This window comes from Flavobacterium supellecticarium, from assembly GCF_004801375.1.
Classification (GTDB): Bacteria; Bacteroidota; Bacteroidia; order Flavobacteriales; family Flavobacteriaceae; genus Flavobacterium; species Flavobacterium supellecticarium.
Genome location: NZ_SSNZ01000002.1, coordinates 461,371 through 576,713 on the forward strand (window position 1 = coordinate 461,371; position 115,343 = coordinate 576,713).

At 39.6% G+C, this 115,343-nt stretch carries 120 protein-coding genes (2 of these 120 only partly in view); 70 read left to right on the forward strand and 50 right to left on the reverse strand.

All coding sequences use genetic code 11. The annotated features are described in order from the left end of the window. Positions 1 to 363, reverse strand: the beginning of a protein-coding gene (locus tag E6C50_RS06690) for a stage II sporulation protein M (protein WP_136402429.1). Its footprint begins 618 nt before the window's first position; the window shows 363 of its 981 coding nt (coding positions 1–363); its start codon is at positions 361 to 363; the stop codon falls past the left edge of the window. A 28-nt stretch (positions 364 to 391) separates the two neighbouring features. On the opposite strand from E6C50_RS06690, the gene E6C50_RS06695 reads away from it, so the two are divergent. Together E6C50_RS06695 and E6C50_RS06700 are read left to right on the forward strand one after the other, a co-directional pair. Then, positions 392 to 1,135, forward strand: coding sequence for an RDD family protein (locus E6C50_RS06695; protein ID WP_136402430.1), 744 nt, complete (start codon positions 392 to 394; stop codon positions 1,133 to 1,135). Positions 1,136 to 1,160: 25 nt separating this feature from the next. Then, complete coding sequence (locus tag E6C50_RS06700; protein WP_136402431.1) at positions 1,161 to 1,778, forward strand: trimeric intracellular cation channel family protein; 618 nt, start codon at positions 1,161 to 1,163, stop codon at positions 1,776 to 1,778. On the opposite strand, the gene E6C50_RS06705 is transcribed toward E6C50_RS06700, so the two are convergent. Continuing rightward, positions 1,768 to 3,498, reverse strand: coding sequence for a T9SS type B sorting domain-containing protein (locus E6C50_RS06705; RefSeq protein ID WP_230978970.1), 1,731 nt, complete (start codon positions 3,496 to 3,498; stop codon positions 1,768 to 1,770). The two genes, E6C50_RS06700 and E6C50_RS06705, sit on opposite strands and share 11 nt — an antisense overlap. Positions 3,499 to 3,691: 193 nt before the next feature. Here E6C50_RS06705 and E6C50_RS06710 point away from each other — a divergent pair, with 193 nt between their 5' ends. From E6C50_RS06710 to E6C50_RS06725, 4 genes are read left to right on the forward strand one after another with little or no spacing between them, the layout of a single operon-like run. Then, complete coding sequence (locus E6C50_RS06710) at positions 3,692 to 4,639, forward strand: GNAT family N-acetyltransferase (RefSeq protein WP_136402432.1); 948 nt, start codon at positions 3,692 to 3,694, stop codon at positions 4,637 to 4,639. After that, positions 4,636 to 5,736, forward strand: coding sequence for a DegT/DnrJ/EryC1/StrS family aminotransferase (locus E6C50_RS06715; protein WP_136402433.1), 1,101 nt, complete (start codon positions 4,636 to 4,638; stop codon positions 5,734 to 5,736). Before E6C50_RS06710 ends, E6C50_RS06715 begins: the two co-directional genes overlap by 4 nt. A gap of 16 nt (positions 5,737 to 5,752) precedes the next feature. After that, on the forward strand, positions 5,753 to 7,234 hold the full coding sequence (locus tag E6C50_RS06720; RefSeq protein ID WP_136402434.1) for an O-antigen translocase: 1,482 nt from the start codon (positions 5,753 to 5,755) through the stop codon (positions 7,232 to 7,234). Between the two features lie 38 nt (positions 7,235 to 7,272). Then, positions 7,273 to 7,989, forward strand: coding sequence for an acyltransferase (locus E6C50_RS06725; RefSeq protein ID WP_136402435.1), 717 nt, complete (start codon positions 7,273 to 7,275; stop codon positions 7,987 to 7,989). Positions 7,990 to 7,996: 7 nt separating this feature from the next. Here E6C50_RS06725 and E6C50_RS06730 read toward each other — a convergent pair whose 3' ends face one another. Both E6C50_RS06730 and E6C50_RS06735 read right to left on the reverse strand, forming a co-directional pair. Next, entirely contained in the window at positions 7,997 to 8,488 is a 492-nt protein-coding gene (locus tag E6C50_RS06730; RefSeq protein ID WP_136402436.1) for a DapH/DapD/GlmU-related protein, read from the reverse strand. A 205-nt stretch (positions 8,489 to 8,693) separates the two neighbouring features. Next, on the reverse strand, positions 8,694 to 9,848 hold the full coding sequence (locus E6C50_RS06735) for a glycosyltransferase (RefSeq protein WP_136402437.1): 1,155 nt from the start codon (positions 9,846 to 9,848) through the stop codon (positions 8,694 to 8,696). 44 nt (positions 9,849 to 9,892) lie between these two features. Here E6C50_RS06735 and E6C50_RS06740 point away from each other — a divergent pair, with 44 nt between their 5' ends. Both E6C50_RS06740 and E6C50_RS06745 read left to right on the forward strand, forming a co-directional pair. Then, positions 9,893 to 10,738, forward strand: a complete 846-nt coding sequence (locus E6C50_RS06740; RefSeq protein ID WP_168732764.1) for a glycosyltransferase family 2 protein — start codon at positions 9,893 to 9,895, stop codon at positions 10,736 to 10,738. Continuing rightward, a complete protein-coding gene (locus E6C50_RS06745; RefSeq protein WP_136402439.1) occupies positions 10,731 to 11,141 on the forward strand; it encodes a sugar 3,4-ketoisomerase in 411 nt (136 codons plus the stop codon). The genes E6C50_RS06740 and E6C50_RS06745 overlap by 8 nt, the downstream gene beginning before the upstream one ends. Here E6C50_RS06745 and E6C50_RS06750 read toward each other — a convergent pair. From E6C50_RS06750 to E6C50_RS06760, 3 genes are all read right to left on the reverse strand, one after another. After that, entirely contained in the window at positions 11,127 to 12,050 is a 924-nt protein-coding gene (locus E6C50_RS06750; protein WP_136402440.1) for a glycosyltransferase family 2 protein, read from the reverse strand. The two genes, E6C50_RS06745 and E6C50_RS06750, sit on opposite strands and share 15 nt — an antisense overlap. A gap of 6 nt (positions 12,051 to 12,056) precedes the next feature. After that, positions 12,057 to 12,941 carry a glycosyltransferase family 2 protein gene (locus E6C50_RS06755; RefSeq protein WP_136402441.1) on the reverse strand — a complete coding sequence of 295 codons (885 nt, stop codon included), beginning with the start codon at positions 12,939 to 12,941 and terminating at the stop codon, positions 12,057 to 12,059. Positions 12,942 to 13,271: 330 nt separating this feature from the next. After that, positions 13,272 to 13,955 (reverse strand): cell division ATP-binding protein FtsE, encoded by a 684-nt coding sequence (locus tag E6C50_RS06760; protein WP_136402442.1) that lies wholly within the window; start codon positions 13,953 to 13,955, stop codon positions 13,272 to 13,274. Positions 13,956 to 14,149: 194 nt separating this feature from the next. On the opposite strand from E6C50_RS06760, the gene E6C50_RS06765 reads away from it, so the two are divergent. From E6C50_RS06765 to E6C50_RS06820, 12 genes are all read left to right on the forward strand, one after another. Beyond that, positions 14,150 to 17,164 carry a tetratricopeptide repeat protein gene (locus tag E6C50_RS06765; protein WP_136402443.1) on the forward strand — a complete coding sequence of 1,005 codons (3,015 nt, stop codon included), beginning with the start codon at positions 14,150 to 14,152 and terminating at the stop codon, positions 17,162 to 17,164. 36 nt (positions 17,165 to 17,200) lie between these two features. Next, positions 17,201 to 18,958, forward strand: coding sequence for a porin family protein (locus tag E6C50_RS06770; protein WP_136402444.1), 1,758 nt, complete (start codon positions 17,201 to 17,203; stop codon positions 18,956 to 18,958). Between the two features lie 91 nt (positions 18,959 to 19,049). After that, on the forward strand, positions 19,050 to 19,499 hold the full coding sequence (locus E6C50_RS06775; RefSeq protein WP_136402445.1) for a hypothetical protein: 450 nt from the start codon (positions 19,050 to 19,052) through the stop codon (positions 19,497 to 19,499). An 11-nt stretch (positions 19,500 to 19,510) separates the two neighbouring features. Beyond that, the gene (locus tag E6C50_RS06780) at positions 19,511 to 21,142 is read left to right on the forward strand and encodes an amidohydrolase (RefSeq protein WP_136402446.1); all 1,632 of its coding nucleotides are present in this window, start codon (positions 19,511 to 19,513) and stop codon (positions 21,140 to 21,142) included. Between the two features lie 6 nt (positions 21,143 to 21,148). Beyond that, positions 21,149 to 21,391, forward strand: coding sequence for a DUF6576 domain-containing protein (locus E6C50_RS06785; RefSeq protein WP_136402447.1), 243 nt, complete (start codon positions 21,149 to 21,151; stop codon positions 21,389 to 21,391). Between the two features lie 226 nt (positions 21,392 to 21,617). Continuing rightward, positions 21,618 to 23,237, forward strand: coding sequence for an asparagine synthase B (gene asnB / locus E6C50_RS06790; protein WP_136402448.1), 1,620 nt, complete (start codon positions 21,618 to 21,620; stop codon positions 23,235 to 23,237). A gap of 228 nt (positions 23,238 to 23,465) precedes the next feature. After that, positions 23,466 to 25,406: a DNA topoisomerase (ATP-hydrolyzing) subunit B gene (gene gyrB / locus E6C50_RS06795; RefSeq protein ID WP_136402449.1), complete on the forward strand. Its 1,941-nt coding sequence runs from the start codon at positions 23,466 to 23,468 to the stop codon at positions 25,404 to 25,406. 163 nt (positions 25,407 to 25,569) lie between these two features. Next, a complete protein-coding gene (mdh, locus tag E6C50_RS06800; protein WP_136402450.1) occupies positions 25,570 to 26,505 on the forward strand; it encodes a malate dehydrogenase in 936 nt (311 codons plus the stop codon). A gap of 139 nt (positions 26,506 to 26,644) precedes the next feature. Then, positions 26,645 to 29,602 (forward strand): protein translocase subunit SecDF, encoded by a 2,958-nt coding sequence (gene secDF, locus E6C50_RS06805; protein ID WP_136402451.1) that lies wholly within the window; start codon positions 26,645 to 26,647, stop codon positions 29,600 to 29,602. Positions 29,603 to 29,774: 172 nt separating this feature from the next. Beyond that, positions 29,775 to 30,482: a MotA/TolQ/ExbB proton channel family protein gene (locus E6C50_RS06810; RefSeq protein WP_136402452.1), complete on the forward strand. Its 708-nt coding sequence runs from the start codon at positions 29,775 to 29,777 to the stop codon at positions 30,480 to 30,482. 5 nt (positions 30,483 to 30,487) lie between these two features. Beyond that, the gene (locus E6C50_RS06815) at positions 30,488 to 30,883 is read left to right on the forward strand and encodes an ExbD/TolR family protein (RefSeq protein WP_136402453.1); all 396 of its coding nucleotides are present in this window, start codon (positions 30,488 to 30,490) and stop codon (positions 30,881 to 30,883) included. A gap of 62 nt (positions 30,884 to 30,945) precedes the next feature. Then, positions 30,946 to 31,638, forward strand: coding sequence for a hypothetical protein (locus E6C50_RS06820; protein WP_136402454.1), 693 nt, complete (start codon positions 30,946 to 30,948; stop codon positions 31,636 to 31,638). Between the two features lie 49 nt (positions 31,639 to 31,687). Here E6C50_RS06820 and E6C50_RS06825 read toward each other — a convergent pair whose 3' ends face one another. The 6 genes from E6C50_RS06825 to E6C50_RS06850 all read right to left on the reverse strand — a co-directional run bounded on the left by E6C50_RS06825 (position 31,688) and on the right by E6C50_RS06850 (position 37,399). Continuing rightward, positions 31,688 to 33,133, reverse strand: a complete 1,446-nt coding sequence (locus tag E6C50_RS06825; RefSeq protein ID WP_136402455.1) for a hypothetical protein — start codon at positions 33,131 to 33,133, stop codon at positions 31,688 to 31,690. A 138-nt stretch (positions 33,134 to 33,271) separates the two neighbouring features. After that, complete coding sequence (gene tpiA, locus E6C50_RS06830; protein WP_136402456.1) at positions 33,272 to 34,024, reverse strand: triose-phosphate isomerase; 753 nt, start codon at positions 34,022 to 34,024, stop codon at positions 33,272 to 33,274. Further along, the gene (locus E6C50_RS06835) at positions 34,024 to 34,524 is read right to left on the reverse strand and encodes a TlpA family protein disulfide reductase (protein WP_136402457.1); all 501 of its coding nucleotides are present in this window, start codon (positions 34,522 to 34,524) and stop codon (positions 34,024 to 34,026) included. Before E6C50_RS06835 ends, tpiA begins: the two co-directional genes overlap by 1 nt. Positions 34,525 to 34,582: 58 nt before the next feature. Next, positions 34,583 to 35,659, reverse strand: a complete 1,077-nt coding sequence (locus tag E6C50_RS06840; protein WP_136402458.1) for an ABC transporter permease — start codon at positions 35,657 to 35,659, stop codon at positions 34,583 to 34,585. A gap of 13 nt (positions 35,660 to 35,672) precedes the next feature. Next, on the reverse strand, positions 35,673 to 36,776 hold the full coding sequence (locus E6C50_RS06845) for a BT_3928 family protein (protein ID WP_136402459.1): 1,104 nt from the start codon (positions 36,774 to 36,776) through the stop codon (positions 35,673 to 35,675). An 80-nt stretch (positions 36,777 to 36,856) separates the two neighbouring features. After that, a complete protein-coding gene (locus E6C50_RS06850) occupies positions 36,857 to 37,399 on the reverse strand; it encodes a DUF1599 domain-containing protein (protein WP_136402460.1) in 543 nt (180 codons plus the stop codon). A 110-nt stretch (positions 37,400 to 37,509) separates the two neighbouring features. Between E6C50_RS06850 and folP the strand changes: the two genes are divergently transcribed. Both folP and E6C50_RS06860 read left to right on the forward strand, forming a co-directional pair. Next, on the forward strand, positions 37,510 to 38,337 hold the full coding sequence (gene folP / locus E6C50_RS06855; RefSeq protein WP_136402461.1) for a dihydropteroate synthase: 828 nt from the start codon (positions 37,510 to 37,512) through the stop codon (positions 38,335 to 38,337). After that, on the forward strand, positions 38,334 to 38,975 hold the full coding sequence (locus E6C50_RS06860; RefSeq protein ID WP_136402462.1) for a hypothetical protein: 642 nt from the start codon (positions 38,334 to 38,336) through the stop codon (positions 38,973 to 38,975). Before folP ends, E6C50_RS06860 begins: the two co-directional genes overlap by 4 nt. Here E6C50_RS06860 and rlmH read toward each other — a convergent pair. From rlmH to E6C50_RS06915, 11 genes are all read right to left on the reverse strand, one after another. After that, the gene (gene rlmH, locus E6C50_RS06865; protein WP_136402463.1) at positions 38,969 to 39,442 is read right to left on the reverse strand and encodes a 23S rRNA (pseudouridine(1915)-N(3))-methyltransferase RlmH; all 474 of its coding nucleotides are present in this window, start codon (positions 39,440 to 39,442) and stop codon (positions 38,969 to 38,971) included. The two genes, E6C50_RS06860 and rlmH, sit on opposite strands and share 7 nt — an antisense overlap. 45 nt (positions 39,443 to 39,487) lie before the next feature. Then, positions 39,488 to 39,859, reverse strand: coding sequence for a response regulator transcription factor (locus E6C50_RS06870; RefSeq protein WP_136402464.1), 372 nt, complete (start codon positions 39,857 to 39,859; stop codon positions 39,488 to 39,490). 102 nt (positions 39,860 to 39,961) lie between these two features. Then, entirely contained in the window at positions 39,962 to 41,224 is a 1,263-nt protein-coding gene (locus E6C50_RS06875) for a YaiO family outer membrane beta-barrel protein (protein ID WP_136402465.1), read from the reverse strand. Then, positions 41,211 to 42,665: a glycosyltransferase family 2 protein gene (locus tag E6C50_RS06880; RefSeq protein ID WP_136402466.1), complete on the reverse strand. Its 1,455-nt coding sequence runs from the start codon at positions 42,663 to 42,665 to the stop codon at positions 41,211 to 41,213. The genes E6C50_RS06875 and E6C50_RS06880 overlap by 14 nt, the downstream gene beginning before the upstream one ends. Continuing rightward, positions 42,662 to 43,717, reverse strand: coding sequence for a HEAT repeat domain-containing protein (locus tag E6C50_RS06885; protein WP_136402467.1), 1,056 nt, complete (start codon positions 43,715 to 43,717; stop codon positions 42,662 to 42,664). Before E6C50_RS06885 ends, E6C50_RS06880 begins: the two co-directional genes overlap by 4 nt. Before the next feature lie 274 nt (positions 43,718 to 43,991). After that, positions 43,992 to 44,453 carry a helix-turn-helix transcriptional regulator gene (locus tag E6C50_RS06890; protein WP_136402468.1) on the reverse strand — a complete coding sequence of 154 codons (462 nt, stop codon included), beginning with the start codon at positions 44,451 to 44,453 and terminating at the stop codon, positions 43,992 to 43,994. A 140-nt stretch (positions 44,454 to 44,593) separates the two neighbouring features. Continuing rightward, positions 44,594 to 45,025, reverse strand: coding sequence for a helix-turn-helix transcriptional regulator (locus tag E6C50_RS06895; RefSeq protein WP_136402469.1), 432 nt, complete (start codon positions 45,023 to 45,025; stop codon positions 44,594 to 44,596). Between the two features lie 156 nt (positions 45,026 to 45,181). Then, the gene (locus E6C50_RS06900) at positions 45,182 to 45,772 is read right to left on the reverse strand and encodes a hypothetical protein (protein ID WP_136402470.1); all 591 of its coding nucleotides are present in this window, start codon (positions 45,770 to 45,772) and stop codon (positions 45,182 to 45,184) included. 20 nt (positions 45,773 to 45,792) lie between these two features. Next, positions 45,793 to 46,422 carry a CpXC domain-containing protein gene (locus tag E6C50_RS06905; RefSeq protein WP_136402471.1) on the reverse strand — a complete coding sequence of 210 codons (630 nt, stop codon included), beginning with the start codon at positions 46,420 to 46,422 and terminating at the stop codon, positions 45,793 to 45,795. A gap of 141 nt (positions 46,423 to 46,563) precedes the next feature. Next, complete coding sequence (locus tag E6C50_RS06910) at positions 46,564 to 47,352, reverse strand: TIGR02757 family protein (RefSeq protein ID WP_136402472.1); 789 nt, start codon at positions 47,350 to 47,352, stop codon at positions 46,564 to 46,566. Next, the gene (locus tag E6C50_RS06915) at positions 47,352 to 48,023 is read right to left on the reverse strand and encodes an ABC transporter ATP-binding protein (RefSeq protein WP_136402473.1); all 672 of its coding nucleotides are present in this window, start codon (positions 48,021 to 48,023) and stop codon (positions 47,352 to 47,354) included. Before E6C50_RS06915 ends, E6C50_RS06910 begins: the two co-directional genes overlap by 1 nt. Positions 48,024 to 48,163: 140 nt before the next feature. Between E6C50_RS06915 and msrA the strand changes: the two genes are divergently transcribed. Together msrA and E6C50_RS06925 are read left to right on the forward strand one after the other, a co-directional pair. After that, positions 48,164 to 48,808, forward strand: coding sequence for a peptide-methionine (S)-S-oxide reductase MsrA (gene msrA / locus E6C50_RS06920; protein ID WP_136402474.1), 645 nt, complete (start codon positions 48,164 to 48,166; stop codon positions 48,806 to 48,808). A gap of 45 nt (positions 48,809 to 48,853) precedes the next feature. Continuing rightward, positions 48,854 to 49,147, forward strand: a complete 294-nt coding sequence (locus E6C50_RS06925) for a hypothetical protein (protein ID WP_136402475.1) — start codon at positions 48,854 to 48,856, stop codon at positions 49,145 to 49,147. 118 nt (positions 49,148 to 49,265) lie between these two features. Here E6C50_RS06925 and E6C50_RS06930 read toward each other — a convergent pair whose 3' ends face one another. The 7 genes from E6C50_RS06930 to E6C50_RS06960 all read right to left on the reverse strand — a co-directional run bounded on the left by E6C50_RS06930 (position 49,266) and on the right by E6C50_RS06960 (position 54,361). After that, complete coding sequence (locus tag E6C50_RS06930; protein WP_136402476.1) at positions 49,266 to 49,577, reverse strand: DUF6787 family protein; 312 nt, start codon at positions 49,575 to 49,577, stop codon at positions 49,266 to 49,268. A 31-nt stretch (positions 49,578 to 49,608) separates the two neighbouring features. After that, positions 49,609 to 50,055 (reverse strand): DUF6146 family protein, encoded by a 447-nt coding sequence (locus E6C50_RS06935; protein ID WP_136402477.1) that lies wholly within the window; start codon positions 50,053 to 50,055, stop codon positions 49,609 to 49,611. 102 nt (positions 50,056 to 50,157) lie between these two features. Then, positions 50,158 to 50,715 carry a DUF937 domain-containing protein gene (locus tag E6C50_RS06940; RefSeq protein ID WP_136402478.1) on the reverse strand — a complete coding sequence of 186 codons (558 nt, stop codon included), beginning with the start codon at positions 50,713 to 50,715 and terminating at the stop codon, positions 50,158 to 50,160. Positions 50,716 to 50,769: 54 nt separating this feature from the next. After that, entirely contained in the window at positions 50,770 to 51,729 is a 960-nt protein-coding gene (locus E6C50_RS06945) for a D-2-hydroxyacid dehydrogenase (protein WP_136402479.1), read from the reverse strand. A gap of 25 nt (positions 51,730 to 51,754) precedes the next feature. After that, entirely contained in the window at positions 51,755 to 52,825 is a 1,071-nt protein-coding gene (gene serC, locus E6C50_RS06950) for a 3-phosphoserine/phosphohydroxythreonine transaminase (RefSeq protein WP_136402480.1), read from the reverse strand. A gap of 8 nt (positions 52,826 to 52,833) precedes the next feature. After that, a complete protein-coding gene (locus tag E6C50_RS06955; protein WP_136402481.1) occupies positions 52,834 to 53,235 on the reverse strand; it encodes an LNS2 domain-containing protein in 402 nt (133 codons plus the stop codon). 67 nt (positions 53,236 to 53,302) lie between these two features. Then, positions 53,303 to 54,361 carry an acyl-CoA reductase gene (locus E6C50_RS06960; RefSeq protein WP_136402482.1) on the reverse strand — a complete coding sequence of 353 codons (1,059 nt, stop codon included), beginning with the start codon at positions 54,359 to 54,361 and terminating at the stop codon, positions 53,303 to 53,305. 60 nt (positions 54,362 to 54,421) lie between these two features. Here E6C50_RS06960 and E6C50_RS06965 point away from each other — a divergent pair, with 60 nt between their 5' ends. Further along, the gene (locus tag E6C50_RS06965) at positions 54,422 to 54,772 is read left to right on the forward strand and encodes a 4Fe-4S dicluster domain-containing protein (protein WP_136402483.1); all 351 of its coding nucleotides are present in this window, start codon (positions 54,422 to 54,424) and stop codon (positions 54,770 to 54,772) included. 51 nt (positions 54,773 to 54,823) lie between these two features. Here E6C50_RS06965 and E6C50_RS06970 read toward each other — a convergent pair whose 3' ends face one another. Next, positions 54,824 to 55,366: a hypothetical protein gene (locus E6C50_RS06970; protein WP_136402484.1), complete on the reverse strand. Its 543-nt coding sequence runs from the start codon at positions 55,364 to 55,366 to the stop codon at positions 54,824 to 54,826. Between the two features lie 180 nt (positions 55,367 to 55,546). On the opposite strand from E6C50_RS06970, the gene ychF reads away from it, so the two are divergent. From ychF to E6C50_RS07000, 6 genes are all read left to right on the forward strand, one after another. Beyond that, complete coding sequence (gene ychF, locus E6C50_RS06975) at positions 55,547 to 56,641, forward strand: redox-regulated ATPase YchF (protein WP_136402485.1); 1,095 nt, start codon at positions 55,547 to 55,549, stop codon at positions 56,639 to 56,641. A 111-nt stretch (positions 56,642 to 56,752) separates the two neighbouring features. Next, a complete protein-coding gene (locus E6C50_RS06980; protein WP_136402486.1) occupies positions 56,753 to 57,280 on the forward strand; it encodes an NADPH-dependent FMN reductase in 528 nt (175 codons plus the stop codon). 51 nt (positions 57,281 to 57,331) lie between these two features. Next, positions 57,332 to 58,024: a TIGR02117 family protein gene (locus E6C50_RS06985; RefSeq protein WP_136402487.1), complete on the forward strand. Its 693-nt coding sequence runs from the start codon at positions 57,332 to 57,334 to the stop codon at positions 58,022 to 58,024. Beyond that, positions 58,024 to 58,329 (forward strand): hypothetical protein, encoded by a 306-nt coding sequence (locus tag E6C50_RS06990; protein ID WP_136402488.1) that lies wholly within the window; start codon positions 58,024 to 58,026, stop codon positions 58,327 to 58,329. The genes E6C50_RS06985 and E6C50_RS06990 overlap by 1 nt, the downstream gene beginning before the upstream one ends. 107 nt (positions 58,330 to 58,436) lie before the next feature. Then, positions 58,437 to 60,293, forward strand: a complete 1,857-nt coding sequence (locus E6C50_RS06995) for a DNA topoisomerase IV subunit B (protein ID WP_136402489.1) — start codon at positions 58,437 to 58,439, stop codon at positions 60,291 to 60,293. Positions 60,294 to 60,330: 37 nt separating this feature from the next. Then, entirely contained in the window at positions 60,331 to 62,985 is a 2,655-nt protein-coding gene (locus E6C50_RS07000) for a DNA gyrase/topoisomerase IV subunit A (RefSeq protein ID WP_136402490.1), read from the forward strand. 97 nt (positions 62,986 to 63,082) lie between these two features. Here the strand turns inward: E6C50_RS07000 and E6C50_RS07005 are convergent, their stop codons facing one another. The 7 genes from E6C50_RS07005 to E6C50_RS07035 are packed head-to-tail and all read right to left on the reverse strand — an operon-like array spanning position 63,083 to position 67,378. Beyond that, a complete protein-coding gene (locus E6C50_RS07005; RefSeq protein ID WP_136402491.1) occupies positions 63,083 to 63,853 on the reverse strand; it encodes a TerC family protein in 771 nt (256 codons plus the stop codon). A 51-nt stretch (positions 63,854 to 63,904) separates the two neighbouring features. After that, on the reverse strand, positions 63,905 to 64,276 hold the full coding sequence (locus E6C50_RS07010) for a DNA topoisomerase IV (RefSeq protein ID WP_136402492.1): 372 nt from the start codon (positions 64,274 to 64,276) through the stop codon (positions 63,905 to 63,907). Next, positions 64,273 to 64,848, reverse strand: a complete 576-nt coding sequence (locus E6C50_RS07015) for a DUF1572 family protein (RefSeq protein ID WP_136402493.1) — start codon at positions 64,846 to 64,848, stop codon at positions 64,273 to 64,275. The genes E6C50_RS07010 and E6C50_RS07015 overlap by 4 nt, the downstream gene beginning before the upstream one ends. A 7-nt stretch (positions 64,849 to 64,855) precedes the next feature. Further along, entirely contained in the window at positions 64,856 to 65,074 is a 219-nt protein-coding gene (locus tag E6C50_RS07020; protein ID WP_136402494.1) for a DUF6095 family protein, read from the reverse strand. A 2-nt stretch (positions 65,075 to 65,076) separates the two neighbouring features. Beyond that, positions 65,077 to 65,901, reverse strand: coding sequence for an N-acetylmuramic acid 6-phosphate etherase (murQ, locus tag E6C50_RS07025; RefSeq protein WP_136402495.1), 825 nt, complete (start codon positions 65,899 to 65,901; stop codon positions 65,077 to 65,079). Positions 65,902 to 65,940: 39 nt separating this feature from the next. Next, positions 65,941 to 66,642 (reverse strand): ZIP family metal transporter, encoded by a 702-nt coding sequence (locus tag E6C50_RS07030; RefSeq protein WP_136402918.1) that lies wholly within the window; start codon positions 66,640 to 66,642, stop codon positions 65,941 to 65,943. Between the two features lie 4 nt (positions 66,643 to 66,646). Next, positions 66,647 to 67,378 carry a class I SAM-dependent methyltransferase gene (locus E6C50_RS07035; RefSeq protein WP_136402496.1) on the reverse strand — a complete coding sequence of 244 codons (732 nt, stop codon included), beginning with the start codon at positions 67,376 to 67,378 and terminating at the stop codon, positions 66,647 to 66,649. 185 nt (positions 67,379 to 67,563) lie between these two features. Here E6C50_RS07035 and E6C50_RS07040 point away from each other — a divergent pair, with 185 nt between their 5' ends. The 5 genes from E6C50_RS07040 (at position 67,564) to E6C50_RS07060 (ending at position 72,217) form a co-directional block, all read left to right on the forward strand. After that, a complete protein-coding gene (locus tag E6C50_RS07040) occupies positions 67,564 to 68,730 on the forward strand; it encodes a THUMP domain-containing class I SAM-dependent RNA methyltransferase (RefSeq protein ID WP_136402497.1) in 1,167 nt (388 codons plus the stop codon). A 17-nt stretch (positions 68,731 to 68,747) separates the two neighbouring features. Beyond that, complete coding sequence (locus E6C50_RS07045) at positions 68,748 to 68,981, forward strand: hypothetical protein (RefSeq protein WP_136402919.1); 234 nt, start codon at positions 68,748 to 68,750, stop codon at positions 68,979 to 68,981. A 249-nt stretch (positions 68,982 to 69,230) separates the two neighbouring features. Continuing rightward, entirely contained in the window at positions 69,231 to 70,889 is a 1,659-nt protein-coding gene (locus tag E6C50_RS07050; RefSeq protein WP_136402498.1) for a T6SS effector amidase Tae4 family protein, read from the forward strand. Positions 70,890 to 70,910: 21 nt separating this feature from the next. After that, on the forward strand, positions 70,911 to 71,387 hold the full coding sequence (locus tag E6C50_RS07055) for a hypothetical protein (protein ID WP_136402499.1): 477 nt from the start codon (positions 70,911 to 70,913) through the stop codon (positions 71,385 to 71,387). Continuing rightward, a complete protein-coding gene (locus E6C50_RS07060) occupies positions 71,387 to 72,217 on the forward strand; it encodes a hypothetical protein (RefSeq protein ID WP_136402500.1) in 831 nt (276 codons plus the stop codon). The genes E6C50_RS07055 and E6C50_RS07060 overlap by 1 nt, the downstream gene beginning before the upstream one ends. A 139-nt stretch (positions 72,218 to 72,356) precedes the next feature. Here E6C50_RS07060 and E6C50_RS07065 read toward each other — a convergent pair whose 3' ends face one another. The 5 genes from E6C50_RS07065 to rlmD form a co-directional block, all read right to left on the reverse strand. Continuing rightward, the gene (locus tag E6C50_RS07065) at positions 72,357 to 72,854 is read right to left on the reverse strand and encodes a hypothetical protein (protein ID WP_136402501.1); all 498 of its coding nucleotides are present in this window, start codon (positions 72,852 to 72,854) and stop codon (positions 72,357 to 72,359) included. A gap of 29 nt (positions 72,855 to 72,883) precedes the next feature. Then, the gene (locus E6C50_RS07070; protein WP_136402502.1) at positions 72,884 to 73,483 is read right to left on the reverse strand and encodes a hypothetical protein; all 600 of its coding nucleotides are present in this window, start codon (positions 73,481 to 73,483) and stop codon (positions 72,884 to 72,886) included. A 91-nt stretch (positions 73,484 to 73,574) separates the two neighbouring features. Continuing rightward, positions 73,575 to 74,288 carry a DUF6048 family protein gene (locus E6C50_RS07075; RefSeq protein ID WP_136402503.1) on the reverse strand — a complete coding sequence of 238 codons (714 nt, stop codon included), beginning with the start codon at positions 74,286 to 74,288 and terminating at the stop codon, positions 73,575 to 73,577. Continuing rightward, positions 74,260 to 74,796 carry a DUF6452 family protein gene (locus E6C50_RS07080; protein WP_136402504.1) on the reverse strand — a complete coding sequence of 179 codons (537 nt, stop codon included), beginning with the start codon at positions 74,794 to 74,796 and terminating at the stop codon, positions 74,260 to 74,262. The genes E6C50_RS07075 and E6C50_RS07080 overlap by 29 nt, the downstream gene beginning before the upstream one ends. A 7-nt stretch (positions 74,797 to 74,803) precedes the next feature. Further along, a complete protein-coding gene (rlmD, locus tag E6C50_RS07085; RefSeq protein WP_136402505.1) occupies positions 74,804 to 76,216 on the reverse strand; it encodes a 23S rRNA (uracil(1939)-C(5))-methyltransferase RlmD in 1,413 nt (470 codons plus the stop codon). A 125-nt stretch (positions 76,217 to 76,341) separates the two neighbouring features. Here rlmD and E6C50_RS07090 point away from each other — a divergent pair, with 125 nt between their 5' ends. The 4 genes from E6C50_RS07090 (at position 76,342) to E6C50_RS07105 (ending at position 79,569) form a co-directional block, all read left to right on the forward strand. After that, positions 76,342 to 77,433: a sensor histidine kinase gene (locus E6C50_RS07090; protein ID WP_136402506.1), complete on the forward strand. Its 1,092-nt coding sequence runs from the start codon at positions 76,342 to 76,344 to the stop codon at positions 77,431 to 77,433. Continuing rightward, complete coding sequence (locus E6C50_RS07095; RefSeq protein WP_136402507.1) at positions 77,399 to 77,992, forward strand: DUF1697 domain-containing protein; 594 nt, start codon at positions 77,399 to 77,401, stop codon at positions 77,990 to 77,992. Before E6C50_RS07090 ends, E6C50_RS07095 begins: the two co-directional genes overlap by 35 nt. 52 nt (positions 77,993 to 78,044) lie before the next feature. Further along, on the forward strand, positions 78,045 to 78,992 hold the full coding sequence (locus E6C50_RS07100; protein WP_136402508.1) for a helix-turn-helix transcriptional regulator: 948 nt from the start codon (positions 78,045 to 78,047) through the stop codon (positions 78,990 to 78,992). Between the two features lie 79 nt (positions 78,993 to 79,071). Further along, complete coding sequence (locus tag E6C50_RS07105) at positions 79,072 to 79,569, forward strand: DinB family protein (protein WP_136402509.1); 498 nt, start codon at positions 79,072 to 79,074, stop codon at positions 79,567 to 79,569. Between the two features lie 121 nt (positions 79,570 to 79,690). On the opposite strand, the gene E6C50_RS07110 is transcribed toward E6C50_RS07105, so the two are convergent. Then, a complete protein-coding gene (locus tag E6C50_RS07110) occupies positions 79,691 to 82,774 on the reverse strand; it encodes a M60 family metallopeptidase (protein WP_136402510.1) in 3,084 nt (1,027 codons plus the stop codon). A gap of 380 nt (positions 82,775 to 83,154) precedes the next feature. On the opposite strand from E6C50_RS07110, the gene rocD reads away from it, so the two are divergent. The 3 genes from rocD (at position 83,155) to E6C50_RS07125 (ending at position 85,272) form a co-directional block, all read left to right on the forward strand. Then, complete coding sequence (gene rocD / locus E6C50_RS07115) at positions 83,155 to 84,399, forward strand: ornithine--oxo-acid transaminase (RefSeq protein ID WP_136402511.1); 1,245 nt, start codon at positions 83,155 to 83,157, stop codon at positions 84,397 to 84,399. A 143-nt stretch (positions 84,400 to 84,542) separates the two neighbouring features. Beyond that, positions 84,543 to 84,725, forward strand: coding sequence for a hypothetical protein (locus E6C50_RS07120; RefSeq protein ID WP_136402512.1), 183 nt, complete (start codon positions 84,543 to 84,545; stop codon positions 84,723 to 84,725). Beyond that, positions 84,718 to 85,272, forward strand: a complete 555-nt coding sequence (locus E6C50_RS07125) for a Smr/MutS family protein (RefSeq protein ID WP_136402513.1) — start codon at positions 84,718 to 84,720, stop codon at positions 85,270 to 85,272. The genes E6C50_RS07120 and E6C50_RS07125 overlap by 8 nt, the downstream gene beginning before the upstream one ends. A 62-nt stretch (positions 85,273 to 85,334) precedes the next feature. Here the strand turns inward: E6C50_RS07125 and E6C50_RS07130 are convergent, their stop codons facing one another. Next, positions 85,335 to 86,297, reverse strand: a complete 963-nt coding sequence (locus tag E6C50_RS07130) for a hypothetical protein (protein WP_136402514.1) — start codon at positions 86,295 to 86,297, stop codon at positions 85,335 to 85,337. A gap of 122 nt (positions 86,298 to 86,419) precedes the next feature. Here E6C50_RS07130 and E6C50_RS07135 point away from each other — a divergent pair, with 122 nt between their 5' ends. From E6C50_RS07135 to E6C50_RS07150, 4 genes are all read left to right on the forward strand, one after another. Further along, positions 86,420 to 88,180 (forward strand): sugar MFS transporter, encoded by a 1,761-nt coding sequence (locus E6C50_RS07135; RefSeq protein WP_136402515.1) that lies wholly within the window; start codon positions 86,420 to 86,422, stop codon positions 88,178 to 88,180. A 73-nt stretch (positions 88,181 to 88,253) separates the two neighbouring features. Next, entirely contained in the window at positions 88,254 to 89,156 is a 903-nt protein-coding gene (locus E6C50_RS07140; RefSeq protein ID WP_136402516.1) for an EamA family transporter, read from the forward strand. 2 nt (positions 89,157 to 89,158) lie between these two features. Then, a complete protein-coding gene (locus E6C50_RS07145; protein WP_136402517.1) occupies positions 89,159 to 90,283 on the forward strand; it encodes a cysteine desulfurase family protein in 1,125 nt (374 codons plus the stop codon). 57 nt (positions 90,284 to 90,340) lie between these two features. Next, positions 90,341 to 90,964: a porin family protein gene (locus E6C50_RS07150; protein ID WP_136402518.1), complete on the forward strand. Its 624-nt coding sequence runs from the start codon at positions 90,341 to 90,343 to the stop codon at positions 90,962 to 90,964. 80 nt (positions 90,965 to 91,044) lie between these two features. On the opposite strand, the gene E6C50_RS07155 is transcribed toward E6C50_RS07150, so the two are convergent. Then, complete coding sequence (locus tag E6C50_RS07155; RefSeq protein WP_136402519.1) at positions 91,045 to 91,491, reverse strand: GNAT family N-acetyltransferase; 447 nt, start codon at positions 91,489 to 91,491, stop codon at positions 91,045 to 91,047. Between the two features lie 238 nt (positions 91,492 to 91,729). On the opposite strand from E6C50_RS07155, the gene nadC reads away from it, so the two are divergent. From nadC to priA, 4 genes are all read left to right on the forward strand, one after another. Further along, positions 91,730 to 92,587 carry a carboxylating nicotinate-nucleotide diphosphorylase gene (gene nadC / locus E6C50_RS07160; protein WP_136402520.1) on the forward strand — a complete coding sequence of 286 codons (858 nt, stop codon included), beginning with the start codon at positions 91,730 to 91,732 and terminating at the stop codon, positions 92,585 to 92,587. Positions 92,588 to 92,629: 42 nt separating this feature from the next. Then, complete coding sequence (locus E6C50_RS07165; RefSeq protein ID WP_136402521.1) at positions 92,630 to 93,553, forward strand: YihY/virulence factor BrkB family protein; 924 nt, start codon at positions 92,630 to 92,632, stop codon at positions 93,551 to 93,553. 21 nt (positions 93,554 to 93,574) lie between these two features. Next, entirely contained in the window at positions 93,575 to 94,006 is a 432-nt protein-coding gene (locus E6C50_RS07170) for a DUF2147 domain-containing protein (RefSeq protein ID WP_136402522.1), read from the forward strand. 86 nt (positions 94,007 to 94,092) lie between these two features. After that, positions 94,093 to 96,543, forward strand: a complete 2,451-nt coding sequence (priA, locus tag E6C50_RS07175) for a replication restart helicase PriA (RefSeq protein WP_136402523.1) — start codon at positions 94,093 to 94,095, stop codon at positions 96,541 to 96,543. On the opposite strand, the gene E6C50_RS07180 is transcribed toward priA, so the two are convergent. Beyond that, the gene (locus E6C50_RS07180; protein ID WP_136402524.1) at positions 96,540 to 97,235 is read right to left on the reverse strand and encodes a LytR/AlgR family response regulator transcription factor; all 696 of its coding nucleotides are present in this window, start codon (positions 97,233 to 97,235) and stop codon (positions 96,540 to 96,542) included. The two genes, priA and E6C50_RS07180, sit on opposite strands and share 4 nt — an antisense overlap. 177 nt (positions 97,236 to 97,412) lie before the next feature. On the opposite strand from E6C50_RS07180, the gene rpsF reads away from it, so the two are divergent. The 6 genes from rpsF to E6C50_RS07210 all read left to right on the forward strand — a co-directional run bounded on the left by rpsF (position 97,413) and on the right by E6C50_RS07210 (position 102,035). Then, positions 97,413 to 97,754 carry a 30S ribosomal protein S6 gene (gene rpsF, locus E6C50_RS07185; RefSeq protein WP_136402525.1) on the forward strand — a complete coding sequence of 114 codons (342 nt, stop codon included), beginning with the start codon at positions 97,413 to 97,415 and terminating at the stop codon, positions 97,752 to 97,754. A gap of 5 nt (positions 97,755 to 97,759) precedes the next feature. Beyond that, positions 97,760 to 98,056, forward strand: coding sequence for a 30S ribosomal protein S18 (rpsR, locus tag E6C50_RS07190; protein WP_136402526.1), 297 nt, complete (start codon positions 97,760 to 97,762; stop codon positions 98,054 to 98,056). A gap of 15 nt (positions 98,057 to 98,071) precedes the next feature. Next, positions 98,072 to 98,515, forward strand: coding sequence for a 50S ribosomal protein L9 (gene rplI / locus E6C50_RS07195; RefSeq protein ID WP_136402527.1), 444 nt, complete (start codon positions 98,072 to 98,074; stop codon positions 98,513 to 98,515). 108 nt (positions 98,516 to 98,623) lie between these two features. Then, positions 98,624 to 99,094, forward strand: coding sequence for a DUF6495 family protein (locus tag E6C50_RS07200; protein WP_136402528.1), 471 nt, complete (start codon positions 98,624 to 98,626; stop codon positions 99,092 to 99,094). Between the two features lie 84 nt (positions 99,095 to 99,178). Next, positions 99,179 to 101,176 (forward strand): NAD-dependent DNA ligase LigA, encoded by a 1,998-nt coding sequence (gene ligA / locus E6C50_RS07205; protein ID WP_136402529.1) that lies wholly within the window; start codon positions 99,179 to 99,181, stop codon positions 101,174 to 101,176. A gap of 154 nt (positions 101,177 to 101,330) precedes the next feature. Continuing rightward, the gene (locus E6C50_RS07210; protein ID WP_136402530.1) at positions 101,331 to 102,035 is read left to right on the forward strand and encodes a lysoplasmalogenase family protein; all 705 of its coding nucleotides are present in this window, start codon (positions 101,331 to 101,333) and stop codon (positions 102,033 to 102,035) included. Here the strand turns inward: E6C50_RS07210 and E6C50_RS07215 are convergent. After that, positions 102,006 to 102,923 (reverse strand): metallophosphoesterase, encoded by a 918-nt coding sequence (locus tag E6C50_RS07215; RefSeq protein ID WP_136402531.1) that lies wholly within the window; start codon positions 102,921 to 102,923, stop codon positions 102,006 to 102,008. The two genes, E6C50_RS07210 and E6C50_RS07215, sit on opposite strands and share 30 nt — an antisense overlap. A 12-nt stretch (positions 102,924 to 102,935) precedes the next feature. Then, positions 102,936 to 103,718, reverse strand: coding sequence for a 5'-nucleotidase C-terminal domain-containing protein (locus E6C50_RS07220; protein ID WP_136402532.1), 783 nt, complete (start codon positions 103,716 to 103,718; stop codon positions 102,936 to 102,938). 48 nt (positions 103,719 to 103,766) lie between these two features. Between E6C50_RS07220 and E6C50_RS07225 the strand changes: the two genes are divergently transcribed. The 13 genes from E6C50_RS07225 to E6C50_RS07285 form a co-directional block, all read left to right on the forward strand. Further along, entirely contained in the window at positions 103,767 to 104,285 is a 519-nt protein-coding gene (locus E6C50_RS07225) for a DUF6913 domain-containing protein (protein ID WP_136402533.1), read from the forward strand. Positions 104,286 to 104,294: 9 nt separating this feature from the next. Beyond that, complete coding sequence (gene dapA, locus E6C50_RS07230) at positions 104,295 to 105,176, forward strand: 4-hydroxy-tetrahydrodipicolinate synthase (RefSeq protein ID WP_136402534.1); 882 nt, start codon at positions 104,295 to 104,297, stop codon at positions 105,174 to 105,176. 23 nt (positions 105,177 to 105,199) lie between these two features. Further along, positions 105,200 to 105,712 (forward strand): ferritin, encoded by a 513-nt coding sequence (locus tag E6C50_RS07235; protein ID WP_136402535.1) that lies wholly within the window; start codon positions 105,200 to 105,202, stop codon positions 105,710 to 105,712. A gap of 163 nt (positions 105,713 to 105,875) precedes the next feature. Beyond that, entirely contained in the window at positions 105,876 to 106,682 is an 807-nt protein-coding gene (locus E6C50_RS07240) for an outer membrane protein assembly factor BamD (protein WP_136402536.1), read from the forward strand. Between the two features lie 11 nt (positions 106,683 to 106,693). Further along, a complete protein-coding gene (locus E6C50_RS07245; protein ID WP_136402537.1) occupies positions 106,694 to 107,011 on the forward strand; it encodes a DNA-directed RNA polymerase subunit omega in 318 nt (105 codons plus the stop codon). Between the two features lie 5 nt (positions 107,012 to 107,016). Continuing rightward, positions 107,017 to 108,225 carry a bifunctional phosphopantothenoylcysteine decarboxylase/phosphopantothenate--cysteine ligase CoaBC gene (gene coaBC / locus E6C50_RS07250; RefSeq protein ID WP_136402538.1) on the forward strand — a complete coding sequence of 403 codons (1,209 nt, stop codon included), beginning with the start codon at positions 107,017 to 107,019 and terminating at the stop codon, positions 108,223 to 108,225. Continuing rightward, complete coding sequence (porD, locus tag E6C50_RS07255; protein ID WP_136402539.1) at positions 108,218 to 109,105, forward strand: type IX secretion system protein PorD; 888 nt, start codon at positions 108,218 to 108,220, stop codon at positions 109,103 to 109,105. Before coaBC ends, porD begins: the two co-directional genes overlap by 8 nt. Before the next feature lie 31 nt (positions 109,106 to 109,136). Next, positions 109,137 to 110,792 (forward strand): DNA repair protein RecN, encoded by a 1,656-nt coding sequence (gene recN / locus E6C50_RS07260; protein ID WP_136402540.1) that lies wholly within the window; start codon positions 109,137 to 109,139, stop codon positions 110,790 to 110,792. Positions 110,793 to 110,804: 12 nt separating this feature from the next. Further along, entirely contained in the window at positions 110,805 to 111,329 is a 525-nt protein-coding gene (locus tag E6C50_RS07265; protein WP_136402541.1) for a tetratricopeptide repeat protein, read from the forward strand. A gap of 10 nt (positions 111,330 to 111,339) precedes the next feature. Beyond that, positions 111,340 to 112,170 carry an enoyl-ACP reductase FabI gene (locus tag E6C50_RS07270; protein ID WP_136402542.1) on the forward strand — a complete coding sequence of 277 codons (831 nt, stop codon included), beginning with the start codon at positions 111,340 to 111,342 and terminating at the stop codon, positions 112,168 to 112,170. Between the two features lie 102 nt (positions 112,171 to 112,272). Then, a complete protein-coding gene (locus E6C50_RS07275) occupies positions 112,273 to 113,271 on the forward strand; it encodes a glycosyltransferase (RefSeq protein WP_136402543.1) in 999 nt (332 codons plus the stop codon). Between the two features lie 3 nt (positions 113,272 to 113,274). Beyond that, positions 113,275 to 113,859 (forward strand): dephospho-CoA kinase, encoded by a 585-nt coding sequence (coaE, locus tag E6C50_RS07280; protein WP_136402544.1) that lies wholly within the window; start codon positions 113,275 to 113,277, stop codon positions 113,857 to 113,859. A gap of 71 nt (positions 113,860 to 113,930) precedes the next feature. Beyond that, positions 113,931 to 115,343 carry the 5' portion of a sensor histidine kinase gene (locus tag E6C50_RS07285; RefSeq protein ID WP_136402545.1) on the forward strand. 174 nt of this gene lie beyond the right edge of the window, so the window shows 1,413 of its 1,587 coding nt (coding positions 1–1,413); the start codon lies at positions 113,931 to 113,933; its stop codon lies beyond the right edge, outside the window.

Sequence of the window (115,343 nt, forward strand, 5' to 3'; positions counted from 1 at the left end):
GTCATTATGAGCCGAAAGTACGCCAATACCGGTACATGCAAAGAATAAAATAAAAGCATAAAGTAGGTAACGACGGTATTCGTAGACCAAAAGCGGGACTTCGGTTTTAAAAAAATGAACCAGCCTGTTGGTCTCTTCTCGTTTGGTTTTGTAGACTTTCTGATAGGTTTGCGAAGCGAGATAATTTAAGTAAACTACCGTCTTACTTTTGGGATAGTAGGTCTGTGCATATGCCAAATCATTCATTAGATGGATATACAAACTGGCCAGATCATCAGGATTTTTCTTAGATTTACCGAAAATTGCTTGCTCAAATTCAAGCCATTTTTCTTTATTTTGTTTAATAAATGCAACTTCTCTCATACATTCGCAAAAAGCTAAAGTATAAAATATGTCAGAATTATCAATAGTAACAACGCAAAATGTTAATATAAGTTTTAAAACGGCTTCAGTTGGTACAAGAATTGTGTCCGAACTTTTGGATATGCTGGTGAAAATTGCCTATGTTGTGGTGATAATCTATGTGTTTTTCTATTTGCTGAACATCCAAAAATTCTTTGAAGGCGCCGATCCGTGGACGTCGGGTGCGATTATGATGCTGTTTGGATTGCCGGTAATGTTGTATTCGCTGGTACAGGAAAGTTTGATGGAAGGACAAACGGTTGGAAAAAAAATAATGAAAATAAAGGTGATCAAAATTGATGGTTATCAGGCCGGTTTTGGCGATTATCTGATCCGTTGGATATTCCGGATAGTGGAATTTGGTATCGGAAGTGGCGTAATCGGACTGGTTGCGATTCTGGCCAGTAATAAAAGTCAGCGGTTGGGCGATATGGCCGCAGGAACCGCAGTGATTAGTCTAAAACGTGACATTAATATCGATCATACCATTTTGCAGGAAATAGACGAGGGTTATGTGCCGATTTATCCATTGGTGATCAAACTTTCGGATAATGATGTCCGGATTATCAAGGAAACCTTCGAATCGGCATTACGCGCGGAAGATTTTAAATTAATCTATCAGTTACGGGAAAAAATAGAATCGGTAACAGGCATTAAAAATCAGTCCGGAAATGACAGTGATTTTATCCGAACCGTTTTAAAAGATTACAACTACTATACACGCAATATGTAGCGTTAAAACTGCTAAAAACAAAATTATGTTTCATTTATTGGATATTTTGGGGACGATGGCCTTCGCATTGTCAGGTGCATTGACGGCGATGAATAAAAAAATGGATCCGTTTGGCGTGTTTATTATTGCCTTTGTAACGGCTGTTGGTGGTGGTACTGTGCGCGATGTGCTTATTGGCCGAACACCGGTTGGCTGGATGCAAAATCTGGATTATGTGTATATGATTACGATCGGTTACTTTTTGGCATTGGTTTTTCGGAAAAGTCTCGATAAACTGCGAACCTCTTTGTTTTTGTTTGATACGGTTGGTTTGGGCGTTTTTACATTAATTGGCCTCGAAAAAGGAATCGCTATTAACCTGCATCCAATCATTTGTATTGCATTGGGTACCATGACAGCTTGTTTTGGTGGTGTTATTCGTGATATTTTATGTAACGATATACCGGTGATTTTCCGAAAAGAAATTTATGCGACCATCTGTATCATTGGTGGAATTGTCTTTTTTCTGTTGCGCAAATGGAACGTACAGGAAGATGTGTTGTATTTAACAACGTCGGTAGTGATCATCGTGATCCGTTTGATGGCTGTCAAATTTGAATGGTATTTGCCTACGCTGGAACACCGAAATCCGCCTAACGGGTAAGGTATACAAAACCGGTTAAATCGTTCGGATAATCCGGATCGTTTAGTTTTAAAATATAAAAATAAGTACCTTCCGGAGCGAGTTCGTGGCCAACACCGTCCTTTATAAGTCCGTTCCAGTCTTCCGTGTACTGATCGCCGCGCCATACCAGTTTGCCCCATCGGTTATAAATGTAAATTTCGAAGTTTAGGAAAATAGTTCGCAGTCCTTCAATAAAAAAGGTATCGTTAAGACCGTCTCCGTTGGCCGAAACTGCGTTGTAAATCGTAGGCGGACAATTATAGGTTTGTAGAATAAAAGATGTTACCGTATAGCAGTTTGCATCGCCTACGCGGACAAACAGTTCTTTTGGTGATTGATCGGATAGATAATGATGACTATTATAGATTGGATTCACATTTTGATTGGCATCTTCGGCCGTTTCGTGGAAGCTGACCGTTTGCGAAGGATCGGTTTTAACCAGTTCGTCATAATTTGAAAAATCGTAATAACCTGATCCGTAACCTTTGTTGCAAACCTTTAATGGTGGTAACGGATTGACTTGTGGCGATACATTTAAGTTGGCTGTTACAGAAGCTTCATTATTGTCTTCGTGTATCTCGGCTACCGTATTGTCCGGATCTACCACAACTTTTAAAGTAAAAGGAGAAGCAATCGTTTCGGGTAAAACGACAGTAACCGAACGGGTTTCGTGTCCGTCAATAGGGATAGTCGTTAAGGTTTGATAGGTGCCAACAAGTGTTTCGTTGGCATATAGTTTTATCCCGGTGCCTTGTGGTAACGGGTTGGTGCTTTCCCGGTTATAAACAGTAAAATCGACGGTAATGGTTTTGGAATTACAACTGCTACCGATGTTATCGATACTAACGGAAGCATCGGGAAGCTGACTGTTTAGTTTGGTGACAATCGCGTTGATCATCACAAAATCCTGACCGGAAGTCAGTTGTATGGTAGCAGAGGTGTCGCCAATGGCAATATTGTTCTGAATATCGTAAACATCCAGGTCCATATTGTATAAGGTCGTACTTCCGGTTATACTATTGGTACCATTAAAAGCATTATTAGCCGGATTTAATGGTGGATTGCTTAGAATATTTCCATTAATACGCAATGTTTCGTTAACGAGGATGTCTTTGTCGCCTTCCCAGGCCAGAAAACCAATTTTAGCATTTTGATTGTCGATAACATTCAGACTCGAAAGGGTAATATTAACCACGTCCGGAACAGCCTGCATTCCGTCATATACATTTAACTGATTTAAAGGCAAAGTCTCATTTTTGTAAACGATAATAATGGCCCAACCTGCAAAATTGGTTCTCCGGATAAAATGTTGCGCGATATAAGGCGAAACATCCAGATCGGAGATGGTGTATTGACCGTTCCCTATTTGTTGGACCAAGTCGGTAATGTCCTTAAAAGCGCTGAAATAGTCCAGGATAATTCCGGTTGCATTGCGTTGATAACTAAAAGTTCGGTCGGGTCGGATAGGAATATTGTTGAGTTTTATGTCGAAATCACCCAGTCCGGAACCTGCCCAATACAAATAGGCTTTTTCGATGGTATTGCCGGATGCAAGATTTAATGTGGCCGACGAACTGGTGTAAACAGACGGTGCCAATTGAAAGGAATTTTCCTCCGGATTCAGCGTGTTTCCTATAAAAGTGAAATCATACCGTCCGTTAAACTGATTGTAAAGACTGATGTCCTGTGCTATTACCATAGGGGAAAATAGTACAGAAATAAAGTAAACAAGACAGCGTAATTTTCGATTCAAAGGCATTAATTTTGAATTTGACGGTTCTAAATTTAGTAATTATTTGAATGCCAAAATACTAATGGATGCCAAAATGAATGAAATCAAAAACAAAAAATTGGCAAAAAAGTAGTAAATTTCCAAAGTTTATGCAGCTTGCGTGGAAAATTTTAAGATAAGAAAATATAGCGAAAAAGATTATAATTTGTGGAATGATTTTGTGAATCAGTCCGAAAATGGCACCTTTCTTTTTCATCGGGATTTTATGGAATATCATAAAGACCGTTTTAATGATCATTCTTTATTGGTCTTCGAAAATGAAAAAATAGCCGCTTTATTGCCGGCCAATCGCAAAGCCGCAGAACTCCACTCGCATGGCGGATTAACCTATGGTGGATTACTGATTAAAGAAAACCGCGGGCATGCTTATCTTGAAAGCCTGTTTACCGCATTATGCGATTATCTTAAAGCCGAGCCACTGGAGCATTTGGTATTCAAATCAAGACCGTCTTTTTATACGGCAAGTCCGTATCGCGAATGGCATAACTTCCTGATTCGGAATGGTGCAACGCTTTATCGCAGCGATATAAGTATGGCGATCGATTATCAGCAACCGTTGCAAATAGGAAAAAGCAAATTAAAACGGTACCGGAAACCGGAAAATGAACGGCTTGAAGTGGTACAGGAACAGGATTTTACACTTTTTTGGAAAGAAGTTCTCGAACCGCGACTGGTCGAAAAATATGAGGCCAAACCGGTGCATACACTGGATGAAATGACACTTTTAAATCGCAGATTTCCGGAGAATATCCAGCAGTACTCGGTATATCGGGACGGTCGGATTGTAGCAGGAATTACCCTGTTTGTCGATACGCAAGTGGTAAAATCGCAATATGGTGCCACAACGGCAGAAGGTGAAAAACTGCGCGCACTGGATTACCTTTTTATCACGCTGATTTTAAAATTTAAAGCAGAAGGAAAATACTTTTTCGATATGGGAACCGTTAGCCAGAAAGAAGGGAAAGCCTATAATCCCGGATTGTTAAAACAAAAAGAAGAGCTGGGATGCGACATGTATACCCAGGATTTTTATAGTCTACCGTTATGAAAATACCCTTTTTAGATCTAAAAAAACTGAATAAGCCCTATGAATCCCGGTTTCAGGAAAAGTTTACAACTTTTCTGGACAGCGGTTGGTATATATTAGGAAACGAAGTTCGGACATTTGAAGCCGGTTTTGCAAACTATTGTGGCGTAAAACACTGTATTGGAGTAGGCAATGGGCTGGACGCTTTAACCCTTATTTTTAAAGCCTATATCGCATTAGGAAAATTACAGAAAGGCGATGGCGTACTGGTACCGGCGAATACCTATATTGCCAGTATTTTAGCGATTTTACAGGCCGAATTGGTTCCGATTCTGGTAGAACCGGAACTGGAGACCTATAATATTGATCCATTGGAAGCCGAAAAACAGCGGACAGAAACAACCAAGGCCATATTGGCGGTACATTTATACGGGCAATTATCAGACATGGTTCGGATCCATAAATTGGCAGAAAAGTATAATTTACTGGTTATCGAAGATGCGGCTCAGGCACATGGGGCGGTTTTAAACGGGCGTAAAGCAGGTAATTGGGGAGATGCCGCCGGGTTTAGTTTCTATCCGGGTAAAAACCTTGGTGCTTTGGGTGATGCGGGAGCAATCACAACCAACGATTCGGAATTGGCAAAAATACTGTATTCCCTACGGAATTATGGTTCGGAAATTAAATATGTAAATGATCATATAGGATATAACAGCCGTTTGGATGAATTTCAGGCGGGGATCTTAAATGTTAAATTGCCGGATGCCGATGTGGAAGCAACGGAAAGAAAAAGCATCGTAAAACGCTATCTGTCGGAAATTCAAAATCCGAAAATTGCATTGCCCTATTATGATTTTTCAGAAAACCATGTTTTTCATCTGTTTGTGATCCGTACCGAAAACAGGGAAGCACTGGCCGGGTATTTAGAAGAAAAAGGAATCGGTACGTTAATTCATTACCCAATTCCGCCGCACCAACAAAAAGCACTACCGCAATTTCACGGTTTGTCGTTTCCGATAACCGAAAAAATCCATCGGGAAGTCTTGAGTCTGCCGTTAAATTCGACTTTAACAACCGCTGAGGTCGATGCGATCATCCTCGCATTAAACAATTATTAAGAGCGGAAAACCGTTTATGTCCGAAAGTCAATCTGCATATCGTCATATCTTAAAAGCGACTTCTATTTTTGGAGGTGTTCAGGTATTCAATATATTGGTTTCGGTCATCCGATCAAAAATTATTGCCGTGCTGATTGGTCCGGCTGGTATGGGAATCGCCGGATTATTAAATGCAACACTTAATTTGATCAGCGGTTTTACAAACCTCGGACTGGAGACGAGTGCGGTAAAAGATATCTCACAAGCAGGGACGGAAAACGATACTCCTAAAATAAGTCGGACAATTAGTGTTTTGTCCCGGTTGATCTGGCTCACAGGGACGCTTGGATTTGTGGTAACGTTATTGTTATCGCCCTGGTTGAGTTATCTATCTTTTGGAAATTACGATTTTACATGGGCTTTTGCCTGGACAGCTATCGTTTTGCTTTTTAAACAATTAACCAGCGGTAATATCGCCGTATTACAGGGACTTCGGAAGCATAAGTATTTGGCGCAAGCCAATTTATACGGTAGCGGTGTAGGACTTGTGATCAGTGTTCCGTTGTATTATTATTGGGGGTTGGACGCAATTGTCCCTTCGATTCTTGTATCGGCTATTATTAGTTTTGTATTTTCGGTAGTATATTTTAAAAAACTGAAAATTCCTTCTGAGGCGGTAAAGAGCCGTGAAGCCCTACGTGAGGGAAAAGAGATGCTGAAATTGGGCTATGCCTTAAGTTTTATGGGCTTGTTGGTTATAGCGGCGTCTTATATTGTTCAGATATTTATTAGTCATACGGGCGATGTGGAAGAGGTAGGGTTGTTTAATGCCGGAATTACCATTGTTAATTCCTATGTCGGAATTATTTTTAATGCGATGGGAACGGATTATTACCCCAGACTGGCGGTTATTGCAAATGATAATGTGAAAGTCAGGGAAAGTGTAAATCAGCAGGCATTGATCGGTATTTTATTGCTAACTCCGGTGATTCTGATTTTTATTATGCTGATGCCACAGTTGATCCATCTGTTGTATTCTACAAAATTCACACCGATTATAGCGATGGTCGGCTGGGGGATATTCGGGATGTTTTTTAAAGCGATCTCCTGGTCGGTAGGATATATTTTGATTGCAAAAGGCGATACCGGTATTTTTATTAAAACGGCAATCGGATTTAATACTTTTTCGGTGCTATTGAATATTGCCGGCTATTATTACTATGGCTTGGAAGGATTGGGCGTGAGCCTTTTAATTTATTATGTTTTGCACCTGATTATTGTAACAGGGATTGCGAAATACCGTTATGATTTTTATTTTGAACGGGAGTTTTATAAAATCGCAATTTGTTGTTTCGTTTGGATACTCCTGATCTATTTTGCGATGTATCTGGAAGATGGTATATTGCGGTATGTAATAATGGGGATTTTGGTGCTGATTTCCGGACTGTATTCTCTGTACCAACTGGACAAAAAGATAAAGATATTTGGATTACTAAGACAATATATAACAAAAAAATGAGTGTGTTAAAGACCATAAAGAAGCAATATAAAAGGAAGATGAGTAAGTTGCGCTTTCTTTATTCCGTTAACTGGACGAAAACACTTTACTTCAATTTTAAAAAGTTTCCGTTTGATGTAGCGAAAAAACTACCGGTCTTTTTTTACGGAAAAGTACATTTTCATACCATCGAAGGTCAGATAGAGATTAAAGGACCAATTACCAGAGCGATGATTGGCTTTGGACAACGTTTTGAAAAAGCTAAAAAAGAAAAAGGCATTGCGGAGTTCTGGCTGGAAGGGCAATTAGTGTTTAACGGGCCGGCACATATGGGAAAGGACGTGTTGTTTTATATCGGGAAAGAGGCCTATTGCGAATTTGGCTATATGGCTTGTCTCGGATCTGATGTTAAATTGGTTTGTACCGAACGGATTACCCTTGGCGATTGGTCGGGTATAGGCTACGAATCGCAGGTGATCGATACCAACTCTCATCCAATGATCAATACACTGACCGGGGCTTTATATCCAATGACGGGTGCGATTGCGATCGGAACACATAATGCGGTTTCCAATCGGGTTTCGATTATGGCGTTTACCCGTACGCCCGATTTTTGTGTCATCGCTTCCAATTCATTATGTACCAAAGATTATACGGACTTGGGAAGTAACGTACTGATAGGTGGTGTACCGGCCAAATTGATTAAAAACAATTACAGTCGTGACTGGGACAACGAAAAAGAGCTTTTAAAGCAATATAAAATCATCAAATTATAACGGGAAATTATAGGTTTTTTTTCTGAAAACGGGCCGGATTACCAAACCAGACTTCGTTTTCGGGAATATCCTTATTCACAAACGACATCGAACCCAACACACTATTATCGCCTATGGTTATTCCGTGTTGCAATACACTATTTGTACCAATAAAGACATTGGCACCTATAGATGCACCGCCAATTTGCTGCATATTATTGTCCAGATTGTTGGTCATCATTTTGGGACAGATATACGTATTGTCTCCAATTGTAACCCCACGGGCAATAATGCTGTCATAACGGACCGTTACATTGTTGCCAATTGTACAATTTCCGGATGAGGAAACCCGGGAATCGATATAGCAATTTGAACCAATTACGGTACCTTCCCTTAATTCTACATAACTTTTGATAACGGTATTATCTCCGATAATCACATGGTCTTCAATAATACAAAAATGGCCAATGGTTACATTTTTGCCTATTTGCGCTTTGTCGGAGATGATGTTTGTAGTCATGTATGGGAGAGAATTAGCGTTCTGTTTTTTTAAAAACTTTTAAAAAGCTAATATAAACAATATGATCAGAATTTGAAACAGCTTTTAAAGGATTCTTACAGGGCTGATTCTGTATTTTTAGAAGAAAAATTATAGGATTCTGATCTGAAAACAGGAAAAATAGCAGTTATCACAAACGGAATACTATAGAATAGTGCTTTACTGGTTATACTTTACTTTTAGTCCACGTTTCCAAATACCGATTTGCAATTGTGGTATAATAATGCTCCTTCTCAATAAACTGTCGGGCACGTTGTCCGATGGCGGTAATTTCCTGCGGATTTTCGATCAGAAATGACAATTCAGAAACAAGTACTGCTACATCCGGAACGGCATTGATGGCTACTTTTTCGGGCAAATTATAGTGTTTGGTAAACTCCGTTTCGGCACCGGTAAAAACCACTTTTCCCTTAGCCATTGCTTCGAGTGCATTATAGCCCTGATCAAAACCATACACCTGATCCAGTAGAATATGGGCTTTGTTATAGGAGTTGATATAAACGGCATAAGGAACATTTTCGGTCACAATAACCTCAATTTGTTCCGGGTATTTTTTTTGAATGATTTCCAATGCGGCTTCAAAATAAGAAATTCCTTTTTTGGTATAACTCAGTCGATTGATTCCCAGGAAAATAATGATCGTATCGGTAATTGCACTGGAAGTGAAAGGGATTGTATCGCTGTTAATCGGATTGGGAATAAACGCAACGGTATTGCCCATAGCTTCCATCGGGATTTTATAATCCAGATCGGAAACTATTAGTGTTTTGCAGTTTTCCGAAACCCAATTAAAAAGTTTCCGGTAATTGGGATAGGTATATTTTAACGAATATTCGAACTCCGGTTGTAACGATCGGTCTTTTAGATACGGTGTTAAAACGGAATATTTTAACTTGTCCTGTAGCAGGTAATCATTGACCGGTGTTTCGTCTCCGCAAATCAATAGCGAAGGATTCACTTTTGGATTTTGATCAAATAACTTTTTATAAAGCTTCCGACTCCAATACGGATGTGTTTCAAGTGCATCGGAGTTGATTAATTGAATATGATCAAAACCTTTTAATTGAGGTAAAAGCCGGTAAAACCGAATGGCTTTTTCGGTCATTTCCAGATCCAGACCGGAAAAACGGTAAATCGCATTTTTAATTTTTCGGGGTAACCAGTATTGTGTCGTCCATTTCGTACGAATCGAGTAATCGACAGCATAATTCTTAAAGTGATCACCGGAACCTACCAGTACTACCTGATGTCCTAAAGCCGTAAGGCCTTCCTTTAACGAATTATGGAGTCGGCTGTATTCCCCTACTAAAAGTATTTTCATTACCGATGCAGAAATTTTTATATTTGTGTAAATATAAAAACAAATTGGAGAACGCATTTAAAAATGATGATTTAGAAATCCTGATTGCAACTATGAATAGGGACACTTTGGATTTTTTGGACGCTATTTTTACGTCTTCACCTTTCCATACCTTTCGTTTGCTGATTGTAAATCAGACCACACAGGAAAAACTACTGATTTCGGATTATCCTAATGTAAAAGTGATCAATGTTTTTGAAAAAGGACTTTCCAAAAGCAGGAATATAGCACTTCATCAGGCAACCGGAAAAATTGTCCTGATAGCCGATGATGATGTAAGCTACCCGGAAGGATTCCGCGAAATAATTATTAATGCGTATAACCAAAATCAATCGGTTCCGTTAATTTGTTTTCAGACACTTACGACAGATGGTAAGCCGTTTTGTCGTTATCCGAAGGGACCTGTTTTTTTGGGGCAAAACGATCTGGAGAAAGTTTTATCCATCGAAGTGACGGCTCAAACAAAAGCGCTTCGGGAAAAGAATTGTGTTTATAACGAATGGTTTGGACTTGGTGCCCGATTTCAGGATGCGGAAACGTTGTTTTTCCTTCGAAGTGCTTTACATAAAGGGCTGAGAGTTTTATTTTGTCCCGAAAACATTGTTATTCACAAAAGTTATTCCTCGAGTGATGAGGTGGCCTCCGATCGGTTGATTTATGCAAAAATGGCCGGTTTTTATAAACGATTCAAAACCGGGGCCTACTATTACCTTTTGAAATATATGTTTTTTTTAGGTCGAAAAAAATATGTACCATTGTCCGGAATCTATCCGAAATTTAGAGTCGGATTACAGGGAATCAGGGATTACAGGGAAATTTTAAAAAAGAAAGAAGATACTTTATATGACTGATGCGATACCAATAGGAGAATTTATAGACATACCCAAAATAGCCGATCCAAGAGGAAATCTGGCGGTTGTAGAAAAAGATACGGTTCCGTTTGAAATCAGGCGGGTTTATTATTTGTATGATGTACCGAGTGGTGCATACCGTGGCGGACATGCGCATATTGCCCAAAAAGAATTTCTGATTGCCGTAAGTGGTAGTTTTGATGTGTTGCTGGACAATGGAAGCGAAAAGGAAAAAGTTACACTTAACCGTCCGGATAAAGGATTGTTAATCCGGGAAGGAATCTGGCGGGAACTGGACAATTTTTCATCGGGAGCCATTTGTTTGGTTATTTCGTCTGATGTATATGAAGAAGCTGATTATATCCGCGAATATGCCGATTTTATAACGTCAAAACGCACCTAAACGGATATTTTTCTTTTCCAGGTAATTTTTAAGCCGATGTAGCAAGACTAAAACCGGAGCTGGAAGTTGTAGCAACAACCGTTGTTTAAAAACTAAATTGCTTCGGTCTATAGACTGTACCAGTTGGTTGTAATTGGCTCGATCGCCATAGATTTTACATTTAATGGCTAACGAAAAACGGTTAAGGTCAATCACCTTTTTGGCCGCAGGATTGCTTTTTTCAATTTCCCAAAACTGCTCAAAATCACAATAATGCTCCCTTTGGAATGCCCGATTGGACAAACTTCCGCTCACAAAAGTATAGCGCGACGTAATACCATTATACAGTCCGATTTTATAATGAAATCCGATACGGATAAAATAGTCCGTATCTTCTCCATTGGAAATCGTTTCATTAAAAAAACCGATGGTTTCCGTAACGTTCCGGTGTATAGCGAGAGAAGAAACAGCCAGTATACTTCGGGTCATACTGGTTTCAAAAAGATCGACTTCCTGTAGCAAAGCCGATGTTATATTACTATGACGGGCCGGGAAAACTCCGTTGGCCGTTTCAATTTCCTGTACTGTACTAAAAACACTCAGATGATCAAATGCGATAATGGTATCGTATAACTTTTCAAGATGTTGCGGATACCAGAAATCATCGGCATCGATAAAAGCAAAATAGGGACCGGAAGCTTTTCGCATGGCCAGATTCCGTGTGGCAGAAACGCCACGGTTTTCAGTCGTAAATAACCGAATCCGTTGATCGGAATAAGACTGTACTATTTCCAGGCTACGATCCGTTGAGCCGTCATTTATAATAACGATTTCAAAATCAGTAAACGTCTGATTCAGAATACTGTTTAAAGTGCTTTGGATATGCGCTTCTTTGTTGTATAAAGGGATAATAACGGAAAAAAAAGCCATACGACACTATTTGATCACACAAATATATCCCAATCGATACAAATCCAGGCAAAACAAATTTCTGTTTTTTCCCAGAATCATTTTTCGCAAAACGGGTTCCGACAAATTAAAAAACAGGCCAACAACGCTATCGAGATGCAAACGTCTTAGCCGGTTGTAGTTTTTTAGTAGCGAATTAATATTTTCGATGCCGGGTAATTCCGAAAACATGTTTTTTCGGAGTTTTACGGCTTCGAGTGATTTTTGGAAAAAAATTTCGTTTTTGTCCAGACCAAGATGCAGTATCGGATTGTCGATATGCAGTACCGGAATGGCTTTCTGGTACAACTGATACGAAAAAAAACTATCCATACCGTAAATGTTTTTTTTCGGGAATTTGATACTTAGAAAAGTGTTTTTGTCTGTTAGAAAATTACTGGAAAAGATATAATGATACGGTTTCTGATTTCGGGATTCGGCTGTTTGCGACTCGCGCGAATGGCCGAAAGTCCATCGTAACATAGTCGCCTGATTTTCGTGATGATCAGAATATTGACATCCGCCAAAAATAATCGGATTTTGCGAACCGATGAATGCAACGTATTTTTTTAAAAAGGTTTCCGAGCCGGGTAATACATCCGAGTCAACAAATAAAAGCCAGTCGTATTTCGCCTTTAAAGCCAATGATGTCCGGGTTTGAGTATCGCCCAAATTGGTTGCACTTCTATAATAGGAATAGTTATCAAATTCGGCACATAAAGCTTTGTTGTTCTGTGAAGCTACGCTGTCAGAGGAACAATCGTCCCAACAGATGATTTCAAATGACAATTGTAATGCATTTCCCTGCTTTATAAGGGAGCGGGTTAAGTTGCTTACATCATCGTTGTATGTAGGTATCAGTATGGAAAACATATCGGGTTAGTGATCTTTCAAATAATATTGAATATTACAAAGTAACGTTTTTTTTGGTAATGTTTTAAGAATTCACCCAACCTTTCCTTTTGGGAAACAGTTTGTGAGTTATAGTTGCCGGAATAAAAGTAATGTAATGATGTTGAAAATAGAAGATTAAAACCGCTTATATGGTTAAAGGGTAACCTAAAGTCAGAATATACGTTGATAGGAGCTGGGCAAAATGAACCTGGGATGACTCGTATAGTCTGATTTTTTACGATTTTATACAAAAAAAATACCCTCTTGATAAAGGGGTATTGATCGTATATATTGGGTACTGATTTGTGTTTATACCGTTCGTTGTACCACCTCAAATAAGGTTTTATCTTCGCATTTCAGGGTTTTGGATGGATATTTCATTAACAGCGCATAATCGTGCGTGGCCATTAAAATGGTTTTTCCGTTTTGGTTGATTTTTTTCAAAACCTCCATAACTTCCACACTCGTTTGCGGATCCAGATTTCCGGTGGGTTCATCGGCTAAAATTAACTCCGGATCGTTTAGTAAAGCCCGGGCAATCGCGATTCGTTGTTGTTCACCACCAGAAAGTTGGTGCGGCATTTTAGTCATAAAATTACGCATACCCACTTTGTCCAGTACTTCCTCAATCTGTACCTGCATTTCTTCTTTTTCGGCCCATCCGGTTGCTTTTAAAACAAACTCCAGGTTGTCGTGAACATTGCGGTCCGGAAGTAATTTAAAATCCTGGAAAACAATTCCCAGTTTACGTCTCAGATAAGGGATGTCCTTTTCTTTCAATGTTTTTAAATCATAATCCACAATGGTACCTTCGCCTTCCGTTAGCGGTAAATCGGCATACAAAGTCTTCATAAAACTACTTTTTCCGGAACCGGTTTTTCCAATGATATAAATAAAATCACCATTTTTAACCTCAAGGTTCACATGGGTTAAAACAGCATTATTTTCCTGATAAATGGTTACATCGGTAAGGGAGAGAATAGTTTGTGACATAAGTCTGTATGTTTTATTTTGGTAAAAATAAGAAGTTAAGAGAGTCCTGCAAAATTTAAAACGAAATTTACAACAATTTATTTCCGTAAGAAATTATTTGGTTTGGTTTTTGAGGGAACTCCTGCAATAAACAAAACCGGACAAACGTTAATACCAGTATATTTTGATATATTTGGGTTTTAAAAAAAGTAACAATGCGAAAATTAGATAGGCTATTATTTATTTCCTTAACGCTGGGTGCGATGAACCTCGCGGCACAACAATCGAACATCTATACGCACGATTTAGTGGACTACCAAAAAGCGTTGTCGCTTTACAAAGACAAACAGTACCAGGCGGCTCAAATCCTTTTTGATAAGGTAAAAAGCGCCAACAACAGTTCGGAAGTAAAAGCGGATTGTACTTATTACAGTGCCAATTGCGCGATTCGCCTGGAACAATCGGGCGCCGATCAGATGATGGAAAATTTTGTCGAAAATTACCCGACCAGTACGAAGCAAAATCAGGCCTATATCGAAGTGGCACATTATTACTTTGAACAGGGAAACTACGTTCAGGCGCTGAAATGGTTCGATAAAGTCGATGAAAATGCCATGACCTTAAGCGATAAGGAACGCTATAATTTCCAAAAAGGCTATTGTTACTTTACCGCAAAAAATAAAAAAGAAGCTGAAAAATATTTTAATAAAGTCGTTAATTCCAAAGAATATGGTTCACAAGCCAAATATTACCTGGGTTATATGGCCTATGAAACCGATAACTACAAAGACGCTACACAGTTTTTTGATCAGGTAGCCGATAAGGACAAATACAAAGAAAAAATGTCCTACTTCCAGGCGGATATGAACTTTAAACTGGGGAATTTTCAAAAAGCAATCGACGTGGGAATTCCGCAATTGTCCAAATCCGACGCCAACGAAAAATCCGAATTGTCCAAAATTATCGGAGAGAGCTATTTTAACCTGAAACAATACGACAAAGCCTTACCGTATTTGTTGGAATACAAAGGCAAAAAAGGCAAATGGAACAACACCGATTTTTACCAGTTGGGGTATGCCTATTATAAAGCCGGCGATTATGAAAATGCGATCGCTCAGTTTAATAAAATTATCAACGGACAGGATGCGGTAGCGCAGAATGCCTATTATCATTTGGCGGAAAGTTACCTGAAAACGGATAAAAAGCAACAGGCGCTAAACGCATTTAAAAACGCCTCTGAAATGGATTTTGACGCCAAAATCCAGGAAGATGCCTATTTGAATTATGCCAAATTGAGCTACGAAATCGGAAATCCATACCAAAGTGTACCGGAAGTTTTAATGGGTTACCTGAACAAATACCCGAATACATCTTATAAAGCCGAGATCGAATCCTTGTTGATCAACTCGTACATCACGTCAAAAAATTACAAAGAAGCCTTGGTATTGCTGGAAAAAAGCAAAACGCCGGAAAACAAACTGGCGTATCAGAAAGTGACGTTTTACCGCGGACTGGAGTTGTATACCGACGGGAATTATAACGAAGCACTGGCTTTATTTAAAAAATCGATTGCCGAACAACGCGATGCGAAATTCACCACCCGTGCTACGTTCTGGAAAGCCGAAACGGAATATGTTTTAGGACAGTTTGGTGATGCATTGATCAGCTTTAAACAATTTTTGGGTAGCGCGGAAGCGAAAAACACGCCTGAGTATAAAAATGCCAATTATGATCTGGCGTATACCTATTTTAAACAAAAAGAATACGAACAGGCGGCAAAATATTTTCAGGAGTATATCAATATGGCAAAAGACGACAAAGTACGTCTTAACGATGCCTACCTACGAATGGCCGACAGTTATTTTGTGACAACCAAATACTGGCCGGCGATGGAAGCTTATAATAAAGCGATCGAGCTAAAAAGTGTCGACGCAGATTATGCCTATTTCCAAAAAGCGATTTCCTATGGATTTGTATCCCGAAACGATAAAAAAGTAGAGGAGTTAAACGGATTCCTAAAAGCCTATCCGAAATCAAAATATGCGGATGATGCGTTATATGAAATGGGGAATACCTATGTGACGTTAAACAATACCGAAAAAGCGTTACAGGCCTACGACCGCCTGATTACGGATTATAAAGACAGTTCGTATGCGGCAAAAGCCATTTTAAGACAAGGTTTGATTTATTATAATGCCGAAAAAGACCAGCAGGCGTTAACCAAACTGAAAAAAGTAGTAGCCGATTATCCGAGAAGTCAGGAGGCGATGGAAGCGGTTTCGACGGCACGTCTGATTTATGTCGATCTCGGAAAAGTAGACGAATATGCAAGTTGGGTAAGAACCCTTGATTTTGTAGAAGTTACGGATGCCGATCTGGATAAAACAACCTACGAAGCAGCGGAAAAACAATACCTGCAAAACAATTTAAAACCGGCGATTTCTGCATTTACAGGCTACTTGGCAAACTTCCCGAATGGAATCTCGGCTTTAAAAGCCAATTTCTATCTGGCGCAGGCCTATTTTGCCGAAGGTCTTGGAAACAATGCCATTCCGAATTATGAATTTGTGATAGGAAAATCCCGAAATGAATTTACCGAACAGTCATTGGCGCGTTTATCGGAAATTCATCTGAAGAAAAACGATTATGCCAAAGCAATTCCGGTTTTAAAACGACTGGAAACAGAAGCCGATTTCCCGCAAAACGTAACCTTCGCGCAATCCAATCTGATGAAATCGTATTACGAACAGAAGGATTATCCGAATGCGGTGATTTATGCCGATAAGGTATTGGCAAATACTAAAATTGAAGACCGTATCAAGAGTGATGCACAGATTATCGTAGCGCGTTCGGCTATTAAATCGAACGATGAAGCAAAAGCCAAAACGGCCTACGCAAAACTACTCACCATAGCCAAAGGAGAGCTGGCGGCAGAAGCATTATACTACGATGCGTACTTTAAAAACAAGGATGGTAAATTTGAAGCATCCAATACCGCCGTTCAGAAATTGGCTAAAGATTATTCCGGATACAAATATTTTGGAGCCAAAGGTCTGGTGATCATGGCGAAAAACTTTTACGGCTTAAAGGACAGTTTCCAGGCGACCTATATTCTGGAAAGCGTAATCAAAAACTTTAGCACGTATCAGGATGTGGTAGACGAAGCCAAAAAAGAATTAGACTTTATTAAATCGGAAGAAGCCAAACGCAATTCCTCAATAACCAATTAAAAGGAGCGTACTTTTTCGTACTAATAAATACAGCATATGACAAAGACCATTCAATATAAAATCGCATTCGTACTACTTTTAGCAGGAAGTCAGACGCTTTTTGCACAAAAGAAAGACGAAAATCTGGGAACAGAAGTAGTAAACGTAGTAAAACCGTATACGCCAACCATTTCCGATGCTTTTAAAGTAAAAGAAACCCCAACGATAGACGACGAAGACAATACGCAGAAAAAAGAAATACAATACAATATTTTTTCCTTTCCGGTAGCGTCGACGTTTACGCCGTCCAAAGGAAAAGCGGCCGGAGTAGACAAAGCACAAAAGGAAAAATTGTATAACAATTATGCCACTTTAGGATTTGGTAATTACGCCGCGGTAAACGGTGAATTGTTTGTGACTAAAAACCTGAGCAATAACGAATATGTGGCCGGAATGTTCCGTCATATGTCATCGCAGGGCGGTATCAAAGACGTGTTGCTGGACGATAAATACTACACTACTTCGGTTGATCTGACCTATGGAAGTAAACAACGTGATTTCGACTGGAATGTCGATTTAGGCTACCAACATCAGTTGTACAATTGGTACGGATTGCCAACCGATTATCTGACATTCGACGATCCGAATATGTTGGCGGCAATCAATCCACAGCAAACCTATCAGACCTTAAAATTAGGTGGGCGATTGGGAATGAAAGACAGTTATTTTAACGAAGCCACATTGCAATTCAAACGTTTTTGGGATGCGAAAGGAAGCGCAGAAAACCGTTTCTTTATCAAGCCTTCAATCGATTTCGAATTCAAAGACAATAAATTTAAAACCGATTTTGTAGTGGATTATGTAGGTGGGAATTTTAAAAAAGATTACTACAATCTACCGGATAGCGAAATGAAATACAGTTACCTGAATTTTGGAGTGCAACCGAGTGTTTTATTAAAAGAAGGGGATCTTTCGGTTCAGCTTGGAGCGGGACTTTTTTACAACATGGGGAAACTGAATAACGAAAGTGAAGGGAAATTCTACGTATATCCAAATGTAAAAGCATCCTATAAAGTGGTGGGCGATGTGATGATTGCTTATGCCGGTGCCGAAGGTGGATTAAAACAAAATACCTATGCCGATTTTGTTGGCGAAAACCAGTTTGTAGCGCCTAATCTCGTGATCGCACCAACCAGTGAACAATACGATATCTATGTCGGATTAAAAGGAAAACTGGCGAATAACGTAGCCTACAACGTTAGAGGGTCGTATAAAAGTGACGACGATAAAGCGTTCTTTAAAAGCAATATATACGACACGGCCAATACCAATACCGAAGGTTATGTTTACGGAAACTCGTTTGGTGTGGTTTACGACAAGTTAAAAACGATCAGCTTTTTTGGAGAATTAAAAATGGACTTCTCTAAAAATGTAAGCTTCGGAATTAACGGTACGTTTAACAGCTTTACAACCGATCTGGAACAGGCGTGGAATATGCCAACGGTAAAAATTGGCGCCGATTTCGACTTTAACATCACCGAAAAATGGTATGCCGGAACAAATATCTTCTTTGTAGGCGATCGTAAAGATCAGTTTATGTATACTGATGTTTCGCTAACGGAGCCATTGTTCAAAACGGTAACTTTAGACAGTTATTTTGATCTGAATGCGCATGTGGGTTACAAACACAACGAACGCCTTACAGCCTATCTGAAAGCCAACAACCTGGCAAGTCAGAACTACCAACGCTGGCTGAATTATCCGGTACAGGGATTCCAGTTCCTGATTGGAGCCAGTTATAAATTCGACTTTTAATTAAAGTGTTCAAATAAAGAAGGAAGCCTGCAAAACAACTATTTTTGCAGGCTTTTATTTTGTTTCTTTGTATATCATTACAAGAATAGAAATGACATTTAAACAAAAAATTGTACAACATCATCTGGTTTTATTACAAGACAAAATTGATGTTTTTAGAGATATGATTTCCGGATTGGCAGAAGATGCGCAAAACGATGCAAAAGGATCGGCTGGCGATAAGCATGAAACCGCGCTGTCGATGATGCATTTGGAACAGGAAAAATTAAGCGCCAAGTTACAGGAAGCGCTTCAGATGAAAGCCATATTGGAAAAGATTGATGCCACAGCAACTACCTCAAAAATTGCCGTAGGTAGCGTGATCAAAACCAATGGGATGTATTTGTTTATGAGTGCCGCTTTGCCTAAAATTGCTATCGACGGTGTCAATGTAATCGCACTTTCGCCTCAATCGCCCTTAGGACTAAAATTAATGGGTGGCGGAATAGGTGAAACCTTCGAAATCAACAGTTCAAAATATACGATCGAAACTATCGATTAGACCTACCAAAAATGAAAGTAAAAAATATACTACTGGCCGCATGTTGTCTTATTTCGGCCTGGATCAACGCCCAGAAAAAACAGGAAGCCGATCTGATCGTTTCGGATGCGAAAATCTATACGGTTAATAAAGCATTTCAGACTGCGGAAGCCTTAGCGGTTAAAGACGGAAAAATTATTGGAATCGGGAGCAAGGCGGATATCTTAAAAAAGTTTTCCGCTAAAAAAACGATGATCGCCAAGGGTAAATATATGTATCCCGGATTCTACGATGCGCATGCCCATTTTTACGGACTGGGCATGAATATGCAGGCGGTAAATCTTAGAGGAACCAAGAGTTTTCAGGAAGTGATCGAAAGGATTCAGGCGTTCCAAAAAGTCAAAAATCATACGTTTATTATAGGCCGCGGATGGGATCAGAACGACTGGAAAGAAAAAGAATTTCCAACGAAAGAGTTATTGGATCAGTACTTTCCAACTATTCCGGTGGTGCTAACCCGTATCGACGGACATGCGATGTTGGTGAATACAAAAGCCCTGGAACTGGCTGGAATTACAACCAAAACCAAAACATCAGGCGGACAGATTGAAGTCAAAGACGGAAAACTAACCGGTATTTTGGTCGATAATCCAATGGAATTGGTATCGGCGATTATTCCAAAACCAACACGGGAGACGCAAATTACGGCCTTACAGGAAGCGCAAAAAGAAATGTTTCACTACGGATTGACGACGATCAACGAAGCCGGTTTGGAGCGCGATGTTATTGATTTGATCGATAGTTTGCAACAGGAAAACAAACTGGATATCAATATCTACGCGATGGTGATGGCGACCCGCGAAAATGTGGATCATTATACGCAATTGGGAATTTATAAAACCGATAAATTAAACGTTCGTTCGTTTAAATTTATGGGCGACGGTGCTTTGGGATCGCGTGGTGCCTGTTTGCACCAGGCGTATTCCGACAAACCAAAACAATTCGGAGCCTTGTTGTCGCCAATTCCAACGATTCGGGAAATCGCCAAGCAGATCGCCGAATCGGATTATCAGATGAATTCCCATGCGATAGGTGATTCGACAAATACTGTACTCTTAAAAATTTACAAAGAAGTATTAGATGGTAAACCCGACCGCAGATGGAAGATCGAACACGCTCAGATTATACGCGAACAAGACTTCGATTACTTTAAGCTGGGAATCATACCATCGGTGCAACCTACGCATGCGACATCGGATATGTATTGGGCCGAAGACCGATTGGGTAAAAAACGACTACAGTATTCGTATGCCTATAAAACCATGTTACAACAAGCGGGGTTGATCGCGTTGGGAACCGACTTTCCGATTGAGGAAGTAAACCCGATGTATACGTTTTATGCAGCTGTAGCACGAAAAGATCTTAAAAATTATCCGGAAAACGGATTCCAGTCGGAAAATGCATTAACCCGTGAGGAAACCCTAAAGGGAATGACTATCTGGGCGGCATATTCTAATTTTGAAGAAAACGAAAAAGGAAGTTTGGAAGTGGGTAAATGGGCCGATTTTGTGATCTTCGATGCGGATATTATGACGATGGATATCGACGGTGTGCCGTATGTCGTACCGGTAAATACATTTGTAAAAGGAAAACAGGTAAAATAAGAAACCATGATGATGTTAGTTGCAATAGTGCTTTTTGTAGCCGGACTTATATATGCGGTAATACGTATTACAAATCATAACGCATCGCATACCAAAGAGCAAAATTATACGCTTGATGAGAAGTATAACGCGGCCAAAGTTGAAAAACAAAAGGAAATCGACTGTATACTGGAAAAAATAAATAAAAACGGCGTACAATCGCTAAACAGTAGGGAAAAACAACTACTGGACGACTATTCCAAAAACTAAATAAAACCGGGCATTTGTCCGGTTTTTTGTTTTAAATGTCTCGATATAAGGCTTGACTTATAGATTTTAACCCAAACGCTATAAATCGGATGCTTTAGGTTATATTTTGTTTTTGAATCGCTTATTTTGATTTAAAATTTAAACCAAAATAAAGTTTTTGCTTTTTAATTAAAACTGATATAGGCAATTTTGTGACGTAATAATAACCATTTAAAGCAAAAATAGTATGTGCGGGATAGTAGCAGTTATAGGAAAAGGAGTCGATGCGGAATTGGTACAACAATTGTCCAAAAGAATGTCGCATCGCGGTCCGGATGAAAGTGATTTGCATATCACGGAAAAAGGGCATTTTTTAAGCCACGAACGTTTGTCGATCGTCGATTTGCAAACCGGGAAGCAACCAATTCAGGGAACCAACTCGGCCTGGATGGTACACAATGGCGAAATATATAACCATAAAAAACTACGTGATACCGTACTAAAAAAACATACGTTTCGTACGACATCGGATTCGGAAGTGATTGTGCATTTATATGAAGAATATGGCTATGAATTTTGTGATATGCTCGACGGGATCTTTGCCTTTGTTGTGATTGACGGTGATGATTTTATGGCAGGCCGGGATCCGTTGGGTGTAAAACCACTGTATTACGGAATCGACAGTCACGGAGCGGTTTATTTTGCCTCCGAAATGAAAGCCATAGCCGACCAGTGTAAGTCGTTTGCCGCCTTTCCCCCGGGACACTATTACTCCCCCAAAACAGGATTTGTAAAATACTACCAACCGCAATGGGAAGATGCCGCAAAAGCCGTAGAACCGCTCGATTTAAAAGCAATCCGGGAAACCCTTACCGAAGCGGTACGCAAACGATTGATGAGCGATGTGCCCATTGGTGTTTTGTTATCCGGTGGATTGGATTCATCGTTAACATCGGCTATTGCGTCCCGGTTAATGACGGAAGCCGGAAGTCCGAAACTGCATTCGTTTTCGATCGGATTGGATGGCAATGCACCCGATGTGGTTGCGGCTCGTGCTGTAGCCGAGTATCTGGGAACGGAACACCATGAAATTTACTTTTCGGTGGAAGAGGGGATTGAAATTCTGGATACGTTAATCTGGCACCTGGAAACCTACGATGTTACTTCGATTCGGGCCAGTACGCCGATGTATTTCCTGTCGAAAGCCATCACCGAAAAAGGAATCAAAGTAGTATTGTCCGGAGAAGGAGCCGATGAGATTTTTGGAGGGTATCTGTATTTTAGAAATGCGCCTTCTGTAGCCGATTTTCAAAAAGAAACTATCGAACGCGTACAAAAATTAGCCACAGCCGATTTGCTACGTGCGGATAAATCGACTATGGCGCACGGATTGGAAGCGCGGGTTCCGTTTTTGGACAAAGCCTTTTTAAACCTGGCGATTAAAATCAGACCGGAAGAAAAACAACCGGCCACCTATGGCGGAGTGGAGAAATACATCCTTCGAAAAGCCTTCGACACTCCGGAAAAACCCTATCTGCCGGATAGCGTTTTATGGCGCCAAAAAGAGCAGTTTTCGGACGGTGTTGGTTACAACTGGATCGATGCGTTAATCGAATATGGAACCGCGCAGGTTACGGATGAACAGTTGGCAAAAGCAGCCGACCTGTTTCCGCACAATACACCCGCCACAAAAGAAGCGTATTACTACCGTACCATTTTTCATAAACATTTCCCACAAGCCAGTGCGGCCAAAACCGTACGCAAATGGATTCCGAAATGGCAGGAAAACCAGGATCCAAGCGGAAGAGCCAATAAGGCCCATGTTAAGGCCGATACGAATATTGCCACCCTGAAAGCGACATTATGATCTTTCATATGTGATTAGTTTGTTTGTTTGAAAGCACCGGGAATTTACCGGTGCTTTTTTTGTTTTTTTATGCGGATGTCAAATGTTAAAAAGTAAGAAAATTAGGCGTTAATTAAATGTTTTTGTTGATAACTTACGGCTAATACGGGTTATTTTTAGTGTATTATCCTTTGCGTTTTCATATATTTGCCTGTTAGACGAAAAAATACATTTTTTAGAATATAAATTATGAGCGAAGAAGTTAAGAAAAACAATTATTCGGCAGACAGTATTCAGGCGCTTGAGGGGATGGAGCACGTAAGAATGCGTCCTTCCATGTATATTGGAGATGTAGGAACACGCGGACTTCACCACTTGGTTTATGAGGTTGTGGATAACTCGATCGATGAGGCTTTAGCTGGACATTGTGATACCATATCTGTGACAATTAATGAGGATAATTCCATTACGGTTGAAGATAACGGTCGTGGTATTCCGGTAGATATTCATAAAAAAGAAGGCGTTTCCGCATTGGAGGTTGTAATGACCAAAATTGGTGCGGGAGGTAAATTTGATAAAGATTCCTATAAAGTATCCGGAGGTTTACACGGGGTAGGGGTGTCGTGTGTTAATGCACTATCCGACCATTTGCGTGCAACGGTTCACAGAGAAGGAAAAGTATACGAACAGGAATACGAAAGAGGTAAAGCGATTTATCCGGTAAAACAGATTGGTGAAACCGAAAAAAGGGGAACGATTGTAACCTTTAAACCGGATCATACCATCTTTACACAAACAACGGAATATTCGTATGATACCTTAGCGGCACGTATGCGCGAATTGTCATTCCTTAATAAGGGGATTACAATTACGTTAACCGATCGCAGAGAAACGGATAAAGACGGGAACTTCGTGGGAGAAGTCTTCCATTCGAAAGAAGGATTAAAAGAGTTTGTTAAATTCCTGGATGGAAACCGTGAGCCGATTATCGGACACGTGATCAGTATGGAAAGCGATAAAGGAGAAGTGCCGGTTGAGGTGGCGTTAATTTATAACAGCAGCTATTCCGAAAATATCTTTTCCTACGTAAATAATATCAATACCCACGAAGGAGGAACGCATTTACAGGGATTCCGTAGTGGATTGACCCGTACGCTTAAAAAATATGCGGATGCTTCCGGATTGTTGGAAAAACTGAAATTTGAAATTTCAGGAGATGACTTCCGTGAGGGATTAACAGCGATTGTATCGGTAAAAGTATCCGAACCGCAATTCGAAGGGCAAACCAAAACAAAATTAGGAAACCGTGAGGTAGTATCACCAGTAAGTCAGGCAGTAGCCGAAATGTTGGAAAACTATCTGGAGGAAAACCCGAACGATGCTAAGATAATTGTTCAGAAAGTAATCCTTGCAGCGCAGGCACGTCATGCGGCTAAAAAAGCCCGTGAAATGGTACAGCGTAAAACCGTTATGGGTGGCGGTGGATTACCAGGGAAATTATCCGATTGTTCCGAACAGGATCCGGCAAAATGTGAGGTATTTCTTGTCGAGGGGGATTCCGCGGGTGGAACGGCCAAACAAGGACGTGACCGTGCGTTTCAGGCGATCCTTCCGTTACGGGGTAAAATCCTGAACGTAGAAAAAGCCATGCATCATAAAGTATTCGAAAACGAAGAGATTCGGAATATTTTTACCGCATTGGGTGTTACGATCGGAACGGCGGAAGATAGTAAAGCCTTAAATCTTGAAAAGCTACGGTATCATAAAGTAGTGATCATGTGTGATGCCGATGTCGATGGTAGTCACATTTCTACACTTATTCTGACGTTCTTCTTTAGATATATGAAAGAACTGATCGAAAACGGATACGTATATATTGCAACACCACCATTATATATGGTGAAAAAAGGAAATAAAAAGGAATATGCGTGGACCGATGCGCAACGCGATGGAATTTCTGAAAGAATGGGCGGTGGAACGAGTATCCAGCGTTATAAAGGTCTTGGAGAGATGAACGCGGAGCAGTTATGGGAAACGACGATGAATCCGGAATTCCGAACGTTACGTCAGGTGTCTATTGATAGTTTAACCGAGGCCGACCGGATTTTCTCTATGTTAATGGGAGATGAGGTACCGCCGCGTAGAGAGTTTATCGAGAAAAATGCAGCATACGCCAAAATTGATGCATAAATTACAAATAGAGAAAGGATGTCAGGAAACGGCATCCTTTTTTATTTGACCGAAGTTTAAAAAAATGTGATTTTTTTGAACCGTGTATTTTGCGTGCATAAAATTTGTATATTGGGTAACTCAATAAATCAAAAATTAATTTAATACTTATTTTACGAATATTATGAAAGTAACAATAGTTGGCGCAGGAAATGTAGGAGCAACTTGTGCAGATGTTATCTCTTATAGAGGAATTGCAAGCGAAGTGGTATTGTTGGATATCAAAGAAGGATTTGCAGAAGGTAAGGCGATGGATATCATGCAGTGCGCAACAACAACAGGATTTAATACACGCGTTTCAGGAAGTACGAACGATTATTCCAAAACAGCCGGAAGCGATGTGGTGGTGATCACCTCAGGTATTCCTAGAAAACCGGGAATGACCCGCGAAGAATTGATCGGGATCAATGCTGGAATTGTAAAATCGGTAGCGGAAAACGTGTTAAAATATTCTCCGGATACGATTATAGTGGTGGTGTCGAATCCTATGGACACGATGACCTACTTAACCTTAAAAGCGACCGGATTACCGAAAAACAGAATTATCGGTATGGGTGGTGCTTTGGATAGTTCCCGTTTTAAATACTATTTGTCAAAAGCATTGGATAAACCGTCTAACGATGTTCAGGGGATGGTAATTGGAGGGCATGGTGATACCACTATGATTCCGTTAACGCGTCTGGCATCGTATAATGGAAGTCCGGTTTCAAACTTTTTAGCGCAGGACGTACTGGATAAGGTAGCGGCCGATACTATGGTTGGAGGAGCTACATTAACCGGATTGTTGGGAACATCGGCCTGGTATGCACCAGGGGCGTCAGTGGCCTACCTGGTAGATAGTATTTTAAACGACCAAAAACGTATGATTCCATGTTCGGTTTATCTGGAAGGGGAATACGGTCAGAATGATATTTGTATTGGTGTACCGTGTATTATCGGTAAAAACGGAATTGAAGAAATTGTAGCTATCGCCTTAAACGATGCTGAGAAAGCCCTTTTTGCGAAGAGTGCTGATGCGGTTAGAACTATGAATGGTGATCTTAAATCTGTTTTGGCATAGTCATTATAGAAGAAATAAAGAAAGGCTGCGTAGGGCAGTCTTTTTTTTTGATAATATTAGCAAATTAATTGGTTAATCTTTTGGTAAATTATATATTTGCTCGTTTTTGAAAAAAATGAATAATTAATATTTAGTAATAATGCAGAATAAAGGACTCATTAAATTTTTTGCAATACTTTTTGCACTGGTAAGTATTTACCAGCTATCCTTCACATTTGTTACCAATAATATCGAGAAAAAGGCGAAAGCCTTTGCGAACGGAGACTCTAAAAAAGAGTTGTTCTATCTGGACTCTATTGGTAAAGAAAAAGTTTTTTTAGGTCATACTTTTAACGAAGTACGCGCTAAACAAATTAATAAAGGTCTTGACTTAGAAGGAGGAATCAACGTGATTCTTCAGATCTCTGTTAAAGACGTGTTGAAAGGATTAGCGAATAATTCTAAAAATCCAGTTTTCAATAAAGCGCTTGCAGAAGCAACCAAAAACAGAGAAGGTAACCAAAGTTATTTGGACGCTTTCTTTATCGCTTTTGACAAAGAATCAAACGGAGCAACGAAATTGGCATCGCCAGAAATTTTTGGAAACAGAAATTTAAGTGATGTAATCAAATTCGATATGTCCGATGCACAAGTAAAAGCTGTGCTACGAAAAAAAGTGGAAGAGTCTGTAGAAAGTGCTTTCCGTGTATTGAGAGAGCGTATCGACAAATTCGGGGTTACACAACCAAACATCCAGAAATTAGGAGAATCAGGAAGAATTCTGGTTGAGCTTCCGGGTGCTAAGGATGTAGACCGTATTACAAAATTATTACAAAGTACGGCTCAGTTAGAATTCTGGGAAACGTATAAAACGGACGAAATCGGAAACTTCCTTTTGGCGGCTAACGAGACGTTAAAGAAAACAGAAAAAGCAACAGTTGAGACAAAAGAAGCTGCTAAAAAGACAGATATTGACTCATTGTTAACCAATAAAGCAACCGATTCGGCTGCAGCTAAAAAAGGAAACAATCCGTTATTGGATTTAGTAGTAGGTGGTGGACAACAAGGAAGTCCGGTATTGGCTTACTTTAATCCAAAAGATACTGCAAAAGTTAATTCGTATTTAAAAAGAGATGATATCCGTTCTTTATTACCTGCAGAACAGCGTTATGTACGTTTTGCATGGGGTAAATTAAATCCGAAAGCACCAAACGTAGTTGAGTTATATGCGTTAAAAGCAAACAGAGAAGGCATTCCACCAATGAGTGGAGGTGTTATTACCGATGCCAGAGAATCATTCGACCAAATGGGACGTCCGTCTGTAACGATGCAGATGAACGCAACAGGAGCGAAGAAATGGGAAGAGTTAACCGGGAAAGCGTATACACAACAAAGTAACATCGCTATCGTATTGGATAACATCGTATATTCTGCACCGGGAGTATCTTCAGGACCAATCGCAGGAGGACGTTCTGAAATTTCAGGAGTATTCGACGTAGCGGAGACAAAAGACTTAGCGAACATCTTAAGAGCAGGTAAATTACCGGCATCTGCAGAAATCGTACAATCAGAGGTTGTAGGTCCGTCATTAGGACAACAAGCTATCGATAATGGTATTACATCATCATTAGTAGGTTTATTATTAGTATCCCTATGGATGATATTCTATTATGGTAAAGCAGGTTGGTATGCCAACATCGCTTTAGCAGTGAACTTATTATTCCTTTTTGGAATCTTGGCTAGCTTAGGTGCGGTATTAACCTTACCAGGTATCGCAGGTATTGTATTAACAATGGGTACTGCGGTAGATGCGAACATCATTATCTATGAAAGAGCAAAAGAAGAATTGCGATTAGGGAAATCCTTAGACGAAGCAGTTCGTTTCTCATTCACTTGGAGAGGTGCGATGTCGTCGATTACTGATGCGAACGTAACACACGTATTAACCGGTTTGGTACTATTGATCTTCGGAACAGGACCAATCAAAGGATTTGCTACAACATTATTGATCGGTATTTTTACTTCATTGTTTACATCAATCTTTATTACAAGAATGTTATTAGACTGGGGTGTAAGCAGAGGAACGAAACTACAATTCTCAACTGCAGTTACTAAAAACTGGTTTACAAACTTCCACTTCGATTTCTTAAAAATCAAAAAATGGACGTATTTATTCTCCGGATTAGTAGTAGTAGTGAGTTGTATCTCTTTTGCCATCAACGGATTGGATGAAGGTGTGGATTTCGTTGGAGGTAGAACATTCCAGGTGAAATTTGAAAAAGCGATCGAACCATCTGAAATTGCTGACGCTTTATCAAAAGAAGAAGTATTCGGAAGTGCTGAAGCAAAAGTATTTGGTGATGCAAATCAGTTAAAAATTACAACGAAATACAAAGTTCAGGAGACTAGTTCTGAAGTAGATAAAGAAGTAAACGAAAAATTATATAATGCTTTAAAACATTATTACTCTAATGATATTTCGTATGACAAATTTGTAAATACTTTCGACGGTAAAAAGATCGGGGTATTACAGGCTTCAAAAGTAAGTGCGGCTGTATCAGACGATATCAAAACCAACTCGTACTGGGCGGTATTGGGATCTATGGCAATTGTATTCGTTTACTTAATGATCTCTTTCCGTAAATGGCAGTATTCATTAGGAGCGATCGCAGCTGTAGCGCACGACGTTATCTTCGTATTGGGTATTTACTCATTATGTTACAAATTCATGCCATTCCACATGGAAATGGACCAGCACTTTATCGCAGCGATTCTAACCGTAATTGGTTACTCGATGAATGATACCGTAATTGTATTTGACAGGGTTCGTGAGTACCTTGCTGGTAATACAAAAGGACATTTTAACGATATCGTAAACAAATCGATTAATACTACTTTATCAAGAACGATCAATACATCGTTAACATTACTATTGGTATTGTTAATCATGTTTATCTTCGGAGGTGAGTCAATCCGTGGATTTATCTTCGCGATGTTGGTTGGTATTACTGTGGGTACGTATTCTTCTTTATTTATCGCGACACCGGTTCTTTGTGATACGGTTACAAGAAAAGAAAGAGATGAAATCGAAGCACGTCACAACAAGACAGAAGAATAATATTTTTTCAAAATACAGAAAAAGCCCCGCATTGCGGGGCTTTTTTTATACCGTAAATTTTTTACATTTAAAATACGCTTTCCGCCGAAATTTCGTTATTTATGGTATGGTAGTTGCTATTTTAAAAAGCAAATACTTATATTTAACCCCTATAAAAACGAATTTGTAAAACATGATTTTTAATTTTTTGTTGCAAGCGAACCCGGTTCCGGCAGAACCCGTTGTAAATGAACCCGTAGTGGCCAATACAGCAATCGAATCCGTTAATTTTTTCCAGTTGATCATGAAAGGTGGGGTTATGGTGATCCCAATCTTTATCCTGTTTTTCCTAACGGTTTACATTATCGTGGAACGTTATCTGTATATCAAAAAGCAAACAAAATTGGACAACTCGTTGATCAATGAATTAAAATACCAGTTAAATTCCGGAAATATTCAGTCGGCAGCAATGATTTGCGACAAATCGAATACGGCCTATGGAGCGGTATTACGCAATGGTGTAAATACCATTGGCCGACCAATTAACGAAATTGACCTGGCTTTGGAAAAAAGCGCCAATATCGAAATGGGATTAATGGAGAAGAAATTGGGGTATTTGGGTATCGTTGCCGGTATTGCACCAATCTTAGGATTTATCGGAACTATTTCCGGGGTAATCAAGATTTTCTATACAATTTCGATTACCGAAAATATCAGTATTGGAAACATTTCCGGTGGTTTATATGAAAAAATGATCAGTAGTGGTTTAGGACTAATTGTAGGGGTAATTGCCTATGCAGCCTATCACTTTTTTAATATGATGATCGATCATTTTGCATTGAACATGCAACGCCAGGGATTGGAATTTATCAATGTTATTCAACAGCCAAATACGAAATAAACGCAATGAGAATCAAAAGAAATAGACGTTTTCACGCCGAAGTAGCAACCTCTGCTTTGAGTGATATTATGTTCTTTTTATTGCTGTTTTTCCTGATTATTTCTACGTTGGCGAATCCGAATGTGATCAACCTGATGTTGCCTAAAGCTGAGGCTAAGGAAACGACCAACAAGCAATTTATCAGTCTTTCCGTTACTGAGGATAAACACTATTTTGTTGACAAACAGGAGGTGCCTTTTGAAGAATTGGAAGCCAAATTACTGGAAAAACTGGGAACACAAAAAGAACAAACCATAGTGGTGCGAATCCCGTATAACCTTCAGGTGCAGGATTTAGTCGACTTGTTACAGATTGGTGTTCGAAACAAACTGAAATTTGTAATCGCAACTGCGAAAAGCTAATAATAAAATAGAGAAAAGTGGCGGAAGTCACTTTTTTTATGCCTTTATTGATCCCCGTTTTTATGAAACAATTTATGTTATGGTTGCTGCTTTTGGGTGGCGTGTCGGGACCCAAATCAGATTTTAAGAACGTTTTTCAGGAAGAATTTACCAATGTCCGTTTAAAGCAATGGAATCAGGTTAATGGTAATTGGGAAGTCGATCGGAATGAAAAGCTGGTAAAAGGGAGTAAAAACAACGATTGGGCAATTCTGACAGCAAAGAAAGAATTGCCGGATAATTACATACTCACATTTTCGACTTTGGTTGAACCGTCGGCCTATTTGTTTGAGGTAATGCTGAACATTCAAAACGAAAAATACCTCGGCATTTTATACAACCAATTGGAAGGAAAGGTTGCTATAGAAGATCGTTCGTTTTTTGTCAATCCGGAAAAGGAGCGTGGTTATATCCGTACAACCGGACATATCGGGAAATTACCCAAAGTAAAAATTCCAATGTCGGAACAATGGTTGGATTGGAAGATTCAGAAAACCGGAACTACTTTTTTTGTTTGGATCGATAACGAAGAGATCCTGAAATTTACGGAACCTGCCGAAATGATCAAAAGCAATGGGAAGTTTGGTTTTGCCATTAACGGATCGGCGCAATTAAAGAATATAAAAGTCTATAAAACCAGAAATAAAGGAGCATTACCGCCGGAGGGATTCATAGGAAAGCCTCATGAACAGCCGTTTTTCCAGTTTTCAGAATAAAAAAAGCCCGTTGTTGTACAACGGGCTTTTTTAATGGGGATGTTAATTTTTATTTGCAATCATTATATTCGTTAACAATATTAATGAGATTTTCTGAGTTTTTCAAATCAAAAGCTCCTTTTTTTATCTCAGATGCTAAATTTTTACATCCGGACAGGTATTCGGCCAGTTGAATCGACAGTTTGTCGTTATTTCTTTTGTCGACCATCTGTCCTTCCGATTTCGATTTTAATTTGATCACAAAGCGATCGTCTTCCACCGGATCAACCAAAACGGAATTCTCTTTGCTGGTATAGATAACCCGATAAAAATAGGCATTGTTAAAGCCCAGTGACATCGCGTTGGATAGTTTTTTCATCGCGTCTCCTTTTACTTTCATACCCTCGAAAGCCGTTTCGGTGCCATCACTGTTTTTAACGTAGAATTTGATATTGTCTTTTGCCTGTAGCGTTATGGTACGTTCTTTTCCTTTTTCGTTTTTGTATTTGATGGATACATTTTTACCGTAATTATCGATAGCATCCACAACCTGAGTATCTCCGGTCTGATTAATATCCAGTTTCTCAAATTGCGCCGTGATAATTCCGTCATAACGCACGCCTTTTTCGTCAAAGGCATATCCGTTTGCATTATAAATATTACGGCTGCGCTCTTTGGCCAGTTTGATCTTTTCGTTTAATAAATTCTGGTTATAACTTTTAGCCTGACGTCCCAGCGTAATATCGCGGTAAACCAGTTCGCCGACTAACTCTTTTACAAACGAGCTGTTATCCGGCCCGGCAAAACGTTTTTCGGCATTGTAGCTAAACTTACTGTCATTAAACAGTGTTACTTCTACTTCGTTATTCATATTGCCCGTAGCGCGTGCCGTAGCGACCTGAATATTATCCAAATCGTAAATACTAACGGTGTTATTATTGCCAAAAGCGGTATAAGTGGACGACATAGCCTTTCCTACGATATTCGTCCCGGCCGTTCCGCCAAACAGAATCGTTCCGTCCATTTTTACAAAGGGACGGTAGCGGGCTATTTTTTCTTCCTTGTCTTTTTTGGAAGCAACAACCTCCATTTTGGTTTTTAAGGTTTTGTCGCCAATACTTTCCCGTTCGGTATTGAAAAAGGTTTCGATTTTAGCGGCATTAAATCCATTTTTATCAAATAGTCCGTACTTGGCAGATATAAGATGCAACATAATCCGCGTAGGACTTAATGAGTTGATCAATACTTCATACGGAATTTCCGTTTTTTTGGTTTCATCAGCCGAGGTTAGTAATAACCATTGATTCAGAATGGTTTTACCTTCGGACATTCCTTTATATTCTACAGTAAACTGTTTGTTTCCGGACAGGTCGAACAATTGATATTGATCGCGAACCGGCTCTTTAAAAATTGCTACTTCTTTTTCGTCTATCAATACACGATCTTTTTTGGTTGTGATCTTTTGGGAGAATGAGAGAAATGGAAGTAATAGGAGGATAAGTGTAATTTTTTTCATGCAAATTTTTAATTATATGTTATTTTGTTGGTTGTTAAATATACTATAAATAATGTAATATATTGTGTTTTGTGTGTTATGATAAAAAAAAGAGCCTGTTATACATAACAGGCTCTTCATATAAAAGATAAAATACGTTTATACCGCATTGACAATAGCGGCGAAATCATCCGCTTTTAAAGCGGCACCGCCAATAAGTCCACCGTCTACATCGGGTTTTGAAAAGATTTCTTTGGCATTATCCGGTTTCACGCTGCCGCCGTATAAAATGGAAACGTTTTCGGCTACTTCGCGACCGTATTTGTCTTCTACGGTTTGACGAATAAATTGGTGCATTTCCTGCGCCTGATCCGGAGTGGCAGTTTCGCCGGTTCCGATCGCCCAAACGGGTTCGTATGCCAATACGATGTTTTCCCAGGCTTTGGCATCCAAATGGAATAATCCGTCTTTTAACTGATTTTCCACGATGTTAAAATGTTGTTGGTTCTGACGGTCTTTTAATTCTTCACCAAAACAGAAAATAACGCGTAACTCGTGTTTTAAAGCCGTATCGACTTTGTTGGCTAGCAACGCATCCGTTTCGTGAAAATAAGAACGTCTTTCGGAATGTCCCAGGATTACGATATCCACACCGATATTTTTGAGCATATCGGCTGATATTTCGCCGGTAAAAGCACCGCTTTCGGCCTGGTGCATGTTTTGTGCCGCCACACCGATATTGGTAAATTCCAAATGTTGTACCGCAGAAGACAGGTTTACAAACGTAGGCGCTACGATAATTTCCACCTCTTTATCGGAAGGCAATTTTTCGATCAGATCGTTTAATAAATCCTCGGTTTCATGTGCATTTTTGTGCATTTTCCAGTTTCCTGCAACAATACTGTGTCTCATTATTTTAAAGTTTTTAAAGTCGTAATCAGGTTTTCGTCGTCGGCTTCAATAGCTTTGAACAACGCAATTTTTCCTTTTTTGTCCACTACCATATAACGCGGAATCCAGTCCAGTTTAATCGATTTCCCAAAGGCACCTTTCATACCGTCGGTCAATAGGAAATGTTCGCCGTTTACATTGTATTTTTCAATTCCTTTTTTCCAGGCTTCCGGTGTTTTATCAGCCGAAATAAACAAATATACCACATCGGTAAACTCATTTTGAAGGTTGACCACTTTTGGCATTCCTTTGATACAATCCGGACACCAGGATGCCCAAACATCGATTACCACGGTTTTGCCTTTGTATTTTTTAAGCACGTCTTTAAAGGTAATTTCCTGACCTTCCAGGCTTACCATTTTATAGTCCAGGCTCTCTTTTGCGAATTCTTTCGGGGTTTGTGCATTTGTACAGGCGATCGATAAAACCAACATCAATGCCATAGCGACTATGTTTTTCATAAAAAGTTTTTTAGTTTATTACGGATATAAAAATATAAAATCTTCTGTGAAGAAAATGTTATTGTAATTTGATTTTCGGATCCAGATACGCATAAATCAGATCCACCAATATATTGATCACGACAAAAGTAGTCGCGATCACCAAAACAGCACCCATAATTACCGGAAGATCAAGGGTATTCAGAGCATCTACGATTTCTTTGCCGAGTCCGTTCCAGCCAAAAATATATTCCACAAAAACAGCACCGGCCAACATCGAGGCAAACCAACCGGAAACGGCCGTTACAACCGGATTTAAGGCGTTTTTCAGAGCGTGACGTTTAATCACCTGCAATTCGCTTAAACCTTTGGCTCTGGCAGTTCGGATATAATCCTGACTCATCACTTCCAGTAATGAATTTCGCATTAATTGAATTACAACCCCTAACGGTCGGATTCCGAGTACGACAGCCGGAAGAATAATATTTTTCCACTGAATATAAGTCCCGTTTCCAAAATCATCCACTTCATATAGGCTACCGGTCATATTCAGATGCGTATAATGGTGTAACAGGAATCCAAAAAACCAGGCAAACAGAATCGCACTAAAAAACGAAGGCACACTCATGCCAAGCGTACTCACCAAAGCGATAAACCGGTCGAGCCAGCTGTCTTTATAAACCGCCGAAACAATTCCGAATACGATTCCAATCAGGATGGCAATCACAATGGCAAAAAAGGCCAGGATTACCGTATTCGGCAAGGTGTTCCCAATAACCTGAGTGACTTTTTTTCCGCTTTTCTGAAAGCTTTCCCGTAAATAGGGCGTTTTTAAAACGACCGCTGAATTTCCAACCGAAAACAACGGTAAGGCGTTGTATTTTCCTTCAGAAAGAAAAGTATAATCATTGCTGTTTTTACTGTGGAAGGAAATGAGAGAAAGGTCGTTCAGATAATACAAATACTGTGTTCCTATAGGCTTATCAAAACCATATTTCTTTTTGACCAACGCCAGTTGTTCGGAATTTTCATTCTGGTCGAGCATCATGCGCGCCGGATCGCCGGGAAGGACATTAAATAAAAAGAAAATCACTGTTATCACTCCGAAAAGTGTTAACAGTGCATATCCGGTTTTATGAAGCAGGTAACGAAGCATTCGATATCGAAACTTATTTTAAAACAACATCGTCGATATCGTTCCAGTGTGCCTTCTGAACAATTGTTCCTTTTTCCAGTACTACGATACTTGGATTGGCTCTTTCGATGGTTTTTAAGGTCGTTCCGTCGCAGAAATAATAATCGAAAGTCAGTTTGTTATCCGCTTTTACTTTTTGGATTACTTCATCGTTCGAAGCTGTCATCCCGATGACTTTATAGCCTTTGGTGGTTGCTTTTTTATAGAATTCCTCGGCTTTTTGTAAACCTTTGGTATTGGCTTTATTCAGATCGTACGAAACCAGCATGATCAATTTTGGCTCGTTTAGCATGGCTTCGGTATAACTTTCACCGTCTTTTTCGATACTGAAATCGTGGATAGGCGGTTCATATCCTTTCGAAATTAATTTATCGTCACGACGAACAAACTCGGCACCTTCCGGTAGGTTCATCAATTGTTTTTCGTTGAAATTCTGTTCCTGCCCGTTTACTTTATAGACAAAATTCATTTCATATACCGAACGTGGCGCGCCATCGGGAATTTCCATTCCTTTCTGAATGTTGGTTCCTACTTTGTACGCTCTGAAATCTTTTAACGGTAAATGATTCAATACATAATAGCCCATAAAAAGACATAACGAATAACTTACAAAAACGGTTAGAGCGTTTACAGTACTGCTAAATAACGGCTGAATCAGTTTTTGGTTAAAGAATAAAATCAGGATAAAAAACAACAGAACAATGTCTTTTGTAAACGATTCCCACGGTGTGAGTTTTAGTGCGTCGCCAAAACAACCACAGTCGGTTACTTTATTAAAATAAGCCGAATAGAAGGTTAGGAACGTAAAGAAAACGATCATTAGTAGTAAACTCCACATGGTGAATTTTGGTTTAAACCCAATTAGGAGTGCGACTCCCAAAACCACTTCGAATACCACTACAAAAACGGCAATAATCAGCGCGTAGGGAATAAAGAAGGGAAGGTTTAAAACATTTTCGGCGAAATATTCTTCCAGTTTAAACGAAAAACCCATCGGGTCATTCAATTTGATCAAACCAGATATAATGAACAGTACGCCAACAAACAGACGTGAAAAGTGAGCTAAAAATTTCTTCATAACGGTAATTTCTTTTTTCGGTTTTGTAAATATAGGTAAGAACCCGTGGAATTAATTGTTAATGTTTCCTAATTAACAGGCTATACGGCTTTTCCCAAATGAATCAGAGCAAAAACGGCATAGTTGAGCATATCCTGATAATTGGCGTCGATTCCTTCGGATACCAGGGTTTTTCCTTTGTTATCTTCAATTTGCTTTACGCGTAACACTTTCTGCAAAATCAGATCAGTTAGGGAACTCACGCGTAAGTCACGCCAGGCTTCGCCGTAGTCGTGGTTTTTGGCTTCCATCAGGTCTTTGCAGACTTTTACTTTTTCATCGTATAAAGCCACAGCTTTTTCCACATCAAGATCCGGCTGATCGGCGACACCTAGATCCAACTGAATCAGTGCCATAATAGAGTAATTAATGATACCGATAAACTCAGACGTTTCGTCTTCGTTTACCTTACGGATCTCATTTTCCTGTAGGCTGCGGATGCGTTGCGCTTTGATAAAAATCTGATCGGTTAGTGACGGCAAACGCAAAATGCGCCAGGCACTTCCGTAGTCTTTCATTTTATTGCTATAGAGGTTGCGGCAAATAGAAATAACCTTGTCAAATTCCTGTGAGGTATTGCTCATTTTCTATGTATCTTTGTGTAATAATTTTTTCAAAAGTAAGGATTTTTCCGGATAAAAAGAGAAAGACCAGTCTACCCCGGTATTTCTTCCGGATTTCAAAACAGAATCAGATGACAATCAATTGCAACGGCCGACTGGTTAGTTTGGACACGCCACACTGTATGGGGATTTTAAATGTAACCCCGGATTCGTTTTACGACGGTGGAAAATATAAAAGCGATACCGCCTTTTTAGATCAGACCGAAAAAATGCTAACCGAAGGCGCCACTTTTATTGACATCGGAGCGTATTCGTCCCGTCCCAATGCGGCCTTTGTAACGGAAGAAGAGGAGATCAGTCGTATTGTTCCGGTGATTCGCCTTATTGCCGATCGGTTTCCTGAAGCCCTGATATCGGTAGATACCTTTCGTGCAAAAGTAGCGGCCGAAGCGATTGGAGCCGGAGCGGCACTGATTAACGATATTGCCGCCGGATTACTCGATCCCGAAATGCTTCCGACGGTTGGCGCCTTGCGAGTACCTTATATTATGATGCATATGCGGGGCACGCCGCAAAACATGAATACGCTTACCGATTATACGGATATTGTAAAAGAAATGCTTTTTTATTTTTCGGAGCGTCTCCGGGAAGCCCGACGTTATGGTATTCATGATATTATAGTCGATCCGGGCTTTGGTTTTGCGAAAACAACGGCACAAAACTACGAAGTGCTGCAAAAACTGGAATTATTCCAAAATTTAGAAGTACCTTTATTATCGGCTGTTTCCCGAAAATCGATGATTTATAGAGTATTGGAAAATACCGCCGGTGAAGCCTTAAACGGAACAACCGTACTCAATACGATTTCGTTGTTAAAAGGCGCCCGTTTGCTTCGGGTACACGACGTAAAGGAAGCGATGGAATGCATTCGTCTCGTACAAAAAACACAAGGATTATGATCAGATACAGTATTATTTTAGCGGCTTTTTTGCTGTTCGGTTGTGGAAAAGACAAACACATTTTATTACCGAAATCGGGCAGAACGATTGTTAAAGACGTAGCCGATATTTCGCCGATTTATATGTTGTTTCAGGTTAACGGAAACGATACGCTGGTTGAAGTGGACAAACAAACGATTATTTCCACGACCAATTGGATTTTTAATATCGACAAACGATTTCCGTTAAAAAAGATTATGCCGGAAGTGATCAAATTGCAAAACCGCAAGGGAAGTCATAAAGGGGAAGCGCAGGTTGCGAATTACTATTCCTATGCGGATAGTATCGGTAAAAACATGGCTTTTATTCCTTTTACGGATGTGGTATATACATTAGGTACGCAAAAAGATTTTGCCGAGCACGGAAAAGCGTCGTTGGTTTTAAAGTTTGATAAGCAGAATCAACTTACAGTTAACGGTATTGCTGTAAAACCGGAAGAATTCCATCGCACCGTAGAAAAAATGTATACCAAACCAACCGTTTTATTTTTGCATTTCGACAAAGAACTGTTGTATGATCATTATATTGCGGATAAGATATTGTTGTCGTGGTGGAAACAACCCAATGTGACCATTTCGAACAAAGAATATATTTACTGATGGTGATACGGTTCGTTTCGTAGAATCGTAAAACCGCGGTATAGCTGCTCAATAAAAAACAAACGCACCATCTGATGGGAAAAAGTCATGAGGGATAACGAAATTTTGCCCTGTGCTTTTTTGTATACGGCTTCCGAAAAACCATACGGACCGCCAATAACAAATACCAGTGTTTTAACACCGGAATTCATTTTTTTTTGTAATTCATCTGAAAAGCCAACACTGGAAAAGGATCTTCCATTTTCGTCCAATAAAATCAATTGGTCGGTTGCTGATAGTTTGGACAGGATGAGTTCACCTTCTTTTTCTTTCTGCTGACTTTCGGATAGGTTTTTGACATTCTTGATGTCCGGAATGATTTCCAGATCAAATTTGATATAAAACGACAAACGTTTGGTATAATCGTCGATTAAAGTCTGCAAAGCCTTGTTGTCGGTTTTACCGATGGCCAGAAGTTTGATATTCATGGAAGGGGAGTTTGCTGCAAAAATAAGCCGTAAACCTGAAAAAGGCTATTTTTCGATCAATCTTTTCACGCGTAAGATTAGTTCTTTCGGATTAAAAGGCTTGGCAATAAAGTCATCGGCGCCCAATTTAAAGCCATTAGTAACCGTATTTTCTTCTTCACCCAAAGCCGAAAGAATAATCACCGGTGTATTTGTATAGTTTTCTTTTACAAAATTGGTGATCTCCAAACCGGATTTAAAAGGCAGCATGACATCCGTAATAACCAGATCCGGATTCACTTCCGGAATTTTTTCAATGGCTTCAGAACCATCTCTGGCGATCGTTAACGCGTACCCTTCTTTTTTTAAAATAAATTCAAGAATGTTCATGGTAAGGTTATCGTCTTCAACAATAAGAATTTTCTTTCCGTTGCTCATGGTAATCGGTTAAAAATAATTTTTTGTTTACTTTATACAAAAATAAGGATAATTCCTATGAATACTGTATTACAGGTGTTAATTAACATAGTAAAAACCGAATTAAAATCGATAGTGTAAGCTAAAGTTAAGTTCGGTTTCGTTTTGTTTTAAACCCGGAAGATATTCCTGATTGTTATAGTTAACCTGAATACCGGCCAGGTAATTTTTCCACAATACGCGGTAGTAACCGGCACCAATGCGGTAGGAATTCATCGCGATTCGCTGTTCCAACTGACCTAATACGGATCGTTCGTCCGGCGAAGTTCCATAACCCATGATAACGGTAGCATAATCAAAACGGGAATCGAAATAATAACGGGACGTTAGCGTAAAGGCAGGATATACCTTGCTGTTCTGATTTTGCAGGAACGTACGCAGATTAAGCCAGTAAGAACCAATATATTTTCCGATACCAGCCACAATAGCAGTAAGGTTTTCGTCTACGGTTTTGGTATAACGTCCGCCTAAATCGGCTTCCCAACCGTCGTTAAAATTGTAATAAAAGGAATACCCGACACGCCATTTTGGGAAAACGATATCATCGCTATACGCCGCTCCAACATAGGAATAAGCTTTTTTGCCGGTAAAGAAATAGGATTCGGCTTCATACTGAAGTCCGTCGGCGATCGATGTTTTAAAAGACAAACGATTGGCATAATTCACACGTCCGATCAATGAACCCCATTTGCGTTCGCGGATATATTGTGCACTCCCCAGATTCCATGGACCTACACCATTCCTGTCGAAAAACGTAATACTGTAATTGAGCCCCACACGGTCATTATTGGTCTTTTTGTCCAATAGAAACAAACGTTGTTTGATATCGGTATCATTCGGGAACTGTTTGTCCATTGTTTTTAGATAATCGTAGGCTTTATCATCGTCCTTTTGCAATTCGTAAATGGCCAGTTTTCTAAAATGAAAAGCCTTGTTTTCCGGATACAAAGCAAGTGCCTGATCGGTTACATTGGTCGCTTCCGGATAATTTTTAGCAGTAACTTCCAATTGCGACCAATAGGTATAGGCATCCTCGTATTTCGGATTCTTTTCAACCACTCTTTTATAATAATAGCGTGCACTGTCGATACTTTCCGATAATTGGTAAGCACGGCCTAAAAACAATTGAAAATCGAGATAATCCGGAGCGGCTTTAATTCCGACATGCGCTTTTTTGATCGCTTCCGGATAGTTTTTCCGAACATTAATGTCTTTGATCACCTCGGTTAGAAGACTGTCGGTATTGATTTTTTGCCCCAGCATACCGTTCGAGGCCAATACTACTATAGCAAAAAGGACTATTTTGGTATAATTATGTTGTTTCATTTTCTTTTTTATTTTGGCTGTTAAAACCCAATCGGGGCATATCTCCCCATTTCTGTTCTTTCTGTCTGAAGAATTGCCAGTATCCTTTTAATGAGGCATATATATTCACCGGATGATACGCAAATGGCTCAATAAATGCCATCCCGGTCAGGATCAGTATTTCCTTCAGATTGGCATAATTGCGATATAAAATTTCGTCCAGAAATATCGAAACCAACGTTAAGATCAGGTAGAATAAATATACGAATAAAGAAACGTAAAATAGAAAAACATAATCAATATCCAGTATATAAAAACCGATCAGTAATGAAAAAACACCCAGTAACTCGAGAATCGGAACCATAAATTCGAACGAAAAGAAATAGGGTAGGATCAAAAAGGCCGTCTTACCGTATTTCGGATTAAAAAACATCGTCCGGTGGATGTATAAGGTTTGTACGAGTCCTCTGGCCCAACGGCTTCGTTGACGGATTAAAACCTGCGCATTAGCCGGAACTTCGGTCCAGCATAGCGATTCCGGAATATATTTAATCGAAAATTTCTGTTTGGTATCGTACATATATTTCCGCATCCGGGTAATCAGTTCCATATCTTCACCTAACGATTTGTGCCAATAACCGCCGGCTGCAATGGCAACTTCCTTATCGAACATTCCCAATCCGCCGGAAACCAGTAACAAACCGTTAATCTGACTCCAGGCCATTCGCCCGAAAAGAAACGCCCGTACATATTCCAGTTCCTGAAAACGCGCATACCAATTGGTTGGAAAATGCACTTTTACCAGAAAGCCATCTTTCACTTCACAGGAATTGGAGATTCGGATTCCGGCTCCGGTGGCGATAACTTTCCGCTTGCTTTCCATAAACGGCTTGGCCAGCTTGATAATTGTATCTTTCTTTAAAATGCAATCCACATCGGTACAAAGGAAGAGTGGATGCTTGGCCGAATTGATTCCGGCATTGGAAGCATCGGCCTTACTTTTTCCATTTTCTTTATCAACCACCAATAATTTGGCATAAATAGGATTGGTTGACTTATAATGACCGCGTACTTTCCGTGTTTTGATCTTTTCCTTATAATAAAAATCCACCTGAACCAGCTGGAATTCCCGGATTAATTTTTCGAGCGTATCGTCCACACTACCGTCATTTACAATGATCACCTCAAAATTCGGATACGTAAGCGAAAGCAGCGATTTCACGTTGGAAACAATAGTCGCTCCCTCGTTATAAGCCGGAGCGATTACCGAAACCCCGATCATATTATTGGACTTTACCAATAAATCATCGTGGATAAAATACTTGGCATTCAGGTGTTTTTTGATCGCCAGATACGAAAGCACGGCGAGAAACAGGTAGAATAAAATATAACTGGAAGAGAAAATCGCTACAAATGTCTCGTAGAATCTTTCGAAAGCTTCCAAATAGTATCTCGAAATCATAAGTAAGGATTTTTAACGTGTTTTTTAATTTTAATAATTTCGAAATCTTCTTTGAAATTGGATTTCAGATACGAAGGATCGAGCGTGTCGAGCGTTCGTACCGCTTCGAGTTTGGTCGCCGGATTAACGGATCGGTGTAAATAATCGTCGATAAAGACAATGGATTGCTGATTTCCGATAACGGCCAGTGTTTGCAAAATAGCGATTTTATTTTCAATTTCCTCAGACGCAAACATGTCGATTAACAACGGTTCGGCTTCAAAAAGAAAGAGATCCTGTAAGGCAATGATCACCTCTTTTCGGATCATTTTATTATCCGATTGTAGTAGGGATAATAAGGTGTCTTTTTCGACGGTATAATTGTAATACACCATAAAACGGATACCCAATTTTACGATCGACGGGTTTTGCGCGGTGATCCAATCTTTGATGTTTTTTGGAATCGGGAACTTTTTATGGTACAGTAAGTCCATTACTTTTAATTCGTCGATAAGTGAAATCTCATACGGATAATCACTTAAAAAATCCAGTTTTTTCGAGGTTAACGATATAAACGCGATAAAAGCATTCGAACGCAGAATCCTGTTTTTATGATTCATATATTTTTTTACGAGGCTTTCGCCTTCTTCGTATTCGAGTACCTGGAAATGGTAAATCCCTTTGCATTTAATATACCAACGACGACTGTTAATCAGCTTTTCGCTAAAATTAGGTAGTCCGAAGCTCTTGTAGATATCCAGGATAGGCGCAGTAACTTCTCCTTTAATGTTTTGCTTTAACTCGATAATACTGCTGGTAACCATACTTTTGCACCACGTGCTACCGTAGGGAATCTGTTTTTTAAACTCTCTGATCCGGTATTCGTAATCTTCGGCATCGGTAAAAAGTAATTCGGTAAGGAAAGTTGTAATTTTCTGGCGTACTGCCGAACGGTATTGTTTGCTGTATTCATACACGATACGATCGCTTATTGTGACCAGAATGACCACAATAAGAAAAATGACCAAAAGAGGTACTATAAAATGAATTAAATAGTATTTAAATACTTCCAAACGAATGATTTAGGGTTAATCGCAAAGGTAGTAAATTTTATACGTTTTTGGCGTTAAATTTTTCTAAAACCAAGGCGTAATGTGGCTTAATTCGTTGGTTTTTAGTGGTTTTAGAAGTATTTTTTATAGTCAGAAATTTCTGAAAATGATATAGCTAAACTTATTTCTTAGCGATAGCAGCTTTAAATGTTATCCGAATAAAACTGTTATTAATAAAATCAACACCAGACAGGTTTTTAAGACCGATGACATGTTGATTTCTTAAACTACAGAACTATTTATCGAGCAGCTTTTCGAGTAAAGCCACTTTTTCCTTTTCGGAAGTCACTAATTGCTTTTCGGTTTCCAATAAGCGTTCGTATAACTTTTTATTTTCATCGAGCGCCTCCAGCCATTTTTCAACCGGATTGATATTAAAAGTTGGATAATTGTTGTAAAGCGAATTGCCGGTAGCGGTATCGCTATTATTTACAGTATTAGAAATAATATTAATAGCCGACTCTTCATCAAAACTTTCGATAGCGTTAATTGGGATCTTTAAAATTTCGGAAAGCCTTTGTAGTATTTCTTTCTCTATAGTTTCTTTTTGTTCCAAAAGCGATATTTTTTGCTGATTCCAATCCTCGCCCATTTCAAATGCCAAAGCATCCTGTTTCATACCGAGCATCTCGCGGAACCGTTTGATATTACGTCCCTGATGAATTTTCTTGTTTTTGTCTTTCGTTGTTGTAGTCATGGCGTATAATTTAGAGCGTGAATTAAAGATACAACCAAATAATGGCTTATTAGGATTGTTAGCAGAAATGACTTATAGTAGGGTTTGATTGTCTTACTTTCTATACCTGACAGGTTTCAAAAACGGCTCAGGTATAGGGATTATTTGTTGAGTAACTTTTCCATTAAAGCCACTTTTTCCTTTTCAGTTTCCAATAAGCGTTCGTATAACTTTTTATTTTCATCGAGCGCTTCCAGCCATTTTTCAACAGGATTGATGTTGATGGTAGTATAATTCAAAGTGCCTGAAGCGGTATCGCTATTGTTTACAGTATTGGTAATAATATTGATAGCCGACTCTTCATCAAAATTTTCGATAGCGTTAATAGGGATCTTTAAAATTTCGGAAAGCCTTTGTAGTATTTCTTTCTCTATGGTTTCTTTTTGTTCCAAAAGCGATATTTTTTGCTGATTCCAATCCTCGCCCATTTCAAATGCCAAAGCATCCTGTTTCATACCGAGCATTTCGCGGAACCGTTTGATATTACGTCCCTGATGAATTTTCTTGTTTTTGTCTTTCGTTGTTGTAGTCATGGCGTATAATTTAGAGTGTGAATTAAAGATACACCTAAATAATGACGTATTACAATTATCGGCCGCAATGACCTAGAGAAGGGGGGAGTTGTCTTATTACACCTGACAGGTTTCCAAAACGGGTCAGGTGTAGCAATCAGGTGTAGCGATCCTGTTTTATTTTTCGGGAATCAACGGTTCGGCATTTTGATAATATTCAAAACCATTCCAGGTAAAATTGGTCGCGTCGGTTCCGATATCCCAGGCAAAAATATCCTCCTGATAGGTTTGTACACTTGTGATCATAAAACAGCTACCATCGGGATAATACTCGAAATCATAAATGTTGACGTTATCTTTGTAGTAGCTTTTATCAGTGAGAACGCAGGTCAATAGACCGTCTTTCGGTTCGTATTTTTTATAACAAATAATATTGGTATTTGCATCTTCAACCGTGATCCTTTTGTCGGTTAGGAGATGATCAATATACGTTAAATTTTCGGTGACTTTATAAGTGTTTTGATGATACATAAAAGTAATAGACACTGTGCCGTTTTCCGCATGTACCAGACGATCAATATCCGCTTCCGAATAGGCATAAAAGGAAATATTGGACAATTCGCCATTGATATAGGTTTTTTTGTGGATAATAATGTCGTTTTCGGAATACGTCTCAAAAAGATAGTCCGGTAGGTAATCGGATGTCTCTTTTTCGATCGTTATTTTAGTCCCATTTGCGTCGGTATAATGGTGAATGTTGGGTATCATTGCGATGATGTAAGGTGTTTTTATTTTCGAAGTATATCCTGATTGTATAACTTATTTTTTTCATCCGAAGTAAGATTCTTGAAATCATATTTCATTTCCATTATCTGACTTGGATGTGAAAAACAGTGGAAAACAATTTTCTTTTTAAACAAACTGCTTTCTATTTTTTTAAAGAAGACCTTAAAATCGAAATTACCTTCGATACTGCCTACTTCTTTAATGGATTCATCCAAAATCGATTTCATCCGATGCGTCACTTGTTCGATTACAAGATCGTTTAACTTTTGATCCAAAATCGTAATCTTTTCCGTTAGCCGGGGATACTGTTTTAGCTTACGATAGATATAGCCCTGTTCGATAAGTTTATCGCGCAATTGATTTTTAGCATCCTCCTCCTTATGATCAACAGTGTCGTCATCGGCTAATGCTAACTCCAACATAATTTTTTGGGACATATCGTGATAGAAAAAACCGGAGACAATATTAATCTCTTTATGGCAATTCGTACAAATGCTATCGTTTAGTTTTCCCGAAAGGACCTTGCTTTTTAACTCGGGATTTAGGGTAACATTTACCGATTGGTAGTAGTTTAGCTCCTGTTCGGAATTGCAATGCGGACAGTTTTGACGGGTTTTATTGTTACGACTCATTGATAATGATGTTTTGCAGTGTTGTTATGATGCTACGCAAATATAGTAATCTGACACCATGAGTGTGTTAATTTTTCTCATAGTTGAGAAAATAAAAAGTAGAGGTAATCTAGATTGTGTTACACCAGACAGGTGTGAAATCTATTTAAACCCCTCAAAAACGCCCAGTCCAAACAACGCAAAGTCATATTTTACCGGATCGTTGGGATCCATAAGGCGGAGATTTTTGTCTAGCTCGGCCAAGGCTTTACCATCGTTTTGTTTGCGGGTTAGAAGTCCGAGTTTGCGGGCAACATTTCCAGAATGTACATCCAGCGGACAAGATAGAGCAGCGGGTGAAATCGACTTCCAGATTCCCAAATCCACACCTTTGTTGTCGTTTCTAGCCATCCAACGCAGGAACATGTTGATCCGCTTGGCAGCCGAACCATTTGCCGGATCGGAAATATGTTTTTGCGTACGGTTTTGATGTTCAATTTCAAAAAAGACACGTTTAAATTCCGAAATGCCGGCTTGCATCGAATCCGGTTGCTGATATTGTGCGAACACCGCTTCGAGTCCGTTATGGTTGTGGTAGATATTTTGTAGACTTTTGATAAAAAACACCATATCGGTACCATTAAACGTCCGGTGTACAAAACTTTCCATCCGTTCCAACTGATCGTCGGTATGCGACATTACAAAATCGTAAGGCGAATTGCCCATCAAATCCATCATCCGTTGTGCATTTTTGATAATCATCTTACGGTTTCCCCAAGCTATCGTCGCACTTAGAAAACCGGCAATTTCGATATCTTCTTTTTGCGAATACAAATGCGGAATCTGTATCGGATCGGATTCGATAAAATCAGGATTGTTGTACAAGGCAACCTTTTCGTTTAAAAACGATTGCAATTCGTCAAGTGCCAGTTCCGGATGTGTGGTTTTCATTATAGTGGTTGTCTACTAATTTGTCCGTCGACCATAACCAACTTACGATCGGCCATATTGGCCAATTCTTCGTTATGGGTAACGATGACAAATGTTTGTCCAAATTCGTCCCGTAATTTAAAAAACAACTGGTGTAGGTTTTCAGCCGAATGCGTATCCAGATTTCCGGACGGTTCATCGGCAAAAATCACAGCGGGTTTGTTGATCAGTGAGCGGGCTACAGCTACACGTTGTTGTTCACCACCGGAAAGTTCCCCAGGTTTGTGGTTCATTCGGTGGTATAATCCCAGATAATTCAATAATTTGATGGCTTCGTTTTCCACTTCTTTTTTCTCCTTTCCGGCGATAAAAGCGGGAATACAAACATTTTCAAGAGCCGTGAATTCCGGTAAAAGCTGGTGAAACTGGAAAATAAAACCCAGTTGCTGGTTTCGGAATTTCGACAACGCTTTGTCATTCATTTTTAGGATATCCTCATTGTTGATGAGCAACGAAGTACCAATTTCCACTGTTGGTTTGTCCAGCGTACCCAGAATTTGTAATAGCGTGGTTTTTCCGGCTCCGGAGGCACCCACAATTGAAACGATTTCGCTTTTTTGGATATGCAGATCAACCCCTTTCAACACATGAAGTTTGTCGTAATATTTATGAATATTCTTAGCCTGTATCATTTTAGTGAATTTCTACAAAGAAACGAAGATTTTGAGTAAAATGAAATCCGTAGCCGATATAATTCCGTATAGATATAAAGTTTCGTTAACAACAAAATATCTCCTTTCGGATTTGATTAATTTTGATAAAAACTAAAGTTATGAAAACTATTTTTGTACTACTCATTTCACTAGGGGCGCTGTCGTGCCAATCCAGTGATAAAAAAATAAGTGCCGAAAAAAACAAAGCGATAAATACAATGAACGAACAAAAAGGATTACAAGTGGCCACGGTGGCCGGAGGTTGCTTTTGGTGTACGGAAGCCCTGTTTTTGGAATTAAAAGGCGTTAAAAAAGTAGTGTCCGGTTATACGGGTGGAACGGTTAAAAATCCAACGTATAAAGAAGTGTGTACCGGAACGACCGGTCATGCGGAAGCGATTGAGATCACGTTTGATCCGGGTCAGATTTCCTACGAGGATATCTTAGAAGTCTTTTTTGCAACACACGACCCGACTACTTTAAACCGTCAGGGTGCCGATGTGGGAACGCAATATCGCAGTGAGATTTTTTATCACGACGAAGCTCAGAAAAAAGCAGCTGAAAATTTTATCAAGCTTTTGAATGATCAAAATATTTATGGTAAAAACGTGGTGACTAAAGTAAGTCAGGCGACGACCTTTTATCCGGCCGAAGATTACCATCAGGATTATTACAACCAGAACAAATCGCAACCGTATTGTATGGCGGTAATCAATCCGAAATTGGACAAGCTACGTAAAAACTATAAATCGATGCTAAAATAATTTTGGCATTGATTTTGCGTTATTATGGCATAAAAAAGTGATAAAATGACTGAAATTCAGGTAAAAGCAGCCGCGGCCGACAAACAGCGGAAATTGATGTTGAGCATTCTCTTCGACCTGATCGGATGTATGACCTATTTGCTTCCGTTTTTTGGGGAGTTTCTGGATATTGCCTGGGCTCCGATAGCTGGTTTTATTCTGGCGCGGATGTATAAAGGTACGATCGGTACAGTAGGTGGTATTTTTGCCTTTGTGGAAGAGTTAATGCCGGGACTGGATTTTATTCCAACGTTTACGCTGACCTGGATTTATACCTATGTGATCCGAAAACAGGAATAGCGAGAAGAATATATAGAATATAGAGAAAAGAGGCTGTATTAGGCCTCTTTTTTATTGTGTATACACAGCTGACAGGTTTCAAAAGCCTGTCAGGTGTAGTGTTTATAAGGTGATATGCTTATTCTTTCTTTTTAAAAAGGAATCCCAATCCCATATGGCGAAGCATTTTTTTTACGAAATTCCAGAAAAAAGTAAATTGTCCGAAAATGGTTCCGATAATAACCAAAAGTACTTTATAAACCGGAAGAATGATCACAATTCGCAAGGGCCAATAGAGCCATGGTGTAAGGTTGTCTTTGGTGATGCCAAGCCATTCCACTAACGGTTTCGACAGGTAAGAAGCTGTTGATCCGGTTATGGCAAATACGGTAAAAATGATGACTAACTGGAAGTTGGAAGAAACGCCCCAACGTCGTTTTAATTTTTCCATTGCTTTTGAAATAGGCTCAAAAATACAATTTTTATGGTCGCGGCGCAAAGCCTCCGAGGCGAATATTGTTTTTTAATTGGAAATAGACTAAATAATTATAGAGTAAATAGTTTACTTCATAACCATAATCAGTACCACTGTTATAATCGATGTTCATGGTAAATAAATTCTCTTGTCCCGGCTTTAAACCTGTAACGCGGGTATTCCATCCGGTTACCCAATCGAGATTTCGTACCTCCAGATATTTTTGATCATAAAAACCTCTTGGTTTGGCTCTGGCAATTAGCCAGGAATTAAAACCGGGATCGATAATAATGATCTCGTATTGCAATTCGTCATTAGCGATACGAACGGTGTCATTCGTTGTAGCCGTCGGATCAATTTCGGCGCGATCGGCCGCGGTAACGGGTCTGGGGGTAGTACAACTCCAGAGAACAATCAGGAAAAACAAAATTCCGGAGTAAAGCAGCTTTTTCATAGGATTGTTTTCCTATAAAAATACTAAAAATGCGCAGGATAGCCACTGTTTTTAACAAAAAAAGCCGGGTGATTACCCGGCTTTCTGTAAAATGATATGATTTTATCTTCCGAAAAGTTTTCCAAAAATCCCGCCAATTCCGCCTTTTTTGGTTACGGCTGCCATAGCGTCGCTCATATCCACTTTTCCGTCGTTGTTCTGATCCAAACCAAATTGACCACCATATTTGGAAATGGCATCCATAAGTCCGGAATTGCCGTTTCCACCGGAAATGGCACTCACAATGTCGGCAATATCAAAGCCTTTTTGGTTCGGGTCTTTTGCTTTATTGATCAATGAACCTAGGACATTTGGAATCAAACTACCGGCCACACCCGAAGCGGCTTCCGTGCTCAATCCGAATTTTTGTCCCAGATCACCGGTGAGTTGCTCGGATAATTGTTGTACCACCGGATTGGAACCGGATGTGGCATTATTACCCTGAAACAGCCCGGCTAATTGATCCATGTTTCCTTCGGAAGCTATTTTTTGAAGTCCGGTAAAAATGGAACTTCCGGCTTGTTGCATAACGTCCTGGTTTAATTCGTTCGGGATAGCCTCGTTTTTAACAATGGCATCGCCGCCATATTGCTGTACTAATTGCGTTAATTGTTCGAGCATAGCGTTTGATTTAGAGTTGCTTATCAAATGTACGCAAAAAAACAATTGTCCGTATTAGGCGTCATTTTTTAATAAACTGATAATCTGTTCGGCCAGTTCAGTTCCGATGCGCTCCTGTGCTTCCAGTGTGGCTGCTCCGATATGCGGCGTTAGTGAAATTTTAGGGTTCATCAATACCTGAATAGCCGGTGTGGGTTCTTCTTCAAAAACATCCAATCCGGCAAAGAGTACTTTTTCGTCTTCCAAAGCATCAATCAGTGCCACTTCGTCGATCACACCGCCACGGGCACAATTAATAATGCCGACATCCTGTTTCATCAGGTCAAATTCGGCTTTTCCGATAACATAACCATCCTGAGCCGGAACGTGTAGACTGATAAAATCCGAATGCCGTAAAACATCTTCCATCGGTTCCGTTTCGATATCGACATTGATAAACTGACCATTGTAGAAGTCGACTTTAATGGTCGCTTCTTCCACATAGGTATCGGTTGCGATTACTTTCATGCCCAATCCCAAGGCTATTCGGGCCACTTCACGGCCAATACGTCCGAAACCGATAATTCCGATCGTTTTGCCGCGTAATTCGATTCCATTGGCATAGGCTTTTTTCAGACTGTTAAACTGCGTATCGCCATCCAAAGGCATATTCCGATTGGCATCGTGCAAAAAGCGCGCTCCGGAAAACAGATGGGCAAAAACAAGTTCGGCCACCGATTCGGATGAGGCAGCCGGAGTATTGATCACATGTAATCCTTTTTCGCGGGCATAGGTTACGTCGATATTATCCATTCCAACGCCGCCGCGACCAATCACTTTTAAGGTCGGACAACTGTCGATGATGTCTTTTCGTATTTTAGTCGCACTGCGCACTAATACTACGTCGATTTGATGTTTGTTGATATAATTGGCAACCTGTTCCTGGGCTACTTTGGTCGTGATTACTTCAAAACCGCCGGCTTCCAAAGCATTGATCCCACTTTGAGACAGGCCGTCGTTCGCTAATACTTTCATAATATGTTGGGTGTCATTAAATTCGTTAGGCAATTCGTTCTAATTCTTTCATGGCGTCGACTAAAACCTGTACACTTTCCAATGGTAAAGCATTGTACATCGATGCCCGGTAACCGCCCACGGAACGGTGTCCGTTGAGTCCGGATATGCCGGCATTTTTCCATAAATTGTCGAAAAGGGCTGCATGGGCTTCGTTTTCGAGTAAAAAAGTTGCATTCATTTTCGAACGATCCTCTGTCGCTGCCGTTCCTTTAAACAACGGATTACGGTCGATTTCGTTATATAATAATGCGGCTTTGGCTTCGTTTACTTTTTCGATAGCCGGAATTCCGCCCAGATTTTGCAACCATTTCAGCGTTAGCAAAGAGGTGTAAACCGCAAAAACAGGCGGTGTATTGTACATACTCTCTTTGTCGATATGCTGTTGGTAGTTTAGGATATTGGGAATGGATCGTCCGGTTTTATTTAGCAAACCTTCCTTGATTACGACTAAGGTTGTTCCGGCAGGTCCCATATTTTTTTGCGCTCCGGCATAAATCAGATCAAATTTTGAAAAATCCAGCGTACGGGAAAAGATATCGGAACTCATGTCGCAAACCAGCGGAACATTCGTTTCCGGAAACTGACGCATTTGCGTACCGTATATCGTATTGTTGCTCGTACAGTGAAAATAATCAGCATCGGTCGGAATTTCGAACGATTTCGGAATATGATTGTAATTTTCCGGTTTGGAGGAAGCGACGACTACAGTATCACCAAAAGCTTTGGCTTCTTTAATCGCGCCGCTCGCCCAGGTTCCGGTGTCGAGATAGGCTGCTTTGCCGTTTACGGTCATCAAGTTGTACGGAACGCGTAGGAATTCCATACTGGCGCCGCCTTGTAAAAATACGGCGTGATAGCCTTTTCCGCTAAGTCCTAAAAGATCGAGCGCCAACGCACGAGCTTCTTTCATTACGGCGACAAATTCTTTGCTGCGATGTGAAATTTCTAGTATGGATAAACCGGTACCGTTAAAATCTAAAACGGCTTCGGAGGCTTGTTGAAATACTTCTTGTGGTAAAATGCAGGGACCTGCACTGAAATTGTGTTTTTTCATTTATAGCATTAATCTTTGAAAACCTGAATTACAACCTCTTTATCCACAAGATCGGTAAACTTACCGTTGTAGCGGGTTGCCTTAACTAAATGATTGTCGATCCAGTGGTAGTTGCCGCCACGCGGTTTACCCATCAGGATACTGTGATACCGGAAGCCGTGTTTCTGAAGCCATTGTTCGGTAACCTCACGGTGTGCTTCGGTTCGCGAGGTAAAAAAGCAAATTATATGACCTTCGTCATACCATTTGTTTATGGTTTCCAGCGCATCGGGAAAAGGAAGGCAGGTTGCCATTCGTTCCGGTTCCTCGTTTGGAATATCGTCGGTAATGGTACCGTCGATATCAATGAGGTAGTTTTTAATCCCGTCTTTTAAAACAGGACTAACATTGTCTTTGTGTTCTAGTTGCATTGAAGTGTGTTTAGGAGCGTAAATTTCCTAAAAAAAATGCTCTTAATCACAAAAACATTGCTAAAAGTTAGATCTTTATCAGAAAATCGATTGTATCTACGTTATCTGCATAGTCCCAAAGCTTTGGTTTCTGGGTCTGGCCGAAAGAAATACTGTCGGAAATGATACCGTTCGAAACGATACATTGCAACTGATCTTTGTCGGCTTCCAATCGGGATTTCAGGTTTTCGGCCGAATCGTAATATTCATAAAAAACAGATGAAATAGGCGAGGCGTAGCTGCTATCTTCCTTTAGTGTCATAAACTCGTTATCGAGCAATTCAAACCGACTCATCAAAAATACCGCTTTGTTATAATCGTAGTTATTCGCGTATTTTTCGTAGTGGATGATGTCGCCGTATTCGAACATGGCTTCAAAAAACAATTTAAAATCATATCCTTTGGGTAAAAAAAGTTTTGAGACGTTACGACATCCCAAACCAAAATAGCGGAAAATATCTTCACCAAGGTTGATCAGGTCTTCTTTGGTTTCGTTCCCGTCTAGTACGGCTACGGAATTTCTGTTTTTACGGATGATATTCGGTTTGTCTTTAAAATAATATTCAAAATAGCGTGCGGTATTATTGCTTCCGGTAGCGATTACAGCATCAAAATTTTCCAGTTTGCCTTCGGTAAACGTGATATAGGATTCCAGTTCCGGATTAACGGCAATCAGGTATTGCGCCAGAAACGGTAATAATTTCTGATCGTTGGATGACATTTTTACCACTACTTTATGACCGGATAGTACCACCGATAAAAAATCGTGAAAGCCAACCAACGGGATATTTCCGGCCAGAATTAATCCTACAGTTTTGGGTTGGTTCTCCGGAAAATCATAACGGGATAACCATTGGTTTATATTGGCTTCGGTCAGGGCTTCGGCCCAGGATTGTACTGCAAAATAAACCTGTTCGGGTGTAAACCATCCGTTATGGGATTGCGACAGATTGATCAAGTCGATAAAAGCGTCATAAAAACGATCATTGTGTTTTACCGCCGGGTTGGGCGTGTTGCCGTTTGCGGTGAATTGGCTTAAAAAGGTGCCTAATTCAATAAAACTTGCTTTTTTATCGCTTTGTCTCATGTCTGATTTGTTTATGAATGGTTTTGATTGTAATTTTGTGCAAAAATAATAAAATTAGCTATGGCAATCATTATAACAGACGAATGTATCAATTGCGGGGCTTGCGAACCGGAGTGCCCGAATACTGCGATCTATGAAGGAGCCGACGATTGGCGCTATAAAGATGGTACAAAACTAACCGGTAAAATTGTACTTCCGGACGGAACGGAAATAGATGCGGAAGCGGCACAAACGCCTATTTCGGATGATATTTATTATATCGTTCCCGGAAAATGTACTGAATGTAAAGGGTTTCACGAAGAACCACAATGTGCAGCGGTTTGTCCGGTTGATTGTTGTGTTCCGGACGATAACCACGTGGAAAGCGAAGAAGTACTTTTACAACGACAGTCGTTTTTACACAACGAATAAAAATACAAAACCCTCTGAATGTTCAGAGGGTTTTGCTTTTTTTTGAGAGTATTAATTCCGAATGATTTCGGCTTTTTCAATAATCATAGTGTCTGTTTTCGGATCGTAGGTTTCCATGATCAGGTTTCCGTTTCCGTCAAAATATCCTGTTGAAATTTTATTTTTAGCTTTCATGATATAGTGGTTGGTCAGAGATGTTTCGCGAAGAATACCCAATTGTTTTTTAGTATCGGGATTCATGATAACATAACCTACTTTATCCAGCATTACCTGATAACGCTGACCGTTATAAGTATAATATGCCGAACGGTCTACATCTACATAACGGGTTACTCCGTCTACAGTAACCTGAACTTTGGACATCACCTGAGTTGGTCCCAGTTTCATTTCTTTGTTTAACGATTTGGAATTGGCATCTTTTAGTTCAACGTCCTGAACTTTATCCAGCTCTTCCGTTTTTACAATTTTGCGCTCTCCGTCGGAATCTTTAACAGTACGAACTGTTGTTTTTACTTCCGATTGCACGTTGGTATTCTGAGCGTATAGGCACGCTGAGAATGCTAGTAATATCAAACTTAAAATCGATTTTTTCATATTATTTTTTATTTTAAGGTTACTATTTAACAAATATAAGCTATTGCGACCTAAAAATTAAACAAATTGTATTAAAATTTTTATAAAAATCTAAAAATTAGATGATCAAATGTTCAAAAGGAAATAGGTTGATTTTTAGGTAATAATCAATATATTTGCAGACTTTTTAAAACGCACATTATGAAAGCCGGAATTGTAGGATTACCAAATGTAGGAAAATCAACCTTGTTCAATTGTTTGTCAAATGCCAAAGCGCAAAGTGCTAACTTTCCGTTTTGTACGATCGAACCTAATATCGGAGTGGTAAACGTACCGGATCCGCGATTGGAAAAGCTGGAAGAACTGGTACAACCGGAGCGCGTACAACCGGCTACTGTGGATATCGTGGATATCGCCGGTCTGGTAAAAGGAGCGAGTAAAGGGGAAGGGTTGGGGAACCAGTTCTTAGGAAATATTCGCGAGTGTAATGCGATTATTCACGTATTGCGTTGTTTTGATAATGATAACATTGTGCACGTAGACGGAAGTGTAAATCCGATCCGCGATAAAGAAACAATCGATATCGAATTACAGTTAAAAGATCTTGAAACCGTTGAAAAAAGACTTGAAAAAGTAAAAAAGGCGGCTAAAACAGGAAATAAAGAAGCACAGGTGGAAGAAGGATTGCTAAACCGCATCCGTGAAGCCTTATTGGCGGCGAAATCAGCGCGTACCGTAGTACCGCAAACAAATGACGAAGAGGTTTTGATGGAAGGTTTCCAATTGATCACGGCCAAACCGGTATTGTATGTCTGTAATGTTGACGAAGGTGCTGCGGCAACCGGAAATGCCTATGTGGATCAGGTTCGCGAACTGGTAAAAGATGAAAACGCTGAGGTAATCGTTTTGGCGGTTGGAACCGAAGCCGATATTACCGAGTTGGAGACGTATGAAGAGCGTAAAATGTTCCTGGAAGATTTAGGCTTAAAAGAACCGGGATCGTCTGTGTTAATTCGTGCGGCCTATAAATTACTAAACCAACAGACGTATTTTACGGCGGGTGTAAAAGAAGTACGTGCGTGGACGATCAATATTGGAGACACGGCGCCAAAAGCAGCCGGTGTAATCCATACGGATTTCGAAAAAGGATTTATCCGTGCCGAAGTAATCGCGTATGACGATTATGTGAATTTCGGATCGGAAGCCAAAGTAAAAGAAGCGGGAAAACTACGTGTTGAAGGAAAAGAGTATATCGTAAAAGATGGGGATGTAATGCACTTCCGTTTTAACGTATAAGTTTTTATTTCGATACTACTATAATATAAAGGTGCTGTTTTTATAGCACCTTTTTTTGTGGGCTTCTGACATTATTGTTACTTTTAGCTCTTATATAAAAAACGTGAACCTATGAAAATAATTGCTTTCGGCGGGAGTAACAGCCATAGCTCCATTAATAAGAAATTAGCAACCTATGTCGCGCATTTATTCGAAAATGCCGATATCGAAGTTTTGGATTTAAACGATTATGCCTTACCGGTTTTCAGTGTTGATCTGGAAAAGGAAATCGGACACCCAAAGCAGGCTGTGGATTTTTTGGAAAAAATAGGAAGTGCTCAGATTCTGGTGGTTTCTTTGGCTGAAAATAATGGGAATTATTCGGTTGCTTTTAAAAATATTTTCGACTGGTGTTCGCGGAAACACAAAGATGTTTTTCAGGGCAAACCTTTATTATTGATGGCAACATCACCCGGCGGAAGAGGTGGTGCCAGTGTTTTGGAAATTGCAAAAAACAGCCTGCCGCGATACGGTGCCAATATCATAGCAACGTTCTCATTGCCGAGTTTTTATGAAAATTTCGATGTAGATAAGGAGCAGATATCCAACATTTTATATGATAACCAGATAAAAGATGTTGTAAAGGAATTCGCATTCTGATAAAAGCGGCCTGTAATTTGAAGAGGTTTTTAAAACGTAATTGCGAACCCTATGAAAATCGTTAAAAAAAGTCTTCGAATTGTATTCCGATTCCTGCTTGGAATCATTGCTTTTGTAATCGTGTATGTGGTCGCGGTACTACTGTTATCGCGCATTCCGGTTAATTCGGATTTACAACACGATCAAGCCGAAATTCCGGTGTATATCATAACGAATGGCGTGCATACGGACATTGTTGTTCCGGCTAAAAATGCCATTGTCGACTGGACACGGGAAATTCGTTTTGAGCATACCCGATCGCAAGACAGTATCGCGAATTATATCGCCTTTGGATGGGGTGATAAAAGTTTTTATCTCGATACGCCCGAATGGTCGGATTTAAAAGCAAGTACGGCTTTTAAGGCGGTTTCCGGACTCGGATCGTCGGCGATGCATACTACTTTTTACAGAAAAATAAAGGAAGGAAACGATTGTCGTAAATTGCTGCTTACACAAGCGGAATACCAACAATTAACCGCTTATATAGTTCAAAGTTTTAAGCGAAATTCCGACGGGAAATTACAATGGATAACAGGGTATAGTTATGGTAAAAACGATGCTTTTTACGAAGCAAAAGGTGCTTATAATCTGTTTTATACCTGTAATACCTGGGCGAATAACGCGTTAAAAGCCGGACAGCAGAAAGCTTGTTTATGGACGGTTTACGACAAAGGAATTTTTTACCATTACGAAAAAGAAAAATAATGAAATTAAAGAAAAATACACTCTACCTGCTTTTACTTTTTTTTGCCAGTTTTTTGGCCTATTTTATCGGAAAAGACTTCCAGTACGATCCGCAGTTAAAAGTAGTTTTTACGGTGATGAAATATCTCGCGGCGGCCTTATTGTTTGTCTCGGTTTTTGCCTCGGTGTCAACTACTCGGGAAATGATTTCGGCAACCGAATTACAACCAAAGGCGTTATGGATTATTCTGGCATTACTACCGATTTTATTTTGCATCGCCATTTTTATACTGTCACTAACGGTATATAAACTTCAATTATTTTGATCATCAGATAATCAAAAAGTTACCGAAATCGTTTGATAACTTTATCCGGGCGTACTTTCATTTTTTCGGTAGAAATGTTATATTAGCAGAAAATCCGAAATTTCTTTATGCTAGAGCAAAATCAGTACACCGAAGACAACATACGTTCACTCGATTGGAAAGAACATATCCGTATGCGTCCCGGAATGTATATCGGGAAACTTGGAGACGGATCTTCGCCGGACGACGGTATTTACATCCTTCTGAAAGAAGTCCTGGATAACTGTATCGACGAGTTTGTAATGGGCGCCGGAAAAACCATTGAAGTCACGGTAAAAGACAAAATGGTGACCGTTCGCGATTACGGACGTGGAATCCCGTTGGGAAAAGTGATCGATGTGGTTTCCAAAATGAATACAGGAGGAAAGTACGACTCCAAAGCATTTAAAAAATCGGTCGGATTAAACGGGGTGGGAACCAAGGCGGTTAATGCCTTGTCGACCTATTTCCGTGTGGAATCCGTTCGGGACAACCAGCAAAAGGCCGCCGAATTCTCGGCCGGTAACCTGACATTGGAAGAAGAGGTTGTGGAAACAACAAAACGTAAAGGAACCAAAGTTAGCTTTGTAGCCGACGAAACCATTTTTAAGCATTACAAATACCGTAACGAGTATATTGTAAAAATGCTTAAAAACTATTGCTATCTGAATACCGGACTTACGATCGTATACAATGGCGAAAAGTTTTATTCCGATAACGGATTAAAAGATTTGTTGGAGGAAAACATCTCCGAAGAAGACATGATCTATCCGATTATCCATCTCAAAGGAGAGGATATCGAAGTCGCCATAACCCATAGCAAAACACAATATTCAGAAGAATACTATTCATTCGTAAACGGACAAAATACCACGCAGGGAGGAACCCATTTAGGGGCTTTCCGGGAAGCGATTGTCCGCACGATAAAAGAATTTTACAATAAAAACTTTGAGGCATCCGATGTTCGGAAATCCATTGTTTCGGCGATTTCGGTAAAAGTAGAGGAACCGGTTTTCGAATCGCAGACCAAAACCAAACTGGGATCGACTGATATGGGACCGGATATGCCGACGGTACGAACCTATGTAAACGATTTTGTAAAAACCAAACTCGATAATTTCCTACATAAAAATCCGGAAATTGCCGATGCGTTACTCCGCAAAATTTTACAGGCCGAACGCGAACGGAAAGAACTGTCCGGTATCCGGAAACTGGCCAAAGAAAGAGCTAAAAAAGCGAGTTTACACAACCGGAAGCTACGCGATTGTCGGGTGCATTTAACCGATATCAAAAACCCGCGTTACCTCGAAAGCACACTGTTTATCACCGAGGGAGACTCGGCTTCCGGGTCGATCACCAAATCCAGAGATGTCAATACGCAGGCCGTGTTCAGTTTACGGGGAAAACCGTTAAACTCCTACGGTATGACGAAAAAGATCGTATACGAAAACGAAGAGTTTAACCTGTTGCAGGCTGCTTTAAACATTGAGGAAGATATGGGCGATCTGCGTTACAACAATATTGTAATCGCAACCGATGCCGATGTCGACGGAATGCACATCCGTTTATTATTAATCACATTCTTTTTGCAATTTTTCCCGGAACTGATCAAAGAAGGGCATTTATACATATTGCAAACGCCGTTATTCCGGGTGCGAAACAAAAAAGAGACGATCTATTGTTACAGCGAGGAGGAACGGGTAGCAGCCATAGAAAAACTAAAACCAAAACCCGAAATAACCCGATTCAAAGGATTAGGAGAGATTTCGCCGGACGAGTTTAAATATTTTATCGGAGAAGACATTCGTCTGGATCCGGTAATGTTGGATAAAGCAACCTCGATCGAGCGTTTACTCGAATTCTATATGGGAAAAAATACACCCGACCGTCAGGAGTTTATCATCAAAAACCTGAAAGTGGAATTGGATGTAGTAGCAGATAAATAAAGTGAATTTCAAATTTCAATTGCTGAAAAGAAAATAAATGGACGAAGAAAATTTAGATCCTATAGAAGAAGGTCAGTTTCAGGGCGAACATTTTTACGAAAATCAGGAGTCGGCAGACAGTAATGATACGATTACCAAGGTAACCGGAATGTATAAAGACTGGTTTCTGGATTATGCATCGTATGTAATTCTGGAGCGTGCGGTTCCGGCCATTGAAGACGGATTTAAGCCCGTGCAGCGTCGTATCATGCACTCGATGAAAGAACTGGACGACGGGCGGTATAACAAAGTAGCCAATGTGGTTGGACATACGATGCAATACCATCCGCACGGTGACGCGAGTATTGGTGATGCCATGGTGCAAATCGGTCAGAAAGACCTACTCATAGACACGCAGGGAAACTGGGGGAATATCCTTACCGGCGACGGCGCAGCGGCTTCCCGTTATATCGAGGCGCGATTGAGTAAATTTGCGTTGGAAGTACTCTATTCACCTAAAATAACCCACTGGCAACTGTCGTACGACGGAAGACGGAACGAACCGATCAACCTTCCGGTTAAATTTCCGTTATTGTTGGCGCAGGGAGGAGAAGGGATTGCTGTTGGACTTTCGACCAAAGTATTACCTCACAACTTTAACGAACTGATCGATGCGTCTATAAAAATATTAAAAGGAAAACCGTTTACCCTGTATCCGGATTTTCCGACGGCCGGTATCGCCGATATTTCGGGCTATAACGACGGTATGCGTGGCGGACGGGTACGCGTTCGCGCAAAAATAGCGCAACTGGACAAGCAAACGCTTGTGATTACACAGATTCCGTTTTCGACCAATACAACTACGTTAATCGATAGTATTCTAAAAGCCAACGATAAGGGGAAAATCAAAATCAAAAAAATCGAGGACAATACCGCTGCCGAAGTGGAAATTCTGATCCATCTTCCGCCAGGCGTATCGCCGGATAAAATGATTGACGCTTTATATGCGTTTACCGGTTGTGAAACCTCACTGGCACCGTTAGGGTGTGTGATCCAGGATAACAAACCGTTGTTCACCGGAGTGTCTGATATGCTACGCGTTTCTACGGCACGCACGGTCGATTTACTGAAAAGAGAATTGGAAATTCAGTTGGAAGAACTCGAAGAACAATGGCATTTTGCGTCGTTGGAACGCATCTTTATCGAAAACAGAATTTACCGCCTTATCGAGGAAGAAGAAACCTGGGAAGGGGTGATCAAAGCAATTGATAAAGGATTGGCACCACACGTAACCCATCTGAAACGAGCGGTTACCGAAGAAGACATTGTTCGTTTGACGGAGATTCGAATCAAGCGTATTTCGAAATTCGATATTGAAAAAGCACAGGAAAAAATCGACGCATTAGAAGGTGAAATCGCACAGGTTAAACACGATTTGGCACACCTGATCGATTTTGCGATTGCTTATTTTACCCGCTTAAAAGAAAAATACGGAAAAGGAAGAGAGCGTCAGACGGAACTGCGTAGTTTCGATACGATCGAAGCGACCAAAGTAGTCTTGCGAAACACCAAATTATACGTGAACCGCGAAGAAGGATTTTTGGGTACCGGGCTTAAAAAAGACGAGTATGTTGGCGATTGCTCCGATATTGATGACGTGATCGTTTTCCTTCGTGATGGAAATATGATGATTACCAAAGTCGACGATAAAAAATTCGTTGGGAAAGATATTATCCATATTTCCGTTTTTGATAAAAACGACAAACGGACGATATACAATATGATTTACCGTGACGGAAAATCAGGGCCGTCTTATATAAAACGCTTTAATGTTTCGGGCGTAACCCGCGACAAATTATACGATCTGACCAATGGCGCCAAAGGTTCGCAGGTGCTCTATTTTTCGCATAACCCGAATGGAGAAGCCGAAGTAGTGACCGTATTATTGCGTCAGGTTGGAAGTGTGAAAAAACTGAAATTCGACCTTGATTTTGCTACGTTAGCGATTAAAGGACGGGCGAGTAAAGGAAATACCGTTACCAAATATCCGATTAAGAAGATCGAGTTAAAAGAAAAAGGAATTTCAACCTTAAAACCGCGTCGTATCTGGTTTGACGATACTGTACAACGTTTGAATGTAGATGGAAGAGGGGAATTACTGGGCGAATTCCGACCAAACGACAGATTGTTGATCATTAATCAGTCCGGAAAATTAAAAACCATTATACCGGAGTTGACAACCCATTTTGAAGAAGACATGGTCGTGCTGGAAAAATGGATCCCTAAAAAACCGATTTCCGCGATTTATTTTGATGGAGAGAAAGAACGGTATTACGTAAAACGGTTCCTGATTGAAAACGAGAATAAGGAGGAGGTTTTTATTTCCGAACATCCGAATTCGCAATTGGAAATCGTTTCAACGGATTACCGACCCGTGGCCGAAATCGTGTTTGCAAAAGTAAAAGGCGTACAAAAAGAGAGTCAAACCATCGATCTGGAACAATTTATTGCCGTAAAGGGAATCAAAGCTTTAGGAAATCAATTAACGACCGACAAGCTAAAGCAGGTAAACTTGCTGGAATCCTTACCTTACGAACCACCGGTTGAAGAAATTCCGGAGGAAATCGAAGTGAAAGAAGAAGAGAATGTTTTGCTTGAAGAAGGAAATGTACAACTGGACGACGACGGACAGATTACGCTAAGTCTGGATTAATATAAATACTTAGCAACACCTTACAGGTTTTGGAAACCTGTAAGGTGTGTGTGATAAAATACAACAATAAAAAAGTCCTCAATTGAGGACTTTTTTATTATTTTCTTTTTCGGATTTTCATATTGATAAACTCCACGGCCAGAGAGAACGCTATGGCAAAATAGAGATAACCTTTTGGAACGGCACCGATATGTTGTCCGGCTAATGTCGCTTCAGACAAGTGCATACTCTCCGTCATAAGCATAAATCCGATCAGGATTAAGAACGCCAAACCTAATATTTGTATCGACGGATTGGCATTTACAAAATTACCTACCGGAACGGCAAACAACATCATAACACCTACGGATATGACTACAGCAGCGATCATAATCGTTAAAGCTCCGGTAATACCGTTGGTCATTCCGACAGCCGTTAAAATACTGTCTACTGAGAAAATCAGGTCAATTAAAAGGATTTGAACGATAACACTACCAAAGGATTTGGCAGCCGCACTTTTTACATTATGTTCTTCTTCACCTTTATGATCTACTTTTTCATGGATTTCTTTCGTACTCTTATAAATCAGGAACATACCTCCCAGAAATAAGATTAAAGCCTGTCCGGTAAAATGTCCCTGGAACCATCCCCAATCCACACTAAACAAAGGTTCTTTCATGGCGATCAGCAATGTAATACCAAATAATAAACCGATACGCATAAACATGGCCAGAAACAAACCGATTCGGGTTGCTTTTTTACGTTTTTCTTCCGGTAGCTTGCCGGTAACGATAGAGATAAAGATAATGTTGTCGATCCCCAATACGATTTCAAGAAACGTTAAGGTTAACAGGGCTACCCATGCATCAGGGTTTAAGAATACTTCCATTTGTAGTTTTGATTTATTGTTTTTGGTTTAAATTCAGCTATTAAACGTAAACTAATCGATTTTTGTTACAGTTCCTTTCTGTTTTTTTGTGTCACCCACAAATGAATATTCAAAAGTATAGCCTTTTGCATTGGTTGTCAGGATCTTCATGCTGATCGCTTTTTTGTCCTGCATATTTTTTGGATGTATTTTTTGCAATACAAATTCACAATTGTTAATCCAGCGGATCGAAGCCGTATCGGTTTTACCATTGAAGGTTTCGATTTGTTGATTTTCGGTGCGTTCAAAAACGGACTTCATTGGTTTTCCGTTGATTTCCTGTGTGAATTCGAATTTTCCGGTTTTATAATCGTTACAGTTGCGTTCCTGGTTATAGCAGGAAGTCAATACGAATGGTAATAAGGCTAAAGCAATTTTTTTCATTGTAATCGTTTTAATTCATCATCGGTATAATTCCGGATGGTTTTATCTTTTGAAAATTTATCAGCGTTATAGTCGTTGGATTTGTTTTTAGGAATAGACAAACTGTTCCATTCTCCTTTTTTGAGTAGTTTTGCGTAGAACACAATTTGACCAATATGATACGGATAATGGGCCAATTGACGATTAATGGCTTCGACTACCGTATGGCCTTCATTTCGGATATAAATAACATTCGAAAGCTGATCGGGTGTAAGACTTTTTAAAGCTTCGAAAAGACAATTCCATCCTTTTTCCCAGATTTCCAACAGTGTTTCTTTGTCTATTATCGTTTCTTCGAATTCGGAATCGCGGTTGCGTCCTTCTTTTTCGCCGTCGGTCGTCAGGAAATCGGTCCACCTTGAAAGCATATTGCCGGAAAGGTGCTTTACAATCGTGGCAATCGAATTGGTATTGTCGTTTAGTGCAACGGACAATTGTTCCGGTTCGAGTTGCGCCATTGCTTTATCGGCAATGGTTTTATAGTACAGAAATTGCTTCTGTACGCTTTCGAGGTACTGCTGATTGACTTCCATAGGGATGCTATTTGTCGAAAATACTATTTGTTACGGTTCGTAATCCTAAAAACATAAACCACATTGCCGTAAGACATACTACGATTCCAAAACCTAAAACCGGATAAAACATTGGATTGTTTTGGTTTTTAAACGAACTGTGGATGATGACAGGACCTATAAATAACAAGGGAAGTGCCATTGCCAGATAGCGAATTCCTCTGTTTAATACTTTTTTGTTGGCCATGATTATTTTGTATTAGTATTGTGATAGCTTTCGATGGCTTTCCGTACGTTTTGATGTGTTTCGAGTAATTGTTGTGCCACTTCATACGGGACATCAATTTCACTCATGATCATACGGATACCACGGTCTACGAGTTTGTGATTACTCAGTTGCATGTCGACCATTTTATTGCCTTTTACTTTCCCTAATTGTATCATGGTAGCGGTAGAAAGCATATTTAGAACCAGTTTTTGCGCCGTTCCGGCTTTCATACGGGAACTACCCGTTACAAATTCCGGACCTACGACCACTTCTATGGGTAAACGAGCGGTTTCGGCCAGCGGACTTCCCTGATTACAGGTGATGCATCCGGTTGCGATACCGTTGGCATTACATTTTTCGAGGCCTCCAATTACATAAGGAGTCGTACCCGATGCGGCAATGCCCACGACCACATCATTTGGATTGATATTCCATTCCGAAAGATCTTTCCAGGCCTGTTCGCGGTCGTCTTCGGCAAATTCGACTGCTTTGCGGATGGCCGTATCGCCACCGGCAATCAAACCGATTACCAGATCGAACGGTACGCCAAATGTAGGCGGACATTCTGAGGCATCCACAATACCAAGTCTTCCGGACGTACCGGCACCAATATAAAACAATCGGCCGCCCATTTTCATTTTGGAGACGATTTCTGTAACCAGAGCTTCAATTTGCGGCAGTGCCTTTTCGACCGCTAACGGTACGGTTTTGTCCTCGTTATTGATATTCGTTAACAGTTCCGAAACCGACATCTTTTCCAGATGTTCGTATTTTGAAGCTTGTTCGGTGGTACGTGTAAATGACATCGGTAACCTGATTTTTAGATACTGTGAATAAGCGTAAAGTTACATAAAATAAGCCAGAATGATACCTAAAACGATAGCGGTAAGCTTCGCCAGGTTAAATTTATGGCCTTCGCTACTTTCAAAAATGATGGTAGAGGAAATATGAAATAAGATACCGATTACAATAGCTGAAATTTCGGTATAATAGTTATTTATAAAAGGGAGTTGTTCGGACAATAAAGTCCCTAATGGTGTCATACAGGCAAATACCATCATAAAGACAAAAATAGCCTTACGATTTAAGTGCGAATTGATAAAAAAGGTCGTCAGAATAATGGCAATCGGAAAGTGGTGGATGGCGATTCCCCAGGCCATATCGTGATGATGACTAACCGGTAGTCCTTCGAGTAAGGCATGCAAACACAAACTGATAAATAACGACCAGGGAATATGGTGCATGGTTTCGTGACCGTGAACATGACCGTGTTCGGCACCTTTGGAAAAATATTCCAAAATGATCTGAAATACGATTCCGACCATGATAAACAAGCCAACGGGGCTATGCGCATGATCGTGTCCGTCGTGATTATGACCCGCATCGGCCAAATAAACCTCCGGCAATAAATGCGATACGGTTAGTGCCAACAGAAACGATCCGCTGAAAGCCAGAAGCAGCTTCAGGTTCTTTTTGTTTTTCGGGCTAAAGAACGTAGCCGCTCCATAACCGAGGATTACCGAAAGCAGGGGAATAAGATAAGGCATCATACTATTTAAAGATCATTATCAGTCGTTCAGAATCGTTTTTTAAGAATTTACGGAGTTTATAATCGCCAAAGACATCCAGTAAAAAGATACCGGCTTCTTCCATCATGGTTTCAAAATCCTGTAGTGTCAGTGCTTTTACTTTTTCCGTAAAGTGGAAATGTTCCCCGTTATCGTCAAAATCAATTTCTTTAAAAATATGATTATCTTTTACATAACGTTTGATGTGGAAATCAATACCGTCTACACTTTTCACTTCTTCCGGAACCAGATTGTCGATCACATGGGTTACATTCATAAAGTCAATCACGGCAAAACCATAGTCCGTTAAACTCTCCTTAATTGCGTTTAAGGTCGTCAGATTATCCTCGTCATTTTCAAAATAACCAAAGCTGGTAAAAAGATTAAAAATGGCGTCAAATTTTTGATCAAAGGGAATCCGCATATCGTGTACTTCAAAGTGAAGAGTAGTATTCGCGTGTTCGGAAGCCGTTTTTATACTGTTTTCCGATAAATCGGCGCCGGTTACATCATAGCCCAACTGGTTCAGATAAACGGAATGGCGCCCTTTACCGCAGGCCAGATCCAGAATTTTAGCATTGTCCGGCAGGTTTAGGTAATGGGTTAAATTATCCATAAACAACTGGGCTTCGGTATAATCACGATCTTTATATAGAATATGATAATAAGGTGTATCAAACCAGGAAGCATACCAGGTGGTAGTATCTTTTTGCATTTCTTTTAATTTCAAAATATTTAATTTAAACCCGATTAAAAATACTATTTATTCGGGTTGGATAAACGAAAGTAAGTTAACTTATACTTAAGCCAACAAATTTAGTGTATTTTTGCGGATGTAATTCCAAAATTGCACTGCAAGGATTGGAAATTATGATATATTTATAGGAATTTTAGTATCAAATGAAAGACTTTAAAATGGTAGCCAAAACTTTTTTTGGCTTCGAAGAAATATTAGCAAAAGAATTGCAGGTATTGGGTGCTCAAAAAGTAGAACAAGGTACCCGTATGGTTAGTTTTGTAGGAGACACCGGATTTATGTATAAAGCCAATTTGTCCCTGCGTACGGCACTGAAAATTTTAAAACCGATTCACCATTTTAGAGCAGTCAACGAGCTAAGTCTTTATAAAGGAATCCAGTCAATTGACTGGTCACAGTACTTATCGGTACACCAATCATTTGTAGTAGACGTAACCTTACACTCCGATTATTTCAGTCATTCGCAGTTTGCAGCGTTAAAAACCAAAGATGCGATAGTAGACCAGTATCGCGACCGATTTGGAAAGCGTCCGAACATCAATAAAGATTTCCCGGATTTGCGGATCAATGTTCATATTCAGAACGATCAGTGTACCGTATCATTAGACAGTTCGGGCGATTCGTTACACCACCGTGGTTATAAAACCGCTACGAATATTGCCCCGATCAACGAAGTATTGGCAGCGGGAATGCTGTTGTTATCCGGATGGGATGGTCAGGGTGATTTTCTGGATCCGATGTGCGGAAGTGGTACACTTCTGGCCGAAGCCGCAATGATTGCCTGTAATATTCCGGCAAACATCAACCGAAAGGAATTTGCTTTTGAACGTTGGAACGATTGGGACAATGAGTTGTTTGATCAGATCATGAATTCCCTGATGAAAAAGACCCGTGAATTTCATTATACGATAAAAGGATACGATAAAGCGCCGTCGGCCGTAATGAAAGCCAAAGACAATATCCGCAATGCGAACCTTGACGAATATGTGAGTATTTCGCAGGCTAACTTTTTTGAAACGGAAAAAGAAACCCGCGGACCGTTGCATATGGTGTTTAACCCGCCTTACGGGGAACGACTTGATATCGAGATGGAACGTTTTTACCGCGAAATCGGAGATACGTTAAAACAGCATTACCCGGGTACGAATGCCTGGTTTATCACGGCCAACATTGAAGCACTGAAGTTTGTCGGTTTAAAACCATCGCGTAAAATCAAACTGTTCAACGGTAAGCTGGAAACCCGATTTGTAAAGTACGAAATGTATGAAGGTAGTAAGCGTACCAAATTTCAAAATAACGATAATCATTAAACGATACTAATATGGCCATGGCACCTAAAACCAAAGCATTTGTATATCAGTTAACGGCATTTGCAATCCTGTTTATTTTGTTCCGTTATCTGATTGGAACGTATACCCATTTACAGGGATTCTGGATTCCGGTTACCGCTTTTGTAGTAGCGACAATACTGGCACCGAAATTTCAGGCTGTGAAAACCAACGATGGTGAACGGCTTTTTATGAAATGGATTTTTGTAAAAGGTATCAAAGAAATAAAATAATATGTCCCGGGGAACCGGGATTTTTTATATCCGATTCCGTCTTGAAATAGGTTGTTTTTGACAATGTATTTCAAGGCGGATTTTTTTTACCTGATCGGGCCATTTTTGTCCTGATATAAATCAGGATATACTTTTTTAAAACAACTAACTTGTCAAAAAGCTATAGCAATAACATGATGTGATAAGGAATATCCCATTCCTGTAGTGTCCCTCTCAAAAATTTCCCCATACACTTTTTAATTATCTGCCATGAAACGACAGTTAAGACGTTGGGAAATTGGAGGCATTTTGTGTTTTGTACCCCTGTTTATTGCCTGTGAACCGGAATCTTTTACTGAGCCAAAATCAAAGAATACAACCCGAATTGTATCTAAAACACTTTCGCTGGGTGAATTACAGTATGAATCTGAGGTTATGGAAAAACTGGAAACGCTATTACCGGGTTTTGGAACTGAAATGCCCTATAACGGGGAGCATGATTTTACGATAAATACCGATGAGGTTATTTATATCGAAAAAGGAAATCAGCATTCCTATACTTTTTCGGTAATACGGGAGGAAGTTGTTCCGGGATTAGAAAACCTGATTTTAAATTACGAACAGGACAATTATACGGCCTATTGGATTCGATATGATTTTACAGCAGTACAATTAGCCCATCCGGAAAATCTGATGAGTCAGGAAACACGAGTGATCATTACTCCTTTTGATCCGGAATTGTCCTTCATGAGTCGGAAAAGACCGAATCCGTGTGTGAAATTAGAAAAAGTACCAGTAGCATGGAACGATCAGGGACAGATAACGCACAGTGAATGGATAAAAGTGATCGATCAGGATTGTTTGGATCAGTTAAATAGCGGTGGACAGACTAGTAGTACAGCTTCAGGTGATGGAGGTTCGAATGGAGGTGTTTCCAACGGCAGTTGGGGCGGATGGATGGGAACCGGGGTTAATACGGGTGTTTATGATCCACCACCAGCGACAGACAATTCGGGTTATACAGGAGGTAGTTCCGGCGGACATTCCGGTGGTTCCGGGACATCGGTTTTTACTTTGCCGAATGTTTCGAAAATAACTTTTGCGAATTATATCAAAAAATTAAAAGTATCGTTACGAACAGTCGTCCTGAATCCGTCATGGTGGCACACTACTAGCGGGAAAAGAATCGTTAAATACTTACAGCAACACTTTGATACTAAAACCGGATTAATCGATATCAAGGCTTCGGAGTTTGCGACTTGGGCGATTCGTTATCTGGTATCGCATCCGGAGGTAACCTGGGAACAGTTTGAGAACTGGTTTATGGGAGAGGTTGAAGGGAATGATGGTGAATATGATAGTAATTTTTGGGATAACCCGGATCTTACATTTCAACAACAACAATTGCCAAGTTTTTATGCTTTTAATGATGCATATCCACGAATAAAAGGAAAGGAACTTGCTCAATTAATTGGGGGTGATATTTTAGATTTATATACGAAATACCCTAATAGGGTTAGAGGGTATTGTGCTCTTAAAGTTTCCCGGGCATTAAATTATTCCGGTGTTACGATTCCACATATCGTAACAACAAAAGATAACGCAGGAACGGTGTCTGGTGACGATGGGAAATATTATTTTCTAAATGCGAAGGCATTAAATAAATGGATGCAAAAAACTTTTGGAATTAGTCCGGATAATCCTTTTCATATACGGATTTCTGGCAGTGAGGGAGGAATAAAAGGTGAAAATTTTCCACAATTAACCGAAGGGTTAAAAGGGATTTATTCGATGGTAGCGATTGATAATATTCAGGAAACATGGGCAAGTGGCCACACTGATCTTATTAACAATAGTCAATGCGTTTTTGGCTGCTCCTTTTATATCGAAAAGAGCCAGATAATGCCGGTTCAATACATTGATATATGATTTTAAATTAGGTTATTAAATATGAGAACAGAAATAGTTATTACAGTGTTTTTATCTGTGTTTTTAATTTCCTGTAGCGGAGTTAAAAAAAGATCTTTTAAATATAACCAAAGCTCTAATCCTTGGATATCTACCTATAAATTACATGTGTTTTGTACCTGTTTATTGGAGGGCTATAAAATTGATTCTACAAAAGGTTACCAGAGTGATACATTAATCCGGTACATAAAAAGAAGAGATCCCATAGTTGTATATGATGAATTAAATTTTTTGGCTTTGGAGAGCGCAGATAAATTGGGAATAAAAATAGCATCAGGAATCCCTAAAGTTGCATTACCAGCTGAGATATATGGAGAAGAGGAAAGTTTTGAACGAAAATTTGTTATGATGAATTGTCTAAACTATTATGATAGCAAAGAATTGGATTCTATAGCTAAATCATGGTATAAGGCCTATTTAAAAGGTGTTAGGAAAGATAAGCAAAATGATTCGTATTGATGAAAAAGAAAATTTTATTAGCTGTTTTTCTACTGTTTGCCGTTGTTTTATATAGTCAGGAGGCTTTCAATCGTAGGTATAATGGACTTCGGAAAGATTTAAAAATTAAAGATGATACTGCAGTAATTTTAGAATTTGAAAAAACAAAATACCTTGTATTTCAAAAAGGCAATGTCTATAAATATATCCTTTCTGTAGATAATGATATTCTATATAAAGAAAAACTGGAAAAAGAAGCAGCAATCAATAGCTATACCATTTTAGATACACTCTTTGGGATAAATCCTAAACAATTAAAAGAAAACATTAAAATGCAGATGCATGATGCCATTAGCTACAAATTAAAACTATATACAAAAGAAAAGGAAATAAATTATAGTTATAAAGCTACTGATATATTTGATGAAGAAAGATTACCAGATTATAAAAAACAAATGGCATATTTGAAAGTAGTTGAATTTTTAAGAAATATATTTTATGATGAAAGGTATAAAAGAGTTCAAGAAGCAGACACCCTTTATATTGTTTGGGATGATGCCATATATGAAATAGACGATAAATATCAGGCCTGTTTTTCAAAAAAGAGTCGGGTGCCATACTTGCTTTTTATACCTACGAATGCACATCCGCAATGGACGTCAAAATCATTTCTTCAAAAAAATAAGCAAAGTGTTGTTGATATGACTTTTTTTCAACGATACGGTTATTTTGCCAGTACAAAAGCATTAAGAAATAAAAAACTATTCATAATAGATCCGGAAGAAATTCTTGGGAATAAACTAAAATCAAGTAGTGTTCGCTTTGTTCCACTATATACCAAGGATTGGTAAAATTTTGAGGAAATAAAATATTTTATTTCAGTACAAATTAATAATAGCCTAATAGGCAATATCCTCAATTCCGATATCCTGTTTTCTGATTACGAGTATACTGAAAATACCATGAAATATGTAGAAAAGAAAATCTTTCTTACCGCTGTGCCCTTTTGTTTTCCGGGATATTAATAATTCCCGAACCATCCACCAAAGATTGTTTTCCGTTTTGTGTAACCCGCATGACCACAACAAACTCCTTCCAGCTATCGGAAGATACGGTGACAAAACCGGAAAGTGAGTCGATTGCCGTTATCGTATAGTTGTTGTCCGGATAATCCTGTCCGTCAAAAACAGGATCAAACCCAAGACCTAATTCCGGATCAGTTTTCCATGCTTCTTCGATGATACGGGTATAGTTTTCTTTAAAACCGGATGTTAGCAGTTGGTTATGTTGTATCCAGGAAAGTGTAGTTTTCGGATCGGTAGAATGATCAAGAAAATGGGCATAATCCGATATAAATTGTATAGCCACCTTGTAATCAACGGTAGTTTTTGAGGCTTCGGCAGTGTTGTTTTCAGTGGTATCGGTATCTTTTTTGGATTGACAGGAGAACAGACTGATCATCAGAAGTAGAATGATACTATTTTTCATTTTAAAAGTATTTATATATTGGTAAAGTTTTATTGAGGCATGAATTCATAGGTACCTTCGGTAAAGAATAGTTTAAAATGAGGTAATGTAGTGCCTTCGACAAAAATTTCGTTTAGCTTCCCTCTAAGACTAATGTATTTCCCTTCCAGTTCTGCTTCCGATTCGGAAATACCGTTTTTGATCGTCACATATTCAAAAGAAAAAATCTGAGTTCCGGCATTATTGTTTACACCGGAAAAAAAGGTGTCTTTTCGATCTTTATCCAAATGGACACAGTTGATATAACAATTACTGTTAAAAAGTAGGACACGCATGATCATCTCCTTTCCTTTTAAAGGTTTTATCTTTTCAAGAGCCTTTTCTTTCGATAGCTTTTTTTCATTTAATAAACCGGCTACAGAATAGATATACATATAACGAAGGCCTTTTGCTTCCAGATCGAGATTCGGTTTGGGATCTGCATATCGTAGCAAATCGGAACTTAACTTTTCGGTAATTTCCCAATCTTCTTTATCCATATTGGCTAATAAAGTATTGAAATTGGCTTCAAAGTTTTCCGTAGTTATAGTTTGGGAATAACCGGATAAGGAATAAATATACAGGAGTAGTATCAGACAAAATCGTTTCATTATAACGCACTTGGATTATTGAAAGATATAAAAAAGACAAGCAGTAAAAACGACAGTAAACAGAAAAGCAACGGATTCCGCTGCTTTTCGATTATTTCTTTTTAAGTGTTTCGGTTTTTTTAGCCGTTTTATAAATCGGAATAAAATAGGAAACGGAATAATTAAATCCGGCACCAAAATTTCCGTCGTACGTTCGGTTAAAACCCGGAATATATAAGTTGTCAAAACCTTCCGGTTTCTGATTTGAGACCAGATAATTCAGGCGAACACTAAAACCAAGAAACAGATTGCGGAAAATTTCGGCTTTTACTCCGGCCACAAATTCTACCCAATGCGCGGTCAAACCGTCAAATTTCTGATTGGGTTCCAGCGTGTTTTCTCCAAAATAAGGATTGGTATTGTAAATGGAATAAGAATTTAATTGCTGACTAAAGGTACTCACGCTATAGCGCATCCCGGCATAAATCATGTTTTCCATATCCAGCCAGTTGTCGTACGCATTAAAATCGAGACCGACTTTAAAATAACTTCCTTTAGTAGTATAACTCAATTGCGCTTCGTTATCGGTAAGGTCTTCATTTCCGATTTCACCGGCGATAAAAATCTTTTTTGAAAGACGGTAATCCGCAACAAGCTCCAGTCCGCGGTAATCCTTTTCATAAAAAGAACGCGCTAAACGACTCAGATCGGCACCTACACGAATACCATAACGCTCCGTCTTTTTAGGAATGGAATCCTGAGCAACCGACGTCAGTGATAACCCTAAAAGGACAATACTAAAAATAGATTTTAAGGTGTGTCTCATTCTCATTTTGAATATTGGATTGTTGGGTTATTTTTGAGCCAATCCATGGATTGGTATCATTTGTTGATAGCACGGGATTGTCGGCATTCAATTGGAAAACCGTTTTATAGCCACAGGCTCTGGAAACATAGATATCGGTTCTGGCATAGGAAAAACTAAGCGTATCTTCGTTCACCAGAGATGGATTGGTACTATTGGCGTTTAAAATAAGGCGATAGGTCGTATTATCCTCCGTGGTACGCAACGGTAATTTTATTTTATTTCCATTGGTCAGGTAACGGGAGTCGTCCTGCGCGGCAGCATTAAAAACAATACCTTCCGTCATTCCCAAAGCAATTACCTTAAGATTGGTTACATTTTTTAAAACAGTAGGATCATTAACATCATAAAACTCGACCACCACACTTGGCGTTGTAGGCGTACCGTCGGGGCAAATATCGTCTTTCTCACAACTCCAAAACGAATTAGCGAGTATAAGAGCGATAGCAAAAGTTTTTAGTTTTTTCATTGATCGATTATCGTTTTTCCAAAAGTACAACATTTTCCACATGATGCGTTTGTGGGAACATATCCACCGGGCGTACACGGGTCACTTTATACATTTCGTCCATCAGAGCCAGGTCGCGTGCCTGTGTTGCCGAATTACAGCTTACATAAACAACACGTTCCGGGGCAATTTTCAAAATTTGTTCCACTACATCTTTATGCATACCGTCGCGTGGTGGATCGGTAATGATAACATCCGGTTTACCATGCGTTGCGATAAAAGCCTCGTTAAAGACAACTTTCATATCTCCGACAAAAAAGTCACAGTTTGAAATATCATTGCGTTTTGCATTTTCTTTCGCATCGGCTATGGCTTCGGGAACGGCTTCCACGCCAATAACCTTACGGGCTTTTTTAGACACAAACTGGGCAATTGTACCCGTTCCGGTATATAAATCATATACCAGCTCATTTCCGGTTAGCCCGGCAAAGTCACGTGTAATTTTATAAAGTTCATATGCCTGATCGGAATTGGTTTGGTAAAACGATTTCGCATTGATGCTAAAACGCAATCCTTCCATTTCTTCCAGGATATAGTCTCTACCTTTATATAGTTTAATATCCTGATCGTATAGTGTGTCGTTGGCTTTACTATTAATGACATATTGCAGCGAAGTGATTTCGGGAAAACGTTCGGCCAGGAAGTTTAATAATAATTCGCGTTGTTCAGGGTTTTCTTCGAAAAACTGTACCAATACCATGATCTCCCCAGTTGATGCCGTACGGATCATAAGGGTACGTAATAAACCTTCGTGATTTCTCGGGTTAAAAAATGGCAGATTGTGTTCGTTGGCAAAACGACGGATCGCATTACGAATCGCATTTGACGGATCTTCCTGTAAATGACATTTAGAAATGTCCAGAATTTTATCCCACATTCGCGGAATATGGAATCCTAATGCATTCTGATTGCTGTAATCTTCTTCACTCTGGATTTCTTTTTCGGTTAACCAACGGGAATTCGAAAACGAAAACTCCATTTTATTGCGGTAAAAAAACTGCTTTTCCGATCCGAGTATCGGCTCAAATTCCGGTAATTCGATTTTTCCGATTCTTTTCAGATTGTTATAGACCTCCTGGTTTTTGTAAAACAACTGACGATCATAGTTCATATTTTGCCATTTACATCCACCGCAAGCACCAAAATGATCGCAAACCGGATCAACCCGATGTTCTGAAAACTCGTGAAAATGGACAGCTTTCCCTTCGTAATACGATTTACGTTTCTTAAAGGTTTGTACATCAACCACGTCACCCGGTACTACATTCGGAATAAAGATTACTTTTCCATCGGGTGCTTTGGCAACCGAAACACCTTTAGCGCCTGCATCCAGGACTTTTACTGTATCAAAAACGATTTTATCTGTTCTTTTTCTTCCCATGGGGCAAAAATAAGGATTGTTAGGATTGTAAAGTGCTAAAACCTACTTTTTTTATTTATGGGACAATTTGTAATGTTTGATTTTTTATATTTGAGACAATCAATGTCATAATTATTCACTGCCCTATGAAATTATACACCTGGTTGTCTAATATTCCATTTTTAAGAAAAAGTTATGTACTTAAATTCCTGTTTGTAGCTTTTTTAGGGATTCATATCCCATTAATAGGTATTGTTATATATATTCTTTTTCATCCCAATATCATTTCGCCGGGAGTATTGTTTACGATAACGCTCATTTTAACGCTGGTGGCAACCGGAATCACACTTTGGATTTTACGAAAACTGGTACAACCCATGGAAATAGCTTCGGAAGCATTGGTGCGCTATGGCGAGAGAGGAATAATACCATCGCTGCCAACTCGTTATACCGATGAAGTAGGAATATTGCTGACCAACCTGCAAATGCGGATCAATGAAAATGAAGACCTCCTAAGTGAAAAAAAAGATCTGACATCATTATTATCCCACGACTTAAAAAACTACGCTTCTACACCTCAGTTTTTAGCCCGGTTTATATTGGAAGAAGAACCATCGGATAAAATAAAAAATTATGCGGAACTGATTCTGGAATCGACAACACATCAATTGGGGTTTTTAGAAAGCTTTGTTGCATTATTGCGGCAAGAAGAAGCCTTTTCGCGTACCGCAACCGAAAATCAGGAATACCGGCTGGATGAAATTATCGGACTGATCGAAAAAGTATCCGATCAGAAACTGAGCAATAAAAAACTGACTTTTCGAGTGGTAAAAGAAGTCGATAAGATTGATGTAGTGATGAAGGAAGAATATTTGCAACGTGTATTGATGAATCTGATAGATAATGCCATCAAATTTTCCTATACCGGTTCGGAAATTCTCCTATATATAATGGAAGAAAATGATAGTGTTGTTTTTGTTGTAACCGACAAAGGGATAGGATTTGAAAACAGCCGGAAAGATGAGTTGTTTGAAAAGTTCAGTAAACTTTCCCGCCCGGGAACCAATAAAGAACCGTCAACCGGAATAGGATTGTATCTTTGCCGGAAAATAGTGGAACGCAGCAGTGGCAGTATTTATGCCGAAAGCGAAGGAACGGACATGGGGTCCAAATTCACGGTAATCTTAAAAAAACGCAACCATCATGCACACACACCTCATCCTGTTAAGAGGGATTAACGTATCCGGACAGAAAATCATCAAAATGGAAGACTTGCGTAAACTGTTAACGGAAGCCGGTTTTTCGAACGTACAAACCTATATTCAGAGTGGGAATGTTTTTGTTGATACACCCGAATCAGATCCGGAGAAAATTGAAAAACAGGTTACGACGCTACTAATGGAAAAATATGCTTTTCAGGTACCGGTGGTCGCGGTATCGGAAAACAGCCTGCTTCGTATTTTTATGCACAATCCCTATTTAAACGAACCGGATATTCCCGTAAAACAGCTTTATGTCGCGTTTTTGGCTACCGAACCGACCGCCGAAAACAGTACACGCCTCGAACCGGAATTTGTACATCCTGATACCTTTCAAATGGCAACCAATCGCCGGGCGTTGTATCTGAATTATGTAAACTCGGCCGGAAATTCCAAAATGACCAATAATTGGATTGAAGGCAAACTCAAGGTAACGGCAACTTCCCGCAACTGGAATACGGTAACGAAGTTGATGGCTTTGTTTGAATCCCGAAAAAATAATACACCAAAAGAAATCGGAACGGTTGTTAAAAAATAAAATTTGAACAGCTGTCGGTTTGTTTTACATTTGACAGATAAAGCAGTAAACCATGAACCGATTTGACCGCATTACGGCAATTTTAATTCAGTTACAATCCAAAAGAGTAGTAAAAGCGCAGGATCTGGCCGATAGGTTTAATATTAGTCTTAGGACGGTATACCGCGATATTCGTACGTTGGAGGAAGCCGGTGTACCCCTTTACGGAGAAGCCGGTGTCGGTTATTCGATTGTTGATGGTTATCGGTTGCCACCGGTTATGTTTACTCAAGACGAGGCAATGGCTTTTATTACGGCTGAAAAACTGATGGAAAAGCTGTCTGAAACGGCAATTCAAAATAACTTCCGGTCGGCGATGTATAAAATCCGGTCGGTTTTACGAGGTTCTGAAAAAGACCTGGTAGAAGGACTGGAAGATCATATCCATGTTCGTAAAAAGAAAAAAAATACAACAGCGCCGGAAAACAGTCTGGATGTACTCTTAAAAGCCATTTCGGAAAAACGCATTGTAAAAATGTCCTATCGTGCTTTTGGAAACGAACAGAATACGGAACGGCTCATCGAACCCATCGGAATTTACTATGAAAACGAATATTGGTATACGGTTGGCTATTGTCATTATCGTTCGGATTACCGACATTTCCGTGCCGATAGAGTGGTTGCTATTCTGTTAACCGGAGAACCTTTCCGAAAGGAACACGCTTCCCTTCAGAAATATCAGGAGCAGATCAAACAGGATTTACATTTCAAAAGAGAAAAAGTCGTGATTCGGGTTGATAAAACCATAGGAATGTATTTGCAGGAACGAAAGCATTATTATGGTTTTGTGAGTGAAAAGATCGACGGGAATGAAATTGAGATGACCTTCCTGACTGAATCGTTGTATGAAGGTTTTGCCCGTTGGTATATTATGTTTGCCGACTATGCTGAAATCCTGGAACCGACCTCGTTAAAAGTGCGTGTAAAAGAGCTGGCTGAAAAAATTTTACAAAAAGAATAAACTTTAAAAACCTGCTGACATAGGGTTGTCACCAACCGGTTGTTCCTTTGTATTGTTAAACAAAAAAACGATACATTATATGAAACTAATCACATTGTTACAGGAAGAATTAGTACAGGAAGCCGCTACAACCCGAAAAATGTTATCCATCGTGCCTACTGAAAAATTAGATTGGCAGCCACATCCGAAAAGTATGAAAATGGGAGTATTGGCAGCGCACATTGCCGAACTAACCGCATGGGTAGAGATGGTACTAACCACCAGTGAACTCGATTTTGCAAACAATCCGTATGAACCAAAAGACGTAAAAAATACGGCTGAGTTGCTGGCGTTTTTCGAGCAGTCGCTTGCAAAAGGAATCAAAGCGCTGGAAGACAACGATGAAGAAGAATTCTGGGAAGAATGGACGTTGCGCAACGGAGATCAGATTTTCAAAACCTCATCCAAATATGAAGTAATTCGTATGTGTTATTGTCAGATTGTACACCACCGTGCACAGTTGGGTGTCTATTTGCGATTGCTAAACATTCCGATTCCGGGAAGTTATGGACCAAGTGCCGATGAGGTTATGATGTAGGATTTGTTATAATCCGGGTTACTAAAATAAAAATAGAAAAAGGGGCTGTCGCAATAAGGACAGCCTCTTTTTTTGATACTGTATGAAAGTACAGTTATCGGGAAACAAAACAATTCGCTGCTTAAGGACGATTGATAACTATTTTTTTGATAATTTTTGAATGATCATTACGTTCCAAGACAATCAGATAAGTTCCAATAGGAAGGTTGGTAACACTGATACTTTTGGTTCCGTTGAGGCTAAACTGTTTAACGGGTTGCCCCTTTGTATTGATCATTGTAGCTCTTTTAAAAATGGTACTGTCGGCAGCTATTTTAAAACTGTTTCTGGCCGGATTTGGCCATATTTTTATAGTGGTGTCCGAATAGGTGTCTTCAAATTCGTTGGGTTTGTCCGGAATGGTTTTGGTTACCGATTCCGGTTGGAACCGGGAAAGAATTGGTAGTCGGGTTCCGTCAGCTCCAACAGCATAGATATTCCCGGCATTTTTAGGAAAATAAACCAAGGTTGTTTTTCCGGTAAGATCGCCAGTGGCATAGGTCGTCACAAAAAGCACCTTTTTGTCGGCTGTAATTGTCTCGAAAGCGACGGCATTTTTCCAGACCGTATGCGCAATCCGATAATAGGTTTTTCCGGGAGCGATAGTATTGTCAATTGTAAATCCGGTGTTGATGGTGCCTTCCGGATTCAGATTGTTTTTATACATATACATATTTCGTGCGGTAATATAATGTAGTACCGGCGATCGGGGTTTGGGATATTTTTTGGCGGCAATATAGGCTTTTGTTGCCTCGATATTGGCTTGAGTGATCGTGATTTTTCCAGGCGTATAATCGTTTACAACCGCGTCAAATGGGATCAGGAATCCGGATTTAATAAAAAAATCGGTTAAGTCCTGCTGAACGGCATCACTCGCATATTTGACAAAATTCATCATTTGCTGACCGTTACTGACCGGCTTCCCATTGTACGGAGCGTTCCGTATAGACTGTGTGATTATACCGAGCCAGTTAGCATAATCGGTATTTCCGCCAATGTTATTGTTGGCTATTACCTGTTCCAGAGTTGGAGCGTTCATGCCGGCACCGGCAATGGAATAATAGAGCTGTAGCTGCCAGAAAGGTAATAGCCTTTCGAAAATATTGCTACGACTCATGATGTTTTTTTGTTTCAGACCAACTTCGTTGTAATAACTGTTATACAAATTACCGGTAAGACGAGTGCCAAGATACGGATCGTCTGTCGTTTCCAACCGTGTTAAACGGGAATGACTTAGGATATAACTGGTATAAGCTGAGTAAATCATGTTGGTTACCTCGAAAGTTCCGGTCCATTTCAAACCATTAGGAAACTGATTTTGTTGTCCAAACCTGTTCGCAATTGCCCATATGTCGAGCTGATGCGGCGAAGTAAGAGCATTTTGATTCCAGCTGAGGTCAAAATGAGCGTGATGGTTTGAGGCATAATAGCCGCCTTTTGATTCAATCCAGGCGAACAACCGGTTAGGGGGGACAAGATTGTATTTTACCAATCCCATCTGATGGAACTGTATTGCAATAATAGAATCCCATTTCTGGATAAGTTCCGGTCCTTTAAAAAGAGTATTTTGAATTAGCGGTTCCTTAAGGATGTTTATACCGATATGTTTTCCCACCAGATCTACTTTGGGATATGCTTTGTTAAGTAATGTTTTCTGCCATTCCTGAAAAGAAGAAGTGGCTGATAAAAAACCATTTACCGTTCCGGTAGTAATATTGATTTTAACATCGGGTAAATCAGGAATATCACTGTTATACTCGATATACGCCAATCCGCTATTGGTGACGGTAAATTTGTTCAGTCCGGGTTTGAGGAAATAAATACTTTCTTTAGCATCTGTTTCGTTGGCGAAATCCTTTATTTTTAAAGAAACACTTCCTTTGGATGCATTGTAATCGGTAACAAATACAATCGCAATAGCATTGTTTTCAAACGCAATACCCGTGGGATTCTGATAACAACTGTATTCATATGTATTCTGTAAAATCGTTTTTGTTTTTAGCGGAGACGGTACCGCTTGATAGTGTTGTACCCGGAACTTTTTGGGATCGGCTTTATCCAATAAATGCAATGCCAGTTTTTTAAAAAAAGGATCGGATATGGCATTGATGTCATTTGCCGTAATACCGGAGCGTAAATCCGAATAGAGTCGATCCGTAAAAATAGTCAGATACTGATCGGTTGGTTCTCTTTTCTGGTAAAATTCGATTTCGGCAATACTGGCAAAATTGTTGTATCCGCTCAATACGGTTATGCGCACCTGTGCAGGTTGTTTAAAGCTATGGGAAAACGGAATCATGGCCGAGGTGTTTTTGAACCCGCAGTCATAATTTTCCACTACGGTCTGGTAATTGCCGTTAGCCGTCCGGGCTTCGACTTTAATACGACCGAAGATACCGTTACGATTGCCGTCTTGTCTGGGATGATAAACAATATAGTCCATCTTGTCGGCAGTAGAAAAATTATAGACCAATGAATAGGGAAGCGCTTTATGAGTATGGTTGGAATGGTAAAGAGTACTTCGTTTTCCGTCAAAAGACAGGCTGATTCCTTCGTTGGCCTGATAGTTTGATGCGGAGGCACTGCTAACAGGAAGTTTCAGATCGTCTAAATGAGCCACAGAACCAGCTTCAATGGAAAATGAATCCGGTTTGGGGTCGATTTGCGGTTGTGATGAATAGAAAGCCATTTCGGCCACACTCGAAAAATTACCATAACCGGATTTTACGATAAACCGTATGACGACAGGATTGTCGACTCCCGGTCCGGGTAATGACAGCACTTTGACATTTTGCGTTTGTTGCCAGTTTACAGTAGTGAGTGGTTGGAACTGAAATGGATAATCGGTTGCGGCCCATATTTCGACTTCGCCCCATCTGCCCTTGGTTGCCCCGTCATGTCTGGGCGTATATTCGATAGAACTGATGTTGGGAACCTGAAAAAAATAGTAATCCAGTGTATCGGGTATTCCGGTTTTGGACCATTCGGACAGGTATATGGTCGCGGTATTGTTGTCACAACTTTTATCGGGACCTTGTCTGGGCTGAAACGGTCTGCTGGAAGTAACCTTATATGGTTTTACACGGAAAACCTGAGCAGTTGCCAGAGTAAAGGATATCTCGGGAAGTAACAACGTGACAAAGAGGGTAAAAATTATTTTTTTCATTGCTGATCAATATATGTAATACGGAATAAATTTAAAATATTGTAATACAGCTGTTTAATATTGTCTTGTTATGACCTTTAAAAGCTTTTTTTGTCTAGTTGTTTTTCAGAATTGACAAAAAAGAAGTAACGAAAAAGGAACAACAGCGTTGGTTTCGGAATATTCTAAAAAACAAAAGGAATGGAATTGCAACATATTGTGATAAAATATATATTTATTGCAAAAAGCTTAAAATGATTGCTTTTTTGTTAAGAAAATCAGTTAAAAATTTGTTTTACTGTTAGAATTGTAAATAGAATTAGTAAATTGCACGGCATATATAGGATGATTTCTCTCCTTACAAGAAGGAATATCAGATCACTAAACCAATACTATTTTACATGTCAGTTTTAGAAAAAATCAATTCTGCCGAAGCGATTGCTCTGGAGGATAAACACGGAGCGCATAATTATCATCCGCTTCCGGTAGTATTATGCAAAGGGGAAGGTGTTTTTGTCTGGGATGTGGAAGGTAAGAAGTATTATGACTTTTTATCGGCCTACTCAGCCGTAAACCAGGGACATTGCCATCCGAAAATTGTTAATGCAATGATCGAACAGGCGCAAACATTAACATTGACTTCAAGAGCGTTTTACAACGATAAATTGGGAGCTTACGAAAAATTCGTAACCGGTTATTTCGGATTCGATAAGGTATTACCCATGAACACCGGAGCCGAAGCCGTGGAAACCGCTTTGAAATTATGCCGTAAATGGGCATATGAAAAAAGAGGCATTCCGGAAAATCAGGCGCAGATTATTGTTTGTGAAAACAATTTCCACGGTAGAACCACCACGATTATCTCTTTTTCCAATGACGAAAATGCCCGCAAGAATTTCGGGCCGTATACGGAAGGATTTATCCGTATACCTTATGATGACATTGCTGCACTGGAAAACGCGCTTAAATCGAATAAAAACATTGCAGGATTCCTTGTGGAACCTATTCAGGGAGAAGCGGGCGTTTATGTGCCGGCCGAAGGCTATCTGGCCAAAGCAAAAGAATTGTGTGAAGCACACAATACTCTTTTTATTGCCGATGAGGTACAGACGGGGATTGCACGTACCGGAAAATTACTGGCCGTACAACACGAAAACGTACAACCGGACATTCTGATCTTGGGTAAGGCCTTATCGGGAGGAGCCTATCCGGTTTCGGCAGTATTGGCAAACGATGCGATAATGAATGTGATCAAACCGGGACAACACGGATCTACTTTTGGAGGAAATCCGGTGGCGGCTGCAGTAGCAATTGCCGCGTTGACTGTAGTCGAAGAAGAACAACTGGCAGTCAATGCAGAAAAATTAGGAGCATTATTCCGGGCGAAAATGAACGACTATATTGCCGGAAGTTCGATCTGTACATTAGTGCGCGGAAAAGGACTTTTAAATGCAATAGTGATCAACGATACAGAAGAAAGCGATACCGCCTGGAACATCTGTATGGCGTTACGCGATAACGGTCTTTTGGCCAAACCAACCCATGGAAATATCATCCGTTTTGCACCGCCTTTGGTGATGAATGAAGAGCAGTTGCTGGACTGTGTTGGTATTATCACAACCACATTAAAGCAATTCGAAAAGTAAAAATAATTTAGAATATTGTTTATATTGTAAAAGCAGCTTTCGGGCTGCTTTTTTATTGGAATTACGACAGAAGGTAAGTTGCTGGTTAGAAAAGAAGAGGAATGCAAAAGTTTGCTATTTTTGAATAAAATAAAACAAGTGATATGAAAACGATGTATATACTGTTGTTTTTCGGAATGGGCGCCTGGGCCTTGTACGAACAAACACAACCCCATCCAAACATCTGGGTGCAGATAATAGCAGTGGTGATTTTCTTTTACGGGATGATGAAACTAATGGAGAAAGTGCCGGGTAAAAATCAGGAAAAGGAGGAAGAAGATGTTTAATATAGGAGACCATGTTGCGGCACTTGATGAGGATATCAGTGGCGTGGTAAAAGAAGTAAAAAAGGATCAGGTTTTAGTGGAAACTAGTGATGGATTTTTGATGACATTTTTTGTCAAAGAACTTGTTAAGATGGATAAATCCAGTAAGTTAGATGTTTTTAATTCAGGTATGACTTTAGATACTGTTTTAAAAGAAAAAGAGCTGCCTAAAAAGCGCTCTTTTGTAAAAGAAAAGCGTTCCCGTAAGGATGAATTTGTCCTGGAAATCGATTTGCATATTGAAAAATTGGTACCCTCAAAACGAGGAATGTCAAACTATGATATCCTGACAGTGCAAATGGAAACGGCGCAACGTCAAATCGAATTTGCGATAAAAAACAGGATTCCCAGAATTGTTTTTATTCATGGTGTCGGGGAAGGAATTTTAAAAGCCGAGCTGGATTTTTTACTGGGGCGATATGACTCGGTTGTCTTCCAGGATGCCGATTATCAGAAGTACGGATTGGGAGCGACAGCGGTTTATTTTAAACAAAATGCAAATCGCTAAGCATAAAAAAAAGACCGGATATGTCCGGTCTTTTTTTTTATGTTTTTTAGAATATTGTTGTATTAGTTTGTGATGTAATCTCCGAAAGTATATTGCGGATGAGTGAAGGATTGCGTGCCTTTTTGGTAAACAATATTTTGGAATGTCAGGTTGTGTTTATATCCGATAACAGTTGTGTTGGTCGGATCAAAAATTTCGGTTGTAACGATCGTAATACTACCTTGACTGGCGATCCATTCTTCGCTTAAAACAATCGGAGTGACAGGGGCACTTCCGGCGCAGGCAACAACGGCAGAATAGTCAGGATTCGACCCGGTAACCGACGAGGAATACATTCTGTAAATCACCTTTGCGGTATCTTCCAAATTGATGGTTTGCGTTCCGGCCTGACTTGGGTACGAACCGGTAGGTAAATCGACCAGTAAAAATTGACCACCGTTTTTAAGATAAATTTTGTTATCCGAACAATTTTGCGGAACCGCTCCCGGAAACGAAAAACTTAAAGTGTTATTAGCCGAAGTATAGGTCCCGAAAAGATAATCCGGGAATGAAAGCGTTGAAGTATTATTGCTAAACTGCGTGTTCTTAAATTTAATCAAATGACTATAGCTGATCCGGGTCGACAGGGAGGTAGGATCAACAGTTGGAATCATCGTGGTGGTTATTGCAACGGTTCCTCCGGGTTTTACATTAAATTCATCCACTACCGACGGGCTGGAAGGCGGTATGATCGAACAGATAGAGGAAGAAGTTACACTGCCTGAATAGGTACGATAGATAATATCGGTCGGATTAAGAATTGTATAGACTCTTGGCGTATTGAGTGGTGTTTCTTCATTTTTGAAAAACGAAGGACTGATATTTAAAAGCATTAACTGATTATCACTGGTTTTCAACAAGATGTCATTGTTGGTGCATTTTTGAACGGCAACACTGCCAAAATCAAAGGTCTCCACGACAATATCACCGTCGTCACAGCTATTCAGAAGGAATAAGCATACAAATGCGCTAAAAACTTTTTTCATTTGATTATAGAATTTGCAACAAAAGTAACTTTTTTTGTATTTACTCCGGACGGATCAGATGAAATTCAACTTAATTGCTATATTTGAAACTCATAACTAATCTAAATCAAGTTCTTGTACTTATGGAAGTATCGCCAACTAAGACCAACTATCCGGCGCTGTATACCCTGATTAACGTGTTTTTTTTCTGGGGTTTTATCGCTGCGGGAAACAGTATTTTTATCCCCTTTTGTAAACATTATTTTTCACTCGACCAATTCCAGTCCCAGCTGATCGATTTTGCCTTTTATACGGCCTATTATACGGGAGCCTTGTTGCTGTTTATCTTCGGAACCTTTAAAGGGAGGGATGTCGTAGGGAACTGGGGATATAAAAAGAGTATTGTCTACGGACTTCTGTTTTCGGCCTTGGGAGCGGGAGCGATGATTCTGGCGGTTGAAAGCAATATATACATAGGAATGTTGATCGGTCTTTTTATCGTAGCACTTGGTTTTTCGCTGCAACAAACAGCAGCCAATCCGTTTGCGATTTCACTGGGCGACCCCAAAACAGGAGCCAGCCGGGTGAATCTGGGAGGCGGTATCAATTCGTTCGGAACCACTATCGGACCGATCATTGTAGGACTTGCCTTATTTGGAACGACCGCATCGGTAACAGACGAACAGATCAAACATCTCGAACTGGACAAAGTTATAGTGTTGTACATCTGTGTGGGCTTGTTGTTTCTGGGTGCGGCTGCCATGTTCTATTTCTCGAAAAAAGTACCGGCCGGAATCTCAGACGAACCTATGGAAAAAGCAGGTAAAGCAATGCGTTTCCTGATTGTAATGACGGTATTGCTGGTATTTATTTTTGTACCGGTTTTTAATAGTTATAAAAGCGAAGAAGCACTAAAAATAGAAGTGCTTAAAAAAGAAATTAAAGCAATAAAAGCCACTGTTTCGGAGGATGATGATCATGTAGAGGCCGATCGTGTTATAAAAAAGATAGAGGCGGAGATAACTGTACTTAAAGGGCCGCTTGAAAAAAAGAGAATGTTCTGGTTGTCCGGAGCCTTGTTGGTAATTATTGGAGGCTTGTTGTTTGTTAAGCAAAGTGCCGTGAAAAAAAGTGAAGGCTGGGGCGCGATGCAATATCCGCAATTGGTTTTGGGAATGTTGGCCATCTTTACCTATGTAGGTGTGGAGGTAGCCATCGGAAGTAACCTTGGCGAGCTACTCGGGCTTAAGGAATTCGGAGGCTATAAATCGTCCGAAATTGCACCTTATGTCTCCATGTACTGGGGAAGTTTAATGATTGGACGTTGGGCCGGAGCGATCAGCGTGTTTAATTTAAGTCAGACAAAAAAACTAATTGCGTTAATCGCGGTACCATTACTTGCATTTGTAATTGTTTTGCGACTCAATATTCTGGTAGGTCAGGATGTGGAACCGCTGTATTATTATGTGATTTGCGTAGTGGCACAGATCGGTGCTTTTTTCCTGAGTAAAGACAAGCCGGCAAGAACCCTGATGGTTTTTGGATGCATGGGACTTATCGCTATGATAACCGGATTGATGACAGAGGGTATTGTTGCAATTTATGCCTTCCTGGCGGGTGGTTTGGCCTGTAGTATTATGTGGCCGGCTATTTTTAGCCTTTCCATTATGGGATTGGGAAAATACACGGCACAAGGATCGGCTTTTTTGGTGATGATGATTTTAGGAGGTGGTATTATTCCGCCTATTCAGGGTAAATTGGCCGACATTATCGGAATTCATAATTCGTATGTGATTCCGGTGATTTGTTTTGCCTATCTTACTTTCTTTGCGATCATCGTAAAATCGATACTGGCCAGACAAAATATAGATGTGGATGCGACAGAAGTAAAAGCCACACATTAATAGATTAAGAAAAAGCTAAATTCAGATTCGGAGCAGGGGAAATCGTTACCTTTGCTCCGAATTTTATTTTCTGATGAAAGCAACAAAATACTACCTGGCTGCTTTTGTGGCCTTTTTGATCTGGGGATTTTTTAGCCTCGGATTAAAACCAATCCATGATTATCCCTCACTGGATATTTTGTTTTACCGCGTCTTTTTAGGGGTGGTATTAATGTCGTTGATCAATATAGTATTTCGCAGAAGTATCATTAAAAAAGACTGGACTAATTTTAAAAATATGCTACCCAATCATAAACGACAGATCCTGTTTCTGACGTTAGGAGGTTCCGTTTTGTTAATGGCAAACTGGTTCTTTTTTATCTTTGTGATGAACCATGTGAGTGTAAAAGCGGCTTCGTTCGCTTATCTGGTATGTCCGATTCTGACAACTGTTTTCGCTTATTTTATACTTCGCGAAAAGCTGAGTAACGCGCAATGGACAGCCGTAGGAATTAGTGTTTTTAGTTGTGTATTGTTATCGTACAATCACTTTATGGATATTTTTTACAGCCTGATTGTAGCCGCGACCTATGCATTGTATCTCGTGAGCCAACGCAAAAATAGCGAAATGGATAAATTCCTGTTGTTAAACATACAACTGTTGGTGGCCGGAATCTGTATGCTACCATTTTATCCGGTGTATAGTGGCGCTTTACCAACAGAAGGTTTGTTTTATGGTTATTTATTGATCATTGTTGTGGTGTTTACGATAATACCATTGTTTTTAAATTTGTATGCGTTAAAAGGAGTTAGCTCGGCAACGGTGGGAATCATGATCTATATCAATCCGATCATCAATTTCCTGTTGGCGGTTTTCTATTTTAAAGAACCGGTAAGTGTACAACAATTGTCGGCCTATTCATTGATTTTGGTTTCGATTGTGGTTTTTAATGAAAAGTTACTCTTCAGACGGCATAAAAAACAGTTAGAAGTATAATTATGAAAAAAGTATATCTGGATAATGCATCCACCACGGCGATCCGGCCGGAAGTGGTTCAGGAAATGGTAAGCGTTTTAACGGAAGACTACGGAAATCCGTCATCGACACATAGTTTTGGTCGTAGTGCCAAAGTGTTGCTGGAAACGGCTCGGAAGTCGATTGCCAAACAGCTAAACGCCAATGCGCAGGAAATTATTTTTATGTCTTGTGGTACGGAAGCCGATAACTGGGTTTTGCGTTCGGCGGTTAAAGATTTAGGAGTGCACCGTATTATTACTTCCAAAGTGGAGCATCATGCCGTATTGCATACGGTGGAAGTGTTGCAACACGAATATGCCATTTCGGTCGATTATGTAAACGTATTACCAAATGGTGGAATCGATTTCGCACATCTGAGCGAATTACTCGGACAGGAACAAAAAACACTGGTGAGTTTGATGCATGTCAATAACGAAACCGGAACAATTCTGGATTTGGAAAGAACCGGGCGTATCTGCAAACAACACGGGGCTTATTTTCATTCGGATACGGTACAGTCGATTGGTAAAACCGAAATGGACTTGCAGGAGTTGCCGGTCGATTTTGTAGCGGCAAGTGCGCATAAATTCCACGGGCCAAAAGGAGTGGGATTCGCATTTGTCCGAAAAAATACCGGAATCCAGCCGTTGTTATATGGCGGCGAACAGGAAAAAGGATTGCGCGCCGGAACCGAAGCGGTACATCAGATCGTAGGGATGGCAAAAGCATTAGAATTGTCGTATGCCAATTTGGAAACCGAACGCAATCAGATCACCGAACTTAAACAATATCTGATAAATGCGTTGCAGACTGCTTTTCCGGGTACGCAGATCAACGGTGGTGAAAATGGATTTTATAATATTGCGAATGTATTGTTGCCGTTTTCTAATGATAAAACCGCGATGATATTGTTTAATCTCGATATGAAAGGGATTGCTGTTTCGCGCGGAAGTGCTTGTCAGTCGGGAAGTATCAAGCCGTCGCATGTATTGGCAGAAATACTTTCGGACGACGATTTGAAAAAACCAAGTCTGCGGATTTCATTAAGTCATTTCAATACAAAAGAAGATATCGATTTGTTGGTGGAAGCGTTGAAAACGGTGTAAACTTTTTCTTTCGGATTTCTGATTTAGTCTTATTTTTGCGGCCTGATAAAAAAAAATATGAAAAAAGTAATTATGGCTGTTGCGGCCGTTTTTGGATTTGTAATACAGTCTGGTGCGCAGCAAAAAGGAGATGTAGAACTCGGAGCGAATCTGGGTTTTAATTATGCAACGGTGCAAAAAGGAAGTGAAGATACAAAAGAGCACTATGGTATGAATGCGGGAGTGTCGATCGATTATTACTTTTCAGATCAATGGAGTATCAAAACAAAACTGACCTATGATCAAAAAGGATGGAATCGGGGATCAATCTATTTAATAGATACACCCTATATTACTTATGGAACCAATTACGATTTGGATTATCTGACAGTTCCGGTAACCGCAAGCTGGCATTTTGGAAAAAAGCGCAACTGGTACCTGGATCTTGGTCCTTATGTGGGCTTTTTATTAAGTGCGAAAGATTCGCGGTTTAAACGGGATGTAAAAGAGTATTTTAATCAAACCGATTGGGGATTGGCTTTGGGAGTTGGACTTAAAATCCCGGTTACAGACAAACTTAAATTATTTGTAGAATGCGATAGTCAATCCGGTTTTTCTGATCTGGCTCAAAAAAAAGAGGATAAGTCGTACCGAAATTCCAGAGTTGCCTTGAATGTAGGAATGAATTTTACAATAAAATAAAACGAAATAGGATACCGGATATGTTTTTACCCGGAATCTGTTAAAAGGGATACTTGTTTTTTCAGGTATCCCTTTTTTGTTTATTTTTTATAGATATCCGGCCGGTGAATCTCCATCCATTTCTCCGGACTGGCAATAGGTTTCCAACCGTATTTTTGGTACAATTCGTGCGCATCAGCGGTTAGTAATATCCAACGTCGCAAATCCTGTAATTCCGGATGTGACATAATGGTCTCCAGTAACCATTTTGATAATCCTTGACCGCGATAGGCTTCCAGTACAAAAACATCACCCAGATAAGCCATGGTCGAAAAGTCGGAGACAACTTTGGCATAACCCACTTGTTTGTTTTCGTGAAAAATACCAAAACAAAGTGCGTTTTCAATCGATTTCTGAATACGGGCTACCGGAATATCTTTACTCCAGTACGATTCCTGCGACAGATAGTGATGAATAACGTTGATGTCCAGTTTGGATTTGTCGGTAGAAATGGTAAAGGCACCTTTGGTTTGCGTGATAATTCTCATTTTTATAAGGTTTGGTTATAAAGAATCCATCTGAATGATTGGTTCGTCAAAACAAAGCATGGATTAATGGATATAAAGTTAGGTATTTGTAGTAAAATCGAAAGCAAATGATCCAATGATTTTAACCGGAGAAACTACTGCAAAACGGAAAGTCTCCGGCGATAATAAAGGTTTAAAGTAGGTTTAAATTTTCAGGTTTTCAAAGGAATGCCTATTTTAGCATCTCAATAGAAAACAGATGATTTCAGAAGCACAATTTCAGCACGAACTAGATTTGATCATTACGAATGCCATCCGCGAAGATGTAGGAGATGGTGATCATAGTTCGTTAGCCTGTATACCGGAATCGGCTACCGGAAAAGCAAAATTATTGGTGAAAGACGACGGTATTTTAGCTGGAGTGGAATTTGCCCGTATGGTGTTTCAATATGTCGACCCGGGCTTGCAGATGGAAGTGTTTATTGCTGATGGGACTCCTGTAAAATATGGCGATGTGGCGTTTCATGTTTCCGGAAGTTCCCAATCGATACTAAAAGCGGAACGATTAGTACTAAATGCGATGCAGCGTATGAGTGCAATCGCAACCAAAACCAAAGTATTTGTTACACTTTTGGAAGGTACCGGAACGAAAATACTGGATACGCGTAAAACCACACCGGGAATACGCGCAATTGAAAAATGGGCGGTAAAAATAGCCGGCGGCGAAAATCATCGTTTTGCATTATACGATATGATTATGCTAAAAGACAATCATATTGATTTTGCGGGAGGAATTACTAAAGCCATTCAGAAAACAAATGCCTATCTGCTGGAAAAGAATCTCGATCTTAAAATTATCGTTGAAGCCAGAAATCTGGGCGAAGTACGTGAGATCTTGGAAAATGAAGGTGTTTATCGTATACTGTTGGATAATTTCAATTATGAGGATACCCGTAAGGCTGTTGAAATGATCAATGGTAAATGCCTGACGGAGTCGTCCGGCGGAATCAACGAAGAAACCGTACGTCATTATGCCGAGTGTGGTGTAAATTATGTTTCTTCCGGAGCGCTAACGCATTCTATTTATAATATGGACTTAAGTCTGAAAGCGATTTAATTTGTATATTACATCAAAATATAAAACGAAACGATAACGGTAGTGTCAAAAGAAATCGAAGAACAAATTGAAAAAATACCGGTACTGAACAAGCTGATGGCTTTTATTAAAACGATAAAAGTTCCCGGGCTTGAAGGACTGTCTTTATATGACTTGTTGGAATTATACGGAATCGGTATCGCCAAAGGTGCCTTTTCGTATCGGGCGGGTGCTATTGCCTTTAGTTTCTTTATGGCACTTTTTCCGTTCGCTCTTTTTATACTGAACTTGATACCTTATATCCCGTTAGAAGGATTTCAGGAAGATTTCTTAAAATTCGTAGCCGATAGCGTACCGCCAAATACCTATGGGGCTATAGAAGCCATTCTGATGGATATTATGAATAATAGTTATAAAAGTCTCCTTTCATCGGGATTCTTTTTGTCGATATTTTTAATGTCCAACGGATTAAATGCGGTTTTGGGCGGATTCGAATCGTCCTATCATATTACGATTACCAGAGGTTATTTTAGGCAATATGCGGTAGCCATCGGGTTGTCGATTATTTTTTCCTTTTTCCTGATCGTAACGGTAGCGGCCATAGTCGTGTCGGAGGTCGTTATTCAGATGTTATCCAATCGACTATTGTTGGACGATGTGTTGTTTATCCAGTTGGCGCGGTATGCTTTTATCCTGATCATGTTGTTTGTATCGGCTTCATTTCTGTTTAAATTCGGAACAAGAGAAACCAAACAGATTCCGTTTTTTAATGCCGGAGCGATCTTTACTACGGTTTTAGTGGTAATCTCTTCGTATGTATTTGGAATTTATGTGGTGCGGTTTGCGCGGTATAACGAACTGTATGGATCGATTGGTACACTTCTTGTATTGATGTTTTATATATGGATAAATTGTATGATCTTGTTGCTTGGGTTTGAATTAAATGCGACTATTAACAAATTAAAAAGAAAAAATTTATATATTTAACAAAACGAAAAATCTATAATTATGAGAAAACAACTTTTGACGGTATTCTTTGTAGCATTTGTAGGACTGTTCTCAGCGCAGGCACAAGGTGTGGTGGGCAAATGGAAAACAGTTGATGATGAAACGGGTGAAGCAAAATCAATAGTGGAAATCACGGAATCCGGAGGAAAAATCTATGGTAAAGTGGTTGAGATTTTGAATCCGGCGAAGAAAAATGCGAAATGTAAAGATTGTAGCGGTGAAGATAAAGACAAACCAATCTTAGGATTGACGATTATAAAAGGATTAAAAAAATCCGGCGATGAATATACCGATGGAAAAATCCTGGATCCGAATAAAGGAAAACTATATAAATGTACCGTAAAATTAGACGGTCACGATAAACTAAATGTTAGAGGGTATGTAGGTATTTCGTTAATTGGAAGAACGCAAACCTGGTCAAGAGTAAAATAAATAGCTGTTAAATAGTATAAAAAACACTTCTCCCGGGAAGTGTTTTTTTATGGTCAGCCGTTATCTTTGTAATTTAAAACCAACCGATGTCCTATTTTGTAGAAGTTGTCTTACCGTTAGCTTTGGATAAAACCTTTACGTATCAGGTTTCCGAAGCTGAATACGCATTCCTTAAAAAAGGAATGCGCGTGGCGGTACCATTTGGTAAAAACAAGATTTATACGGCACTGGCGATCGAATTACATCGGAACGAACCGCTATTGTATAAGGCAAAGGAAATTCATCAGATACTCGATGAAGTACCTGTGGTAAACGAATTTCAGATTGAACACTGGAAATGGGTAGCCGACTATTATATGTGTAGTATTGGTGATGTGTATAAAACCGCATTGCCTTCTGGTTTTTTATTGGAAAGTGAAACGATTATTGCTGCGCCTCAGGATGTGTATGCCGATAGTAAGGAGTTAGAGGATGATGAATTTTTAATCTGGCAGGCGTTACAACAACAGTCGTCCCTGAAAGTAGAAGATATTATGGCGATTCTGGGAAAAAAGAATGTTTTTCCGGTGTTGAACAGAATGTTGGCCAAAAATGTACTGACACTTCAGGAGGAGGTAATCGAAAAATACAAACCGAAAGTAACAAAATACATCCGCCTACAACCGGAGTTTTTACAACAGGAACAGTTATCGGAATTGTTGGAACTGCTGTCCAGAGCACCGAAACAACGGGAATTGGTCTTGCAGTATTTTCAATTGCAGGCAACCGAAAAGAAACCGGTTTCCGTTAAAAAATTAGTTGAGATTTCCGGAGCGGGTCAGGCAGCTGTAAAATCGCTGGTCGATAAAGCGGTTTTTGAAGAATACTATTTGTTGGAAGATCGGGTTCGTTTTGAGAAATCAGAAGATTCCGGTTTTGCGTTAAGTGCTCCGCAGCAAATAGCGTTGAACGAAATTAAAGATAGTTTCGAAAAACAAAGTGTATCCTTATTGCACGGTGTTACGGCTTCCGGAAAAACGGAAGTCTATATCAAGCTGATCGAAGAATATATACAATCCGGGAAACAGGTGTTGTATCTGTTACCTGAAATTGCGTTAACGGTTCAGTTGGTAAGTCGCCTTACGGCTTACTTTGGAAACCAGATCGCGGTTTACCATTCCAAATATACCAATAACGAAAGAGTAGAAGTCTGGCAACAGGTATTGCAAAATTCCGAAAAAGCCAAAATTGTAATCGGGGTACGTTCGGCTTTGTTTTTGCCGTTTTCGAATCTGGGACTTATTGTAATCGACGAAGAGCACGAGCAGACATTTAAGCAGTTTGATCCGGCACCGCGATACCATGCCCGAGATGCAGCTATAGTACTGGCGGCAGCGCACCGGTCAAAGGTGCTTTTGGGATCGGCTACGCCAAGCCTGGAAACCTATTATAATGTACAATCCGGGAAATATGGTTTGATTAATTTAACGGAACGCTACGGAAAAGTGTTGTTGCCTGAAGTTTTTCTGGTCGATTTAAAAGATAAATACAAGCGGAAACGGATGAAAGGGCATTTTAGCGATACGCTGATCGAGGCTATTTCGGAATCGTTATCGTTAGGCGAACAGGTAATTTTGTTTCAAAACAGAAGAGGGTATTCTCCTTTTGTGGAATGTATGACGTGTGGACATGTGCCACAATGCCCAAATTGCGATGTAAGTCTTACCTATTATAAGTATAAAAATCAATTGCGTTGTCATTATTGTGGGTATTCGATTGCGAATCCTACGCATTGCCATGCTTGCCAGTCGGTGGATTTATCGACCAAAGGGTTTGGGACGGAACAGATCGAAATGGAATTGCGGGAACTTTTTCCGGAAAAAAATATCGGTCGGATGGATCAGGATACCACCCGTGGAAAATATGGATATGAAAAGATAATCGATGCTTTCCGGGAACAGGAAATCGATATTCTGGTCGGAACGCAAATGTTGGCTAAAGGTTTGCATTTTGATAATGTAACATTGGTTGGAATCATGAATGCTGATAATATGCTGAATCAACCCGATTTTCGTTCGCACGAAAGGGCTTTTCAAATGATGATGCAGGTAGCAGGTAGGGCGGGAAGAAGTGAAAAGAAAGGAAAAGTGATGATTCAAACCTATAATCCGTACCATAATATTATCCGGCAGGTAACGTCTAACGATTATATCGGAATGTATAAAGAACAGGTTTATGAGCGGCACAATTTTAAATACCCGCCTTTTTACCGATTGGTAAAACTGACGTTAAAGCACCGTGATTTTGATAAATTAAAAGAAGGTTCGATGTGGATGTATAATGTGTTGACGCAATCCCTTCAAATCCCGGTTCTTGGTCCGGAAGAGCCCGCTATAAGCAGGATCCGGAATGAATACATCCGGACAATCCTGATTAAGATTCCGCAGAAAAGCCATTTGGGGAACACCAAAAAAATGATACGGAAAATTGGAAGCAGTTTTGAGGCAATCCCGCAATACCGGGCGATAAAAGTCTCGGTTAATGTGGATAATTACTAAGCGTTTTCGATCGCTTTTACCAAATCTTCTTTTTTGTTCCGGCTCAATGGGATTTTATTGGTGCCGATTTCGGCAAATTTACTGTTGAATTTGTCGATTTTATCAATGTTAACAATAAACGATTTGTGAACCCGGATAAACTTATCTTTCGGGAGTTCGTTTTCAAACGCCTTCATGGTCGACAGTACCAGATGATTATCCTCGTCGGTAATTACTTTTACATAATCCCCGTAAGCTTCGATCCATTTAATCCTCGAAATGTAAATTTTAAGTTTTTTAAGATTGCTCTTGATAAAAATAAACGGACTTTCCTCGTCGGAATTTTCTTTTCCGAGCAAAACAAAGTTCATCGCTTTTTTTACAGCAACATTAAATCGTTCGCGGGTAATGGGTTTGTGCAAATAATCGGTAGCGGCATAATCAAATGCTTTAACGGCATATTCCGTTTTTGATGTAATGAAAATCACCTGCGGTTTTGCCTTCAATCCGTCTAGTAAATCAAAACCGTTTATAACCGGCATTTCGATATCCAGAAATACCAAATCCACATTTTTATTGGTAATGCAATTCTTTGCCTCAATGGCATTAGAGAATTCGCCTACAAGGGAGAGATTTGGGTTCTCGGTTACGAGTTTGGTAATGGTTAAACGCTGAATACTACTATCATCAACTACAATACAGTTTATCTTCATATTCTAATAAAATCAAATAAGTTTATTTTAGTAATAAAAATAGGAAAACAGATCGGATTGACAAAGGATAGTTCGGATAAAAACAGTATGGAAGGTAAAAAAAAGAAAATACCCTTGTAGATTAAATATAAATCGCTATTTTTGCACCCAATTTTATAACAAATAAATTTTATTCTTATGAATCATTATGAAACTGTTTTCATCTTGAATCCCGTTTTATCTGAGCAGCAGGTAAAGGAAACAGTAAGCAAATTTGAAGATTTTCTTACTTCTAAAGGAGCAGAGATGGTAGCGAAAGAGGATTGGGGCTTAAAAAAATTAGCGTACGAAATCCAACACAAGAAAAGTGGTTTTTATCACTTATTCGAATTCAAAGCATCTGGAGATATCTTAGCTTCATTTGAAACGGAATTCCGTCGTGACGAAAGAGTAATGCGCTTTTTAACTGTAAGTTTAGACAAACATGCAGTAGCGTGGGCTGAAAGAAGAAGAGCAAAATTAAAATCTACAAAAGCTTAATTAGTATGTCAAGTATTGAGCAATCTGCAAAAGGAAAAAAAGACGGGGATATCAGATATCTTACGCCTTTAAACATAGAAACAAACAAAACTAAAAAGTACTGTCGTTTCAAAAAAGCCGGAATCAAATATGTTGATTACAAAGATCCGGACTTCTTATTGAAATTTGTGAATGAGCAAGGTAAAATCCTTCCTCGTCGTTTAACAGGAACTTCTTTGAAATACCAAAGAAAAGTATCTGTAGCGGTAAAAAGAGCACGTCATTTAGCATTAATGCCATATGTGGCTGATTTATTAAAATAAAAAAGAGGCGAGATTATGGAACTTATATTAAAACAAGACGTACAAAATTTAGGTTTTAAAGACGATGTAGTATCTGTTAAGCCAGGTTACGGTCGTAACTTTTTAATTCCTCAGGGTTTTGCTATTTTAGCAACTCCATCGGCTAAAAAAGTATTAGCTGAAAACTTAAAACAAAAAGCGCACAAAGAAGCTAAAATCGTTGCTGATGCGAAAAGTTTAGCTGAAGCGCTTAAAGCTTTAGAGATCAAAATCACAGCTAAAGCTGGTGGTGAAAAATTATTCGGATCTGTTACTAATGCAGATATCGCTGAAGTTTTAGAGAAAAACGGACATGCAATCGATAGAAAATTCATCACTTCTGGTATCGTTAAACGTACAGGAAAATACAATGCTTCTATCCGTTTACACCGTGATGTAATCGTAGAATTAGCATACGAAATTGTTGCTGAAAAAGCATAATTTTAGCAAAATAAAGCAAAAGCCTTCCCAGTCGGGAAGGCTTTTTTTTATACCTTTATGTTTTGCCGGCCATCGGAAGCATCCGGTTGCGGTACTAAAACAATAACAATGAGATATACGCGATTAACAAAAGAACAACTGGAAGAACTGCACCCGGAATTTGTAAATTTTCTGGCCACGCAATCGGTCGATAAAGCCGAATGGGATAAAATTAAAGCACAAAACCCGGAAGTCGCCGAACAGGAGATCGATGTTTTTTCCGATCTGATCTGGGAAGGTGTGCTAACCAATGCCAAATACTTGGAACACTATTCGAGGCACCATATTTTTCTGTTTCATTGCAGTGATATTCACATGCAAACCATTGTAATCCATTCGCTGGTTGCGGAAGTCGATTTTTTAACCAAAGAAGGACTGGACTGGCTTAGTGATAATCTGTTTACGGATAATGTTGAAATCCAGAAAGGACAAAAGGTTTTTGTCGACGAACGCAACGACGAAATATTCGGACTGGTTCGTCAGGGAGCCATTCTGTGTGACGGCGATTTGTACCGTCAAATGGAAAATATACTCGAGTAATAGAAATTCGGAATTACATCCCGAAATTATCAGAAATTGGTTAAATTAGTTCCTTCAAACTGGTTTTCCCAATTTTTGTATTTTATGGACGTTTTACAGACTATTCAGGCGCTGAGAGAAATATTGAATCAACACAATTATAATTATTATGTGTTGGATAACCCAACAATCTCCGACTACGATTTCGATTTGAAATTAAAAGAATTACAGGCACTTGAAGAGCAGTATCCGGAATATTTTGACGAAGATTCGCCAACCCAGCGTGTGGGCGGTTCGGTAACGAAAAATTTCGAAACCATTTTACACGAATACCGCATGTATTCGCTGGACAATTCGTATTCCAAAGAGGACTTGTTGGATTGGGAAAAAAGAGCGCAGAAAATACTGGGTGATGTCCCGTTGGAATATACCTGCGAATTAAAATACGATGGGGCTTCCATTAGTATTACGTATGAAGAGGGGAAGTTAAAACGCGCCCTTACCCGTGGCGACGGTTTTCAGGGGGATGATGTGACCAATAATGTTAAAACCATAAAAGCCGTTCCGATCCGTTTAAAAGGTGATTATCCTCCGAAATTTGAAATTCGGGGGGAAATTATTCTGCCGTTTGCCGGTTTTGAAAAAATGAATCAGGAATTGATTGAAATAGGAGAAACACCCTATTCGAATCCGCGGAATACCGCCTCGGGAAGTCTGAAATTACAAGATAGTTCCGAAGTAGCAAAAAGACCGTTGGATTGCTTGTTATATGCACTCGTGGGACAACAATTACCGTTTCAATCGCAGTTTGAAGGCCTGGAAAAAGCACGTCAGTGGGGTTTTAAAGTGCCAAAACAAGCGCAATTGGCCCGAAATATGGAAGAAGTTTTTGCTTTTATCGATTATTGGGATACACACCGTCATACGTTGCCGTATGAAACCGATGGTGTGGTGATCAAGGTAAATAGTCTACAATATCAGGATGAATTGGGCTATACGGCAAAATCACCGCGTTGGGCGATTGCCTATAAGTTTAAAGCCGAACAGGTGTCGACCCGTTTGTTGTCGATTGCCTATCAGGTAGGACGAACCGGAGCGATTACGCCGGTAGCCAATCTGGAACCGGTTCAGTTGGCCGGAACGATTGTAAAACGCGCTTCGCTACACAATGCGGATCAGATCGAAAAACTGGATATCCGAATAGGTGATACTGTTTTTGTTGAAAAAGGAGGCGAGATCATTCCTAAAATTATAGCTGTTGATGAAGCGCAACGACCAGCCGATTCGCAGCCTACCGTTTATATAACGCATTGTCCGGAATGTCAGACCGAGCTGGTACGGAAAGAAGGGGAAGCACAGCATTATTGTCCGAATTTCTATGGATGTCCGCCGCAAATCATTGGGCGAATTCAGCACTATATCTCCCGTAAAGCGATGGATATTGAAGGCCTGGGAGGGGAAACCGTAGCTTTATTGTACAATAACGGATTGGTACACGATTATGCCGATTTGTATGAATTGACAAAAGAGCAAGTGATTCCGTTGGAGCGAATGGCTGAAAAATCAGCGGATAATTTGATCAAAGGAATTGAAAAGTCTAAAGAAGTGCCGTTTGAAAGGGTGTTGTTTGCGCTGGGAATCCGTTATGTAGGGGAAACCGTAGCTAAAAAACTGGCCAAACACTATAAAACCATCGATGCATTGGCACAGGCAAGTCTGGAGGATTTGGTTCTGGTTGATGAAATCGGTGAGCGAATCGCACAGAGTGTACTGGATTTTTTTGCAAACGAAGCTAATAAAATTATCATCGAACGATTGCGAAGTTTTGGGGTGCAACTGGAAATGGGTGTGCATCACGATACGGCCGTTTCGGAGCTGTTGTCGGGTAAAACGTTTGTAGTGTCCGGTGTTTTTGAAAAATTTTCCAGAGACGATCTTAAAAAAGCGATAGAAGACAATGGTGGAAAGGTGGCGAGTTCCATATCGAAAAAAACCGATTATGTGGTGGCCGGAGCCAATATGGGGCCATCAAAACTGGAAAAAGCGAGTCAGTTGAATATCCCGATTATCACGGAAGATGATTTTCTGCTAATGCTTCAATAAGTACGTTATTGTCAGGAGAATTATAGAAATTAACGTTTTTTTTTGATCCTAATCGATGGAATCTGCTTTTCCCGGAATTTTTGCGTTATTGTAGGGTGTCCTATTGTAACTTGCGGCAAAAATCTTTCATTTTTAATCTGTTATGTGGTGTAGTATGGAGCAAAAAGTAAAAGACGGAATAAGTGGGATTCTGATTTTGTTTTATTTTTTGATTGGCGGGATTTCGGTATTGAGTGAATATATGCAGGATCATTTTCTGACGTATATTTCGAAACCCTTCCTGATGCCAATATTGTTTTATCTCTATTACTTAAACTCCGAAAAGCGGAACAATGCTTTTGTACTCGCCCTTTTTTTTAACTGGATAGCCAATATTGCCTTTGTGGCGGCGACAAAAGATACGGTTTATTTCGGATCGCTGTTTTTTCTGTTGTACCGCGTGATGGTAGTTTATATGTTGGTGGAGCGGATTGCTTTTCCGAAGATCATCCCATTTTTGATAGGCTGTATCCCGTTTTTCTTTATTTATATTACCGTTACCAACCTTGTAAATGCTGAAATTGAAAACGGAATTTACCTGTTTTGGGTGAATGGGATTTTTATGATTTTTCTGGGTGGTTTTACCCTCGCTAATTATATATTAGATAACAATAAGGTAAATACCTTGTTACTGATAAGTACCTTATTGTTTACGTTTATCCAGTTTCTCGTAACGATCAACCTGTATTATCTTACGCTGTCATTGTTTCAGCCGATTTCGCTGGCGATGTTTGTAGTGGCGCAGTTTCTGCTTTATAAATCCGTTTTGATAATGGATTATAAAAGAGTGTTATACGACAATACTTCTTCCGGAGTGTGATTTCGTTTTGTTCGCGTCGAAATAAAAATCGATACGTCCTAAATTGATACCGTAACAACCTACCTGGTTGATCAATACTTCTTTGCCTTCCAGATTTTTTTCAATAACCGGTTTACTTAGGAAAGTGTGTGTATGTCCTCCAATAATCAGGTCGATGTCTTTGGTTCTTCGTGCCAAAAGAATATCACAGATACGCTCCGGTTCGTTGTTATATTTAAAACCGATATGGGATAAGCAAATCACCAGATCGCATTTTTTCTCGTGCTTCAGGATACGGGTCATTTCGGTCGCGGTTTCCACCGGATCGTTATAAATGGTTTCCTTATAAAGCTTTTTGTCCACAAGTCCCTGTAGTTCGACACCCAATCCAAAAACACCGATTTTAATACCGTCTTTTTCGAATATTTTATACGGTTTAACAATGTCGTTTAGAACCGTGTTTTTAAAATCGTAATTGGCTGAAACGAAATCGAATTTGGCATGCGGTAACTGCGCGTAAAAACCGTCAATTCCGTTGTCGAAATCGTGGTTACCCATAGTGGCCAGATCGTATTGCAGCATGCTCATCAGTTTGAATTCCAGTTCGCCGCCATAATAATTAAAATAAGGCGTTCCCTGGAAAATATCGCCGGCATCCAGTAGTAATACATTTGGATTTTCTTTGCGGATTTCCTGTATCAGACTGGCACGACGCGCCACGCCACCCATATTTGGGTTTTTGGGATCTGTAGCTGGAAACGGGTCGATATGACTGTGAACGTCATTGGTATGTAATATTGTAATCTTTTTAATATCCGGGGCAGTTGTAAAGCTGCTTAGTGAAAGGCCTCCAACGGTAACCAGAGCAGAACTCGCCAATGTGCCTTTTAAAAATTCTCTTCTTTTCATCTTCTTAATCTTTTATTCCAGGATAATTCTTTCGGTTGTGATAACAGGTATAGTGTCGACTTTTTTAAAGTAATCGATCAACAGATTGCGGAGTTTATAATCCATATCGTAGGATTGAATTCCCTTTTTAAAGAAATTCATGCTGTCGCCACCATTGGATAAATAATCGGAAGTAGCTACATAATATACCTGATCCTCCTGTAGTGGTTTTCCGTTTACGGTTAATGATTTGATGCTTAAAGTGTTCTTGTCGGCTACAATTTTTAATCCGGATAACGGATGCGGTTTGCGTTCTTTTAAAATATATTCGGCCATTTCGCGAATCTGAGCGCCTTTTAATGCAACAATGATCAAACTATTTTCAAAAGGCATGATTTCAAAAGCGGTACGCGTGGTAACATCGCCTTTTGGCAGTGGTGCGCGGATTCCGCCATGGTTCAACAGACAGATATCAATATTTTTTTTCTCGCGTGACTGGAAAATCGGGTTGCCCATTTCGATGGTTGCATCGGCCAATAGGTTTCCGATGGTTGTTTGCCAGGTTCCTTTGCTTTTGTCTAAGGTTTCGGGACAATAGGCCAGTACATGGTCGAGTTCCTGGTTGATGTGATTGCGGTAAGGCGCTACATAATCTTCGATAGATTTAACATCCGGGTAAACATTTGTGACACCGATTTGTTTTCCTTCAATTTTGGTGTTGTAGTACTTTTGCGTGGTACAGGAAACCGATAAAAAAATGCCCGTAAGGACAATAATTGAAGTTAAAATACGGTTATACTTTCTTAATTTTGTCATTTGTTATAATCCTTATTTAATTAACTTTGTATTCCAAGTAAAAGTACTATGTTTTTAAAAACAATAAAGGATTTTTCCCTAAAAAAAATCATTAAAAAAAGATTACCAAACTATAAACTGACCGTTACAACAGAGAAAATACAAACGATTGGTTTATTGCTGGATGAAAGTTATTTTTCGGCTCAGGACAATCTGATAAAGGAGTTGGTTGCACAGGGAATCCCGGAAAAAAACATTTCTGTTTTGATTTATAAAGATAAGATTAAGAAAAAAGAGGTCTTTAATTATCCTTTTTTTAGCAGAAAAGATATTGCTTTGGGAGGAGAACCGGTTAAAAAGGAAATACTGGATTTTTGCGAAAATCCGTTTGATATGCTGATTGGATATTATGATGTGGAAAAAGCACCGCTGGTTTGGGTGACATTACAGTCGAAAGCCAAATTTAAAGCCGGATTTGCTACGATCGATAAACGATTACATCACTTTATGATCGCTACGGTAGCCGAAAAGTACCAGGAATTTGTATCGGAATTGTTTCGATACCTGAAAATTTTAAACAAAATATAAAAAATAACCATGCAATCATTAATAGGAACCGGTGTTGCGCTTGTTACACCATTTAAAAAAGATTTTTCGGTAGATACTGAAGCATTGACCCGAATTGTAAATTATGTTGTAGAAGGCGGCGTAGAATATTTGGTCGTTTTGGGAACAACGGGCGAATCGGCAACATTAAGCCATGACGAAAAAGAATTGGTAATCAAAACGGTTATCGAGGCCAACAACGGTCGGTTGCCATTAGTATTGGGTGTTGGTGGAAACAACACGCATAAAGTGGTGGAAGAGCTAAAAACACGTGATTTTTCGGCTTTCCAGGCGGTACTTTCGGTGTCACCTTATTATAATAAACCAACTCAGGAGGGGATTTACCAGCACTTTAAAGCGGTAGCGGAAGCATCACCAATACCGGTTATTTTATATAATGTACCGGGAAGAACGGCAAGTAATATGGCACCATCGACGGTAATCCGATTGGCAAATGATTTTAAAAATGTGATCGGAATTAAAGAAGCGGCAGGTGACATTGTGCAGGCTATGAAATTGATTCAGCACAAACCGGAAGGCTTTTTGGTGATTTCCGGGGACGATATGATTACACTACCAATGGTTTTGGCCGGTGGTTCCGGAGTGATCTCTGTAATTGGTGAAGGATTTCCAAAAGAGTTTTCAGAAATGGTACGTTTAGGCTTGGAACGAAAAGTTGATGAGGCTTATAAATTACATTATCTGTTGGCCGACAGTATCGATATGATTTTCGAACAAGGTAATCCGGCCGGAATCAAAGCAGTGTTTAAATCACTGGGGTTATCGGAAGATACGGTGCGTTTGCCATTGGTAAATGTTAACGAAGATTTAGCAAAACGCATTGACGATTTTGTAAAGAAAATAGTAAATTAGCCTTTAATTAAAAAAAGAAATATATGTTATCAAAAACTATTGAAGCAGCTGTTAATAACCAGATTAAGGTAGAAGCGGATTCGTCACAGATATACTTGGCAATGGCATCTTGGGCTGAAGTTCAGGGTTTTGAAGGGATTGCAACATTTATGTATGCACAGTCGGACGAAGAAAGAATGCACATGCTAAAGCTTGTGAAATATGTAAACCAACGTGGCGGTCAGGCACAAATTCCGGCTGTTATTGAGCCGTCATTGGACTATTCGTCTTTTAAAGCATTGTTTACACAATTGTTCGAACACGAAGTAATGGTGTCGGCAAGTATCAACGAATTGGTTCACGTTTCCTTATCGGAAAGAGACTACGCAACGCATAACTTCCTGCAGTGGTATGTTTCGGAACAAATCGAAGAAGAAGCTACGGCACGAACTATTTTAGATAAAATCAATCTTATTGGAGACGATAAAGGCGGATTGTACCTGTTTGATAACGATATGAAAAACTTCAGCGGAAATCAGCCGTCATCAGCACAATAATTTTACAAAAAACAAGTTTAAAAAAGATGTCATTTTACGGACATCTTTTTTGTTTTTCGGCTAAAAAAAAAGATTTTGTAATCTCTAATTAATAACTAAATTTGCATTTGCTTTCGGAAAAAGACTTTTTCGGGTTTTGAAGGCATAAAAACTGATAAATAAAATGAGTAAATTTCTATACGTTTTTCTTGTTGCGGTTCTGTTAACATCGTGTAGCCAGTATCAAAAGGCTTTAAAATCGGAAGATTTGGCTATGAAATATGAAGTGGCAACCAAAATGTACGACGCCGGAAAATATTCCAAAGCGATACGTTTGTTCGAACAGATAGCGGCGCCAAACCGGGGGAAACCTCAGGCGGAAAAACTGTTTTATATGTTTGCACAGTCCTACTATAAGACGAAACAATACTATTTGTCAGGTTACCAGTTCGAATCGTTTGTAGCGGGTTATCCGAAAAGTGAAAAAAGAGAAGAAGCCGCCTTTTTAGGCGCCAAAAGTTTCTATCAGTTATCACCGGTTTATTCGATAGACCAGACCGATACACAAAAAGGTATTGATAAATTACAAGAGTATATTAATGCCTACCCGGATTCGCCAAACATGGTCGAAGCGAATAAAATGATCACCGAATTACGTCAGAAGTTGGAGAAAAAAGCATTCGAAATCGCAAAACAATACAACACTATCGGAGAATGGTCACGTGATTATAATGCAGCGATCAAGGCATTGGACAATTTTATCGTTGACTATCCGGGAACAATCTATAAAGAAGATGCTTTGTTTTATAAGTTCGATTCAACCTATAAACTGGCAATAAACAGTATTCATTCCAAAATGGAAGACCGTTTGCATACGGCTAAAACAGCCTATTCGGCACTGATCCGTTTTAAGGAAGATACCAAATACAAAGCAAAAGCCGATGAAATGTTGGCTACTATTGATAAAGAATTACAACAATTTTCTAAATAATTAAGAACGTCATGGATTTAAAAAAGACTACTGCTCCAGTTAACACGGTTACCTATAATAAGAGTAAGATTGAAGAACCGACAGGAAACGTGTATGAAGCGATCACCATTATGGCAAAAAGAGCAAATCAGATTAATTCCGAAATTAAAAAAGAATTGATCGATAAGCTTGACGAGTTTGCTACTTACAATGACAGTCTTGAGGAAATTTTTGAAAACAAAGAGCAAATCGAAGTTTCCAAGTTCTACGAAAAACTACCAAAACCACATGCTTTAGCAGTACAAGAGTGGTTGGATGGTAAAATCTATTACAGAGACTCAAATAAATAATCCTAATGTCTGTTTTAAGCGGTAAAAAAATAATACTGGGTGTTTCTGGTGGAATTGCCGCATATAAAACGGCAACATTAGTTCGACTTCTTATCAAAGCAGGTGCTCAGGTTCAGGTGATCATGACGCCTGCTTCTAAAGATTTTGTAACGCCCTTAACGCTGTCGACCTTATCCAGGCGACCGGTTTTTTCGTCTTTTTTTAACGAAGAAGATGAGAATGCCGTTTGGAACAACCATGTCGATTTAGCGCTGTGGGCCGATCTGATCGTAATTGCACCGGCTACGGCCAATACCCTTTCTAAAATGGTAAATGGCAATTGCGATAATCTACTCATTGCAACCTATCTTTCTGCAAAATGTCCGGTTTATTTCGCTCCGGCGATGGATCTGGATATGTATAAACATCCGTCTACCATTGCGGGTTTTAACGCGCTTCGGGATTTTGGAAATCATATTATTCCGGCCGAAAAAGGTGAATTAGCCAGTGGACTTTCCGGCGAAGGTCGTATGGCCGAACCCGAAAATATTGTCGCTTTTCTCGAAAAAGACCTGGAAGATCAATTGCCATTACGCGGAAAAAAAATACTGGTAACAGCAGGTCCTACATACGAAGCAATCGATCCGGTGCGTTTTATTGGAAATCATTCGTCCGGAAAAATGGGCTATGATATTGCCAAAGCTGCCGCCGATGCCGGAGCCGAGGTGATTTTAGTATCCGGGCCAACACATTTGGATATCCAGCATGAACACATTCAGATCCGACGGGTGCAATCGGCACAGGAAATGTATGACGCGTGTCACGATTGTTTTGATCAGGTCGATACGGCTGTTTCGGCTGCTGCGGTTGCGGATTATCGTCCGAAAAATGTCGCCAGTCAGAAAATAAAAAAGAATGATGCCGCGTTTTCCATAGAACTGGAAAAAACAAAAGATATACTCGCTTCGCTGGGCGAGGTCAAAAAAAATCAGTTTTTGATTGGATTTGCACTGGAAACCGAAAATGAAATTGAGCATGCCAGGCAGAAAATTCAGAAAAAAAACTTAGATTTGATAGTTTTAAATTCATTAAACGATACCGGTGCCGGTTTTGGTAAACCCACCAATAAGGTAACGTTTATTGATAAGGATTTTTTAGTCGAGCCGATGGAACTTAAAACCAAAGAAGAAGTCGCTCAGGATATTGTCAACAAAATAATAGCTCATTATGCGTAACTGGATACTACTTATACTTACTTTTTTATCGTTAAACAGCTTTGCGCAGGAACTGAATTGTAGTGTAAGTGTAAATTACAGTCAGATTACAAACGTAAACCCGCAGATTTTTAAAACCCTGGAAAAGCAGGTGACGGAGTTTATGAACAATACCAAATGGACTGAAAAAACCTTTAAGCAAAACGAACGAATCAACTGTGTGGTTTTTATCACGGTAAACGGTTTCGATTCCAATAACTTCGATGCGACCATTCAGGTGCAATCGTCCCGACCAATTTACAATTCGACCTATTCGTCGCCGGTGTTTAATATTAACGACAAAGATTTTAAATTCCGTTATGTCGAGTTTGAAAATATGTATTTTAACCCGAATAGCTTTGATTCCAACCTGATTTCGGTTTTGGCATTCTATGCCAATATGATTATCGGAATCGATGCCGATACCTATCAGAATATGGGCGGTGCAAAATATTTGGATGCGGCTTTGGCAATTGCCAATGTGGCGCAATCCAGCGGTTATGAAGGATGGGTACAATCGGAAAAACGAAATACGCGTTACTATTTGATCAATGATATGTTATCGAATACCTATGCGCCTTTTAGAGAAGCGATGTACCAGTATCATTTACAGGGATTGGATCGAATGGCTGAAAATCAGAAAACAGCCAAGGAAAAAGTAATCGCTTCGATTGAAACCCTTTCAAAAGTACACGACGTACGTCCGAATTCATTCCTGATGCGGGTGTTTTTCGATGCTAAAGTCGACGAATTGGTAAGCATGTATTCCGGCGGACCAAATGTGGATATTGTACAACTGACTGAAAAATTAAATAGAATATCTCCATTAAATTCTTCTAAATGGAGTAATATAAAATACTAAATTTGTGTTTTACTAAACCGCTGCACAAATTATGTTAACATCCTTATCGATTAAAAATTTTGCGCTGATTGAACAGTTGGATATTCGTTTTTCTAACGAATTTTCAATTATAACCGGAGAAACCGGAGCAGGAAAATCGATCTTATTGGGCGCGTTAGGCCTGGTGTTGGGTCGTCGTGCGGATTTAACCTCCCTAAAAGATAAAGAACAGAAATGTGTGATCGAAGCACATTTCGACATTCAACCGTACGCATTACAGCCTTTTTTTGAGGAAAATGATCTCGATTACGAAGAGACCACCATTATTAGAAGGGAAATCCTACCATCGGGTAAATCCAGAGCTTTCGTCAATGATAGTCCGGTAAACCTACAGGAATTACAGGAGTTAGGCGATTTTCTACTGGATATTCATTCGCAGCACCAAACACGGGAATTAACCGATGAGGCCTATCAGTTACAAATTCTGGATGCCTTAGCCGGTCACCAGGATTTATTGCAGGATTATAGAGCCCGTTTGTCGCGTTATAAAGCCATCCGTTCGCAATTAAAACAATTGCTGTCGGAAAAAGACGCCTTGTTAAAAGAGCAGGATTATAATAGCTTCTTATTGGAAGAGCTATTGGCAGCCAATTTAAAAGACGGTGAGCAGGAAGAACTGGAAGCTGCTTTCGAACGACTAAACAACGTGGAGTTTATCCGGGAAGCACTGGACAAATCGATAATGATTGCCAATGAAGAGCAAATCGGACTTATTCAGAACTTAAAAGAAGTCAAAGCGACCTTGCTAAAAATAGCACCGTTGTCTATAGAATATCAGGATTTGTCCGACCGGGTTTCCAGTGTGCTGATTGAGTTTGATGATATTGCCGATGAATTACAACGGCATTCCGAAGCCTTGATGAGCGACCCGGAACAATTGGAACTGACTAATCAGAAATTACAAAATATCTATTCGCTTCAGAAAAAACATCAGGTGAATACCGTTGCCGAACTATTGGAAATCCAACAGTCGCTTGACCAAAAAGTCGTTCAGGCGGACGATATGGATAGCCGGATTGACACCTTAAACCGGGAAGAAACGGAGTTAAAAGAAAGTTTAAACGGATTGGCGGAAACGATTTCGGCAAACCGGACAAAAGCAGCACCGGTTTTAATCGGACAAATAACCGAAATACTCGCGGAACTGGGCATGCCAAATGCCCGTTTTGAATTCGATATCCGCCCGTCGGAAACGTTTTTGCCATTGGGGAAAGATGAAGCGCAATTGTTGTTTTCGGCCAACAAAGGAACCAGTTTCGGACTGCTGAAAAAAGTGGCTTCCGGAGGGGAAATGTCGCGGATTATGCTGGCTGTAAAAGCCATTCTGGCCAATTATACCAAATTGCCTACTATTATATTTGATGAAATCGATACCGGAGTTTCCGGGGAAATTGCCCATAAAATGGGGGATATTATGAAAAAGATGAGTCGGAAAATGCAGGTTTTTGCCATTACCCATTTACCGCAAATTGCCGCCAAAGGAAACCAGCATTATAAAGTATTCAAATTCGTTCAGGGAGAAACTACGGTTTCCGAATTAAAACTGCTGACCAATGAGGAGCGTATTGTGGAGATCGCGGAAATGCTTTCCGGAAAAGACATCTCCGATTCGGCACGTAACCACGCCCGATCGTTATTAATGGATTAAAAGGATTTTATTTTGGAAGAAAATATTAGTTACTACGAAAATCAGTTCATCCGGGCTGATGCTTTGATTTCGGATGGAAATGTTTCCGAAGCAAAGGAAATTCTAGAAGAAATCCTGGATCAGTATCCGGATTTTGGGAAAGCACACAATCACCTGGGGTGGATCTATTATACAAAGCTGAGTAATCACGAAAAAGGGGCTTATCACTACAAACTGGCCATGCGTTTTGATCCGAATTACCCGGCGGCTTACCTGAATTATACCTATTTATTAGTCGATCTGGGACGATTGGAGGAAGCCAAAGAGCATATCGCCGAAACGCTAAACACACTTGAAGGAGCGGATAAAGCATCCTATCATAGCGAATTGGGACGGATTTATGAAATGGAATTTAACCTGATTCCGGCTTACGAAGCCTATAAAAAAGCGGCATCCTACGGATTTGGCGCTCAGTTTATTGAGAATATGAAGATGAATATGAACAGGGTGAAAGATAAAATGACTATTTTTGAAAAATTAAAATTGAAATTTACTTAAAAACATAGCTATGTACAATTTATTAAAAGGAAAAAGAGGGATCATTTTTGGAGCGTTAGATGAGAATTCAATCGCCTGGAAAACGGCAGAGCGCGTACATGAAGAGGGAGGAATATTCGTTTTGTCCAATGCTCCGATCGCAATGCGTATGGGTACGATCAACCAGCTGGCAGAAAAAACAGGTTCCCAGATAATTCCGGCCGATGCTACTTCCGTTGCAGATTTGGAAAACCTGGTAGAAAAGGCAATGGAAATCCTTGGTGGTAAGATTGACTTCGTTTTGCACTCCATCGGGATGTCTGTAAATGTAAGAAAAGGAAACCACTATACGAATCAGAATTATGATTTTACAGAAAAAGGATGGGACGTATCTGCGGTATCCTTTCATAAAGTAATGCAGGTTTTATACAAAAAAGACGCCATGAACGAATGGGGAAGTATTGTAGCTTTAACCTATATGGCGGCGCAACGTGTATTCCCGGATTATAATGATATGGCCGATAATAAAGCCTATTTAGAATCGATTGCGCGTAGCTTCGGATATTTCTTCGGAAGAGATAAAAAAGTACGTGTAAACACGATTTCACAATCACCTACACCAACGACTGCCGGTCAGGGAGTAAAAGGTTTCGGTGGATTTATTGCTTTTGCCGATAAAATGTCACCGCTAGGGAATGCTTCTGCTTTAGATTGTGCCAACTATACCGTAATGATGTTCTCGGATCTTACTAAAAAAGTAACGTTGCAAAACCTGTTACACGATGGAGGATTCTCGAATATGGGTGTAAGTCAGGAAGTAATGGAAGCTTTCGAAGAAGGATTAGCCAATAAAAACGACTAAAAGTATAGCGTAATTGAAAATAGAATTACTCGTGAAAACCATCTCTTTGAGGTGGTTTTTTTCTTTTTATAAAGTTTATCTTTGTTAAAAAATAAAGAACCCATGTATTTTTCATTGATAATTCCGGTTTATAACCGACCGGATGAAATTGAGGAACTGTTGCAAAGTTTGGAGCGACAGAATTATAACGAAGCTTTCGAAGTTGTGATAGTGGAAGACGGCTCTACTATTCCGTGTGAAACGGTTGTAGACGCGTTTAAAAGCAAATTGTTTATTTCCTATTACAACAAACCCAACTCCGGACCGGGCGATTCCCGTAACTATGGAATGCGAAAAGCTATTGGACAATATTATATTATTTTGGATTCCGATTGCATCTTACCGGAAAATTACGTAACTTCCATAGCCAATAACCTACAAAAAAACTATGTAGATTGTTTTGGCGGGCCTGACAATGCTTTGGATTCTTTTTCAGACATTCAAAAGGCGATTAATTTCACGATGACATCGTTTTTGACCACGGGCGGTATTCGTGGTGGTTCCGAAAAAATAGGCAAATTCCAGCCGCGTAGCTTTAATATGGGCTTGTCTAAAAAAGCATTTATAGCATCCGGTGGTTTTGGAAACATTCACCCGGGAGAAGATCCGGACCTGTCGATACGACTGTGGGAAATGGGATTTGAAACCAGATTGTACAAAGATTCGTATGTATATCATAAAAGGCGTATTGATTGGAGTAAATTCTATAAACAGGTCAATAAATTTGGAAAAGCAAGACCGATATTGGATTCCTGGTATCCAAAATACCGGAAAATAACCTTTTGGTTTCCAACCTTATTTTGCCTTGGATTTCTGGTTGCCATAGCACTTTATGCCTTTGGAATTCCGTTGCTTTTTCAGTGTTATGCATTATATTTTGCGATTTTATTCCTGTCCGGAATCATTGAAAATGCGAGTTTAAAGATTGGATTTTTAGCGGTTATAGCTGCTGTAATTCAATTTTATGGCTACGGAATCGGCTTTTTTAAATCGTTTTTTAGGATAACTGTACTAAAAAAACAACCGGAAAAGGCATTTCCGGAATTATTTTTTAAAAAATAAGAGATGACAAAAATTATTGGACTCACCGGTGGGATCGGAAGTGGGAAGTCGACCATCGCGGAATATATTCATTCGAAAGGTATTCCGGTTTATATAGCTGATGATCAGGCGAAAAAGATAATGGACGATCCTGAAATTGTAAAAAAAGTCCGGGAAATTTTTGAAGAGAATGTTGTAGAAAATGAAAAATTAAATCGTAAAAAAATTGCGGAATTAGTGTTTTCTTCACCTAATTTATTAAAAAAATTAAATGAAATTATACATCCTGCTGTTAGGGAGAATTTCAATAAATGGTTAAAAAATAATGAAAAAAGTAATTTTATAGTTAAAGAAGCTGCAATTCTTTTTGAGAGTGGCAGTTATAAAGATTGTGATAAAATCATATTGGTAACGGCTCCGCAAGATATTCGTATTGAGCGGGTTATGAATCGGGATAAAGTAAGCCGTGAACAGGTGCTCGACCGGATGAAAAATCAGTGGAGCGATGAACAGAAAGCAGCATTTAGCGATTATATAATAGACAACACCGATTTGTCCATTTCCTTGAAAGAAGTGGATTTAATTCTTAAAGAATTGAATAAAATGTAAAAACCGCCATAGATGTTAATCTTTGGTTAATGTTTTTAAGGAATAAATGTTAAAATGTTAATTTTGTTTTGATGAATAAAACGAGATTCCTCTTATTGATAATCCTGATGAGCCTGTCGTTGGTGGGTATTATTCTGGTACAATTATTCTGGATTAATACTTCCTACAAGAACAACGAAGAACAATTCAAGTATCACGTGCAACAGGTTATCGGTAGTGTAGCGAATAAACTACAACAACAGGAGTACTTTGAGTTCTATGAAAAGTTCAACAAGTTAAAGGACAGTATTGGAAAAGTACCGCGACAAAGCGATTTGTTAGAGTATTTTTATGTAAAACGCGATCCGAAAACCAACGAGCAAATTATTTACTCCAATACCATCGTTTTAGAAGATTACAATTTAAACCGTTCGTTCTTTGATAAAAGATCTGACTCCGTTTCGCTCAAAAGTTTCGTAGCGAAGCGAAAAACAGAAATCTATAATGGAAATGTGGTCGATAATGCCGCAACTTTTCAGAAAGCGCCCATGCCGGATGTAACGATCGAAAAAGAAGGAAATCTCGATATCCTGGATAAAGCCCAGTTTGAGATCTACTTTAAGGATATCGTAGGTTTAAAACCGATTCAGGAGCGTGTTTCAAAAGAAAAATTGCATAGTATGTTGCAAAACGAACTCAGTCAGTACGGTGTCAATACCCCTTTTGAGTTTGGAATTTACAGCAATATGCTGGCGACCAAAGTAAAATCGGAAAATTTTAATTACGATAAAAACTCAACCTACAGTATTCCGGTGTTTCCGGACAACGAAGGCCAAAGCAAATACCAGTTATTGCTGAGTTTTCCGCAGAAAAATAAATTCCTTTTTTCGTCATTGGTCGGCATAACCACGCTTTCCATCATCTTTACGCTGGTCATTATTGTAGCTTATTTTAGCGCACTAAACCAGCTGATACGACAGAAACAGATTTCGGAGATCAAAACCGACTTTATCAACAATATGACTCATGAGTTTAAAACACCTATTGCCACGATCAATCTGGCTTTGGATGCGATTAAAAACCCAAAGATCATTGACGATAAAGAAAAAGTACAACGCTACCTGCAAATGATACGGGATGAGAACAAACGAATGCACGCTCAGGTAGAAAATGTACTCCGGATTTCCAAACTCGAAAAACGGGAATTGGAAATCAGTAAAGAACCTACAGATGTTCATACGATAATAGAAGACGCAATGGAGCATGTTAACCTGATTGTGGAAGACCGTGGCGGGATCATTAAAGAACATCTGAATGCCAAACGAACCACAATATTGTTAAACGACGTACATTTTACGAATGTAATCGTTAACATACTGGATAATGCGATAAAATATTCACCGGAAGCACCGATAATTGATGTGACAACAGAAAATGTCAAGGATTTTATACTGATCAAAGTAAAGGATCACGGAGCGGGAATGAGTAAAGTAGCTCAAAAAAGA

Excerpts from the sequence above, each read along its gene's own strand:
- E6C50_RS06695 (WP_136402430.1), top strand. The coding sequence starts at position 392 with ATGTCAGAATTATCAATAGTAACAACGCAAAATGTTAATATAAGTTTT.
- E6C50_RS06700 (WP_136402431.1), top strand. The coding sequence starts at position 1,161 with ATGTTTCATTTATTGGATATTTTGGGGACGATGGCCTTCGCATTGTCA.
- E6C50_RS06705 (WP_230978970.1), bottom strand. The coding sequence starts at position 3,498 with ATGGTAATAGCACAGGACATCAGTCTTTACAATCAGTTTAACGGACGG.
- E6C50_RS06715 (WP_136402433.1), top strand. The coding sequence starts at position 4,636 with ATGAAAATACCCTTTTTAGATCTAAAAAAACTGAATAAGCCCTATGAA.
- E6C50_RS06720 (WP_136402434.1), top strand. The coding sequence starts at position 5,753 with ATGTCCGAAAGTCAATCTGCATATCGTCATATCTTAAAAGCGACTTCT.
- E6C50_RS06725 (WP_136402435.1), top strand. The coding sequence starts at position 7,273 with ATGAGTAAGTTGCGCTTTCTTTATTCCGTTAACTGGACGAAAACACTT.
- E6C50_RS06730 (WP_136402436.1), bottom strand. The coding sequence starts at position 8,488 with ATGACTACAAACATCATCTCCGACAAAGCGCAAATAGGCAAAAATGTA.
- E6C50_RS06735 (WP_136402437.1), bottom strand. The coding sequence starts at position 9,848 with ATGAAAATACTTTTAGTAGGGGAATACAGCCGACTCCATAATTCGTTA.
- E6C50_RS06745 (WP_136402439.1), top strand. The coding sequence starts at position 10,731 with ATGACTGATGCGATACCAATAGGAGAATTTATAGACATACCCAAAATA.
- E6C50_RS06750 (WP_136402440.1), bottom strand. The coding sequence starts at position 12,050 with ATGGCTTTTTTTTCCGTTATTATCCCTTTATACAACAAAGAAGCGCAT.
- E6C50_RS06755 (WP_136402441.1), bottom strand. The coding sequence starts at position 12,941 with ATGTTTTCCATACTGATACCTACATACAACGATGATGTAAGCAACTTA.
- E6C50_RS06760 (WP_136402442.1), bottom strand. The coding sequence starts at position 13,955 with ATGTCACAAACTATTCTCTCCCTTACCGATGTAACCATTTATCAGGAA.
- E6C50_RS06765 (WP_136402443.1), top strand. The coding sequence starts at position 14,150 with ATGCGAAAATTAGATAGGCTATTATTTATTTCCTTAACGCTGGGTGCG.
- E6C50_RS06770 (WP_136402444.1), top strand. The coding sequence starts at position 17,201 with ATGACAAAGACCATTCAATATAAAATCGCATTCGTACTACTTTTAGCA.
- E6C50_RS06775 (WP_136402445.1), top strand. The coding sequence starts at position 19,050 with ATGACATTTAAACAAAAAATTGTACAACATCATCTGGTTTTATTACAA.
- E6C50_RS06780 (WP_136402446.1), top strand. The coding sequence starts at position 19,511 with ATGAAAGTAAAAAATATACTACTGGCCGCATGTTGTCTTATTTCGGCC.
- E6C50_RS06785 (WP_136402447.1), top strand. The coding sequence starts at position 21,149 with ATGATGATGTTAGTTGCAATAGTGCTTTTTGTAGCCGGACTTATATAT.
- asnB (WP_136402448.1), top strand. The coding sequence starts at position 21,618 with ATGTGCGGGATAGTAGCAGTTATAGGAAAAGGAGTCGATGCGGAATTG.
- gyrB (WP_136402449.1), top strand. The coding sequence starts at position 23,466 with ATGAGCGAAGAAGTTAAGAAAAACAATTATTCGGCAGACAGTATTCAG.
- mdh (WP_136402450.1), top strand. The coding sequence starts at position 25,570 with ATGAAAGTAACAATAGTTGGCGCAGGAAATGTAGGAGCAACTTGTGCA.
- secDF (WP_136402451.1), top strand. The coding sequence starts at position 26,645 with ATGCAGAATAAAGGACTCATTAAATTTTTTGCAATACTTTTTGCACTG.
- E6C50_RS06810 (WP_136402452.1), top strand. The coding sequence starts at position 29,775 with ATGATTTTTAATTTTTTGTTGCAAGCGAACCCGGTTCCGGCAGAACCC.
- E6C50_RS06815 (WP_136402453.1), top strand. The coding sequence starts at position 30,488 with ATGAGAATCAAAAGAAATAGACGTTTTCACGCCGAAGTAGCAACCTCT.
- E6C50_RS06820 (WP_136402454.1), top strand. The coding sequence starts at position 30,946 with ATGAAACAATTTATGTTATGGTTGCTGCTTTTGGGTGGCGTGTCGGGA.
- E6C50_RS06825 (WP_136402455.1), bottom strand. The coding sequence starts at position 33,133 with ATGAAAAAAATTACACTTATCCTCCTATTACTTCCATTTCTCTCATTC.
- tpiA (WP_136402456.1), bottom strand. The coding sequence starts at position 34,024 with ATGAGACACAGTATTGTTGCAGGAAACTGGAAAATGCACAAAAATGCA.
- E6C50_RS06835 (WP_136402457.1), bottom strand. The coding sequence starts at position 34,524 with ATGAAAAACATAGTCGCTATGGCATTGATGTTGGTTTTATCGATCGCC.
- E6C50_RS06840 (WP_136402458.1), bottom strand. The coding sequence starts at position 35,659 with ATGCTTCGTTACCTGCTTCATAAAACCGGATATGCACTGTTAACACTT.
- E6C50_RS06845 (WP_136402459.1), bottom strand. The coding sequence starts at position 36,776 with ATGAAGAAATTTTTAGCTCACTTTTCACGTCTGTTTGTTGGCGTACTG.
- E6C50_RS06850 (WP_136402460.1), bottom strand. The coding sequence starts at position 37,399 with ATGAGCAATACCTCACAGGAATTTGACAAGGTTATTTCTATTTGCCGC.
- folP (WP_136402461.1), top strand. The coding sequence starts at position 37,510 with ATGACAATCAATTGCAACGGCCGACTGGTTAGTTTGGACACGCCACAC.
- E6C50_RS06860 (WP_136402462.1), top strand. The coding sequence starts at position 38,334 with ATGATCAGATACAGTATTATTTTAGCGGCTTTTTTGCTGTTCGGTTGT.
- rlmH (WP_136402463.1), bottom strand. The coding sequence starts at position 39,442 with ATGAATATCAAACTTCTGGCCATCGGTAAAACCGACAACAAGGCTTTG.
- E6C50_RS06870 (WP_136402464.1), bottom strand. The coding sequence starts at position 39,859 with ATGAGCAACGGAAAGAAAATTCTTATTGTTGAAGACGATAACCTTACC.
- E6C50_RS06875 (WP_136402465.1), bottom strand. The coding sequence starts at position 41,224 with ATGAAACAACATAATTATACCAAAATAGTCCTTTTTGCTATAGTAGTA.
- E6C50_RS06880 (WP_136402466.1), bottom strand. The coding sequence starts at position 42,665 with ATGATTTCGAGATACTATTTGGAAGCTTTCGAAAGATTCTACGAGACA.
- E6C50_RS06890 (WP_136402468.1), bottom strand. The coding sequence starts at position 44,453 with ATGACTACAACAACGAAAGACAAAAACAAGAAAATTCATCAGGGACGT.
- E6C50_RS06895 (WP_136402469.1), bottom strand. The coding sequence starts at position 45,025 with ATGACTACAACAACGAAAGACAAAAACAAGAAAATTCATCAGGGACGT.
- E6C50_RS06900 (WP_136402470.1), bottom strand. The coding sequence starts at position 45,772 with ATGATACCCAACATTCACCATTATACCGACGCAAATGGGACTAAAATA.
- E6C50_RS06905 (WP_136402471.1), bottom strand. The coding sequence starts at position 46,422 with ATGAGTCGTAACAATAAAACCCGTCAAAACTGTCCGCATTGCAATTCC.
- E6C50_RS06910 (WP_136402472.1), bottom strand. The coding sequence starts at position 47,352 with ATGAAAACCACACATCCGGAACTGGCACTTGACGAATTGCAATCGTTT.
- E6C50_RS06915 (WP_136402473.1), bottom strand. The coding sequence starts at position 48,023 with ATGATACAGGCTAAGAATATTCATAAATATTACGACAAACTTCATGTG.
- msrA (WP_136402474.1), top strand. The coding sequence starts at position 48,164 with ATGAAAACTATTTTTGTACTACTCATTTCACTAGGGGCGCTGTCGTGC.
- E6C50_RS06925 (WP_136402475.1), top strand. The coding sequence starts at position 48,854 with ATGACTGAAATTCAGGTAAAAGCAGCCGCGGCCGACAAACAGCGGAAA.
- E6C50_RS06930 (WP_136402476.1), bottom strand. The coding sequence starts at position 49,577 with ATGGAAAAATTAAAACGACGTTGGGGCGTTTCTTCCAACTTCCAGTTA.
- E6C50_RS06935 (WP_136402477.1), bottom strand. The coding sequence starts at position 50,055 with ATGAAAAAGCTGCTTTACTCCGGAATTTTGTTTTTCCTGATTGTTCTC.
- E6C50_RS06940 (WP_136402478.1), bottom strand. The coding sequence starts at position 50,715 with ATGCTCGAACAATTAACGCAATTAGTACAGCAATATGGCGGCGATGCC.
- E6C50_RS06945 (WP_136402479.1), bottom strand. The coding sequence starts at position 51,729 with ATGAAAGTATTAGCGAACGACGGCCTGTCTCAAAGTGGGATCAATGCT.
- serC (WP_136402480.1), bottom strand. The coding sequence starts at position 52,825 with ATGAAAAAACACAATTTCAGTGCAGGTCCCTGCATTTTACCACAAGAA.
- E6C50_RS06955 (WP_136402481.1), bottom strand. The coding sequence starts at position 53,235 with ATGCAACTAGAACACAAAGACAATGTTAGTCCTGTTTTAAAAGACGGG.
- E6C50_RS06960 (WP_136402482.1), bottom strand. The coding sequence starts at position 54,361 with ATGAGACAAAGCGATAAAAAAGCAAGTTTTATTGAATTAGGCACCTTT.
- E6C50_RS06965 (WP_136402483.1), top strand. The coding sequence starts at position 54,422 with ATGGCAATCATTATAACAGACGAATGTATCAATTGCGGGGCTTGCGAA.
- E6C50_RS06970 (WP_136402484.1), bottom strand. The coding sequence starts at position 55,366 with ATGAAAAAATCGATTTTAAGTTTGATATTACTAGCATTCTCAGCGTGC.
- ychF (WP_136402485.1), top strand. The coding sequence starts at position 55,547 with ATGAAAGCCGGAATTGTAGGATTACCAAATGTAGGAAAATCAACCTTG.
- E6C50_RS06980 (WP_136402486.1), top strand. The coding sequence starts at position 56,753 with ATGAAAATAATTGCTTTCGGCGGGAGTAACAGCCATAGCTCCATTAAT.
- E6C50_RS06985 (WP_136402487.1), top strand. The coding sequence starts at position 57,332 with ATGAAAATCGTTAAAAAAAGTCTTCGAATTGTATTCCGATTCCTGCTT.
- E6C50_RS06990 (WP_136402488.1), top strand. The coding sequence starts at position 58,024 with ATGAAATTAAAGAAAAATACACTCTACCTGCTTTTACTTTTTTTTGCC.
- E6C50_RS06995 (WP_136402489.1), top strand. The coding sequence starts at position 58,437 with ATGCTAGAGCAAAATCAGTACACCGAAGACAACATACGTTCACTCGAT.
- E6C50_RS07000 (WP_136402490.1), top strand. The coding sequence starts at position 60,331 with ATGGACGAAGAAAATTTAGATCCTATAGAAGAAGGTCAGTTTCAGGGC.
- E6C50_RS07005 (WP_136402491.1), bottom strand. The coding sequence starts at position 63,853 with ATGGAAGTATTCTTAAACCCTGATGCATGGGTAGCCCTGTTAACCTTA.
- E6C50_RS07010 (WP_136402492.1), bottom strand. The coding sequence starts at position 64,276 with ATGAAAAAAATTGCTTTAGCCTTATTACCATTCGTATTGACTTCCTGC.
- E6C50_RS07015 (WP_136402493.1), bottom strand. The coding sequence starts at position 64,848 with ATGGAAGTCAATCAGCAGTACCTCGAAAGCGTACAGAAGCAATTTCTG.
- E6C50_RS07020 (WP_136402494.1), bottom strand. The coding sequence starts at position 65,074 with ATGGCCAACAAAAAAGTATTAAACAGAGGAATTCGCTATCTGGCAATG.
- murQ (WP_136402495.1), bottom strand. The coding sequence starts at position 65,901 with ATGTCATTTACACGTACCACCGAACAAGCTTCAAAATACGAACATCTG.
- E6C50_RS07030 (WP_136402918.1), bottom strand. The coding sequence starts at position 66,642 with ATGCCTTATCTTATTCCCCTGCTTTCGGTAATCCTCGGTTATGGAGCG.
- E6C50_RS07035 (WP_136402496.1), bottom strand. The coding sequence starts at position 67,378 with ATGCAAAAAGATACTACCACCTGGTATGCTTCCTGGTTTGATACACCT.
- E6C50_RS07040 (WP_136402497.1), top strand. The coding sequence starts at position 67,564 with ATGAAAGACTTTAAAATGGTAGCCAAAACTTTTTTTGGCTTCGAAGAA.
- E6C50_RS07045 (WP_136402919.1), top strand. The coding sequence starts at position 68,748 with ATGGCACCTAAAACCAAAGCATTTGTATATCAGTTAACGGCATTTGCA.
- E6C50_RS07050 (WP_136402498.1), top strand. The coding sequence starts at position 69,231 with ATGAAACGACAGTTAAGACGTTGGGAAATTGGAGGCATTTTGTGTTTT.
- E6C50_RS07055 (WP_136402499.1), top strand. The coding sequence starts at position 70,911 with ATGAGAACAGAAATAGTTATTACAGTGTTTTTATCTGTGTTTTTAATT.
- E6C50_RS07060 (WP_136402500.1), top strand. The coding sequence starts at position 71,387 with ATGAAAAAGAAAATTTTATTAGCTGTTTTTCTACTGTTTGCCGTTGTT.
- E6C50_RS07065 (WP_136402501.1), bottom strand. The coding sequence starts at position 72,854 with ATGAAAAATAGTATCATTCTACTTCTGATGATCAGTCTGTTCTCCTGT.
- E6C50_RS07070 (WP_136402502.1), bottom strand. The coding sequence starts at position 73,483 with ATGAAACGATTTTGTCTGATACTACTCCTGTATATTTATTCCTTATCC.
- E6C50_RS07075 (WP_136402503.1), bottom strand. The coding sequence starts at position 74,288 with ATGAGACACACCTTAAAATCTATTTTTAGTATTGTCCTTTTAGGGTTA.
- E6C50_RS07080 (WP_136402504.1), bottom strand. The coding sequence starts at position 74,796 with ATGAAAAAACTAAAAACTTTTGCTATCGCTCTTATACTCGCTAATTCG.
- rlmD (WP_136402505.1), bottom strand. The coding sequence starts at position 76,216 with ATGGGAAGAAAAAGAACAGATAAAATCGTTTTTGATACAGTAAAAGTC.
- E6C50_RS07090 (WP_136402506.1), top strand. The coding sequence starts at position 76,342 with ATGAAATTATACACCTGGTTGTCTAATATTCCATTTTTAAGAAAAAGT.
- E6C50_RS07095 (WP_136402507.1), top strand. The coding sequence starts at position 77,399 with ATGCACACACACCTCATCCTGTTAAGAGGGATTAACGTATCCGGACAG.
- E6C50_RS07100 (WP_136402508.1), top strand. The coding sequence starts at position 78,045 with ATGAACCGATTTGACCGCATTACGGCAATTTTAATTCAGTTACAATCC.
- E6C50_RS07105 (WP_136402509.1), top strand. The coding sequence starts at position 79,072 with ATGAAACTAATCACATTGTTACAGGAAGAATTAGTACAGGAAGCCGCT.
- E6C50_RS07110 (WP_136402510.1), bottom strand. The coding sequence starts at position 82,774 with ATGAAAAAAATAATTTTTACCCTCTTTGTCACGTTGTTACTTCCCGAG.
- rocD (WP_136402511.1), top strand. The coding sequence starts at position 83,155 with ATGTCAGTTTTAGAAAAAATCAATTCTGCCGAAGCGATTGCTCTGGAG.
- E6C50_RS07120 (WP_136402512.1), top strand. The coding sequence starts at position 84,543 with ATGAAAACGATGTATATACTGTTGTTTTTCGGAATGGGCGCCTGGGCC.
- E6C50_RS07125 (WP_136402513.1), top strand. The coding sequence starts at position 84,718 with ATGTTTAATATAGGAGACCATGTTGCGGCACTTGATGAGGATATCAGT.
- E6C50_RS07130 (WP_136402514.1), bottom strand. The coding sequence starts at position 86,297 with ATGAAAAAAGTTTTTAGCGCATTTGTATGCTTATTCCTTCTGAATAGC.
- E6C50_RS07135 (WP_136402515.1), top strand. The coding sequence starts at position 86,420 with ATGGAAGTATCGCCAACTAAGACCAACTATCCGGCGCTGTATACCCTG.
- E6C50_RS07140 (WP_136402516.1), top strand. The coding sequence starts at position 88,254 with ATGAAAGCAACAAAATACTACCTGGCTGCTTTTGTGGCCTTTTTGATC.
- E6C50_RS07145 (WP_136402517.1), top strand. The coding sequence starts at position 89,159 with ATGAAAAAAGTATATCTGGATAATGCATCCACCACGGCGATCCGGCCG.
- E6C50_RS07150 (WP_136402518.1), top strand. The coding sequence starts at position 90,341 with ATGAAAAAAGTAATTATGGCTGTTGCGGCCGTTTTTGGATTTGTAATA.
- E6C50_RS07155 (WP_136402519.1), bottom strand. The coding sequence starts at position 91,491 with ATGAGAATTATCACGCAAACCAAAGGTGCCTTTACCATTTCTACCGAC.
- nadC (WP_136402520.1), top strand. The coding sequence starts at position 91,730 with ATGATTTCAGAAGCACAATTTCAGCACGAACTAGATTTGATCATTACG.
- E6C50_RS07170 (WP_136402522.1), top strand. The coding sequence starts at position 93,575 with ATGAGAAAACAACTTTTGACGGTATTCTTTGTAGCATTTGTAGGACTG.
- priA (WP_136402523.1), top strand. The coding sequence starts at position 94,093 with ATGTCCTATTTTGTAGAAGTTGTCTTACCGTTAGCTTTGGATAAAACC.
- E6C50_RS07180 (WP_136402524.1), bottom strand. The coding sequence starts at position 97,235 with ATGAAGATAAACTGTATTGTAGTTGATGATAGTAGTATTCAGCGTTTA.
- rpsF (WP_136402525.1), top strand. The coding sequence starts at position 97,413 with ATGAATCATTATGAAACTGTTTTCATCTTGAATCCCGTTTTATCTGAG.
- rpsR (WP_136402526.1), top strand. The coding sequence starts at position 97,760 with ATGTCAAGTATTGAGCAATCTGCAAAAGGAAAAAAAGACGGGGATATC.
- rplI (WP_136402527.1), top strand. The coding sequence starts at position 98,072 with ATGGAACTTATATTAAAACAAGACGTACAAAATTTAGGTTTTAAAGAC.
- E6C50_RS07200 (WP_136402528.1), top strand. The coding sequence starts at position 98,624 with ATGAGATATACGCGATTAACAAAAGAACAACTGGAAGAACTGCACCCG.
- ligA (WP_136402529.1), top strand. The coding sequence starts at position 99,179 with ATGGACGTTTTACAGACTATTCAGGCGCTGAGAGAAATATTGAATCAA.
- E6C50_RS07210 (WP_136402530.1), top strand. The coding sequence starts at position 101,331 with ATGGAGCAAAAAGTAAAAGACGGAATAAGTGGGATTCTGATTTTGTTT.
- E6C50_RS07215 (WP_136402531.1), bottom strand. The coding sequence starts at position 102,923 with ATGAAAAGAAGAGAATTTTTAAAAGGCACATTGGCGAGTTCTGCTCTG.
- E6C50_RS07220 (WP_136402532.1), bottom strand. The coding sequence starts at position 103,718 with ATGACAAAATTAAGAAAGTATAACCGTATTTTAACTTCAATTATTGTC.
- E6C50_RS07225 (WP_136402533.1), top strand. The coding sequence starts at position 103,767 with ATGTTTTTAAAAACAATAAAGGATTTTTCCCTAAAAAAAATCATTAAA.
- dapA (WP_136402534.1), top strand. The coding sequence starts at position 104,295 with ATGCAATCATTAATAGGAACCGGTGTTGCGCTTGTTACACCATTTAAA.
- E6C50_RS07235 (WP_136402535.1), top strand. The coding sequence starts at position 105,200 with ATGTTATCAAAAACTATTGAAGCAGCTGTTAATAACCAGATTAAGGTA.
- E6C50_RS07240 (WP_136402536.1), top strand. The coding sequence starts at position 105,876 with ATGAGTAAATTTCTATACGTTTTTCTTGTTGCGGTTCTGTTAACATCG.
- E6C50_RS07245 (WP_136402537.1), top strand. The coding sequence starts at position 106,694 with ATGGATTTAAAAAAGACTACTGCTCCAGTTAACACGGTTACCTATAAT.
- coaBC (WP_136402538.1), top strand. The coding sequence starts at position 107,017 with ATGTCTGTTTTAAGCGGTAAAAAAATAATACTGGGTGTTTCTGGTGGA.
- porD (WP_136402539.1), top strand. The coding sequence starts at position 108,218 with ATGCGTAACTGGATACTACTTATACTTACTTTTTTATCGTTAAACAGC.
- recN (WP_136402540.1), top strand. The coding sequence starts at position 109,137 with ATGTTAACATCCTTATCGATTAAAAATTTTGCGCTGATTGAACAGTTG.
- E6C50_RS07270 (WP_136402542.1), top strand. The coding sequence starts at position 111,340 with ATGTACAATTTATTAAAAGGAAAAAGAGGGATCATTTTTGGAGCGTTA.
- E6C50_RS07275 (WP_136402543.1), top strand. The coding sequence starts at position 112,273 with ATGTATTTTTCATTGATAATTCCGGTTTATAACCGACCGGATGAAATT.
- coaE (WP_136402544.1), top strand. The coding sequence starts at position 113,275 with ATGACAAAAATTATTGGACTCACCGGTGGGATCGGAAGTGGGAAGTCG.